General features: G+C 58.7%; 100 protein-coding genes, 1 pseudogene and 1 riboswitch (2 of these 102 only partly in view). Of the genes and pseudogenes, 48 read left to right on the top strand and 53 right to left on the bottom strand.

Features of this window, described 5'->3' with window-relative positions; all coding sequences use genetic code 11:
- The 5 genes from CYB_RS01525 to CYB_RS01505 all read left to right on the top strand — a co-directional run.
- Positions 1 to 491 carry the 3' portion of an SPFH domain-containing protein gene (locus CYB_RS01525; RefSeq protein ID WP_011431991.1) on the top strand. It extends 475 nt beyond the left edge of the window, so 491 of the gene's 966 nt are visible here — the last part of the coding sequence; its start codon lies beyond the left edge, outside the window; its stop codon occupies positions 489 to 491.
- A 12-nt stretch (positions 492 to 503) separates the two neighbouring features.
- Complete coding sequence (gene rimM / locus CYB_RS01520) at positions 504 to 1,043, top strand: ribosome maturation factor RimM (RefSeq protein ID WP_011431990.1); 540 nt, start codon at positions 504 to 506, stop codon at positions 1,041 to 1,043.
- A 201-nt stretch (positions 1,044 to 1,244) separates the two neighbouring features.
- Positions 1,245 to 3,173: a DNA topoisomerase (ATP-hydrolyzing) subunit B gene (gene gyrB, locus CYB_RS01515; protein ID WP_011431989.1), complete on the top strand. Its 1,929-nt coding sequence runs from the start codon at positions 1,245 to 1,247 to the stop codon at positions 3,171 to 3,173.
- Positions 3,174 to 3,375: 202 nt separating this feature from the next.
- Complete coding sequence (gene plsY / locus CYB_RS01510; RefSeq protein ID WP_041436109.1) at positions 3,376 to 3,987, top strand: glycerol-3-phosphate 1-O-acyltransferase PlsY; 612 nt, start codon at positions 3,376 to 3,378, stop codon at positions 3,985 to 3,987.
- 42 nt (positions 3,988 to 4,029) lie between these two features.
- The gene (locus CYB_RS01505) at positions 4,030 to 4,398 is read left to right on the top strand and encodes a gamma-glutamylcyclotransferase family protein (RefSeq protein WP_011431987.1); all 369 of its coding nucleotides are present in this window, start codon (positions 4,030 to 4,032) and stop codon (positions 4,396 to 4,398) included.
- Here the strand turns inward: CYB_RS01505 and CYB_RS14015 are convergent.
- The 4 genes from CYB_RS14015 to minC all read right to left on the bottom strand — a co-directional run bounded on the left by CYB_RS14015 (position 4,376) and on the right by minC (position 9,059).
- A complete protein-coding gene (locus tag CYB_RS14015) occupies positions 4,376 to 6,730 on the bottom strand; it encodes a cation:proton antiporter (RefSeq protein ID WP_011431986.1) in 2,355 nt (784 codons plus the stop codon). The two genes, CYB_RS01505 and CYB_RS14015, sit on opposite strands and share 23 nt — an antisense overlap.
- A 397-nt stretch (positions 6,731 to 7,127) precedes the next feature.
- On the bottom strand, positions 7,128 to 7,430 hold the full coding sequence (gene minE / locus CYB_RS01495) for a cell division topological specificity factor MinE (protein ID WP_011431985.1): 303 nt from the start codon (positions 7,428 to 7,430) through the stop codon (positions 7,128 to 7,130).
- Between the two features lie 91 nt (positions 7,431 to 7,521).
- Positions 7,522 to 8,328: a septum site-determining protein MinD gene (minD, locus tag CYB_RS01490; RefSeq protein ID WP_011431984.1), complete on the bottom strand. Its 807-nt coding sequence runs from the start codon at positions 8,326 to 8,328 to the stop codon at positions 7,522 to 7,524.
- The gene (gene minC, locus CYB_RS01485) at positions 8,325 to 9,059 is read right to left on the bottom strand and encodes a septum site-determining protein MinC (RefSeq protein ID WP_011431983.1); all 735 of its coding nucleotides are present in this window, start codon (positions 9,057 to 9,059) and stop codon (positions 8,325 to 8,327) included. The genes minD and minC overlap by 4 nt, the downstream gene beginning before the upstream one ends.
- 172 nt (positions 9,060 to 9,231) lie before the next feature.
- Here minC and CYB_RS01480 point away from each other — a divergent pair, with 172 nt between their 5' ends.
- Positions 9,232 to 10,185, top strand: a complete 954-nt coding sequence (locus tag CYB_RS01480) for a M48 family metallopeptidase (RefSeq protein WP_011431982.1) — start codon at positions 9,232 to 9,234, stop codon at positions 10,183 to 10,185.
- A 119-nt stretch (positions 10,186 to 10,304) separates the two neighbouring features.
- Here CYB_RS01480 and CYB_RS01475 read toward each other — a convergent pair whose 3' ends face one another.
- Positions 10,305 to 10,670, bottom strand: a complete 366-nt coding sequence (locus CYB_RS01475; protein WP_041436106.1) for a hypothetical protein — start codon at positions 10,668 to 10,670, stop codon at positions 10,305 to 10,307.
- A 327-nt stretch (positions 10,671 to 10,997) separates the two neighbouring features.
- Between CYB_RS01475 and CYB_RS01470 the strand changes: the two genes are divergently transcribed.
- From CYB_RS01470 to cobN, 10 genes and pseudogenes are all read left to right on the top strand, one after another.
- Positions 10,998 to 11,465, top strand: coding sequence for a hypothetical protein (locus tag CYB_RS01470; protein ID WP_011431981.1), 468 nt, complete (start codon positions 10,998 to 11,000; stop codon positions 11,463 to 11,465).
- Positions 11,466 to 11,533: 68 nt separating this feature from the next.
- Entirely contained in the window at positions 11,534 to 12,361 is an 828-nt protein-coding gene (locus CYB_RS01465; RefSeq protein WP_011431980.1) for an LmeA family phospholipid-binding protein, read from the top strand.
- A gap of 103 nt (positions 12,362 to 12,464) precedes the next feature.
- A complete protein-coding gene (ftsY, locus tag CYB_RS01460; protein ID WP_011431979.1) occupies positions 12,465 to 13,961 on the top strand; it encodes a signal recognition particle-docking protein FtsY in 1,497 nt (498 codons plus the stop codon).
- Between the two features lie 27 nt (positions 13,962 to 13,988).
- Entirely contained in the window at positions 13,989 to 15,833 is a 1,845-nt protein-coding gene (locus CYB_RS14010; protein WP_049749549.1) for a DUF2254 family protein, read from the top strand.
- 4 nt (positions 15,834 to 15,837) lie between these two features.
- Positions 15,838 to 16,021, top strand: a pseudogene (locus CYB_RS15605) (hypothetical protein); the annotation flags it as partial.
- Between the two features lie 170 nt (positions 16,022 to 16,191).
- Complete coding sequence (locus CYB_RS01450) at positions 16,192 to 17,970, top strand: ArnT family glycosyltransferase (RefSeq protein ID WP_011431977.1); 1,779 nt, start codon at positions 16,192 to 16,194, stop codon at positions 17,968 to 17,970.
- Between the two features lie 76 nt (positions 17,971 to 18,046).
- On the top strand, positions 18,047 to 19,078 hold the full coding sequence (locus CYB_RS01445; protein ID WP_238376851.1) for an ABC transporter permease: 1,032 nt from the start codon (positions 18,047 to 18,049) through the stop codon (positions 19,076 to 19,078).
- 167 nt (positions 19,079 to 19,245) lie between these two features.
- Positions 19,246 to 19,761: a gamma-glutamyl-gamma-aminobutyrate hydrolase family protein gene (locus CYB_RS01440; RefSeq protein WP_011431975.1), complete on the top strand. Its 516-nt coding sequence runs from the start codon at positions 19,246 to 19,248 to the stop codon at positions 19,759 to 19,761.
- Positions 19,762 to 19,965: 204 nt separating this feature from the next.
- Positions 19,966 to 21,252 (top strand): SBBP repeat-containing protein, encoded by a 1,287-nt coding sequence (locus CYB_RS01435; protein ID WP_011431973.1) that lies wholly within the window; start codon positions 19,966 to 19,968, stop codon positions 21,250 to 21,252.
- Between the two features lie 459 nt (positions 21,253 to 21,711).
- Positions 21,712 to 23,928 (top strand): cobaltochelatase subunit CobN, encoded by a 2,217-nt coding sequence (gene cobN / locus CYB_RS01430; RefSeq protein ID WP_011431971.1) that lies wholly within the window; start codon positions 21,712 to 21,714, stop codon positions 23,926 to 23,928.
- A 197-nt stretch (positions 23,929 to 24,125) separates the two neighbouring features.
- Here cobN and CYB_RS01420 read toward each other — a convergent pair whose 3' ends face one another.
- The 3 genes from CYB_RS01420 to CYB_RS01405 form a co-directional block, all read right to left on the bottom strand.
- Positions 24,126 to 24,449, bottom strand: a complete 324-nt coding sequence (locus CYB_RS01420) for an RNA recognition motif domain-containing protein (RefSeq protein ID WP_011431969.1) — start codon at positions 24,447 to 24,449, stop codon at positions 24,126 to 24,128.
- A 246-nt stretch (positions 24,450 to 24,695) separates the two neighbouring features.
- Positions 24,696 to 27,434, bottom strand: coding sequence for a valine--tRNA ligase (locus CYB_RS01415; RefSeq protein ID WP_011431968.1), 2,739 nt, complete (start codon positions 27,432 to 27,434; stop codon positions 24,696 to 24,698).
- Positions 27,435 to 28,257: 823 nt separating this feature from the next.
- Complete coding sequence (locus tag CYB_RS01405) at positions 28,258 to 29,070, bottom strand: phosphatidate cytidylyltransferase (RefSeq protein ID WP_011431967.1); 813 nt, start codon at positions 29,068 to 29,070, stop codon at positions 28,258 to 28,260.
- Positions 29,071 to 29,396: 326 nt separating this feature from the next.
- Between CYB_RS01405 and pdhA the strand changes: the two genes are divergently transcribed.
- Together pdhA and CYB_RS01395 are read left to right on the top strand one after the other, a co-directional pair.
- Positions 29,397 to 30,398 (top strand): pyruvate dehydrogenase (acetyl-transferring) E1 component subunit alpha, encoded by a 1,002-nt coding sequence (gene pdhA / locus CYB_RS01400; protein ID WP_011431966.1) that lies wholly within the window; start codon positions 29,397 to 29,399, stop codon positions 30,396 to 30,398.
- Positions 30,399 to 30,651: 253 nt separating this feature from the next.
- Entirely contained in the window at positions 30,652 to 32,238 is a 1,587-nt protein-coding gene (locus CYB_RS01395) for an NAD(P)H-quinone oxidoreductase subunit 4 (protein ID WP_011431965.1), read from the top strand.
- 191 nt (positions 32,239 to 32,429) lie between these two features.
- On the opposite strand, the gene CYB_RS01390 is transcribed toward CYB_RS01395, so the two are convergent.
- Positions 32,430 to 32,609, bottom strand: coding sequence for a hypothetical protein (locus tag CYB_RS01390; RefSeq protein ID WP_011431964.1), 180 nt, complete (start codon positions 32,607 to 32,609; stop codon positions 32,430 to 32,432).
- Between the two features lie 331 nt (positions 32,610 to 32,940).
- On the opposite strand from CYB_RS01390, the gene CYB_RS01385 reads away from it, so the two are divergent.
- The gene (locus tag CYB_RS01385; RefSeq protein ID WP_011431963.1) at positions 32,941 to 33,552 is read left to right on the top strand and encodes a hypothetical protein; all 612 of its coding nucleotides are present in this window, start codon (positions 32,941 to 32,943) and stop codon (positions 33,550 to 33,552) included.
- A 457-nt stretch (positions 33,553 to 34,009) separates the two neighbouring features.
- Here CYB_RS01385 and CYB_RS01375 read toward each other — a convergent pair whose 3' ends face one another.
- From CYB_RS01375 to argC, 4 genes are all read right to left on the bottom strand, one after another.
- Complete coding sequence (locus CYB_RS01375; protein ID WP_238376850.1) at positions 34,010 to 35,134, bottom strand: FtsW/RodA/SpoVE family cell cycle protein; 1,125 nt, start codon at positions 35,132 to 35,134, stop codon at positions 34,010 to 34,012.
- On the bottom strand, positions 35,079 to 36,521 hold the full coding sequence (murD, locus tag CYB_RS01370; RefSeq protein WP_011431959.1) for a UDP-N-acetylmuramoyl-L-alanine--D-glutamate ligase: 1,443 nt from the start codon (positions 36,519 to 36,521) through the stop codon (positions 35,079 to 35,081). The genes CYB_RS01375 and murD overlap by 56 nt, the downstream gene beginning before the upstream one ends.
- A 298-nt stretch (positions 36,522 to 36,819) precedes the next feature.
- Positions 36,820 to 38,262, bottom strand: a complete 1,443-nt coding sequence (locus tag CYB_RS01365; protein WP_238376849.1) for a hypothetical protein — start codon at positions 38,260 to 38,262, stop codon at positions 36,820 to 36,822.
- A gap of 38 nt (positions 38,263 to 38,300) precedes the next feature.
- Positions 38,301 to 39,407 (bottom strand): N-acetyl-gamma-glutamyl-phosphate reductase, encoded by a 1,107-nt coding sequence (argC, locus tag CYB_RS01360; protein WP_011431956.1) that lies wholly within the window; start codon positions 39,405 to 39,407, stop codon positions 38,301 to 38,303.
- Between the two features lie 232 nt (positions 39,408 to 39,639).
- On the opposite strand from argC, the gene CYB_RS01355 reads away from it, so the two are divergent.
- Positions 39,640 to 39,924, top strand: coding sequence for a hypothetical protein (locus CYB_RS01355; RefSeq protein ID WP_011431955.1), 285 nt, complete (start codon positions 39,640 to 39,642; stop codon positions 39,922 to 39,924).
- A 136-nt stretch (positions 39,925 to 40,060) separates the two neighbouring features.
- Here CYB_RS01355 and CYB_RS01350 read toward each other — a convergent pair whose 3' ends face one another.
- Both CYB_RS01350 and CYB_RS01345 read right to left on the bottom strand, forming a co-directional pair.
- Positions 40,061 to 40,789 (bottom strand): 2-phosphosulfolactate phosphatase family protein, encoded by a 729-nt coding sequence (locus CYB_RS01350; RefSeq protein WP_011431954.1) that lies wholly within the window; start codon positions 40,787 to 40,789, stop codon positions 40,061 to 40,063.
- Between the two features lie 16 nt (positions 40,790 to 40,805).
- On the bottom strand, positions 40,806 to 41,579 hold the full coding sequence (locus CYB_RS01345) for an ABC transporter permease (protein ID WP_011431953.1): 774 nt from the start codon (positions 41,577 to 41,579) through the stop codon (positions 40,806 to 40,808).
- A 62-nt stretch (positions 41,580 to 41,641) separates the two neighbouring features.
- Between CYB_RS01345 and purS the strand changes: the two genes are divergently transcribed.
- Both purS and purQ read left to right on the top strand, forming a co-directional pair.
- Positions 41,642 to 41,899: a phosphoribosylformylglycinamidine synthase subunit PurS gene (gene purS, locus CYB_RS01340; RefSeq protein WP_011431952.1), complete on the top strand. Its 258-nt coding sequence runs from the start codon at positions 41,642 to 41,644 to the stop codon at positions 41,897 to 41,899.
- Positions 41,900 to 42,014: 115 nt separating this feature from the next.
- Positions 42,015 to 42,692, top strand: coding sequence for a phosphoribosylformylglycinamidine synthase subunit PurQ (gene purQ, locus CYB_RS01335; RefSeq protein WP_011431951.1), 678 nt, complete (start codon positions 42,015 to 42,017; stop codon positions 42,690 to 42,692).
- Between the two features lie 17 nt (positions 42,693 to 42,709).
- On the opposite strand, the gene CYB_RS01330 is transcribed toward purQ, so the two are convergent.
- From CYB_RS01330 to psbB, 3 genes are all read right to left on the bottom strand, one after another.
- Entirely contained in the window at positions 42,710 to 43,120 is a 411-nt protein-coding gene (locus tag CYB_RS01330) for a response regulator (protein ID WP_011431950.1), read from the bottom strand.
- 399 nt (positions 43,121 to 43,519) lie between these two features.
- Positions 43,520 to 43,618, bottom strand: a complete 99-nt coding sequence (locus tag CYB_RS01325; protein WP_011431949.1) for a photosystem II reaction center protein T — start codon at positions 43,616 to 43,618, stop codon at positions 43,520 to 43,522.
- 106 nt (positions 43,619 to 43,724) lie between these two features.
- A complete protein-coding gene (gene psbB / locus CYB_RS01320) occupies positions 43,725 to 45,257 on the bottom strand; it encodes a photosystem II chlorophyll-binding protein CP47 (protein WP_011431948.1) in 1,533 nt (510 codons plus the stop codon).
- Between the two features lie 361 nt (positions 45,258 to 45,618).
- Here psbB and CYB_RS01315 point away from each other — a divergent pair, with 361 nt between their 5' ends.
- The gene (locus CYB_RS01315; protein ID WP_011431947.1) at positions 45,619 to 45,915 is read left to right on the top strand and encodes a 2Fe-2S iron-sulfur cluster-binding protein; all 297 of its coding nucleotides are present in this window, start codon (positions 45,619 to 45,621) and stop codon (positions 45,913 to 45,915) included.
- 85 nt (positions 45,916 to 46,000) lie between these two features.
- A complete protein-coding gene (gene psbM, locus CYB_RS14240) occupies positions 46,001 to 46,108 on the top strand; it encodes a photosystem II reaction center protein PsbM (RefSeq protein ID WP_071818137.1) in 108 nt (35 codons plus the stop codon).
- 138 nt (positions 46,109 to 46,246) lie between these two features.
- On the opposite strand, the gene CYB_RS01310 is transcribed toward psbM, so the two are convergent.
- From CYB_RS01310 to CYB_RS01280, 7 genes are all read right to left on the bottom strand, one after another.
- Positions 46,247 to 46,633: a VOC family protein gene (locus CYB_RS01310; RefSeq protein ID WP_011431946.1), complete on the bottom strand. Its 387-nt coding sequence runs from the start codon at positions 46,631 to 46,633 to the stop codon at positions 46,247 to 46,249.
- Positions 46,634 to 46,843: 210 nt separating this feature from the next.
- Positions 46,844 to 48,211 carry a phosphomethylpyrimidine synthase ThiC gene (thiC, locus tag CYB_RS01305; protein WP_011431945.1) on the bottom strand — a complete coding sequence of 456 codons (1,368 nt, stop codon included), beginning with the start codon at positions 48,209 to 48,211 and terminating at the stop codon, positions 46,844 to 46,846.
- A 5-nt stretch (positions 48,212 to 48,216) separates the two neighbouring features.
- Positions 48,217 to 48,317, bottom strand: a riboswitch (TPP riboswitch).
- A 112-nt stretch (positions 48,318 to 48,429) separates the two neighbouring features.
- Entirely contained in the window at positions 48,430 to 49,167 is a 738-nt protein-coding gene (locus tag CYB_RS01300; RefSeq protein WP_148202673.1) for a DUF1995 family protein, read from the bottom strand.
- A 40-nt stretch (positions 49,168 to 49,207) separates the two neighbouring features.
- Complete coding sequence (locus CYB_RS01295) at positions 49,208 to 49,672, bottom strand: GUN4 domain-containing protein (RefSeq protein WP_011431943.1); 465 nt, start codon at positions 49,670 to 49,672, stop codon at positions 49,208 to 49,210.
- Positions 49,673 to 49,723: 51 nt separating this feature from the next.
- Positions 49,724 to 50,251: a hypothetical protein gene (locus tag CYB_RS01290; protein WP_011431942.1), complete on the bottom strand. Its 528-nt coding sequence runs from the start codon at positions 50,249 to 50,251 to the stop codon at positions 49,724 to 49,726.
- Positions 50,252 to 50,608: 357 nt separating this feature from the next.
- A complete protein-coding gene (locus CYB_RS01285; protein WP_238376959.1) occupies positions 50,609 to 52,561 on the bottom strand; it encodes a bifunctional metallophosphatase/5'-nucleotidase in 1,953 nt (650 codons plus the stop codon).
- A gap of 212 nt (positions 52,562 to 52,773) precedes the next feature.
- The gene (locus tag CYB_RS01280; RefSeq protein ID WP_011431940.1) at positions 52,774 to 53,127 is read right to left on the bottom strand and encodes an MGMT family protein; all 354 of its coding nucleotides are present in this window, start codon (positions 53,125 to 53,127) and stop codon (positions 52,774 to 52,776) included.
- Between the two features lie 61 nt (positions 53,128 to 53,188).
- Between CYB_RS01280 and CYB_RS01275 the strand changes: the two genes are divergently transcribed.
- The 3 genes from CYB_RS01275 to ndk all read left to right on the top strand — a co-directional run bounded on the left by CYB_RS01275 (position 53,189) and on the right by ndk (position 54,960).
- A complete protein-coding gene (locus CYB_RS01275) occupies positions 53,189 to 53,701 on the top strand; it encodes a hypothetical protein (RefSeq protein ID WP_011431939.1) in 513 nt (170 codons plus the stop codon).
- A 50-nt stretch (positions 53,702 to 53,751) separates the two neighbouring features.
- Positions 53,752 to 54,423, top strand: a complete 672-nt coding sequence (locus CYB_RS01270) for a HupE/UreJ family protein (RefSeq protein WP_011431938.1) — start codon at positions 53,752 to 53,754, stop codon at positions 54,421 to 54,423.
- 87 nt (positions 54,424 to 54,510) lie between these two features.
- Positions 54,511 to 54,960: a nucleoside-diphosphate kinase gene (gene ndk / locus CYB_RS01265; protein WP_011431937.1), complete on the top strand. Its 450-nt coding sequence runs from the start codon at positions 54,511 to 54,513 to the stop codon at positions 54,958 to 54,960.
- Positions 54,961 to 55,023: 63 nt separating this feature from the next.
- On the opposite strand, the gene CYB_RS01260 is transcribed toward ndk, so the two are convergent.
- The 6 genes from CYB_RS01260 to CYB_RS01235 all read right to left on the bottom strand — a co-directional run bounded on the left by CYB_RS01260 (position 55,024) and on the right by CYB_RS01235 (position 62,720).
- Entirely contained in the window at positions 55,024 to 56,034 is a 1,011-nt protein-coding gene (locus tag CYB_RS01260; RefSeq protein ID WP_011431936.1) for a type II toxin-antitoxin system antitoxin DNA ADP-ribosyl glycohydrolase DarG, read from the bottom strand.
- Positions 56,035 to 56,182: 148 nt separating this feature from the next.
- Complete coding sequence (locus CYB_RS01255; RefSeq protein ID WP_011431935.1) at positions 56,183 to 57,556, bottom strand: ABC transporter ATP-binding protein; 1,374 nt, start codon at positions 57,554 to 57,556, stop codon at positions 56,183 to 56,185.
- Positions 57,557 to 57,578: 22 nt separating this feature from the next.
- Positions 57,579 to 59,306: an ABC transporter permease gene (locus tag CYB_RS01250; RefSeq protein WP_011431934.1), complete on the bottom strand. Its 1,728-nt coding sequence runs from the start codon at positions 59,304 to 59,306 to the stop codon at positions 57,579 to 57,581.
- Between the two features lie 67 nt (positions 59,307 to 59,373).
- Positions 59,374 to 59,652, bottom strand: a complete 279-nt coding sequence (locus CYB_RS01245) for a DUF7219 family protein (protein WP_011431933.1) — start codon at positions 59,650 to 59,652, stop codon at positions 59,374 to 59,376.
- A gap of 82 nt (positions 59,653 to 59,734) precedes the next feature.
- Positions 59,735 to 60,463 (bottom strand): hypothetical protein, encoded by a 729-nt coding sequence (locus CYB_RS01240; RefSeq protein WP_238376848.1) that lies wholly within the window; start codon positions 60,461 to 60,463, stop codon positions 59,735 to 59,737.
- Between the two features lie 808 nt (positions 60,464 to 61,271).
- Entirely contained in the window at positions 61,272 to 62,720 is a 1,449-nt protein-coding gene (locus CYB_RS01235; protein WP_011431930.1) for a carotenoid oxygenase family protein, read from the bottom strand.
- A gap of 166 nt (positions 62,721 to 62,886) precedes the next feature.
- On the opposite strand from CYB_RS01235, the gene ffh reads away from it, so the two are divergent.
- Genes ffh through CYB_RS01220 form a run of 3 tightly spaced genes read left to right on the top strand, consistent with a single transcriptional unit; the run spans position 62,887 to position 65,928 of the window.
- Positions 62,887 to 64,350 (top strand): signal recognition particle protein, encoded by a 1,464-nt coding sequence (ffh, locus tag CYB_RS01230; protein ID WP_011431929.1) that lies wholly within the window; start codon positions 62,887 to 62,889, stop codon positions 64,348 to 64,350.
- Positions 64,351 to 64,359: 9 nt separating this feature from the next.
- Positions 64,360 to 64,818 carry a tRNA (cytidine(34)-2'-O)-methyltransferase gene (locus CYB_RS01225; protein ID WP_011431928.1) on the top strand — a complete coding sequence of 153 codons (459 nt, stop codon included), beginning with the start codon at positions 64,360 to 64,362 and terminating at the stop codon, positions 64,816 to 64,818.
- A 48-nt stretch (positions 64,819 to 64,866) separates the two neighbouring features.
- Positions 64,867 to 65,928, top strand: coding sequence for a histidinol-phosphate transaminase (locus tag CYB_RS01220; protein WP_011431927.1), 1,062 nt, complete (start codon positions 64,867 to 64,869; stop codon positions 65,926 to 65,928).
- Between the two features lie 27 nt (positions 65,929 to 65,955).
- Here CYB_RS01220 and CYB_RS01215 read toward each other — a convergent pair whose 3' ends face one another.
- The 4 genes from CYB_RS01215 to CYB_RS15095 form a co-directional block, all read right to left on the bottom strand.
- Positions 65,956 to 70,056, bottom strand: a complete 4,101-nt coding sequence (locus CYB_RS01215) for a hypothetical protein (protein ID WP_011431926.1) — start codon at positions 70,054 to 70,056, stop codon at positions 65,956 to 65,958.
- Between the two features lie 181 nt (positions 70,057 to 70,237).
- Entirely contained in the window at positions 70,238 to 71,392 is a 1,155-nt protein-coding gene (locus CYB_RS01210; RefSeq protein WP_011431925.1) for an RNA-guided endonuclease InsQ/TnpB family protein, read from the bottom strand.
- A gap of 184 nt (positions 71,393 to 71,576) precedes the next feature.
- Complete coding sequence (locus CYB_RS15100) at positions 71,577 to 71,723, bottom strand: hypothetical protein (RefSeq protein WP_011431924.1); 147 nt, start codon at positions 71,721 to 71,723, stop codon at positions 71,577 to 71,579.
- A gap of 2 nt (positions 71,724 to 71,725) precedes the next feature.
- Complete coding sequence (locus tag CYB_RS15095) at positions 71,726 to 71,884, bottom strand: hypothetical protein (RefSeq protein WP_011431923.1); 159 nt, start codon at positions 71,882 to 71,884, stop codon at positions 71,726 to 71,728.
- Positions 71,885 to 72,171: 287 nt separating this feature from the next.
- On the opposite strand from CYB_RS15095, the gene CYB_RS01205 reads away from it, so the two are divergent.
- Complete coding sequence (locus CYB_RS01205) at positions 72,172 to 72,624, top strand: Hsp20/alpha crystallin family protein (protein ID WP_011431920.1); 453 nt, start codon at positions 72,172 to 72,174, stop codon at positions 72,622 to 72,624.
- A gap of 38 nt (positions 72,625 to 72,662) precedes the next feature.
- On the opposite strand, the gene CYB_RS01200 is transcribed toward CYB_RS01205, so the two are convergent.
- The 4 genes from CYB_RS01200 to CYB_RS01185 all read right to left on the bottom strand — a co-directional run bounded on the left by CYB_RS01200 (position 72,663) and on the right by CYB_RS01185 (position 78,498).
- Positions 72,663 to 73,445, bottom strand: a complete 783-nt coding sequence (locus tag CYB_RS01200) for an SAM hydrolase/SAM-dependent halogenase family protein (RefSeq protein ID WP_011431919.1) — start codon at positions 73,443 to 73,445, stop codon at positions 72,663 to 72,665.
- Between the two features lie 68 nt (positions 73,446 to 73,513).
- The gene (locus tag CYB_RS01195) at positions 73,514 to 75,646 is read right to left on the bottom strand and encodes a TIGR00300 family protein (RefSeq protein WP_011431917.1); all 2,133 of its coding nucleotides are present in this window, start codon (positions 75,644 to 75,646) and stop codon (positions 73,514 to 73,516) included.
- 84 nt (positions 75,647 to 75,730) lie between these two features.
- Complete coding sequence (locus CYB_RS01190; protein ID WP_011431916.1) at positions 75,731 to 76,483, bottom strand: response regulator transcription factor; 753 nt, start codon at positions 76,481 to 76,483, stop codon at positions 75,731 to 75,733.
- Positions 76,484 to 76,686: 203 nt separating this feature from the next.
- Positions 76,687 to 78,498 (bottom strand): ABC transporter ATP-binding protein, encoded by a 1,812-nt coding sequence (locus CYB_RS01185; protein ID WP_011431915.1) that lies wholly within the window; start codon positions 78,496 to 78,498, stop codon positions 76,687 to 76,689.
- A gap of 240 nt (positions 78,499 to 78,738) precedes the next feature.
- Here CYB_RS01185 and CYB_RS01180 point away from each other — a divergent pair, with 240 nt between their 5' ends.
- Positions 78,739 to 80,100, top strand: coding sequence for an RNA-guided endonuclease InsQ/TnpB family protein (locus CYB_RS01180; protein WP_011431914.1), 1,362 nt, complete (start codon positions 78,739 to 78,741; stop codon positions 80,098 to 80,100).
- Between the two features lie 150 nt (positions 80,101 to 80,250).
- Here CYB_RS01180 and CYB_RS01175 read toward each other — a convergent pair whose 3' ends face one another.
- Positions 80,251 to 81,330, bottom strand: coding sequence for a VOC family protein (locus CYB_RS01175; protein WP_011431913.1), 1,080 nt, complete (start codon positions 81,328 to 81,330; stop codon positions 80,251 to 80,253).
- 413 nt (positions 81,331 to 81,743) lie between these two features.
- Here CYB_RS01175 and pflB point away from each other — a divergent pair, with 413 nt between their 5' ends.
- From pflB to cysW, 10 genes are all read left to right on the top strand, one after another.
- On the top strand, positions 81,744 to 84,050 hold the full coding sequence (gene pflB / locus CYB_RS01170; protein WP_011431912.1) for a formate C-acetyltransferase: 2,307 nt from the start codon (positions 81,744 to 81,746) through the stop codon (positions 84,048 to 84,050).
- An 87-nt stretch (positions 84,051 to 84,137) separates the two neighbouring features.
- A complete protein-coding gene (locus CYB_RS01165) occupies positions 84,138 to 84,542 on the top strand; it encodes a pentapeptide repeat-containing protein (protein WP_202943705.1) in 405 nt (134 codons plus the stop codon).
- 225 nt (positions 84,543 to 84,767) lie between these two features.
- Positions 84,768 to 85,517 carry a pyruvate formate-lyase-activating protein gene (gene pflA, locus CYB_RS01160; protein WP_011431910.1) on the top strand — a complete coding sequence of 250 codons (750 nt, stop codon included), beginning with the start codon at positions 84,768 to 84,770 and terminating at the stop codon, positions 85,515 to 85,517.
- 182 nt (positions 85,518 to 85,699) lie between these two features.
- Positions 85,700 to 86,110 carry an OsmC family protein gene (locus CYB_RS01155; RefSeq protein WP_011431909.1) on the top strand — a complete coding sequence of 137 codons (411 nt, stop codon included), beginning with the start codon at positions 85,700 to 85,702 and terminating at the stop codon, positions 86,108 to 86,110.
- 92 nt (positions 86,111 to 86,202) lie between these two features.
- Positions 86,203 to 88,833 carry a bifunctional acetaldehyde-CoA/alcohol dehydrogenase gene (adhE, locus tag CYB_RS01150; protein ID WP_011431908.1) on the top strand — a complete coding sequence of 877 codons (2,631 nt, stop codon included), beginning with the start codon at positions 86,203 to 86,205 and terminating at the stop codon, positions 88,831 to 88,833.
- A 10-nt stretch (positions 88,834 to 88,843) separates the two neighbouring features.
- A complete protein-coding gene (locus CYB_RS01145) occupies positions 88,844 to 91,630 on the top strand; it encodes a bifunctional acetate--CoA ligase family protein/GNAT family N-acetyltransferase (RefSeq protein WP_011431907.1) in 2,787 nt (928 codons plus the stop codon).
- A 153-nt stretch (positions 91,631 to 91,783) separates the two neighbouring features.
- Positions 91,784 to 92,893 carry a sulfate ABC transporter substrate-binding protein gene (locus CYB_RS01140; RefSeq protein WP_238376847.1) on the top strand — a complete coding sequence of 370 codons (1,110 nt, stop codon included), beginning with the start codon at positions 91,784 to 91,786 and terminating at the stop codon, positions 92,891 to 92,893.
- Positions 92,894 to 93,067: 174 nt separating this feature from the next.
- A complete protein-coding gene (locus CYB_RS01135; RefSeq protein ID WP_011431905.1) occupies positions 93,068 to 94,111 on the top strand; it encodes a sulfate/molybdate ABC transporter ATP-binding protein in 1,044 nt (347 codons plus the stop codon).
- 6 nt (positions 94,112 to 94,117) lie between these two features.
- Complete coding sequence (gene cysT, locus CYB_RS01130; RefSeq protein WP_011431904.1) at positions 94,118 to 94,930, top strand: sulfate ABC transporter permease subunit CysT; 813 nt, start codon at positions 94,118 to 94,120, stop codon at positions 94,928 to 94,930.
- Positions 94,920 to 95,747 carry a sulfate ABC transporter permease subunit CysW gene (cysW, locus tag CYB_RS01125; protein ID WP_011431903.1) on the top strand — a complete coding sequence of 276 codons (828 nt, stop codon included), beginning with the start codon at positions 94,920 to 94,922 and terminating at the stop codon, positions 95,745 to 95,747. Before cysT ends, cysW begins: the two co-directional genes overlap by 11 nt.
- 14 nt (positions 95,748 to 95,761) lie before the next feature.
- Here cysW and msrA read toward each other — a convergent pair whose 3' ends face one another.
- Complete coding sequence (msrA, locus tag CYB_RS01120) at positions 95,762 to 96,430, bottom strand: peptide-methionine (S)-S-oxide reductase MsrA (RefSeq protein ID WP_011431902.1); 669 nt, start codon at positions 96,428 to 96,430, stop codon at positions 95,762 to 95,764.
- Between the two features lie 81 nt (positions 96,431 to 96,511).
- A complete protein-coding gene (locus tag CYB_RS01115; protein WP_011431901.1) occupies positions 96,512 to 97,444 on the bottom strand; it encodes an ABC transporter permease in 933 nt (310 codons plus the stop codon).
- Positions 97,445 to 97,736: 292 nt separating this feature from the next.
- Here CYB_RS01115 and CYB_RS01110 point away from each other — a divergent pair, with 292 nt between their 5' ends.
- Entirely contained in the window at positions 97,737 to 98,198 is a 462-nt protein-coding gene (locus tag CYB_RS01110) for a sigma-70 family RNA polymerase sigma factor (RefSeq protein WP_011431900.1), read from the top strand.
- Here CYB_RS01110 and CYB_RS01105 read toward each other — a convergent pair.
- The 4 genes from CYB_RS01105 to sfsA all read right to left on the bottom strand — a co-directional run bounded on the left by CYB_RS01105 (position 98,153) and on the right by sfsA (position 102,485).
- Positions 98,153 to 99,346, bottom strand: a complete 1,194-nt coding sequence (locus CYB_RS01105) for an RNA-guided endonuclease InsQ/TnpB family protein (RefSeq protein ID WP_011431899.1) — start codon at positions 99,344 to 99,346, stop codon at positions 98,153 to 98,155. The two genes, CYB_RS01110 and CYB_RS01105, sit on opposite strands and share 46 nt — an antisense overlap.
- A gap of 264 nt (positions 99,347 to 99,610) precedes the next feature.
- The gene (gene xth / locus CYB_RS01100; protein ID WP_011431898.1) at positions 99,611 to 100,396 is read right to left on the bottom strand and encodes an exodeoxyribonuclease III; all 786 of its coding nucleotides are present in this window, start codon (positions 100,394 to 100,396) and stop codon (positions 99,611 to 99,613) included.
- A gap of 12 nt (positions 100,397 to 100,408) precedes the next feature.
- Positions 100,409 to 101,668 (bottom strand): GTP cyclohydrolase II, encoded by a 1,260-nt coding sequence (locus CYB_RS01095; protein WP_011431897.1) that lies wholly within the window; start codon positions 101,666 to 101,668, stop codon positions 100,409 to 100,411.
- Between the two features lie 97 nt (positions 101,669 to 101,765).
- Positions 101,766 to 102,485, bottom strand: coding sequence for a DNA/RNA nuclease SfsA (gene sfsA / locus CYB_RS01090; RefSeq protein ID WP_011431896.1), 720 nt, complete (start codon positions 102,483 to 102,485; stop codon positions 101,766 to 101,768).
- Positions 102,486 to 102,788: 303 nt separating this feature from the next.
- Here sfsA and CYB_RS01085 point away from each other — a divergent pair, with 303 nt between their 5' ends.
- Positions 102,789 to 103,391, top strand: a complete 603-nt coding sequence (locus CYB_RS01085) for an NYN domain-containing protein (protein ID WP_011431895.1) — start codon at positions 102,789 to 102,791, stop codon at positions 103,389 to 103,391.
- A gap of 46 nt (positions 103,392 to 103,437) precedes the next feature.
- On the opposite strand, the gene CYB_RS01080 is transcribed toward CYB_RS01085, so the two are convergent.
- From CYB_RS01080 to CYB_RS01070, 3 genes are read right to left on the bottom strand one after another with little or no spacing between them, the layout of a single operon-like run.
- The gene (locus CYB_RS01080; RefSeq protein ID WP_011431894.1) at positions 103,438 to 104,697 is read right to left on the bottom strand and encodes a bifunctional cobalt-precorrin-7 (C(5))-methyltransferase/cobalt-precorrin-6B (C(15))-methyltransferase; all 1,260 of its coding nucleotides are present in this window, start codon (positions 104,695 to 104,697) and stop codon (positions 103,438 to 103,440) included.
- Positions 104,698 to 105,564, bottom strand: coding sequence for a hypothetical protein (locus CYB_RS01075; RefSeq protein WP_238376846.1), 867 nt, complete (start codon positions 105,562 to 105,564; stop codon positions 104,698 to 104,700).
- A gap of 33 nt (positions 105,565 to 105,597) precedes the next feature.
- Positions 105,598 to 106,251 (bottom strand): cobalt-precorrin-8X methylmutase, encoded by a 654-nt coding sequence (locus CYB_RS01070; RefSeq protein ID WP_369791760.1) that lies wholly within the window; start codon positions 106,249 to 106,251, stop codon positions 105,598 to 105,600.
- An 87-nt stretch (positions 106,252 to 106,338) separates the two neighbouring features.
- Here CYB_RS01070 and CYB_RS01065 point away from each other — a divergent pair, with 87 nt between their 5' ends.
- The gene (locus CYB_RS01065; protein WP_011431891.1) at positions 106,339 to 107,457 is read left to right on the top strand and encodes an alpha/beta fold hydrolase; all 1,119 of its coding nucleotides are present in this window, start codon (positions 106,339 to 106,341) and stop codon (positions 107,455 to 107,457) included.
- Between the two features lie 126 nt (positions 107,458 to 107,583).
- Here CYB_RS01065 and CYB_RS01060 read toward each other — a convergent pair whose 3' ends face one another.
- Positions 107,584 to 108,231 (bottom strand): flavin prenyltransferase UbiX, encoded by a 648-nt coding sequence (locus CYB_RS01060; protein WP_011431889.1) that lies wholly within the window; start codon positions 108,229 to 108,231, stop codon positions 107,584 to 107,586.
- 166 nt (positions 108,232 to 108,397) lie between these two features.
- Complete coding sequence (locus CYB_RS01055) at positions 108,398 to 108,928, bottom strand: hypothetical protein (protein ID WP_238376845.1); 531 nt, start codon at positions 108,926 to 108,928, stop codon at positions 108,398 to 108,400.
- 533 nt (positions 108,929 to 109,461) lie between these two features.
- On the opposite strand from CYB_RS01055, the gene CYB_RS01050 reads away from it, so the two are divergent.
- The 3 genes from CYB_RS01050 to CYB_RS01040 all read left to right on the top strand — a co-directional run bounded on the left by CYB_RS01050 (position 109,462) and on the right by CYB_RS01040 (position 113,413).
- Positions 109,462 to 109,704 carry a DUF751 family protein gene (locus CYB_RS01050; protein ID WP_041436092.1) on the top strand — a complete coding sequence of 81 codons (243 nt, stop codon included), beginning with the start codon at positions 109,462 to 109,464 and terminating at the stop codon, positions 109,702 to 109,704.
- 278 nt (positions 109,705 to 109,982) lie between these two features.
- A complete protein-coding gene (locus CYB_RS01045; RefSeq protein ID WP_011431885.1) occupies positions 109,983 to 111,518 on the top strand; it encodes a site-2 protease family protein in 1,536 nt (511 codons plus the stop codon).
- A gap of 44 nt (positions 111,519 to 111,562) precedes the next feature.
- Positions 111,563 to 113,413 carry an aspartate kinase gene (locus tag CYB_RS01040; protein ID WP_011431884.1) on the top strand — a complete coding sequence of 617 codons (1,851 nt, stop codon included), beginning with the start codon at positions 111,563 to 111,565 and terminating at the stop codon, positions 113,411 to 113,413.
- A 6-nt stretch (positions 113,414 to 113,419) separates the two neighbouring features.
- Here CYB_RS01040 and psbA read toward each other — a convergent pair whose 3' ends face one another.
- Together psbA and carB are read right to left on the bottom strand one after the other, a co-directional pair.
- Positions 113,420 to 114,475, bottom strand: coding sequence for a photosystem II q(b) protein (gene psbA, locus CYB_RS01035; RefSeq protein WP_011431883.1), 1,056 nt, complete (start codon positions 114,473 to 114,475; stop codon positions 113,420 to 113,422).
- 356 nt (positions 114,476 to 114,831) lie between these two features.
- On the bottom strand, positions 114,832 to 115,343 hold the final stretch of the coding sequence (gene carB / locus CYB_RS01030) for a carbamoyl-phosphate synthase large subunit (RefSeq protein ID WP_011431882.1). The gene runs 2,737 nt beyond the window's last position; 512 of the gene's 3,249 nt are visible here — the last part of the coding sequence; its start codon lies off the right edge, out of view; the stop codon is at positions 114,832 to 114,834.

The following is a 115,343-nucleotide window of genomic DNA, read 5'->3' as shown; positions in this document are numbered from 1 at the left end:
TCAGGGACATTCAACCCTCTAAGACTGTGCAAGACTCGATGGAAAAGCAGATGGCTGCCGAGCGGGAGAAGCGGGCCGCCATTCTGAAATCAGAAGGGGAGCAGCAGGCCAGCATCAACCAAGCGGCTGGGGCCGCCAAGGCGCAGCTATTGCGGGCAGAAGCGGAGAAACGGGAGCGGCTGCTGTTGGCTGAGGGCACGGCTGAAGCCATCAAGACCATCGCCGCCACTTTGCAAGAGAATCCAGAGGCAGCCAATGCGTTGCAATACCTGATGGCGCAAAACTATATCGACATGGGCTTCAAGGTAGGCAGCAGTCCCAGCGCCAAGGTAATCTTCATGGATCCCAATTCGATCCCTGGCACCCTGCAAGGGCTGCTCTCCATGGTGGACGTGGCCAAGGGTGGGGAAGGATCTCGCGCGGCGGCCTCTCAGAAGCTGCGTACCCCGGCTTCTTTCCCAACCGAAGTGGACTTTCCGCGGCTCGACTGAGTTTGACCGACCATGATGGCCCGGGATCCCGATTGGCTGCTGGTGGGACAGGTGGTGGCGGCCCACGGCTTGCGGGGCTGGCTGCGGGTTAGGTGCTGGTCGGATTTTCCAGAGCGCTTCACAGAGCCTGGACCACGCTGGTTGCAGCGGGATACGGATCCCGAGCCCCTGCTGCACCCCTTGATCGAGGGGCAGTTTTTCCCGGCTAAGGGTCTTTATTTGGTGCGACTGGAAGGGATCCCCAATCGAACGGTGGCTGAGACCTGGGTGGGGGCTAGGCTGCTGGTACCGGCTTCCCACCGCTTGCCCTTGCAGCCGGAAGAGTACCACTACCGCGATCTCATCGGCTTGGCCGTCTATCACCAAGGGGAGCTGCTGGGACAGGTTTCGGGGATTTTGGCAGCCGGCCAGGATGTGCTGGAGATAACGACCTCTGACCATCGGCAGGTGTTGATACCCTTTGTGAAAGCCCTGGTGCCTGTCGTGGACTTGGAAAAAGGCGCGCTTCACGTGCAGCCGCCGCCGGGGCTGGTGGAGAGCTTTCTGGGTTAGAGTTCGGCAAGACGGCCTGACTTCCGTACCTGCATCCCATCCTGAACTTGGCCCTCAGAAGCGTCTGTGTGGCCGTTCTAGCCTTTTGTGCTATCATGGGGACAGTTTTTTGATGATAAGCTGATTCCTGGCCTTTAAGGTCAATTTTTCTGGGTTTCTGTTGATCTTGGCCGGGAGCCTTCTTCGGAATTGGAGTTGGGAATGACGGAAAACTACGGTGCAGAGCAGATCCAAGTTTTGGAAGGCTTGGAGGCTGTGCGCAAGCGGCCTGGCATGTACATTGGCTCCACCGGGCCGAAGGGGTTGCACCATTTGGTGTACGAGGTGGTGGACAACTCTGTGGATGAGGCCCTGGCCGGCTATTGCAATGATATTCAGATCAGCCTGCATCCCGACGGCTCGGTATCCGTTTTGGACAATGGCCGTGGCATTCCGGTGGACATCCACCCCAAAACCGGTCAGTCGGCCCTGGTTACGGTGCTGACGGTGCTGCACGCGGGGGGCAAGTTTGGCGGTGGCGGCTACAAAGTCTCCGGTGGGCTGCACGGGGTGGGCGTGTCGGTGGTGAATGCCCTCTCCGAATGGGTGGAGGTGACGGTTTGGCGAGAGGGCAAGGTTTACTTTCAACGTTTCGAGCGCGGGGCGGTGGTGGGATCCCTGAAATCTGAACCCCAACCCAAGGGATCCAACCGGCGGGGTACAGAGGTGCGCTTCAAGCCGGATGGGCTGATCTTTCCCGAGCGAGAGTTTGACTATGCCGTATTGGCGGCCCGCTTTCGCGAGTTGGCCTACCTCAATGCCGGCTTGAAAATTACCTTTAGCGATCTGCGGCGGGATCCGCCTCACTGCGAAACCTATCAATATGCAGGCGGCATCAAGGAATATGTAGCCTTTATCAACCACGAAAAAACGCCCATCCACTCCGACATCATCTACATCCAAGGGGAGCGGGATGGGGTGGAGGTGGAAGTGGCCCTGCAGTGGTGCTCGGATGTGTACACCGACACTTTGATTGGCTTTGCCAACAACATTCGCACCAACGAAGGAGGCACCCACCTAGAGGGCCTGAAAACCTCTCTCACCCTCACCATCAACAGCCAAGCCCGCAAACTCAACAAGCTGAAAGATTCCGACAGCAACCTGGCTGGGGAAAATGTGCGCGAGGGGTTGACGGCCATCGTCTCGGTCAAGGTACCCAACCCCGAGTTTGAGGGGCAAACCAAAACCAAGTTGGGCAACACCGAGGTGCGGGGCATTGTGCAAACCCTCGTCTCCGAGGCGCTCACGGAGTACTTGGAGTTCAACCCCAACGTGGCCAGGGGGATCGTCGATAAGGCCATCCAGTCCTTCAATGCTGCCGAGGCAGCCCGGCGGGCCAGAGAATTGGTGCGGCGCAAATCTGCCCTGGAATCTTCCACGCTGCCGGGGAAGTTGGCCGATTGCAGTTGCCGCGACCCGGCGGAGTCTGAGGTGTATTTGGTGGAAGGCGACTCTGCAGGGGGCAGCGCCAAACAAGGTCGGGATCGGCAGTTTCAGGCGGTGTTGCCCTTGCGCGGCAAGATCCTCAACATTGAAAAGGCGGATCCCGCCAAGATCTACAAAAACGCCGAAATTCAGGCGATGATCACAGCGCTGGGTTTGGGAGTTAAAGGCGATGAATTTGATCCCAGCCAACTGCGCTACCACCGCATCATCCTCATGACCGATGCCGATGTGGACGGTAGCCACATTCGCACCCTGTTGCTGACCTTTTTCTACCGCTATCAAAAGGCGCTTCTGGAACAGGGCTATGTCTATATCGCCTGTCCGCCGCTCTACAAAATCGAGTGGGGTCGCAACAATGTTCGCTACTGCTACAGCGACGCCGAGAAAGACCAAATCCTGCGGGGGCTGCCTGCCAACGCCAAGTACACCATCCAACGGTTCAAGGGTCTGGGGGAAATGATGCCTGAACAACTTTGGGAGACCACCATGAACCCGGCAACGCGCACCCTCAAACAAATCACCATCGAAGATGCGGTGGAGGCGGATCGCATTTTCACCATCTTGATGGGAGATGCTGTTGGTCCCCGACGGGAGTTTATTGAGGCCCACAGTGCCCATTTGGATCTGGCGGCTCTCGATATTTAGCGACTCTCGATATTGGGTGGAGAGAACTCTGTCCCGCCTCTTCGGGGCCCACGGCAGGGGGAAAGTGCTCCGCACCGCTGGCGCGAACGTAACGGTGTTGCAGACGAGGCCGCGAGCAGCCAAAAGCTCCCGGACGGGGCAAGATCCCAGTTGCAGCCCAGACCCTGTGGCAAAGTGAGGGAAGAGCGTTCCAGATCCTGCTATGCCTGCATTGCTTACGGCTCTTCTTGCGGTGCTGGGGGGCTATCTCCTGGGATCCATTCCAACCGGCTATTGGGTAGGCCGTTGGTGGGGGGGGATCGATATTCGCCAACAGGGATCCGGCTCTACCGGAGCGACCAATGTGTTGCGGACGTTGGGCAAGGGGCCCGCCCTGCTGGTGTTGCTGGTGGATGCTGCCAAGGGGGCAGCAGCAGTGGCTCTGGGATCGGCCTTGGGATCCGCGTGGTGGGTGGTTTTGGCGGCATTGTTCGCGGTGATCGGCCATAGCCGTTCCTGCTGGCTGGGCTTCAGGGGGGGCAAATCGGTGGCCACCAGCCTGGGGATCTTGTTGGCTATGGCTTGGCCAGTAGCCCTGACAACTTTCGGCGTCTGGCTGCTGGGGCTCGCCCTCACCCGCATCGTTTCCTTCAGCTCCCTGCTGGCGGCAGTGGCGGCTCCGGTGGTGATGTGGGCAACAGCTCAACCTTTGCCCTATTTGTTGTTTGCGTTGGCGGGCGGGGTGTATGTGATCGGTGCTCATCGGCGCAACATCGAGCGCCTACTGGCCGGGTCGGAGCCGCGCATTGGCCAAAAATGGACGCAATCTCCCTAATTTTCAAGGCACTGTGAAGCAGCTGTATTACTCCGCAACGCTATGCAACCGACCACAGTGGTTTTTGTCTACGGATCCCTGCTGCGGGGCGGCCAATACCACAGCTTGCTGCAGGGGGCAGAATTTTTGGGGACAGACAGCCTCAACCACATTGATCTTTACAGTCTCGGCCCCTACCCGATGGCAGTTCGTGGCCGAAACCGGCTCTACGGCGAGTGCTACCGCATCCCCTTGAGTCTATTGCCCCGATTGGACGAACTGGAAGACCACCCGCGGGTGTACGAACGGCAGTGGGTGCAACTGGATAGCGGCACCTTTGCTTGGGTTTATCTGGGTCGGCCTGAGCAGGTGCAAGGGTGCTCGCTCATCCCCAGTGGCCGCTGGCTGGTTAGAGATCAAAGTGGAGCTTGACGCCCTCAACATACTGGGGCGGCAACAAAGACTCTATCCCACTGTTGTGCTCCGCACCACTGTCGCGAACGCGAGTGTGAACGGCTGCGGACGGATCCCATTCTTGGGAATCAGGCTCTTTGGCGGAGAGAACACCAGCATCCACAGGGCTGGAAACGCGCTCCAGGTAGTAGATGCGATCCCCGCGTCGCCAAATGTCTGGCTCAGGCAGGTAGAAGAGCCGACCCGGTCGAGATGAGCCGCTCCTCAGCCGCTGCGGGCGCACCAACAACAAGGGCAGGCATAGATCGGCTTTGATTCGATAGGCAAACTGATCCCGCAGCCGTTCAAGGGTGGGATCCTCCAGTCCCATCTGGGCCAGGAAGGGATTGGGCAGCGCTGGTGCTGAAAAAGCGCTCCGCACCGCTGTCGGGAACGACTCTTGAGCCGTCAAGACATCAGCTCTATTGCTCCGCACTGCCTCCGGCAGGGTTGAGGCCGCATTCGCAGAAGCGTCACGTAGCGATAAAGGGAGAGGCAGGCCCAGGTCTGCCAACGTGGGTAGGGTGATCGAGCGCAGCTCGGCCCGATTGGCCTCCAGATAGCCGGCCCAGCGCTGCAGTTGGGGGAAGGAAGGCTGCAAGGTGCGGATCCCTTCTGAGATGGGCATATCCGGCAGCAACACCGTCCAGATGGTGGCCGAAACCGAGAGTTTCACCATCAACTCGGCAATGGCCCAGTTCACCTGCGGATCCAGAGTCAGGATCAACAGAGTTTCCGCATGGTCGATATCGGCCTTCAACAAAGCAGACTCGTTCAGTACAGCTTCCTGCAGGGATCCGGGGATGGCTTCTGGCTTGCCGACTTCCTGGCTTGGGGCAGACTTGTGGGTGCCGTTGCCGTCAGAGGAATGAAGTTGTGGGGGCAAGCCATCTGCTGGACGACGCTTCGGCGTTCCTGACAGGGATGTGGAGGACTTACGGGATGGCGGGATGGAGTCCTTACCGTCTGTTGGGTGGGGAGCTTTGTAGCTGCCGTGCCCATTTTTGGAAGACCCAGAAACCAACGGGATCACCTCGACCGTCTGGTTGAGCGAGCGCATCAACTGGGCCAATTGGTTGGTGAGGGGATGATCGCCGATGATTATGGTGGAACTGCCCTGATCCAGACCCAGCCAACGGGCCACCCAAGCCGCGGTCAGCCCCTGTACCGTCACCGTCACCGAGATGGTCAAAAACACCAGCGCCTTGAGGGCATCTCCCCCGGTAATGCCCCGTTCTGTCAGCAGAATGGCAAACAAGGAGGCCACCGAAGCCGCCACAATGCCCCGAGGAGCCAGCCAAGCCACAAACAGCTTCTGCCGCCAATTCAGGTCGCTGCGCCAGGTACACAGCCACACACTCAAGGGACGGATGACCAGCATCAAACACAGCACTGTGGCCAGGGATCCCCAGCCCAGGGCAAACACCGCCTTGAGGGAGAGCGTGGCGGTAAGCAAAATAAAGATCACCGAGATGGCCAACACCACCAACTGGCCGTGAAACTGCCGCACACCCCGCTCGGCAATGGCCGCCTTCTGCCGCACCACCAGGCCCGCCATCACCACTGCCATCAGCCCCGCCTCCGATCGCAGCGACTGGGCCAAGGCAAACACCCCCAGGGCCCCCGCCATCACCACCGAGTTGCGCAGCTCCTCGGTTAAAAACTGCCGCGACCAAAGCAGGAAGGATCCCATCAGCCAGCCCCCCAGCGCTCCCACCGCCGACCCGATGGCCAGACGGCTGGACAACTGTTCCAAGGCCATGAGAAAACTGGGATGGCCAGAGAGCACCACCTGCAGCACCACCACCGCCAAAATGGCCCCGATGGGATCGATGAGCACCCCTTCTCCTTCCAGGAGGGTGCTGACTGCCGAATCGACTCGTACCCGCTTCAGGATAGGGTTGATCACCGTCGGCCCCGTCACCACCACCAGGGATCCAAACAAAAAAGCCAGCCGCCAGGGAAACTCCCCCAGATAGTGAGCTGCTGCCGCTCCCCCCACCAGGGTCAGCAGGGATCCCAACAAAACCAAATTGCGCAGGCTATCGGATACCGGATTGAGACGTTGCAGCCGCAGGTTCAGTCCCCCCTCAAACAAGATCAGAGCCACCGCCAACGACACCAGCGCTTCCAGCCCGGATCCCATGACTTGGGGATGAACCCAGCCCAAACCATCTGGTCCCAGCAACAGGCCAAACAGCAGCAGGAATACAATGCTGGGCACTTTGACAAAATTGGCCAGCACCTGAGCAGCGATCCCAGCCACCAGGGCTAGCGTAAACAGGATCGTCAGCTCAAATGAATCTTGCATATTGAGGCTTAACCGAACGCAATAGCGGGACGGAGCCCTTACCTTTCCAGCTACTGAACGCCAACCCTCTCATTGTTTCCATCGTTTTGTTTCCATCGTTAACGTCGTTATTACTCCGCAACGCTAACGCCAATACAGACTGCTGGAAAGTCTCCAATCGTCAAGGTGGCTCTGCCCATCACGTCAGCAGTTCATGAGCTCGAACATGCAGAGTTAACATTTAGTTAACCTCTGTGTGCTGGCTCCATAAAGTTGCAAAAGCTACACCCAGCTCCACTCTTTCTACAGTACACACGACTTACCTCAACCTATCACAGAGCGAGCTTGACGACCACTCTGGCATTGGGAGCCCTGTTGGAATGAAGGCCAATTAACATGCTGCCAGAAATCTCCCCTTCTAGGCTTTCTCGCCTTCTGAGCGGCTGAGACCGGTCTCTAAGGGCTTAACGCGACGGATAGGCAGATTGGCAATAAGAGCAGTCGTTCCCCCTTCCGTGGCCAAGTGAAACTGCATCCCTTCTGAATCCAGCTCCACATAGCGGGACACCACCCCCAAAATCTCCAGGCGCATTGATTCCAGCGCCGCCGGGGTGAGGTCAGCGCGGTCATGGGCCAAGATCAGCTTCAACCGTTGCTTGGCTTGCTGGCGGCTGTTGCCGGAGTGCCGAGAAAAAAGCTGATCCAAAAAATCGAGGAGCATAGGTTTTGTTGGCTTTGTTACTCAGTTGTGAAAGTTGTAAACAGGTCAAAATTGCCATTGCAACCTGGATGAATTAGAGATGGAACAGTCGTCAGAGCACCTTTTGGTTTAAAAACCGTTTGGCCCGCTCCCAAAAGGACTCGCCCAAACTGGCCATCTTGGGGAAGTCCACTGTTTCCCCTTCCAGCCGTCGGGCAATGCGCTGAATGGCCTGAGCAGCCAGAGTTGGATTGGCGGAGAGAACCAGGGGCTCCCCTTTGTTGGTGGAGACGATCACCTCGCGGTCTTCTGGAATGATACCCACCAACGGGATGGCCAGCACCTCCACCACATCTTCCACCGACATCATCTGGCCGGCTGCCACCATGTCCGGGCGCAGGCGGTTAACAATCAGCTGAGTCGATGAAATCTGTGCAGCTTCCAGCAGGCCCACCACGCGATCTGCATCCCGCACCGCTGCCACTTCTGGGGTGGTGATGATGATGGCCTCGTTGGCCCCGGCAATGGCATTGCGAAACCCTTGTTCGATCCCAGCAGGACAATCGATCAGCACATAGTCATGGCTGCTGGCCAGCTTCTCGATTAACTGGCGCATCTGATCCGGATGCACCGACGTTTTGTTGCGGGTTTGGGCTGCCGGCAACAGCGAGAGATTGGGGGTGCGCTTGTCTTTCACCAAAGCCTGCTCGAGGCGGCACTCCCCGGCAATCACCTCTAGGGCCGTGTACACCACCCGATTCTCCAGCCCCAGCAGCAAATCCAGGTTGCGCAGGCCAAAGTCTGCATCCACCACCACCACCGAGCGACCCAAGCGCGCCAAGGCAGTGCCCAGGTTGGCCGTCACGGTGGTTTTGCCGACTCCACCTTTACCAGAGGTTATGACAATGACTCGGCTCATACTCCTCTCCGCAAAAAATCCTGAAGGCTGGCGACGCAGATGACATCCTCCTGCAGGTAAACCACTTCAGGGGTGTTGGGCAGGGATCCACCTTCTGGCGGACGGGCCACTTGATCGGCAATGCGCAACTGAGTGGGCTCCAACTGCAAAGCCAAAATTACAGCTCCCTTGTCGCCGTCGGCCCCCGCGTGAACCAGGCCCCGCAAGCGTCCCCAAACCCAAACGTCTCCTCCGGCAATGATCTCGCCGCCGGGGTTGAGATCCCCCAACAGGAATACGGATCCTCTGTGACGCACGGACATGCCAGAGCGCACTGTCGAACGTAGGTACAGAGGTGTGGTGTCTGGGGGAGCAAGGGGAACTGCCTCCAAAAGGGAAGATTGCTCCACAGAATACCCCAACGTCGCTGCTGCAATCGCTGTCGAGCGGGATCGAGTTTGAACGCGCCACAGTTGCAGTCCATGCTGAGACAATAGGGCAGCAAGAAGTTGTAGGGTGGGCATGTCCAGCTCTCGCTGCTGGCTCCAGAGGGTGAGGGGAGCGACTCCGGCCCAGTAGGGTTTGCGGCTGCGCAACTGCCAAACCAGGTTTTCCCAAAGCTCCTCCCAAGGCAAGGTGCTGGGCAAGTGCAGATGGATCCCCTGGGCATCCGACCGAAAGTAAACGCTGCCCGTGGCCCAGGAGTCTGGAGATGAGGAGATTTCAGGGTTCCATGTAGGGGATCCCGTCATGACCGCCCTTAAACGTCTGCCTGAATATAGAGCCCTATCCTATTCCATTCCCCCAAGCCAGGGGAAACTCTCTCGGCGGTTGCCCTTGATAGCAAAGCGGTTTCGCTTGGGTGGCAGGACAATCTTGCTTCGGGATCGCTAACTTGAGGGTACTTGATGGAGCCAATTCCTGATGTTGAAACCTCGCCACACCCTCAGGCTGCTCGCGCCAGCAGGACAGGATCCTCTCCTCTCCAAGGGGTGGAGTTCTCGCGCGGTGAGACCGGTCGCCATTGCCCTACTCAGCATTCTTGCGGCATCTGGGATGGGATCCCCTGCCCATGCCCAAGATCTGGGCCGTTTGCTGATTCATGGCCTTCAGTGGCTGCAGGTGAGCCAGTTGAACGATGCCCAAGAGGTGAGCTTAGGCCGCCAGATCGATCGACAACTGAAAGCGCGGGGACAACTTCGCCTCAGTTCGGATCCCTACTGGGTCGAGCGGGTGAACCGCATTGGCCAACGGGTGGCCGCCCACAGCGAACGGCCCCATCTGCCCTACACCTTTCAAGTGGTGGAAGATCCCGACATCAACGCCTTTGCCACACTGGGAGGCTTTGTCTACATCACCACTGGTGCCCTCGCAGCCGCCGACAACGACGACCAGATTGCCGCCGTGCTGGCCCACGAGGTGGCTCACATCGGCGAACGCCACGGCCTGCAACAACTGCAGCAGGCTGCCACTGCCCAGTTTGGGGCTCAATTGTTGGGGCTCAACGACAGTACCCTGGCCGCTCTGGCCCTGGAATTGGGAGTACGGCGCCCGCAGAGCCGTGAGAACGAGTTTATCGCCGATGAAAAAGGTCTGGGGGCAGCCTATCGCGCCGGGTTTGACCCGCAGGGCATGCCGCAATTTTTGGCCAAGTTGCAATCCCGCGGATCTGTGCCAGAGTTCCTGCGCACCCATCCCCCCGTCTCGGAGCGCATTGCCCGCCTCAACCAGCTCATCATTCAGCACGGCATGGTCAGCCCAGCCGGTCAGACCGTTCCACTCCACGGCTCCGGCGGCTCCATTTGGCCCTCCGGATCCCCCGAACAAACCCAACGCACCGAGATTGAGATCCTGCCGCTACTCCCTGTCCTGCCCTAACTCGGCACAGAGGGATCCCTTCTGCCCAAGGCCGGCTGAAATGGCTCTCGCTCCCAATCTTTGGCCTTGATGACTTCCTGTGTTTCTTGGTCGGGGATGGCTACTGGTGGAGCTATGCTTCACAGCAAAGGCAGGCCACGCAGTCTCCGCAACTGGTTGAGGTGGGCCGGGCAATCACAGCCGAATAGGGCAATAGCTGCGTTGCTTTCTTCAAGGGTGAACTCCAGAAAGGGATGCTCTGTCACCTCGACCTCAACCCAGGACTCCGTCCCGCTAACGCGAGTGGCTGGGATGGGATCCTTCTGCTCGGGAACAAGGAGAGGATGTCTCCACGGCAAAGAACGGGAGCGGACGACACCCAAGTCAAATGGGGGCGCATCCGGGGCAGAAGCCCAAGCCGCAGGAGCAGACAAAAGCAGCAACGCCCACAGAGCCGGTGTAGCCCACCTTGCCCAGCGCCAATAGGAATAGGGGATCCCTGCCATAGACTTTGCTAACTCACTAGTGTACCGTCCGCTTTGGATTTTGCCAGGGAGTGGCTGAAGCGAAGAGGACGTCATAGCTGCGCAACGCTAACGCGACTGGCCGGCATCGTCTCAGGAACCGTTGGGTCACAGCCGGCGGATCCCATGCCAAACTTTGGTTTAGAATATTTTTAGATTCGAGATTCAGTCTCACTCATTTGAACTTGGGGAGGCCAACCTTTAGCCCTGCCAAGGATATCCCTCTTCTGCAGCGCTCCACTGGGATCTAGCTTCCTGCCCTTTCCCGTCCTGTTTTGTTCATTATCTCTACCAACTCAGGAGTTTCTTATGGCCGTTCCAAATGGTCATTCCGGCACGCTTCCAGAGCAAGAGGCTTCTTCTATGGGAAAGGACGCCCTCCCGCTAACGCAAACGGGTAACGCTCTAAACCTGGCTCCCCTGCCTGCTGATGGGGCCTCTGCGGCTGCTCAGATGCCGGTACTGCTGGGGGAGAAATCCGGCCCGCCCGTGTTTCCCAGCCCTGTCAAGTTCAGCGAAATTGAGATTGACCACCGTCCGGTTGGGGCTTCGACCCTGAAAGTGGTGGATTACTATGCCGACGGACGTCCAGTTGCTGCTGCAACTCTCAAAGTCGTGGACACTTGGGGGGAGGGACGCCCAACGGTTGCCTCTGGCGCCAAATTCATCCATGACCCCGCGCTCAATCGGCCGATAATGGCCGATGGCCTGAAAATTGCCAAAACCTTTATGGGCAACCGACCCATTGAGGCCAGCCCCCTCAAGGTGCTGCGCTAGCCCAGATCCCCAAGGGGGGCCAGGGATCCCCTTGCTAACCTAGGTTAGGGCACAGCAGGGCAGTGAGCATGGAGATCCTGGCGGTTCTCTTGGGGCTGTTGGCGGGCTTGGGAGGAGGAGCGGGCTATCTGGCGGATCAGACGGCGCGGCAGCTTCTGTTGGATCAGTTGGATCGGGCAGAGGTTTTGGAGGTGCGCATCCAAAGCCAGCCCAATTACCGGCTGCTGAATGGCCAAGCGGATCGCCTGCTGATCGCCGGTCGCGGGCTCTATCGAGCGCCCTTTCCCCGCATCGAGCTTCTGGAGCTGGAAACTGATCCGGTGGCAATTGACCCCTCTTTTTTCCAGGGGGCTCCCTTGCGCCTGGCGCGACCTCTGCAAGCGGCGGTACGGGTGTTGGTGCGGGAAGAGGACTTGAATGCTGCCCTCAACAAGCCGGAGGTGCTCCGCCAGTTTCAGGATATCCGCGCCGATCTGCCTTTTGGGGGAGCTGGAAGGGAAGCTCGCCGTTTTGATCTGCGTCAGCCCCGCGTCGAGTTTTTGGATCCCAGCCGCATTCAGCTCTCTGCCCTCTTGGTGGAGAAAGACGGCGGTACTGAGCAAAAGGACTCCGTCCCGCTAACGCGAGCGGTGGAGGTGGTGTTTAACACCGGGATCCGCGTGGAAGAAGGGCGCAGCCTAAAGCTGGAGAATCCGGAGTTTGTGATCGGTTCTGTGCGGGTTCCCGATGAGATCTCAGCAGCGTTTTTGGGCGGGCTCAATGAGGTGCTTGACCTGCAAGAGCTGGAAGAGATTGGGATCCTGATGCGGGTGCTCAGCCTAGAGATAGAGCCTGACCAGTTGCAGGTGATTGGGTTTGTGCGGGTGGAAGGGTTGGAAAGGACCTCGTCCCGCTAACGGGGATCCCCATTGAGCAGGGATGAGCTCCCCAGGGCTGCGCTCTAGCAGGAGAGCTGCTCTGTCAAACTGGATAAAGATCAGCCAGGCTGGAGATGGGATTATGGCCTTCGATTGGTTTCGCCGCCGCTATACCGACTCTACCGACTCTTCTGGTGAAGCAGAGCCTTCGCCACCGGCCCCGGAACCGGCGGAGATCTCCCCGGAAGACTATTTGGCCTTCGCCAAAGCCGCCTATGCCAACCTGAAGGCCCGTACCGCTGCCCAAGCCCCACCGGCAACCCAGGACTCTGTCCCACCTGCGCCAGCGGAAGGGATCCCTGCAGAATCCGTCCAGCCACAGCCACCGGCCTCGACTGAGGACTCCGGCCCACTTGCCCAAGCAGAACCCCGTGAACCCGTCCAGTCCTCCACTCCAACACAAGAACCAGCATCTCCAGAATCGCCCCCTGTGCAGCCGGCGGCAGCTCCCTCGTTTTTCGATCTGGCTCCCCGTGCTGCTGAGCGTCTCCAAGCCCTGCAAGCCAGCGCCGTGGATGAGCCCAAACCCGAGCCGGTGACTCCAGCCGTTGCTCCTTCTCCAGAGACTGGGCCGGAAGAGCTGGTCTTCGATGAGGGCTTCCGCTGGTCAGCCGAGATCCTGGCGGCCCAAGGGCGCAAACCGGAAGAGATTTCCGTTGAGGAAATCTCCTGGCTGCAAAAGCTGCGGCGAGGCTTGGGCAAAACTCGCCTTAACCTGATCAACCAGTTGAAAGCCCTGGTAGGCCGCGGCCCCCTGGATCAGAAGGCTGTGGAAGAAATTGAGGCCCTGTTGCTGCAGGCCGATGTGGGGATCGACGCCACCGAGCAGATCATCCAAGCCCTACAAAAGCGCATGCGAGAGGAGGTGGTGCCCCCAGAGGAGGCCGTCAAATACCTCAAGCAGCAGATGCGGCAGATGTTGACGGTGGGGAATCCCACCTTTGCCCCACAACGGGACACGCTCAACATTTGGCTGATTGTCGGGGTGAATGGGGCGGGCAAAACCACCACCATTGGCAAAATTGCCCATGTCGCCCGCAAGTCTGGATACCGCTGTCTGATTGCTGCTGCTGATACTTTCCGGGCTGCTGCTGTGGAGCAGCTCAAGGTTTGGGCAGAGCGAGCAGGGGTAGAGGTAATCGCCAATCCCTCTCCCAATGCCGATCCGGCAGCGGTGGTTTTTGACGCCATCACAGCCGCCAAGGCCAGGGGCACCGAGTTGCTGTTGGTGGACACGGCAGGCCGTCTGCAAAACAAGAAAAACCTGATGGACGAGCTAGCCAAGATCCGCCGCATCGTTGACAAAAAAGCTCCCGAAGCCAAAGTAGAAAGCCTTCTGGTGCTGGATGCCACCCAAGGGCAAAACGGGTTGCGCCAAGCCGAGGTGTTTGCCGAGGCTGCCAAGTTGAGCGGTGTGATCCTGACTAAGCTGGATAGCACCGCCAAGGGGGGGATTGCCCTGGCCATTACGCAGCAGATGAACCTGCCCATCCGCTTTATCGGCGCCGGCGAGGGGCTAGAAGATCTGCGGCCTTTTTCCAGCTACGAGTTTGTGGAAGCTCTTCTAAGCGAGTATTGAGGCACCCCCTCTCTGAGAAGGGCCATTGTGAAAGAGAGACACACAGATCCAGGCTTTGTTGGGCGTCGCCCCCGCTTTCTGCCCTGGAGTGCTGCAGTGGTGGGGGCAGGTTTGCTTTGGGCTTGGGGTGGGCACCGCTGGATCCAGAGCGGGTTGAACCTGGTTCGGGCGGGATCCACGCAGGATACAGAAGCTTTGCAGGAATTTGTAACCACCTTGGCTCAGGTGTTGTCGGGGGTGCTGGGCTTTACCCTCTCGGTGGTGGCCATTGTGGTGCAGTTGAGCGCGGATCGCTTCACGCCAAAGGTCACGGAGCTGTTTTTGCGCGAGAAAGTCAATTTCTACCTCTTCTTTTTCCTGATTCTGGCCAATGTGGTCAGTTTGTGGAGTTCGGCAGCCCTGAGCCTTTACGTTCGCGTCGGCGGTGTGGAGCAACAACGTCTGGGGCTGCTCATCGGTCTGAATTTGCTGCTGGGCACAGCCTCGTTTTTGGTGCTGATCCCCTACTTTCGCTTCGTGTTTCACTTCTTGCAACCGGCCTCGATTATCCATCGCATTGAGCAGCAGGTGCGGCAGGCCGTTTTGGGATCCCTTGCTTCCAGGAGATCAGGATCGGACTCCGGATCCAAGAGGGGCTATTTCTCCCGTTGTTCACTGCAACTGCGGCCTCGTCACGACAACGTTGTGCAGCAACAGCGATGCGCAGGAATACAGGGTGCCGTAGGCATAGCAACAGAGCAGCACTCTCCAATGGGCGAATGCTCGCCAGCTCATCAGCGCTGCCTCTCGGCTCTGGATGAAATCAAAAGCATCGCCACCAGTGCTCTCCGTCAGCAGGAGGGGAGCATTCTCCTGGAAGCCTTGGACAGCTTGAAGTCTCTGTGGGTCTTCTATGCTGCTCACAAAGCACAACTGCCCCCTGCCTGGTTTCTCTTTACCCCGGCTCTGCGGCGGGATCCGGACTTTGCTTCGGTGGATAGGGGCCTGCTGGGCCGGATCGAGGCAGAGGGATCCTGGCTGGAGCTGAAGATACTGCGGCAGTATCAAGCCTTGTTTGCCGAGGGGCTAAACGGCATGCGCCAGGCGAGCACCCTGGTGGCCATTCACAGCCGGGAGCTGGGGATCCGCGCCCTGGAAGCCCAACAACTCACGGTAGCGGGGTGGGTGATCAAGTTTTTCAACACCTATCTGCGGGCCGTCATCAACGCGCGAGACATCCGCAGCGGCTACAACCTGCTCAAGCAGTACCGCTTGTTGGCCGAGGCAGCCCTACAACACCGCCAGTCGGCTCTGGTCTTGCAGATTGTTGGCTACTTTCGCTACTACAGCTTAATTGCCTACAAAGCTGGCCTCTTTTTCCTATCTGAAACCTTTGGCTTTGATCTGGGAATGTTGGCCCAGTCGAGCTGTGCTCTGGGCTCTGAAACAACGGAAGCCATTGTGCAAGCCTTGTTACGTCTGGATCAGGATCCCGAAAGCGAGCAACAGGAAACCACCCTGCGTGGGATCCGCAAAACCCAAGTCCGCTTGGCAGCCTATTTCCTCAGTCGTGGCCGGGAGGACTGGGCCAGGCTGATCTATCAGGATATGCAGCACGAGCCCCTGGCGCGCCTGCAGAGCATCCACCAAGAGCTGCTCTCTACGGCTGCAGAGTTTTGGGAGTTTACCGACCGGGGGGAGAACTTCTACTACTTGGAGCCCGCTCTTTGGCCCTATGCCGATCGCGTAAGCGGGACGGAGTCCTTTCGCGTCAGCGGGACGGAGTCCTTGCAGTTTTTTAGCTGGTTTCAGGGCTTAACCTTGCCGGCAGATAAGCTGAAGAGCATGACTCTAGTCAATAATAAGCTCAACTATACTGAAAATAATGTATAATATGTTCAGTACGGATTACTACCAGTTGATCTTTCTGTTTACTTTCGAGTCTGCCAACATGGTAGCCAAAGCAAAGCAGAAAATTGGTAGTAAGACGACACGGAAACTGCGCTTTGGGTATTCTACTCAAAGCTTTGCGGGATACCGCCATTCTGGTTGGAAACAAACAGAATGCTATCGCTGCATAGTTGAACAGTGATGTTCAGCAGTGTTCAGCGTAAATGTATCAGCTCCTCTGGATCTCTGGAGCTTCCCTAAAAAATTCTGCCGCTCGCGTAAGCGGGACGGAGTCCTTGTCTAGTCTGGTTAGAGCCGCCCCTTGCTGACTTGTCCCATCGCGTTAGCGGGACGGAGTCCCATGCGTCCTTTCGGCAACCCCAACCGTCTGGGCAGTTCTCCTAGCCGCAGATCCCTGCCGGGATCCAGCTCCTTCGTTCAGTTTCGCCGCGACCCGCACCTAGTGCCCTTTTGGGGCCTAAGCCTACTAGTCATGGGCCTGGCAGTGCCTCTGTTTGTGCTTTCGGGGGCGGATCCCAGTTTGGCCGGCTGCGACGAGAGCTTTTATGCCCAAATGGCCCGCGAGCTGCTGCGGGGAGGGCATTGGCTGGGGCCCACTTTTTTGGGGGAGCCTTTTTTCGAGAAACCCCCTCTGCTCACCTGGAGCGTGGCCCTCAGTTTTGCCCTGTACGGGGTAAACGAGTGGGCAGCGCGGCTGCCAGGGATCCTCGCTGCTTTGCTCTCCATTCCCCTGGTGGGTTGGATTGGGTGGTTTTTTTTGCCGATGCGGGCGGCCTTTTTGGGGATGGCGGTTTTGCCCCTGTGCTACCTCTGGGTGCAGCAGGGGCGGCTGGTGGGGCAGGATGTGCCCTTGACCTTTCTGGAGCTGCTGGGGATCCTGGGGCTGGTCAACGGTATCCGCGGCCACAGGGTTTGGTTTTGGCTAACCGGAGTGGCCTTCGGGCTGGGCCTGCTGATGAAAAGTGCCATGATCCTGCTGCCGGGGGCGGCTTTGATCCCCTATCTCGTGCAGCAACGGCGCCGCTGGATGGGATCCGCCCCATTTTGGCTGGCGCTTGGGCTGGGCTTGGGGATTTTTGGCCTCTGGCTAGGTCCAGCCATGCAGGTGTATGGCCCACAGGTGCTGACCACCCTGGTGGGGAAGGTGTGGGATCTGGGGCAAGAGCCCTTCCATGCGGATGCCACCGGCTGGTACTACTTTTGGCACATTCCCGTTCATGGCTTCCCGTGGACGGTTTTGGCTTTGGTGGGTGGCTTTCTCCTGGTGCGCCAGCAGCCGGGATCCACGCTGCTAATCTGGTCTTTCCCCCTGCTGCTGCTGTTGTTGTTGCAGCTTTATCCCACCAAAACCCCCTACTACACCGTGCAGCTTTACCCTTGGCTGGCTCTCTTGGCCGGGGTAGCCTTGGATCAAGCGTTGGCTATGCGGGGTCGCGTCAGCGGTGCGGATCGCGTTAGCGGGACGGAGTCCTTGCACTTAAAGCCCCGTCTGGCTCAGGTGATCTCTTGGGGCCTGGCAGCGGTGGGGCTGCTGCTGTTGGGTTTGGGGGTGGCCGTCCGGCTGGGCGTAGACGGTCTGGAGCTTCTGCAATCCCACGCTTGGCCGCTGGTGGCGATGGGTCTTTTGTACCTCTTGCTGCCGGGGATCTGGAGTTGGTGGCGGGTGTTGCGCTGCGCCGGCGAGCTGTGGGTGGGAATCCTCTTGTTGGCCGGGATCCTCGCCATGATCACCATCGTCTTGCGGCCTGATTTCGGCAACTTCAGCCCTGCTTTTGCCCAAATGGATTGGAACCAAATGCTGCCCCCGTCCGTTCGCGCTATTCGGACGGAGTCCTCGACAGAGTCTGGGGAGACGGTGGTGGATATTGGCCGCAGCGGCTTGCCGGATGTCTGTCAGGCCCAGGCCATCGCTTTTTATACCCCTAATCCGGGGAGATGGGTGGATGATCAGGCTCTGCGACGAGGGGAGCATGGAGACTACCTTTGGGTATCTCCGGTGCAGGCAGAACAGGTGGAGATCCGGGATTTGGGGTTACAACCTCTGGCGGAGGTGGAGGGCTGGCAACTGGTGCGCCGTTTGGATCCCCTCTTGGAGCAGGGCAGCGGGGAGCCTCTTTGAGTTTAAAAATCTTAAGTTTAAGAATCCTAGGAAGTGTTAAAGCATGGCGGGAATAGCGGAATCGGGCCGGTCGTGGGTGTCTCTAGAGCGTACCTGGGTAATCCAGGGATTGGCTTGGCTGGCAGCGCTGCTATTTGTGGCGGGGGTGATCCTGCTGGCGGGGGCTTCACCTCTCCAGGTGGCGGCCAGCATGTGGCAGGGGGCCTTCGGCACTGAAGCTCAGTTTGGCCGGGTTTTGGCAACGCTGGCTCCCCTTGTCCTCTGCTGCTGTGGGCTGGTGTTTACGTTTGTTGCCGGTCTCTACAACTTGGGCATCGAAGGGCAAATGGTGGTCGGGGCAATTGCGGCCACGTTTCTGGTGCGTCTGGAAGCGGGATGGTTGCCGCCGCCACTGGCCATTACCTTGGCGCTTTTGGCCGGGATCCTGGGGGGGGCGGGCTGGGGCCTGTTGGCTGGGATCCTGAATGTGTGGGGGCGGGTCAACGAGATCTTCGCTGGGCTGGGGCTGAATTTTGTTGCCCAAGGTTGGGTGCTCTACCTGATCTTCGGCCCTTGGAAAAGGCCGGGGGTGGCTTCCATGAGCGGGACGGAAGTGTTGGATCCCCGTCTGTGGTTGCCCACCTGGGGGCGGTCAGAGGCCAGTCCGGTGGCGTTGCTGCTGGCCCTGTTGGCTTTGGCCCTGACGGTGCTGGTGGTGGGCAACACTCGCTTCGGCCTGCAGTTGCGGGCGGTGGGGAAAAACCCTGTAGCTGCTTTCCGGTTGGGGATCCCGGCTACCCGCAGGTTGCTCATGGCATTTGCCTGCTGTGGGGGCTTAGCAGGGCTGGCGGGCGCCTTGCAGGTGTTGGCTCTGTTCCATCGCCTCATCCCCAATATCTCCAGCAATTTGGGCTTTCTGGCCTTGTTGGTGGTGATGCTGGCAGGCTTTAACCCCCTGCTGATTTTGCCGATTGCCTTTTTCTTCAGCAGTCTTAACATCGGCAGCTTGCAACTGCCTCTCTCTTTGCAATTGGAGTCTTCTTTGGCCGGTGTGATTCAGGGATCCCTGGTGTTGTTCGTCTTGCTGGCCCAAGGGATCAGCCGCCGCTACTTCCTTGGGAAAGGTTAATGGCTTCGGCGATTTCTGGGATCCCTTTGCGTTAGCGTTGCGCAACAACGAGATTTAACTCCTATCGCGGGGGAAAACTTTGGATTTTTCTGCTCAGGACAGTGGTGCGGTTCCTCTGCCGTAGGCATAGCACCATCAACATCGGGAAATAAGGTTATCGTAGAAGGATGAATCGGACATCCCCTTTTTCAAATCGACCGCTCATCGGCGTTACCACCCGCAACCGCAATGACGAGGGAGACTTTGTAGCGCCAGGCCGCTATGTGGATGCCATTCGTGCTGCCGGAGGGATCCCTGTTCTTTTTCCCCCAGGCGAAAGCGAGCCCCAGGTTTTGCTGTCTTGGGTGGATGGCCTGGTGTTGACCGGTGTCGGCGACCTCTGCCCCAGCACCTTTCGCGGTAGCGGGACGGAGTCCTTTGGAGAGGATCCGCAACATCCCCAGGTGCGCTATGTGAACGCGGAGCGGGATCGATTTGAGGTGGCCTTGGCTCAGGCCGTGCTGGCCCAGGGGATCCCTGTTTTGGGCATTTGCCGGGGGATGCAATTGTTAAATGTGGTCAGTGGCGGCAAGCTGTTCGCGGTAGCGGGACGGAGTCCTTTCGCGTCAGCGGGACGGAGTCCTTGCACTTCCGTCTGTTTCAAGCCTTTGTGCAGGCAGCACTGCGTTTTTCCCCGCGCCTAGCTGGCCTGCTGCCCAACCCTGAGCCCGTACCCCAAGTCGCCTAAAGGAAGGTTCCCAGCCAGAGGACAGTCCTGCCGTTGGAGAATCATCCAACAGTTATCCCGTCAGTTATCCCGTGCTAACTTCTAGGCGGTACCCCCTTGTCAGGAAGCGCCGATCGCGGTAGCGGGACGGAGTCCTTTCCCGTCAGGGTGCCGTACGCATATGAACAGGAAGCGACCGCTGGAGAGGGTTGTCTCTCTAGGGCTGGCTTTTGCCAGCTCGGCTCTTTTGGGTGCCTGCGGCGAGGATCCTGCTCCTTGGCTCCGCCAGTTTGGAACCCCTAGCTCCGACGAGGCCCACTCCATCGCTGTAGATGAGAGGGGAAACGCCTGGGTGGTGGGAGTTACCCACGGAACTCTTCCCAAGCAGGCCGGGGCAGGTGGGGGAGATGCCTTTGTGCGCAAGTACAACGCCCAAGGTAAGGAACTCTGGACCCGCCAGTTTGGAACTTCCAGTCTTGACGAAGCGCTAGCCGTAGCGGTGGACAGGTGGGGAAACGCCTGGGTGGCAGGGGTTACCTACAGGACTTTCCCCCACCAGGTCAGTGCCGGGGGGAAGGAAGCTTTCGTGCGCAGGTACAATCCCCAGGGCAGGGAACTCTGGACTCGTCGGTTCGGCAGTGGGGAGTTGGACGGGGTCACGGCTCTTGCCGTGAATGCAGAGGGCAACGTCTGGGTGGCGGGGGATGCCGTTCGCGGTAGCGGGACGGAGTCCTTAGCCCCTTCCGGCCAATCCAGGGGTAAAAGCTTTGTGCACAAGTATGACTCCAATGGCAACCTGCTCTGGACTCGAGAGCTCGAGCTCCATCGGCGGGCCGGTGCCCTGGCTGCCGACGAGGAGGGAAATGTCTGGGTGGTGGGATCCATTCAAGAAAGCCTTCCGGGACAGTCGGTCGCGTCAGCGGGACGGAGTCCCAGAGCGGGAGGCTTTGTGCGCAAATATGATCCCGAGGGCAACCAGCTCTGGCTTCGCCAGTTTTCAGGCGGGAGGGGTGACGGGGCTTTTTCCATCGCTGTAGGTGAGATGGGGAATGTCTGGATAGCGGGATTCATCCAAGAAGCTCCCACCGGCCAGGCAGGGGAGTACAGCGTTCTTGTGCAGCAGTACGATGCCTACGGCAACCAACTCTGGAACCGCCAATTCCCAGGCAAACGGAGGGAACGAGTCCTGGCCATCGCTGTGGATGGAATCGGGAACATTTGGGTGGCAGGACATACCCAGGGAACCCCAGCGGGTCAGTTGCCTAGCGATGCCTTTGTGTGCCTTTACGACGTCAACGGCAATGAACTCTGGAGCCACCAGTTTGGAACCCCTGACTTTGAATGGATCGGTTCTCTTGCTTCGGATAGAAGGGGAAATCTTTGGGTGGCGGGGGTAACTTGGGGAGCCTTTCCTGACCAACCCCGAGCCGGCATGAAAGATGCCTTTGTACTCAAATACGCTCGTTAGGCTGAGGCTTTGCCAGGGCGGGATCCCTCTGCGGCAGCTCAACACCCCAGTAGCCAGCAGAAAGCTGCCCCATGCTAGGCTCTAGGCGGTGCTGCCCTAGTCGGCAAGGGGGGACTTGAAGGATATGAAAAAAAGGGTGGGCAGGGTAGTTTTCGCAAGTGCTTTAACTTTTTTTGCCAGTTCAATTCTTCTGAGAGCCTACGGTTCGCATTCAATCGAGTGGGCTCGCCAGTTCGGAACTCCTGCGAATGAGGTGGCTGACTCTATTGCTGTCGATCGCGCCAGCGGTGCGGAGCACTTTCGCGCCAGCGGTGCGGAGCACTTTGGACAGGGCAATGCTTGGGTAGCGGGAACCACTACGGGAGCCCTTCCTGACCAGTTGAGCGCTGGGAGCTGGGGTGCTTCTGTGCTTCAAGTACAGTCGCTAAGCCTGAGCTTCCTTCCCTTGGGAGAGCGGCCATGCACCGAATAGCTGCTTTGCCAGGGGGATGGGATCCTTCCCAATCCGGCGTCATTTTCTTGGAGCAGGATCCCGCTCCCATCGTTATCCTTTCGGCAGCCGATACGGATCTCACGGCCTTGAGCGCAGCCCTGCGCCTGTTGCCCGGCGATTTTCCGGCGGTGCGGGCGGCCAATTTGTTGCAGTTGCAACAGCCCCTAAGCCTGGATGACTATGCCGAGAGGGTGCTGCGGCGGGCGCAGGTGGTGCTCCTTCGCCTGTTGGGGGGAAGGGCCTACTGGAGCTATGGCCTGGAGGTAGCCAAGCAGGTGGCCGCCGAGGAGGGATCCACCCTGATCGTCATTCCTGGGGACGATCGCCCCGACTGGGATTTGGTGAGCCATTCCACTGTGCCCCTGGCGGTGGCGGATCGGGTGTGGCGGTACTGGCTGGAGGGGGGAGCGGAGAATGTGGCTGCCTGTCTGCTGTTGCTGGCTAGGGAGTTCCTAGGGGGCCAATATTCGGCGCCGGATCCACAAGGGTTGCCTCGTCTTGGGATCTACCAACCTCCCGTAGCCTCGCCGACGGATCCCCAAGCTCCCAAGGTGGGGATTTTGCTCTACCGAGCCCATGTTCTGGCGGGGAACATAGAGCCGGTGGATCAATTGGCAAAAGCCTTGGTGGAGCGGGGGCTGCAGCCTCTGTGCCTTTACACCTACAGCCTTCAAGATCCCGACTTGCCCCAGGCCATTCGGGATCACTTTGGCAGCCAGATTGACCTGTTGCTCAACACCACCAGTTTTTCGCTGGCGCGGTTGGACAGCCACCAGCCCGATGTAAGCCTGTGGCAGGAATTGGATGTGCCCGTTTTGCAGGTAATCCTTAGCAGCGGATCCCGCCAGAGCTGGGAGGACTCCACGCGAGGACTGGGAGCGCGGGATCTGGCCATGAATGTGGCTTTGCCGGAGGTGGATGGGCGCATCATCAGCCGCGCCGTTTCCTTCAAGGCGGTTCAACAGCGGGATCCCCACTTGCAAACGGAGGTGGTGGCCTATGCGGCTGTGCCGGATCGGGTGGAGTTTGTAGCCGATTTGGCGGCCAACTGGGTGAAACTGCGGCGCACCCCTGCCAACCAGCGCCGTCTGGCTCTGATTTTGGCCAACTACCCCAGCCGGGACGGGCGGCTGGCCAATGGGGTAGGGTTGGATACACCGGCAAGCTGCGTGGAGATTCTCAAGGTCCTGGCGGAATCCAGCTACCGGGTGGGGCCCCTGCCGCAGACAGGAGATGAGCTCATCCGCTGGCTCACCCAGGGCCAAACCTATGACCCGCTGGGATCCCTGCGCCCCGCTCGCCAATGGCTTTCTGCTGCCCTTTATCGAGAGTGGTTTGCCCGCTTGCCTGAGCCCATCCAGACCGACCTCGTCCGGCAGTGGGGGGATCCGCCCTCTCGAGATATTCCCGTGGTGGGACTGCAGTTAGGGCAGGTGTTTGTAGGCATTCAGCCCCCGCGAGGCTATGACCGGGATCCGTCCTTGAACTACCACGCCCCGGATCTGGTGCCCCCCCACGAGTACCTGGCTTTTTACCTGTGGCTGCGGCAGGTCTTCGCCGTTCAAGCGGTGGTGCATGTGGGCAAGCACGGCAACCTGGAATGGCTGCCCGGCAAGGGATCCGCCCTTTCCGCCACCTGCTACCCGGAGATGGCCCTGGGGCCGCTGCCCCACTTCTACCCCTTCATTGTCAACGATCCGGGAGAGGGATCCCAGGCCAAGCGGCGAGCCCAGGCAGTGATTATCGACCACCTCACCCCGCCCCTTACTCGTGCTGAGCTGTACGGCCCCCTGGCGGACTTGGAACGGTTGATGGATGAGTACGTGCAGGCCCAACAGTTGGATCCCAGTCGTTGTCCCCTGATTCGCGCCCAGATTCAGGAGCTGGTTCGAGCCGAGCATCTAGACCAGCAGTTCAACTTGGAAAAAGAAGAAGATTGGAATCGCCTGGATGGCTATCTCTGCGAGCTAAAAGAATCTCAGATTCGCGATGGGCTGCACATCTTTGGTCGAATCCCTGCCGGTGAGCAGCTTGTTGATCTGGTGGTAGCCCTGGCCCGCTACCCTGGCCACGGGCAACTGGGGATTACTCAGGCCATTGCCCGCGATTGGGGATGGGACTGGGATCCCTTGACCGCCGACCTGACAGATCCTTGGCCAGAGGGATCCCCGAACTCGCCGTAACCCAAGCCAAGCGTTTTATTTTCCTCTCTCAGGGAGCAAGGAAGAATCTTAAGAGTAAGTTGATCGGGATCCCTCATCAACTCCTCTGTTGGAACAATGGAAGCAGGCTAGAGAAACAGCTGGATCCTGGTGCTGCGCTTCAAAACAAGCTCAACTGAGAATCCCTTGCCCAGCACCGGGAAGCCTCAGCAGGCGTTTCAATAGCGAGATTGAAAACTCCGCCGCCGCTCGCCGCCACTGTTCGCGTTACCAGAGCGGAAACCTGAGGTGGGGCGTTCTTCCCGGGGACGAGCTTTGTTCACCTTGAGGTCGCGCCCCATCCATTCCGCCCCATCCAGCGCAGCAATGGCAGCTTGCTCCTCTGCTTCAGAGCTCATTTCCACAAACCCGAAGCCCCGAATGCGGCCTGTCTCGCGGTCAGTGGGGATTTGCACCCGCTTGACAGAACCGTACTCAGCAAAAACAGCGGTCAAATCCGCTTCTGTCACCTTAAAGGAAAGGTTGCCAACATAAATCGACATAGACGATCTCCGAAAGAGAGAGTAACAAAGGGTGAGATGTTCGGAGAGCCGTCTGCCAATACAAAACGTGAAAATCCGTCAAGACCAGAAGAAACGAGCACTACAACCGATAACAATCTCAGCTTCTATCCTAACACAGAAGCAGGGGTTCACCACTTCGATTTCGCGAAATTCTGGGGACATTGCCTTCACACCCCAACTGGCCCGGCCCAAACACTCCGCTGCCCTACCTGCGCTGACGCCACCTCAGCCCAGCTTCTCCAGCCTGGATCCCAGTAACCTCATCTGGGCTTCCAGCTCCGCCAGTTGCTCCTGACTGGCTTGCACCACTTCAGGGTTGGCCCGGTTGAGAAAATTGGGGTTCTCTAGGCGAGCGCGGATCCCTTGGGCCTCTTTTTCCAGCTTGGCCAGGTCTTTTTGCAGCTTGGCCCGCAGCGCTTCCACATCCACCAGTCCTGCCAAGGGCATCAGCACCTGCACCGTGCCCACCACTGCAGCCGCCACCTGTTTGGGCTCCGTGGCCAGGGATCCCGTAATCTCCAAAGCCTCGGCCTTGACCAGATCCCAGATATAAGCTTGGGCAGCCGTCAGGATCCGCTGCTCGGCGGGATCGGTAGTGAGCAAAAGGGCCCTGATGGTCTGATGGGGCTTGAGGCCGGCTTCTGCCCGCAGGTTGCGCAGGCTGGTAATGGTTTGGATCACCAAGCCAAACTCCCGCTCCAGTTGAGGGTCGATCCAACTGGGATCTGGGGTGGGATAGGGCTGCACGGAGATAGAGGTGGTTTGGTTGGCCTGGGTGAGCAGCTGCCAGATCTCCTCGGTGATGTGGGGCATCCAGGGGTGCAGCAGCTTGAGAATGGTTTCCAAAACGGTGGCCAGCACCTTCTGCGCTGCGCGTTTGGAAGCCAGGTCTTCTCCCCGCAGCCGGGGCTTGACCAGCTCGATGTACCAGTCGCAAAAGTCATCCCAAATGAGAGAGTAGAGCAGGCGCGCCCCCTCGCCCAGGCCATAGGCTTCCAGCTCGGCGATAACTTGGGTGGCCGTGGAGTGCAGCCGCGACAGGATCCAGCGATCGGCCAGCTCCAGCGCTTCGGGGGCAGGGGATCCCAGTTGGGCAGGGGTTTGCCCCTCCAAGTTCATCAACACAAAGCGGGAGGCGTTCCAGATCTTATTGGCAAAGTTGCGGGCGGCCTCTACGCTGGCGCTCTCGCCGGTCTTGCGGTCATAGGCCAGGCGGATGTCTTGCCCTGCCCCCACCACCTCCTTGACCAGGGCATAGCGCAGGGCGTCGGTGCCGTATTTGTCCAGCAGCTCCAGGGGATCGATGCCATTTCCCTTGGTTTTGGACATTTTCGCCCCGTGCTCATCCCGCACCAGGCCATTGATGTACACATCTTTGAAGGGGATCTGGCCGGTAAATTGGGATCCCATCATGGCCATGCGGGCCACCCAGAAGAAAATGATGTCAAAGCCCGTGGACATCAGGGAGTTGGGATAGTAGCGTTTGAAATCCTCGGTCTCTTCCGGCCAGCCCAGGGTTGAAAAGGGCCACAGAGCAGAGCTAAACCAGGTATCCAGCACATCGGGATCCTGTTCCACCCGCTCAACTTCTGGGCCAAACTTTTCCCGTGCCTTGAGCAACGCTTCCTCGCCGTTGCGGGCCACCACAAAAGCTTGGGGATCCTCGAGAAGCTGGCCATTGAGGACTGGATACCAAGCTGGGATCTGATGGCCCCACCACAACTGCCGAGAAATGCACCAGGGGCGCAGCTTTTCCAGCCAGCCCGTGTAGACTTTGGTCCAGCGCTCAGGGATAAAGCGGGGGCTATTTCGTTGGTATTCCTCTTCCAAACAGCGAGCCCCCATCCCCGAGACATCGCAAAACCACTGAATGGAAAGCAAAGGCTCGATGGGCACGCCGCCGCGGTCGCTGTGGGGAACGGTGTGGGTGTAGTCCTCCACCTTCTCCAGCAGGCCATGTTCGGCAAACCACTGCACCACCTTTTCTCGGGCCACAAAGCGATCTAGGCCGGTGAAAGGATCCCCGTTTTCGTTGAGGGTGCCGTCTTTATTGAGGATGTTGATGAAGGGCAATTGGTGCCGTTTGCCGATTTCAAAGTCGTTGGGGTCGTGGGCCGGGGTAATTTTCACACACCCGGAGCCAAAGGAGGGATCCACATACTCATCCGCAATGATGGGGATGAGGCGATTTTTAATGGGCAGGCGAATGAACTGGCCGATGAGATGGCAATAGCGCTCGTCTTGGGGGTTCACCGCCACCGCCGTATCCCCCAGCATGGTCTCGGGCCGAGTGGTGGCCACCACCAGATACTGGCTGGGATCCTCGGCCAAGGGATAACGAAAATGCCACAAATGGCCCTTGACCTCTTTGTCGTCTAGCTCAATGTCTGACACCGCCGACTGGGTGGCCGGGCACCAGTTCACCAGATATTCCCCCCGGTAAATTAGCCCCGCCTCGTACAGCCGCACAAACGCCTCGGTTACCGCCCGGCTCAGCCCCTCGTCGAGGGTAAAGCGATCCCGCGTCCAGTCTAGGGATAGGCCCAGCCGCCGCAACTGGCTCTTGATGGCTCCCTGCGACTGCTCCTTCCAAGCCCAAGCTCGCTCCAGAAAAGCCTCGCGGCCCAGATCGAAGCGGGTCTTGCCCTCTTGGCGCAGTTGGTTTTCCAGGATGGTGTGCACGGCGATGCTGGCATGGTCTGTGCCGGGCAGCCAGAGCACGTTGTAGCCGCGCATGCGCTTGTAGCGCGTCACCACATCCGGCAGGGTAAAGGCAAAAGCATGGCCCATGTGCAGGTTGCCCGTCACATTGGGCGGGGGCAGCACCATGCTAAAGGCCTCTCCCGGCGCCTTGGGATCCGCCACATAAAAGCCCTTCTCTTCCCAAAAGCGCTGCCACTTCGGCTCGGTCTCGAAGGGGTTGTACTGGCTGGGCAGGTTGACAGAGGAAATTGCAGCAGTCATAGGGAGGATAGGCCAACGGCTGAGAAGGATGAATCACTTTGATGAATCACTTTATAGAGTAGCAGTTCAACCCTTTGCCCTTCGGGGTAGAGTGGCCCATCGGTCTTGACCCTAATCACACGGCTAGAGAGGGATTTCGAGCTAGGGTACTACCATCCTCAGCTTTGGGTACGGCGTTATGTCCAGATCATTGACGGCAACGGTCCTGATGGCTCTGATGGCTCTATCCCCTGGGATCCCTGCCCTCGCGCAACAGGACTGGAAGAGATCAGAGAGAGACATCCTACTTTGTCGTGGGGAGCCTTTTGAACCAGGCTCTCTGGCAGGTTATGAAGCTTGCTTCAGTGCTCGCCTTCATCCGGATGAACAATCCTGGCCGCCTCCACTACCCCTGATAGGCCTGTATTTTACCCCGCACTCTGACTACTTTTTTTGCTTTGTAGGTGCAGGAAAGCCCGGTAGCCTGGAGGCAATTCTCGTCGGTCGAAGTGGAGAGTTCATCTTTGGCCTAGATAGCCCCTCAACCCCTTCTGAACTAGAAGTAGAAACCCCCCAGATTATCCAGCAGAAGGCCCGCATTCTCGAGGTGGAGGGGGATCCTGGGGATCCTGTTGCCAGTTTCAGGCAACTGGTGGTTTACGACGAAACCGAGTTGGATCTGAAGGGGTTTGCCATAGTGAGTGCACCTCCAGGGCACTTCGGGGATTCCATTTTGCCAGAAGTGTTTTTGGAGCGGCCCGAATGCCAGGCAATTTTGAATTGAGGGCCTTCCGCACCTTCGGCTAGTGGGCGCTCCTGGGTTTGGCAAACTTGCAAGCTGGCTCTACAGCCCAGAGTAAGCGTTGAGCCATTCCATAAAATAAAACACCAGCGGCCCGGTGAATACGTAGCTATCCCCCCGATCCAAAATGCCGCCGTGGCCCGGGATCAGATCCCCGGAATCTTTGACGCCGGCATCCCGTTTCATCAGAGATTCTGTGAGATCTCCCAGCAGGCTGGTTAACCCAATCAAAAACCCCAGAATGCCCCCACTCAACCAGCTCCACGGCCAGCCCAGGTAATAGGCTCCAACCACCGCAAGGGTCATGCTGGCGGCAATGCCGGCTACTGCCCCTTCCACCGTCTTTTTCGGGCTGAGGATGGAGAGCTTGGTGCGCCCAAAGGCCCGACCACACAGGTAGGCCCCCACATCGGCAGCGATCACGCAGCCAATGGCCAGCAGCGTAATCCATAGCCCTTCGCCCAGCCCTTGCGCAAAAGACAAGGCCCTGACCCGAATCCAGAAGCTGGGCAGCAACGCACAGTAGAACAACCCCAAAATCGAGGTGGCAATATCGGCAATGGTGGCCACCTTGGGCTTAAAGAGCAAATAAAAACAGATGATGGATCCCGCCACGATAAAGGCAGGGCTGGTCCACTCCGGCCTCACCTGCTGCAAAATCACCAGCACCTGGCTGGAAAACATGGTGGTGCGCATGGCCGGCGCATTGCCTTTGGCTTGCACCAAGCGAAAAAACTCCAACTGGGCCAAAAAAATGATCAGCCCAATGGCTGCAGTAAAATACCAGCCCCCTAGCAGGGTGACCGCCAACGCAAACAACACCGCCGCAAAACCGCTAACCCAACGGGCTCCCATGGGCGCACCCCGTCACGTTGGCTGGCCAAATACCTCTTGCCCCCGGCTCCAGCAGATCGACGTCCAAGCCGAGAGCAGAAGAAACCCCCCCTCTGGTGTTCAAGATTCGCGTTTGCGGGACGGAGTCCTGATGCGGCTGCTGCAATGGAAACGCCTCTTGCCCTAGCCTTTCAGTTTAACTCCCTTGGCCTCGAAACAACCGCTTTCGGCCCTGCAGGATGGGATTTCCAGGTAAGGTGGCAGACAGACTGGAGCATGAGATAATGGGCAAACCGCAAAGCTCACTGCTGACCGCCTAAGATACCTCTGATTCGTTGCACCGCAGCATGGTTCAAGAACTTACTTCGCGCTCCACAACTGCTCGCATTTCTGCCGAAGAGGCTCGTCTTCTTTATGAAGACATGGTGCTGGGCCGCCTGTTTGAAGACAAGTGCGCCGAAATGTACTACAAGGGCAAGATGTTCGGCTTTGTGCATCTGTACAACGGCCAAGAGGCCGTCTCTACGGGGGTGATCAAGGCGCTCAAGCCCACCGACTACGTGTGCAGCACCTACCGCGATCATGTGCATGCCCTCAGCACCGGGATCCCGCCGCGGGCGGTCATGGCAGAGTTGTTCGGCAAGGCCACCGGCTGCAGCAAGGGTCGGGGTGGTTCCATGCACCTCTTCTCGGCGGAGCACAATTTCTTGGGGGGCTATGCCTTTGTGGCCGAAGGGATCCCAGTGGCGACGGGGGCTGCTTTTTCTGCCAAATATCGGGGCACCGACCAGGTAACCGCCTGCTTCTTCGGGGATGGAGCCTGCAACAACGGCCAGTTTTACGAGTGCCTCAACATGGCTGCCCTCTGGAAGTTGCCCATCATCTATGTGGTGGAAAATAACTTCTGGGCTATTGGCATGGCCCATGAACGCGCCACTTCCGACACCGATATTTACCGCAAAGGCCCGGCTTTTGGCATGCCCGGCTACCAGGTGGATGGGATGGATGTGCTAGCAGTGCGAGAGGCCGCCCAACAGGCCATCGCCCGCGCCCGTGCCGGAGAAGGCCCCACCTTGCTGGAGTGCATCACCTATCGTTTCCGGGGCCATTCTCTGGCCGACCCTGACGAGCTGCGCAGTCCTGAGGAAAAAGAGTTCTGGCGGCAGCGGGATCCCATCAAGCAACTGGAACGCTATGCCCTGGAGCACAACCTAATGACCGAGGCAGACTTCCAAGCCATCCACGCGGAGGTCAGCGCCGTGATTGAGGACGCGGTTCTTTTTGCTCTGGAAAGCCCAGAGCCAACCCTGGACGAGCTGCACCGTTTTGTCTTTGCCGAAGACGAGTAGACCCCCCCAGGTACCGGGGGAGTTCAGGAGCCGAGATCTTGCTTGGCCGGAGGATCCCTGGCCAACTCGGGTGGCCCATCCACCTGGCGGAGCGCTATCGCGCCGGATCCCTTGAGGATCCTCGAGGATCGGCATCAGAGAAACTTTCTCGAGATCTGCGCTATTGCGCAGATTTTTTTGTAAATATCGCTTCCCATTTGTTTACACAGCTTCATATCATTGAGGTATCGAGCATGAGTATTTATTCCCGGTCATGAGCAATCCTCTTGAGTTTCCCTGGCTGTCGGTGCTGGTGCTCTTGCCTCTGCTGGCAGCCTTTGGGATCCCCTTGATCCCCCAGAGCCGTTGGGTGCGTTGGTATGCCCTCGCTGTGGGGGCTTTTGATTTGGGCCTGATGGCCTATGTCTTTGCGCGGCACTATGACCTGCAGGACTTTTCTCTGCAACTGGCGGAGCGCTACGCCTGGGTGCCCCAAATTGGATTCCACTGGTCGCTGGCGGTGGACGGCCTGTCCTTGCCGCTGGTATTGCTGTCCGGTTTGATCACAACCCTGTCGATTGTGGCGGCTTGGAATCTCTCCCACAAGCCGCGTTTGTTTTTCTTCCTGCTGCTGCTGATGTACGGCGCCCAGGTGGGCGTATTTCTGGCGCAGGACATGCTTCTATTCTTCCTGATGTGGGAGATTGAGCTGGTGCCGGTCTATCTGCTCATCTCCATTTGGGGTGGGCCGAAGCGCCAGTACGCCGCCACCAAGTTCATCCTCTACACCGCCGCCGCCTCCATTTTTATCTTGGTGGGATCCCTGGCGATGGCCTTCTACGGCGAGGGCTTCAGCCTGGAGATGGCAGAGCTGAGCGCTAAGTCTTACCCACTGGCCTTGGAGCTGTTGGCCTATGCGGCTTTGCTGATTGCCTTTGGGGTGAAGCTGCCGATTTTCCCGCTGCACACCTGGCTGCCGGATGCCCACAGCGAAGCCTCTGCTCCCATTTCCATGATCTTGGCGGGAGTTCTGCTCAAGATGGGGGGCTATGGCCTGATCCGCATGAATGTGGGCATGTTGTCGGAAGCCCACGTGTACTTCGCCCCTGTGCTGGCGGTGTTGGGTGTGGTGAACATCATTTACGGGGCGTTGGCGGCCTTTGGTCAGAACCATCTCAAGCGGCGCTTGGCCTATTCGTCCATTGCCCACATGGGCTTTGTGTTGATCGGGATCTCCGCCTTCACGGAGCTGGGCATCAATGGGGCAGTGCTGCAGATGATCTCCCACGGTCTGATTGCCGCGGTTCTGTTCTTCCTGACGGGGATCACCTACGAGCGCACCCACACCCTTGCCCTCGACAAGTTGGGAGGGTTGGCCAAGCAGATGCCGAAGGCTTTTGCCCTGTTTACAGCGGGATCCCTGGCCTCTCTGGCGCTGCCGGGGATGAGCGGATTTGTGGGTGAGCTGACGGTGTTCTTGGGCTTGACCACCAGCGATGCCTATGCGCCGACCTTCAAAGCTGGAATTGCCCTGCTGGCGGCAGTGGGTATCATTTTGACGCCCATTTACTTGCTCTCCATGCTGCGTCAGGTGTTCTACGGGGCTCAGGATCCCGGCTTGGTTTTGGAAGACTACCTGGGGGATGTGCGTCCGCGGGAAATGGCGGTGGCCCTCTGTCTGCTGTTGCCGATTCTCGGCATTGGCTTCTACCCGCGCCTGGCTACCCAAACCTACGATGTCACGACGGTGGCGGTAGCTGCCCAGTTGCGCAGTGTGTTGGCAACTGAAATCGTGCAGCGGCCTTTCTTCCCCTCGCCAGTGCAATCGGCTCAGGTGGCGGCTTTGCCTCTGGAGGATTAAAGGGGGGTCGAGACTCGGTTCTTCTTTATCTCTATTCCTTACTCTGTCCAGAAGAGCTGGTGTTCGAGGTGCAACCCGACTCAACTTTCAGCTCTTCTTTTGTTTTTTTTAAGTTTTAAGATTGGATTTAGGATCCGGGATGTTCCTGGGCTGGGATTTTCGTGCAGCCGATTGTTCTTGTGCCGTCCATCCTATCGGTGATCGGTGTGGATAGAGTTTTGTTCCATCAGGTTGAGTTGCACCACCAACCACCAGAGGGTTACATCGGAGTAGGTCGCCCGACGCTTGAGCCGAGAAATGGAGTGTACTGGGTTTTGGCTGTCGATCATCCACTCAGAAGCGATGATTTGGCCGCGTTGCTGAGCATTCATTGTTTCTCCCTCCGCTCGCCAACTGCTCAATACTTAGAATGGCTAATATTTAGGATGGCGAATTTGCACGGGAGCGTGTGAAAAAATATATTACGCAGGGATCCCCAAAATCGGCTAACTTTCTTAGCAATGAGGATCTCATAGGCTGTTGAGTTGCCGATTTGCCGTTCGGGGATCGGACAAAACGTTGCAAAAGGGGCAAAATGTTGGGCAAGGGGATGCCCCTATCTTCACAAGTCTTAAAACCTGGAAAAATTCCATTTTCTCCTGACTCCTCTGTCTCCCTCCGTCGGCCTTTGCAGCAGCAACCCTTGAGAAGTCTGAGATCCCGATGAGAGCCCCCCAGCCTGCCTCTGCTTTTGGAGAAGTGGTGGAGGCCGACACCACAACCTTTGTGGCCCAGTGCTTCGAGCCGGAACGCCTGACCTTCCCGCCCATGCCTGCTCTCGGCAGTTGGACGCGCTCCCAAGACGAAGAGACCGGCAACCTGATCTATGGCGTGGTTTGCTATGCCGCCATCGCCCCCATCGACACCGTCCATCGCGCCAGGGCTTTGGGCCTCTCCCCTCAGGAGCTGCGGGAGCAACAGCCCCAGATTTTTGCCATGTTGCGCACCGATTTTCGCGCGGCCATTGTCGGCTTTGTCAGCGGGGGACGGGTCTATCAGTACTTGCCGCCACGCCCTCCCCAGATTCACCAGCCGGTTTATCTCTGCTCCGATACGGAAGTAAGGGAGTTCTGCCGCTCTTTCGAGTTTTTGCGCACCCTGCTACGGGTCAACGGGATCCCAACCGATGAGCTGGTGGCTGCCGTGATCCGCCAGACTTACCGAATCCTGAACCGAGATCGCAACTGGCTTTTACAGGCAGGTCGGCAGTTGAGCTCTCTGTTGCGGGATGATTATGAGCATCTCAGCGCAATTTTACGAAAGATTGAAGCCTAAGCGAAGAAATATTGAGAATGGCCTTGGATCCCTCTGGAATCGAGTCGGGGGGTGATAACCTGAGGCCGTTTCCTATGGAATTGATTCCCTTTGAATCCTCTTTCTGCTGTAAAAATGTTTAACAAATTCAATCCTTCTGACAAACCCTCCAAAGGCAATTGGGCAGGTCGTACCTTTTCTGCAGCTGCGGGCGCTTCGGTGGCAGCCGGTGTTTGCATTGCCCACGGTCAGCCGGCTTATGTGTCGCTGTTGGTGGCCTGTTGCGCGACGGTGTTTACCCTCGTTTTGGATGAAATGGGCTGGATCTAGGCTCGGTTTCAACTTCAGCTTTGGTTTTGCTGCATAAGAAGCCGCTCTAAAGCAGAGACTAACCAATCCAATAGGGATCCCTGGCCCTCTGGGTTTGCTGCTTGCGTGAAAGGATCCCTTTGCTGGGTTGGCAACATGCAGCCTTACTTTACCCTGCTTCGCGGGCTGCCCGCACCAACAATCCTGCTGTGATCAGCCCTGCCAGAATAGAGCTGCCGCCATGACTGAACAAAGGCAGGGGCACACCTGTGGTGGGCAAAATCCCAGTGACCACGCCGATGTTCATCAGCGACTGCCCCACCAGAAACATCAGGCAGCCGCAGGCTACTAAGCGAATGGTCAACTCCCGACAGCGCCCCATCACCCGCCAGCCCAGCAGAGTGTAGAAGGTCAGCAACCCCAGAAAGAACAGGGATCCGGCCAAGCCAAACTCCTCTGCGTACACCGAGAAGATAAAGTCGGTGTATTGGATGGGCAGGTAGAACAGCTTTTGCTGGGAGAGGCCATATCCCTTGCCCCACAGGCCGCCAGAGCCAATGGCCAACAGACTTTGCACCAGCTGGTAGCCATCCCCTTGGGCATTGCCCCAGGGATCCAAAAAAGCCAAGATGCGCCGCCGTTGGTAATCTTTGCTGAGAATGCTCACCACAGCCGCCAGAATCCCCAGCCCCGCTGTGGCCAAAAGGGTGAAAGCTGGGATCCCGGCGGTCCAAGCCATGACCCAGAGGGTGAGGCCGCAGATGGCCGTGGTGCCCAGGTTGGGCTGGGCGAGGATCCCCAAGAGCGCAAAGGCGAAGATGCCCGCCCAGAGGACGCGGAACCAGAGGGGATGGTGAAACCAGCGGCCAAAAACCCAGGATCCCTGCAAGACCAACAGGGGCTTGAGCAATTCCGAGGGCTGGATAACAGGGATCACCTTCAAATCCAGCCAGCGGCTGGCCTCCAGGCGGGAAACCCCCAATCCCGGCACCTGGGTGGCCCACACCAAGCCAACTCCCAGCAAGCAGAGGATCCCGGCCCAGGGGAACCAGCGCCGCAGCGGGATCTGCACCAGAGCCCAGAAACAGCCCAGACCCAGCCCGGCCCAGAGCAATTGGCGCTTGAAAAAGTAGAGGCCATCGCCAGTGATCCGCTGAGCCACCGGGTAGGAAGCGGAAAACAGCATCATCAGCCCCAGCACCAGCCAGATCAAGGTGAGCCAGCGCAGCCAGCGAGCCTCAGCATTCCAGGGATCCCTGAAGGGCTTGGCAGCAGGCTCGGAAATGGTTGCCACGGTGTTCAAAGCTGGAGTACTGGTCAAAACTGGCACAGGCGGGAGACAGCAAAACGGTGATGGGCTGAGCGGGCTTCCCCAACCTCTGAGCTTGACGGGAAAGGGAACAAGCCGCTGCAAAGGCTCTTTCCACCGCTACATCTAGGGTTGGCACGAGCTCAACGTCAGTATAGTGGATCCCCTGGAGGGCCTCTGCCAGCACTGGGGCAGACTCCCCCATCAGCAACACGCGGGCCACCTTGGCCCGAATCAACCGCAACCAGGCGCCGGGATCCCCCTGCTTAGCCCTTCCTCCGGCAATCAGAATAATGGGTGGGGAGAGGGCGTTGAGTGCCACCCAGCCGGCTTCGTAGTTGGTGGCCTTGCTGTCGTTGACAAAGCGGATGGGGGTGGCTCCCACCTGGATTTGCGCCACCCGCTCCAGCCGATGGGGCATGCCGGCAAAAGATCGGATGGCTTTTTGAATGGCAACGTTGGGGAGCCCAGCTAGACGTGCTGCTGCTGCCGCCAAGAGCAGGTTTTGCAGGTTGTGTTGGCCAGGGCAGCGTTCTGCAAAGTCCTCCAGCTCCGCCACCATCTCCCCCTGGATGTAGAGGCGGTTTTCCCGCAGGTCAAGGGTTGCGGTGGGATCCTGATCGCAACAGAGTTGCGGGGCAGCAAGGGAGATCCAATAGGTCTTTTCCCAATCCTGCCGGCGGCGGCACAGGTAGGGATCCTCGCCGTTGAGCACCCGCCACTGGGCCCGATCCAAAAGGCGAGCCTTAAAGCTGGCATAGCGCTCCAGCGTCCCATGCCGTTCTAGGTGATCGGGAGTGAAGGTGGTCCACACCCCAATGCGCGGCGGCCCTCCAGGAGTGCTGCTCATGAGGCGGCTACTGGCCTCCAACTGGTAGCTGCTCAGCTCCGCCACGATCCAGTCCGGCTTGAGCTTTCCCTGGAGCGTTGCCAAAGCCACCTGCGACAGGGGCAGGCCGATGTTGCCGCAGGGGATCCCTTGCAGCCCCGCCGCCTTGAACATCTCCGCCACCAGAGCTGTGGTGGTGCTTTTGCCGTTGGTGCCGGTGATCCCCACCCAGGGTAGGTGGTCAAGATAGATCCAGGCCAGCTCCGCCTCCCCCACCACCGGGATTCCCTGTTGACGCACCGCCTGCAGCAGCGGGTGATCCCAAGCAATGCCTGGACTGACCACCACCTGCTTCACCCCTTCGGCCAGTTGAAAAGGCTGCCCCAGCCGAACCGGGATCCCTTCTTGATTGAGCTCAGCCTGCCGCTGTCTGAGAAGAGGGGAATCTTGCTCATCCCAAACCAGCACTTCATAGCCCTGGGCCCGCAACAGCCGCGCTGCCGCCAGCCCCGCAATGCCTAACCCCAAAACTTGATGTTGCACGTTGGTTTCTACTTCTTTCTTTATTTGGGGATCCCTGCTTGGATCTTACCGGTCACGTCCTTGACCCGCATGTTTTTGTTCGACACTCCCCTTGCTTACGGGGGTGGCCAGTTGGTGGCGTGGATGGAGTTTTCCTAGCCGCCTGGATGGCTAACTTGGGAATAGGTTGGAAACCAGTCCGCCGGCCACCCTCTACAACCCGTGCAGATTTGTCTTTGGCGTAGAAAAGATTCCACCTAGCCTGCCAGCCTCACTTTGTGGATGCTGTAGGAAATTTTCTTCCCTATGCATCATCTACTCAATCTTCCAAGGGATCCAACTTGGGATCCAGACTCTTGGCCGTTAGACGCAGAGCCTCCGCCTGATCCATCACCCGTGGAGCTTGCACTGCCGTTTCAAGGCCCTGGCGATAGCTCTCCCACAGGGGCATTTCTGGGTAGGTCTGCTGCAACTCGCTGATCTGATCCAGAAGGGCCTCCAGCCAGCCGGCCGTGCTCCAGGTGAGCAAAAACTGGAAGGGGTTCCAGAGGTTGAGCTGCCGCCCCAATTCATTTAGGCTCTCGTTGCGAATGGGCGGATCGAAGATGTCCGCCACGGTCATCAACTGGCGGGCCAGCAGAGGTCTGAGGAGTTTCTCGGCAGCTTCCACCACAGCAGGGATGGCAGCCTGGATCTGGTTGGGTCTGGGAATGTTCCGCGCTTGGGGCAAGGCTTGCAGCACCAACTCCAGTCGCCGCCCTGCCTCTGCCGATTCCAAAGCCGATTCCAGGGTGGTGCCCACGCTGAGAAACACTTCTCCCGTCAGTAGCCGCACTGCATCGATGACCAGGTGATACAAGGGGGGGATCACGAGCTTAATCCACTCACTCTGGAAAAACTCCCGCAGCCGCCGTGCCGCATAGTCCCCCACTTGGGTGGTCTGGATCCCCACTTGGGTCAGATTGAGATACCAGTCGGGGGGGGATCCCTTGGGATCCAGCCAACGGCGCAGCGTTTGCCATTCTTCTTCTGTGAGGGCAGTTCGTCCCTGTTTTAAGCCAGTTCGCCGCAGCTTGCCCTCGGCATTCAAGAGCTTGCGCAGCTCCGGTGTGCCCAGCAAGGACAAGGCACCTGCCGAACCCACACTGCCGATCTCGATGGCGATCAAGGCGGCCAACAAGGCGGCTGAGGCCTTTACTTGAATCTGGCCGCTTTTGTCCATCACCAAAGGCAGGCGGCTGTTGCCATAGGCACGGGCACTCATCGCCTCCAGAGCAGAGCGTTGGTCAGAGGTCAGCGTCCGAGCCCAAGAAGGGATCCCGTGGCTTTCCGCCTCTGGATAGGCCGCTTCCTGCAAGCCGTGATACAGCAAGCTGGCCACCCAAGCTCGATCTGCAGCCCGCCGCAAAGAGCCGATGACCACTTCCCATTGGCAGGGGTTGAGCAGGGGCAAGAGCGCTTGCAGCTCTCGGTGGACGGGCTCTGGGGATCCCGCCGTTCTCGACTGTTCCAGAGCGCTTTGCAGCCGATCCCGCGCCTCTCGGCACAGCCCGCCCCACTCCAGTTGCAGGCGAGCCAGGGTCTGTTGCACCGTCTCTTCGGAGCGACGGGGTAGATCCTGCCAGCCCGCTTCCAGCTGCCGCCACAGCTCCTCCCAGTTCAGGCCCTCAGCAGCGCCATTGACGGCATCTGAGGCAACCTTTGAGCTGGGCGAGGCGTTTTGGGGCTCGGAATGGAAAGGGGGATTCAGGGGTTCAGACATGGACAGAATCCGCTTCAAGGGGATTACCGGCATTATAGCTAGGGGTAAAACGCCAGCCGAGGCAAACCCAACGTTTCCGGCCATCCCATCATCAGGTTGAGACACTGCACTGCCTGCCCGGCTTGCCCTTTCATCAGGTTATCGATCACCGACAGGACGATAACGCGGTTGGTGCGGCTGTCCACCTCCACCCCGATCATGCAGGTGTTGGTGCCGGAGACCCATTTGGTTTGCGGGTAGACCCCCCGCGGCAGCACCTTCACCCAGGGAGATTGGCGATAGAAAGCGTTGTAAATGGTGAGCAAATCTTCCCCCACAAAGCCGGGATCCCGCAGGGTGGCATACAAGGTGACGTGGATCCCCCGCACCATGGGCACCAGATGGGGCGTAAATTGCACGGTGATGGGGGTGTGGGTCAGGTCGGTGCAAGCTTGCTCGATCTCGGGCGTATGGCGGTGCTGGGCCACTCCATAGGCTGCCAGAGAGCCGTCCACTTCGGCAAACAGGGATCCCACCTTGGGGGTACGACCTGCCCCCGAAACGCCGGATTTGGCATCGAAAATGAGGCTGTCCAGCTCCACCAACCCCTGCCGCAGCAGAGGAGCAACCGCCAACAATGAAGCAGTGGGATAACAGCCGGGACAGCCCACCAGTTGGGCTTGGGCAATCGCCTCGCGATAAAGTTCCGGCAACCCATAGACCGCCTGCTCATTGGCCTGGCGATAGGCAGGGCTGGGCCAGTTGGGATCCGTCTGACCCATGCGGTACCAAGATTGGTAGGTGGCCAGGTTGCGAAAGCGGTAATCCGCCGACAGATCTAAGACTTTGCACCCTTTGGCCAGCAAGGGCGGGGCCAGCTCGGCAGCCAGCCCATTGGGGAGAGACAAAAACACCACATCGCTGTTGGCGGCAATACGATCCACCTCTACCGGCTGAACGGTCAGATCCACGGCCTGGGCCAACTGGGGATAGAGATCCCCGTAGCGCTTGCCGGCACTGTCTTGCCCGGCCAGGTAGGTGATCTGCACGCCGGGATGCTCGCTCAGTAACCGCACCAACTGTACCCCTCCGTAGCCGGAAGCGCCGACAATGCCAATGCGGACAGGCTCTGTGGGGTGGGGTGGGCGGGGCGCCATGTTGGCCATGGGGGGGCTGCCTGTGCAAGAGGGTTGCGTGATGGCTTGCCTTAAGTTCTACCGCATTTTTCTGCTGCATTTGACGCTGCATGGGTGCGGATCCCATCTTGTTCATTCGCGTTGGCGTTGCGTGGCCATCCAGGGGGATTTGTTATGCTGGGTTCACCTGAGCCGCTCGGGCCTTGGCAGCGGCTTCCGTAATATCTGTCTATGTTCTGTGTAGCTTTCTAATCTGCGGTCTATGCACTATGAGCGATTGATCAACATGGTCTTGCGGGCCTATGGCCAAAGCAGCCGCCATGGCCTGGATCAAGAAACGCTGACCCTCTACTCAGAAGGCCCCTACACCCTCTACAAACTCACTTCCCATTTCGATCGCCGCTCCATTTTTGTGTTGGCCCAGAATCAGCGGGATATGTTTGTTTCTGGCGATGCGTTTAACAACAAGCTGATCCCAGGGGAATGGCAGGCGTGGCTGCACCAGAAAGCGCTGGGCATTGCCCCCGACACGGCCCAAGCGGGTTAGCTGCAGACCAGCTCTGCCGGGGAAGGATCCCCAAGCCTACGCCCGGCCTGTTGAGATCCAGCCCATGCTGACAATGGCCGCCTACTTCCAGCTCAGAGGGTGGTGGGATCCACAGGTCGCTCCACCTGTCCAAAATCTACCCGCCACTGGCCAAAACCCCTGGCTGAACCTGTCGGGGCACCACTGAGAGACGATCCAGATCGGCACAGTAGGCCAGATCCTGATCGTTTTCCGGCCCCAGACCCAACAACCGTTGCCCGTGGCTAGAGCGTCTCAACAAACCCAGCAGATCGTCCTGCCAAGTTTGGTAGAGGGCCAAGGCCGCCAAGGTCTCGTCGTTGCCCAACTGGTTCAAAGAGCAGCCCAGGCGATGCAAGATGGCTCCGGCACAGGCAGTATCTTCCAGCGAAAAGGCCCCTTCCCACCCGGATCCCACCAGCCACACCTCGGCAAAGGAGCCCCGTCTGAGAAAATCCACCACGGCTCCCAAGTTCACCAGGGCTGCTGTGATCACCACCGGGATCCCTTCCAGGCGCTGTAGGCTGCGCGTGCCGTTGGTGGTGCTCAGGAAGATGCGCTTGTCCCGCACGCGGTCGGGAGTGTAGTCGAGGGGGGAGTTGCCCAGATCAAACCCCGCCACCGCTTTGCCCCCCCGTTCCCCGGCCAAAAGCCGCTGGGAAGCCGGCCAGTTTTGGCTTGCCTCTTGGAGCTGCTGCAGGTGGGCAAACACCTGTACCGCTTCTGCTCCTGCTGCCAGCGCTGTGGCAATGGTGGTGGTGGCCCGCAGCACATCAATGGCCACCGCACACTCCGGGATCCCAGATGAAGGCACCTGTTCGGGCGTATAGAAGTGGAAAAAACGCATGGGGGAAGAGGTAACGTCAGAACTCACGCCGGGCGAACACCAACACTGCCAGAATCAGCAGCAAAAGGGTGTAAACCAAGCCGTACAGTGCATCTCCGAGAAGTTCTGCTGGGGGCGGAACTTGGCCGTAAACCGCAGCATCTCTCAAATTGAGGCGCTCCAAATCCGGCAGGATCAAATAAATCACCTCAAACAGTTTGCCAAATCCGGCATCTTTCACCAGCTTGCTCAGTTGCAGCAGGGCGCGGCTGGCATGGCCCATCAGGAACAGGGCAATGGTGTAGAGGGTGGCCAGAATCGAGGAAGTGAAAACCCCGAACAGCAGGGCCGCGGCAACAATCAGCACCAGCTCTAAGAAAGTGAAGACTGTTGCCCAGAGAATGGCCAAAAGGGGGATCGGGGCCTGCACCAGCAGCAAGCTCAGCAGAAACACAACCGTCATCAGCAGCACCAGCACCGACAGCAGCGCCGATAGGCCCAGATGCTTGCCGACAATGAACTCTGCCCGGCTCATGGGTTTGGCGATCAGCACATACACCGTGCGTCTTTCAATCTCCTTATTCACCAGCCCTGTGCCCACGAAAATGGCCACGATCAGGCCGAAGAAGTGAATGGCTGCCAACCCCAGGTCGGCAATGATTTTGTTGTGGGCCTGGTTGGCCACCTGCGGGATCAAAACAGTGGCTCCCAGCATGGCCACCGCAAATACCATCACCAGGTAGAGAATCCGATCCCGAATCGTTTCCCGGAAAACGTTGTGGGCAATGGCCACCACGCGCGACGCATCCATGACTGAACCCAAAGCTGTGATGATCCGACTGATACACTGGTAACAGATCCAGCCTTTATTCTATGCAGTTCCAGGCCCAGATTCAGATTCACCTACGCCCCTCTGTTCTCGATCCCGCCGGGGCTGCGGTTCAGTCCAGCTTGCATCAGCTGGGGCATACCCAGGTACAGCAGGTGCGCATTGGCAAGCATATCCAACTGCAGCTAGAGGCCCCCGACGCCGAGACCGCCCACCGCCAGGTGGATGAGCTGTGCCATCAACTGCTGGCCAACCCGGTGATTGAGACTTATCAAATCCAAGTGGCTGCCATCGGTGGTTAATTTGATGGGTTCACGCGATTTGGGGTTGATCTGATGGCCATTCCAAAAATACCCCCAACCCCTCTTCCATCCCTCTAATCTGACCATCTTCTTTCCTCTCACTTAAGGGATCCCAATGGCTGGCGTGAGGTTTGGCGTTGTTGTTTTTCCGGGTTCCAACTGCGACCGAGATGTAGCCTGGGTAACCCGCGGCCTCTTGGGCTGCCCAACGCGGCTGATCTGGCACCGAGAGACGGATTTGTCGGAGCTGGATGTGGTGGTGCTGCCGGGGGGCTTCAGCTATGGGGATTATTTGCGTTGTGGGGCCATCGCTCGTTTTGCTCCGGTGATGGGATCCCTGAAGGAGCACGCGGCGCGAGGGGGCTATGTGCTGGGCATTTGCAATGGCTTTCAGATCTTGACAGAGGCGGGCCTGCTGCCGGGGGCGCTGGTGCGCAATGCCAACCTGCACTTTATCTGCGACCGAGTGGGGATCCGTGTAGAACGGCAGGATCTTCCCTGGACAAGCGCGTATCCCCAGGGATCCACCTTAACCCTGCCCATCGCCCATGGGGAAGGCCGCTACACCTGTGATCCGGATACCCTCAAGCAGTTGCAGGATCGAGGGCAGATCGTCTTTCGCTATGCTCCGGTTGCGCCCAACGGCTCTGTGGACAACATCGCCGGCATTTGCGATCCCAGCGGTCGGATTCTGGGTTTAATGCCCCACCCTGAGCGGGCAGCAGATCCCGATTTGCCAGGGCAGGATGGGATCCCCTTCTGGCAGTCGATTTTGCGCAGCTTCGCCGCCTAACTCTTCTCCAGGAGAACTCACCCCTGCCTCGGCCCTTGAGACAACACCTGGCGAACTTGATTCACCATCTCCTCGTGATCCACCACTGGCTTGGCGATATAACCATCCGCCCCGCTCTGGGCCAAGAATGCCTCGCGGTCGCCCCGCATGGCGTGGGCCGTCACCAAAATAATGGGGATGGAGCGGCTTTTTGGATCCGCCTTCAACAGTTGGGCAATGCGGATCCCGTCCACCGCCTCGCCGCGAAAGGTGCTCTGGGACAGGGAAACATCCAACAAAATGACATCCACCTCGTGCCCCTGGGCCAGCTTCAAAATCTGCTCCACATCCTGGCTGTGAAAGACCTCAAAACCTCCCCGCCGTCGCAACACCTTCTCAAAAACACGGGCGTTGATCGGATCATCTTCCACCAGCAGCACTGTTGCCATCGTTAACCCAATCTTGAATCTGAACCCAAGCTAAGCTGTCTCTGGGATCCCAAAAGCCATCCTAAGGCATCCTTAGCGAGTTCAATTTGAGCAGTAGGACAAGCGTTCTCCTACAGAGTACTGAAGAGTACCGAAAAGGGTCTCAGTAGCTCTGAGAACTCCCCCCTCCTCTCCCAAAAGGAAGGATCCTCAGGTTGCCGCTACTTGACTATTTATTTTGGAATCTTATTTTGGAATCACTCCATTCCGAGTTGCCGCTACCCAACCGCAAATAGGAAAGCCGGAGAGAGCTCCGGCCCCATCCAGAACTAAGCCTAAACCACAAATCTCAAAAGAGACTGACCTTCCCTCTGCCTTGCTTGAGCCCGGCACAGCAGGAACGGCAGCCACTACCCTGGGTTACTTCTTGGTAATTCTCGGAGTTTCCCGAAAGGCGACCGCGAAAAACAGAAGGCCCAACGTCAAAAACAGGATAAAGGTGTAGGTGATGGCTTCCATACAAAACCTCCATTTCTAAGGGGGCTTGATTCCAGATTAACTCGGAGCCGCCAGCACCCCATCTCCAAAGTGAAGCAGAGTGCCGACGGCATCGCCGAAAAGGGCTCTAGGCTTCCTGAACCTTGCGAGTGGTGGGATCCCCTACTTTCTGGAAGACGCCGAACTCCACCATTTCCTCGCTCATATTGGGGTCAATACCGGCGAACACATCGCGGAAGAGAGTGCGAGCGCCGTGCCAGATGTGGCCAAAGAAGAACAGCAGGGCAAAGACGGCGTGAGCAAAGGTAAACCAACCGCGGGGGCTGGTGTGGAAGGTGCCGTCCGCCTTGGGGGTTTCTCGGTCGAACTCAAACAACTGACCCAACTGGGCCTGGCGGGCATACTTCTTAACCGTTGCCGGGTCGGTAAACACCTGGCCGTCCAGCTTGCCGCCGTAAAACTCCACCGTCACCCCCACCTGCTCAAAGCTGTAGCGCGACTCCGCCCGACGGAAAGGAATGTCTGCCCGCACCACGCCATCGGCATCCCGCAGGATAACCGGGAAGGTCTCGAAGAAGTTGGGCATCCGCTGCACCGTCAGCTCCCGCCCTTCGCGGTCACGGAACACCGGGTAGCCCAGCCACTCGATGGCAATGCCATCCCCTTTGTTCATGGGGCCAGCTCGGAACAGTCCCCCCTTGGCCGGGCTGTTGCCCACGTAGTCGTAGAAGAGCAGAGACTTGGGCAGGGAGTTGTAGGCCTCGCTGCGGGTCATCCCGGCTTCCATGGCCGCATTTACCCGGCGGTTAATCTCCTGGTTGAAATAGCCAGAATCCCATTGGTAGCGGGTGGGGCCAAACAGCTCCACAGGAGTGGTGGCGCTGCCGTACCACATGGTTCCGGCCACCACAAAACCGGCAAAAAACACCGCCGCAATCGAGCTGGAAAGCACCGTCTCGATGTTCCCCATTCGCAGAGCGCGATAGAGGCGCTGGGGTGGGCGTACCGTGATGTGAAATAGACCTGCAATGATGCCCACGATGCCTGCAGCAATGTGGTGGGCCACCACCCCTCCGGCGTTGTAGGGGTTAAAACCGGCTGGCCCCCATTCCGGCGCCACCGGCTGGACGTGCCCCGTCGTCGCATAGGGATCGCTCACCCACATCCCCGGGCCAAACACCCCCGTCAGGTGAAAGGCGCCAAACCCAAAGCAGAGGATCCCGGCCAACAGCAGGTGGATCCCAAATATTTTCGGCAGATCCAAAGCCGGCTCGCCGGTGCGGGGATCCCGGAACAGCTCCAGATCCCAGTACACCCAGTGCCAGCAGGCAGCCAAGAAGAGCAAGCCGGACAAAACGATATGGGCAGTGGCTACCCCTTCAAACGTCCAGAAGCCCGCATTGGCAACGCTCTCGCCGTAGATATTCCAACCGCCCCAGGAGTTGACCACCCCCAGGCGAACCATAAATGGCATGACAAACATGCCCTGACGCCACATCGGATTCAGGACAGGATCCGACGGATCGAAAATGGCCGTTTCATAGAGCGCCATCGACCCGGCCCAACCTGCTACCAGAGCGGTATGCATCAGGTGAACCGCGATCAGGCGACCTGGGTCATTCAGTACAACCGTATGGACCCGATACCACGGTAGTCCCATAAAGCTCGGTCCTCCACGTTCTCCAACACTTGCGCGATATCCAGTCAAAATTAAGCCGACATCTTACCTGGGATCCTGACCCGAGCAGTCTCTTCAGAGTCGGGGGGTACCGCACCCGCTTGAACCCCTGAGCGCACCCAACTAGGATATCGCTCTCAGAATTTCCATCACGGGCATCAAACAGTATAACGAAACGCTACCGACCTGAGTGGCTTCAGGCAGGATGCCGTCTCACTTTAGGCATCATCTTCCCAGATCTCTCGCCGGAGATTAAAAATATGACTTAAAATGTTACAATACTTAGCAACTGTGAGCGCTCTCCTGGCTCAGGCTGAAAGGTGTCGTGGTTTCTGGCAGGGGTATGGCAACGATTCGCTTCGTCAACGAGAACCGAGAGATCTTCGTCGCTGAAGGCGCTAACCTGCGCCTGAAGGCTCTGGAAAACCAGATCGATCTCTACAAAATGATGGCCAAGCTGCTCAACTGCGGCGGCAACGGCCAGTGTGGCACCTGTGTGGTGGAGATTGTTGAGGGATCCGAGAACCTCTCCCCTCGCACCGAGGCGGAAAACCGCAAGCTCAAGCGCAAGCCCGACAGCTACCGCCTTGCTTGCCAGACCAAGGTGTTGGGGGATGTTTCGGTCAAAACCAAGCCCTAGCCTTGGCCCGCCCGTTTTCCCTTTGGGCAAGTCGTACTCAAGAGTGGTATGCTGACTGCCAGTTGGGCTTGTGGCATTTGGAGTTATGGAGACGAACTACCTGGGCATCTTGGCCACTCTCTTAGTCGTTCTGGTGCCCGCCATCTTCCTGGTGATTTTGTACGTGCAAACCTCCAGCAGATCTGGTGACTGAGTGGGCAGCTCCTGCCGATTCAAATTGGGCAAGGGGTATTCCTAAAGCCGGTCAAAAAGGGGATCCCCTGTGTACAAGAGGATCCCTTTGCGTTGGACAAACTGAGAGTACTTGGGGGAGCGCCCTCAAGGTGCTAAGTCAAGCTGTGGCTTGGGCTGCCTTGGCTTGGTCGAAGGTTCCCGCAGGTTCATACAAAAACTCAAACAGGTTGCCGTCGGGATCCTTGCCATAGAAAGAGGCAGTGCCATCCCGGTGGCTGTGGATTTCCCCCACCAGGATCCCTTGGGATTTCAGGCGTTGGTGTTCTTGCTGGAGCTCCTCTATGCTGTCGAAGACAAAGCCAAAGTGGGGCCCTGCTGCGCGATAGCCCGGCCCCAGCAGTGCCAGCCCATCCTCTCCCGCCTTCATGTAGGCCCAGTCGGGATCCTGCCAGACGTTGACCATGCCCAGCTTTTGGTAGAACTCCACCGCCTTGGGGATGTCTTCTACCCGGATGGCGACATGCCCGAGTTGTCTAAGTGCCATGTCATCCTCTGTGCTCAAGTGAGCCAACTGCAACGGTTCTCCTCCAGATCAGCTTGACACACTCCCCACCCCGAAGGGTAGGGATCCCCGCAGCAAGACAGGGCTCTAGACCTGACTTCTTGAGAACTTGAGACAGGGATCCCAACCCAGTCCATAGGCGAGACAGACGATGGCCTTTTTCAAGCCTTCAGGGCAGGGATGGGCCAAGGCTTACCCTGTTGGCTGCGCGGCCAAGAACTGCTCCAGCTCACTCAAAGCCTCTGCATCCATTTTGGTTTGCATGGGGCAAAACTTTGGCCCACACATGGAGCAGAACTCTGCCGTTTTGTAGATATCTGCCGGCAAGGTTTCGTCGTGATATTCTCTGGCGCGTTCTGGATCCAAAGACAATTCAAACTGCCGGTTCCAGTCGAAGTTATAGCGGGCCCTCGACATCTCATCATCGCGATCCCTGGCACCGGGGCGATGACGGGCAATATCGGCAGCATGGGCGGCAATTTTATAGGCAATTAAGCCGTTGCGCACGTCCTCTGCATTGGGCAAACCCAGGTGCTCTTTGGGGGTGACATAGCAAAGCATGGCTGCCCCGTACCAACCGGCTAAGGCTGCTCCAATGGCGGAGCTGATGTGGTCATAGCCTGCCGCAATATCGGTTACCAGAGGTCCCAAAACATAGAAGGGAGCCTCATCGCACTCTTCCATTTGCTTGCGCACGTTGAATTCAATTTGATCCATCGGCACATGCCCCGGCCCTTCCACCATCACCTGCACATCGTGCTCCCAAGCCATGCGGGTCAACTGGCCCAGGGTTTTCAACTCCGCCAGTTGTGCTTCATCAGAGGCATCGTGCAAACATCCCGGTCGCAAAGAATCTCCCAGACTAAAAGAAACATCGTATTTCTTGAAAATCTCGATAATGTCGCGGAAGTGGGTATAAAGCGGGTTTTGTTTGTGGTGGGCCAACATCCAACGGGCCAGGATCCCACCCCCACGAGAAACAATTCCCGTCAGGCGGTGGCGTACCAACGGAAGATATTCGATCAGGATCCCGGCATGGATGGTCATGTAGTCCACCCCCTGCTGGGCCTGTTTTTCGATAACATGCAAGATGTCTTCTGCAGAAAGTTTTTCGACCTTGCCGTGCACACTTTCTAGGGCTTGGTAGATGGGCACCGTGCCAATGGGCACTGGAGAAGCTTGGATAATGGCTGTGCGAATTTCATCCAAATCGCCCCCGCCGGTGGACAGATCCATAACGGTATCGGCGCCGTATTTGATGGCCAATTTCAGCTTTTCCAGCTCTTCGGCCAAGCCGGAAGAAGTAGGGGAAGCGCCAATGTTGGCATTGACTTTGCACCGGGAAGCGATCCCAATGCACATCGGCTCGAGGTTGGTGTGATTGATGTTGGCAGGGATGATCATGCGACCCCGGGCCACTTCCGAGCGGATCAGTTCAGGCGGCAGGTTTTCCCGCTGGGCCACATACTCCATCTCTTCGGTAATCACGCCCTGACGGGCAAAGTGCATCTGCGTTACATTTGCTTGCCCACGGCGACGGGCAACCCATTCGCTGCGCATGTTGTCAACTCCAGTGCTCGCTTTCCTACGCTGGTATGAACCAGATCAGGTTCTGAGGATGTAATCTCAGCCTGGGGATAATCCCCAGACACTCCTAGCGTGGTGTGATCATATCACCGAAATAGAGATGAGGCGGGGAGCTTTATAGTCTTTATTAAAAGAGTTTGAGATAGTACTAACCCTCACCCCTGGCCTCTCTCCCCATGAGATCCTGACCCTCACAGGGATCCCAGCCAGCGCCGCCAGCTCCACCAGGGATCCTTTCCCTTGCTGGCCCTGAACAGTTCGGCCACTTCCTCGCCGGTGGGCTGGGCAATAAAAGTCTTCAAGACGCTGTAGAGGCCGGGCTCTTCCTGCTGCCACACGCTCCAGGGATCCGGATAGGCCCGAAACAGGGCTCCCTCCACCAGGGAGCGCAGGTAGTAGCTGGTCTCAAAGGTGCTCAGGAACCGCTGACGCAGTCGGCGACCGGCCAGACCCACACCCACGGTGGCGGCATCCTGCAATTGGGGGTTGAGCAGCACGACGGGTTTGGGATCCCGTCCTTTGGAAGCCAGCCCAGAGGGATCCCCGCCGCTGACCGCTTGGCAAACCCGCTCCACCTGATCCAAGCTGTAAACCGCGGGCATCACCAGCAGGATGCTCTGTTCTGGGGTAGGTTGAGTCCGGGAAGTCAAGCTCTGTAATTCAATCCCTTCTGGCAGGGATCCCCACTCCCGCTGGGCCAGGGCTGCTCCGCCGGCATCGCTGAATAGCACCAAAGCCGGTGGCTGCACAAGTTCCAAAAAAGGGCGAGCCAAAACCTCCGGCTTCAGGTCGGGGGCGAGGATCTCGATCAGCAGGCGGCGATACCCCGCTTGCATGGCCAAGCGAGTTGCCCCAATGGCTTGTTCGCAGGCTTGGGCCAGATCGACGGGCAAGTTGGGAAATTGGGTTAGTTGCAGTTGCTCGGCCACAGTCTAGTCCAATTATGATTCAGCCAGTAACCAGGGATGCTCAGCCAGAAGCTTCTTCCCAAGCCTTGTGGGTGAGCAATTCCTCCAGCACCCGCACCCCCCGCAGTTGGTTGGAAAGGGGCAGGTGGCCCTTGGGGGCGGAGAGATCCCAGATGAACTCGTCAGGGTAGCGAGTCCAGTGGTAGCCCTGCTTCCAGCCAATGAGCGGCCAGAGGCGCTCCCAGTTGCGGTTCACCCCCAGCCACAGTTGCCGCTGCACCGAGTAGCCAAAGCGATCCCCGGAGGCCGCCCGCCACAGGCGATCGATCGTGCGCAGATCCTCGACCGGGATCCGGCTCACCTCGGAAAAATACAGCCAGCCCCGCCGCGCCGCCCCCTCTCCTGCCGCCCGACATAGCAGTTGTAGGCTCAGCCGATCCGCCTCCAGCCAGGCTCCCGCCGATAACAGCTCCTGCAGAGGACGATAGTCGATATTCAGGGCTGAAGTCAGAGGGACGGTCACCATTGCCAAGTTGCAAAAGGTCTCCCTTGATTTTAGTCCCTGCTGTCCGTCCCCTCAGGTTTCAGGCGGGTACTTGGGCGGATCCCCGAAGATGATGCGATAGCCGATGTACGCCACCCCCAACAGCCCTGCCAGGATCCACAAGAAAGCCGAAAAGGGCATGTAGGAAAAAAAGACAAGATAAACCCGGCGACTGAGCCAAGAAAAAATAAGATAGACTGCCGCCAAAATGCCGATCCCTTGCAAGGTGCGAAAAGCCGGCACCCGCGAGAGAGGCATGCGCTGCCGCGCCACCCAGATGGAGCTAAGAAAAGTCCAGGGAGGCACCAGCAGCAAGAACATATCCGCCTGCTTCACCACCGCCTGCCAGCCGGCGGTGTTGGTGGCATAGGCCAAGTAGCCCGCCCAGAGGACAAGAGTTACCGCTCCCAAGCCGATACTTAAGCTGAGCAAAAAAGGCTCCTCCCATTGGCCTGGGATCCAGTCGCAGAGAACCCAAACCACCCAAGGGGTGGCAAAGAGCAAAAGCGCAATGGCTAAGCCATTGGCGTTGAGCTGGGTAAAAAACGTCTCCAGAGTCATGAACAACAAAAGGAGCGGACGTCACCCTTGATGGTAATGATTCCTCCTTGAGGAAGCAACTCAATCCGTATACAAATCCACCTATTGTGGGCAATGCCCGCAAGGTTTACAGCCCGCCTGGGCACCCCGGTAAACGTTGCCAAGTAACACCAGCAGGGATAGGAGTAGGAAAAAGAAAAGGGATCCTTGACACTGGCCAGGGATCCCTTCCTGTAGTCTTTCCTAAAAAGCTCAAGACATTTTCTATGGCGTTGCTGAGGGAATTAACCCAAGCCACTCTCCCCTTTTGCAAGAAGTGAGTCTGGCATCGGAATCCCTACTCCTCCGGATCCATCCGCCTCAGTCCATTAACCCAATCTACAGCCCTTGCAGCACCGTATCGGGGCGGGCCGACAGATTCTGGATGCGGGTATCCTGGGCAGGCGGGGTGTCTGCTTGGGTGAACACGCCGATCTGCCGCAAATACCGAGCCAAGGCATCTTGCTCGCTGCCGGGGGTATCGAAGGTGATGCCGGAACTGGGGGCCAAGTTCACCCGGTTGGGGTTGGACAGGCGAGGGAAGGGATAGTCATCCCCACCGTTGGCCAAGAAGTCCAGGGTCACCAGGCGGAAGGTGCGTCTGGGATCCCCTTGCACTTGGCCGTTGCGCACCACCACATCCCGACCTGTGGGCGTATCCACCCGCAAGGAGAGGACGCGGGATCCCGGTGGCCGCGAGGGATCAAAGCTAAAGGCAAAGCCGCCAATTTGGGGGAAGCGGCCCGGCGTAGCTCCCGGCTGGGTTTGCGCCACCCCGTGTTCCACTATCTGCTTCAGTTCCTCAGCGGTGACGGTCAACAGAGAGAGGCCGTTGTTAAAAGCAAGGGCCGTTTCGATGTCCAGCTGAGAGATTTGACCGGACTGCTTGCCGGCTTCAGGGTTAGCCACCGGTGGGATGCGCCGCACCGGCTCACCGCCGCCGCCGCCGGTGGTAGCCCCAATGGGAGCGCGAATGCCACCGCCATTTTTCAGGGAGATAACCGTAGAAGGATCGACCGTTCTGGCGTAGGCCAAGTTGGCATCGGCAGTGAGGTTGCCCAGGTTGGTTTCCTCGGTGCGCACCTCTGCCCGCAGGCCGTTGAGAAATTGGGTGGTGGAGCCGAAGGTGCGGCCATCTTTGGTGCGGATGATGTTGCCAATTTCGTTGGCTATCCGCACTACGTCGGGATTGGGGGTGCCCCTGACAGCTGCTACCCCTTGGTCGTCGGTGGCATAGGCACCGCTCACCGGGTCAATGCGGGCAATAACCCCGTTGGCGTCAAAGCTGACCACCAGGCGGCCCACGTAGCGATAGTTGGAGCCGGTGTTGACCACCGCCACCGGTTGACCACTGGCGGAGGAGCGCAAGATGGGGTAGTCACCCCTGCGGGTATCGGGCAAATCAGTGCGCAGGCGATCGGTGGGCTTGGCGATCACCCGGTGGGATCCGCCGGCAATGATGATGTCCACATTTCGCAATTGGCTGGCCAGGGCTACCTCGTTTTGCAACTGTTGCAGATGGGCTAGGAGGATAATTTTGTTGATGCCCTGAGCGGTGAGTTGATCGACGAAGCCCTGGATTAGAGCGGCACTCACCTGGTCAGTATCGTCCACCCTGCCTTCTACCCTCACCTCGGGGCCGGGGCTAGAGATGGCCGCCAAACGGGTGGTGGTGGCTCCCACCAGACCGATCCGCTGCCCTCCTACCGTGATCACCGCCGTCTTGGCGATCTTGCCGCGGATAGAGCTGGCCTCTTGACCATCAGCAGCAAAGTCAGAGCTAGCCAATTCGCCGGTACCGCTGAAGCTGAGGTTGGCGCTCAAGTAGGGAAAACGAGCCCCAGCGTAGCCGCGGCCCGTGTCGGGCCGAATTAGATCGCGAATCTGGCGCGTGCCTTGGTCGAACTCGTGGTTGCCGAAGGCAGCCGCCTCAAAGCCAATGGCGTTGATGATCTCGATATCGGCTTTGCCAGGGGTGAGGTTGTAACGGCCTTGCAGAGACCGATCCGTGCTGGCATTGTAGAAGGGGCTGGGGATATAGTTGTCCCCACTGGAGAGCACCACCGTATTTGGGAATTGGGGGCGCAGAGCATTCACCACCGCCGAGAAGCGCGGCGCATCTTGTACGGCAGCGATCGAGGCTTCCAAGTCGCTGGCATGTAGGATTTGCAGGGTAAAAGCGGGCGGCTGAGTCGAGAGAGCCACATTGGGATCCGAGGCGATAAACCCAGCCCCTCCGCCGGTTGGGGGAACCGAGCTGCTGCTACCGCAGGCGCTGGCCAGGCTCAGCACCAAACACCACAACCCGACCCACAGGGACCTGGCCAGAGGGTTCAGCCAATCCGGGAGCCATCTCTTGGCAGGGGCAGACCCTCGAGCACGGCAAGCTGGTTTCATGACAATTCCTTCACTCCATCCACAAGAGAGGACGCATCCGCGTTCACGTTACCAAGGCTGGGATTGGGGTTTCGCTATGACCTGTTTAAGGTTAGGTCAAGCCTAGGTTAAGCTTCCCCTGGATCCCAGCCAAATTGTTGCAAGTCCACCTGGCCCTCGGCGTCGAAGTGGATCCCTTCGGCTTGCAGCAGTGCCTTTTGCAGGTCGTCGTAGCCCAGGCGAAAGGGGGAGTAGGAAATGCGTCCCTGGGCGTTAATCACCCGTTGCCAGGGGATATCGGTATTTTGGCCTTGCAGGCGAAACAAAGCATAGCCCACCTGGCGAGCATAGCCGGGGTAACCGGCAACCCGCGCCACCTGCCCATAGGTGGCCACTCGGCCCGGCGGGATCCGCCGCACCACTTCGTAAAAGCGCTGGTAGAGGCTAGTAGATGGAGCGCTAGTGGAGCCAGACTGGGTCACAGGGATCCTCGCTCAAACTTGGCAGACAATAAGATGTGGAACGGATTGGATCCCCGGGTCCATGAGCTATTTAATCGCGGTACTGCCGGATCGCATAGCCGCTGAGGCGGCCTACAGCGCCCTGGAACAAGCCGGCTTTTCCCTGGAGCGATTGCATCTGCTGGGGCGGGGCTACAAGAGTGCCGACGAGTTTGGGCTGATTGACCCGGCCCAAGCGGCCCGCCGTCAGATGCGGCGCCTGGCCATTTGGTTGGTGCCCTTTGGCTTTTTGGCCGGGGTGGGGTTCAGCGTTTTGAGTGGTTTGGATACCTTTGCCTGGGCGGGACCTATAGGCAACCACCTGATCGGCGGCCTATTGGGCGCGATGGGCGGGGCCATGGGCAGCTTTTTCGTCGGCGGCGGAGTGGGCTTGTCTGGTGGCTCCGGCGATGCTTTGGCTTACCGCAACCGCCTCGCTGCGGGCAAGTACGTGCTCATTGTGGAAGAAGAGAACGAAACCCGCCTCCGCGAAGCCACGCGGATTTTGCGCCAGTTTGAGCCGGAAAATCTGCAAGGGTACAGAGAGCGCCCGTAGACTGGGAGATCGGGGTGGCTACTGAGGGCAACTCAGGGAGGTCTGAAAGCATGTCTTGGCTGTGGCAGCAAGTCCCATCGCCGCTTGGGCGGTGGCGGAAGGAAGGGATCCCCAGCTTTGCCGCTGCTGGGGGTGCACTGGCAGTTACGGGGTTTTTTTCGCCGGCTTTTGCCCACCACGCCCTGGGAGGGAAACTGCCTGCAACGGCCTGGGAGGGATTTCTCTCCGGGCTGGCTCACCCTGTCATTGGCTTGGATCACCTGGCCTTCGTCGTGGCCATCGGTCTTGTGGCGGCGGGGCAGCCCTGGCGCTACGGGATCCCTTTGGGCTTTGTGCTAGCGGGTCTGGTGGGCACTGGGATCCACCTGGCCGGCTGGGATCCCCTGGGACTGACGGAGCTGGCCATTGCCTCTTCCGTGGTTCTCTTCGGCTTGCTGCTGGTGCAACCGCGGCAGATCCCAAGTTGGCTCTTGCTAATAGGGGGATCCCTGGCGGGGCTATTCCATGGCTATGCCTACGCCGAAACCATTATCGGCGCCCAACCCATGCCTTGGGTGGGATATCTACTGGGGTTGAGCACCGTCCAGTATGGGGTAGCTCTCCTGGCCCTTTGGGCAGCAGAACGCTGGGGGTTGCGGATCCCTGGCTTAACCCGCTGGGCCGGCTGGGCGATTACAGTGGTGGGGGCTGCCTTCCTGACCTTGGCAGTGGTGGGCGCGTAAAAAGCGCTAATTTTGCTCCCTTGCGCTCGGGATCCCCGATCCGGTACAAGGATAGCGGTGAAGATCTGTAAAACGAGGGGAGATCCCATGGAGCGCACCTTTATTGCCATCAAGCCAGACGGCGTGCAGCGGGGGCTGGTGGGCACCATCATCCAGCGCCTGGAGAGCCGGGGCTACCAATTGGTGGGCCTGAAGCTGGTGCAAGTGAGCCAAGAGCTGGCGGAAGCCCATTACGCCGAACACAAGGAGCGCCCCTTCTTCCACAGTTTGGTGAAGTTCATTACCTCGGGGCCGGTGGTGGCTATGGTCTGGCAGGGCAAAGGGGTGATTGCTGCCGCCCGTAAGCTCATCGGCAAGACCAACCCCCTGGAGGCAGAACCGGGCACCATTCGCGGCGATTTTGGCATCGACATTGGCCGCAACCTCATTCACGGCTCCGATGGAGTTGAAACCGCGCAGCGGGAGATCGCCCTTTGGTTCGATGAGTCGGAATTGGTGAGCTGGACACCGGTTGCCCAAAGCTGGATTTATGAGTAGGTACTTGCTGCAGGCAAGGGGTAGTCGTGTTCGCAGGTTCCAGACCGGGAGTAGTGCAGAGCGCTAGGGCCGTGTTTCGAACTGGCTTCGGCTGGCCGCAAGCGGCTCTGTTGGAAGTGCCTTGAACCACCCCTTCTCTGCCAAAACTCGAGCGGCAAGCAGGATCTGTTTGCTACTGAATTGTTGTTTTCTATCTCCCCAGGCGTAGAAGCTTTCCACCAACTCTGCCGTCGTAGAAGGGTGCCCACGAGTCACGATCCAGTGGACAGTAGCCAGCAATTCTAGACCATAGGGCGACTCAAAGCCCTCCACGAGGTCGCTAACACGCTCAAAGCGTTCTCTCGTCTCTGGCTGTCCAGCGAGATATCTATGGGCTTCCTCGACAGCACCGGGCACCAGTTCCAGCTTCTTGTCTGGTCGATCACTCCCCGATCCGTACCCAGAGATGTAGTAACCCTCGATTTCCTTAAGAACATGCCGCAGGTTCTCAGCGTGGGGGCCATAAACGCCCTTTGTAAATCGCAGGCGAAGCGGCTCCCCGGCTTCCTGCAGGAAGTACATCAGCTTGTGCAGCTCGAGCAGGGAAACGAAGGGAACCAGTAGGCCGTTGGTGTAACGTTCCATGAGGCCCACCAGCACCGCCCTTCCCGGAGTTAGGGTAGGAACCTGCCCACGGCGCATGCTCTTCGGTAAAGGCTGAGGCCCGGTGGGCTCAAAGACAAGGATGTGGACGTCGGGAAGTTCTGCTAGCGCCTGCTCGATGCGGGAGCGCACATCGGGCCAATGAAGACCCCCGAGGCCGCAGCCTAGGGGTGGCAAAGCGACTGAGCGCAGACCAAGATGCCTGATCTCCTCGGCAAGGGACTTCAGCCCAGCTTCTATATCCTCGATCCGCGACTTCCCCCGCCAGTGGCGTTTTGTGGGGAAATTGATGATGTAGCGCGGATTGGTCAGGTTTCCGGTCTCGAAAACGAACATTTTGCCCGGTTGGACTTCCCCCCGCCGGCAGGCTGCGGCATAGGCCTTGAAGTTCCCAGGCCATGATTTCAAGTGCTGTCGCAGAACCAGTAACAAGAATCCCCTGCCTTTAGGCAGGGGGGTATGTCAAAATCCCTTGCAAGTTGTCTACATGGGTAATGTGGTAGATTTTGGGACTTTCTGGAATTGGCGCCATACCTCCGCTCTACGATGCAGCTTTGAAAAAGGCAGAGCCAGATGCGCTTCAGTCGGAACGAGAGTTGAGACCGACAGGCTTTTGAGCAGTGGAGCTCTCGCTTGGCTCGGGCAGATAGAGACGTTCTTCCGAGGCGTCATACTCAAATAGCTCCGCATAGCGTCCCCAGTCAATGGCGGTGGCAAACTGCCGTTCGGCTTCAGCGTGGGGGAAGTGTTCGTCCCAAAGATCCAAGAAGAAGTCCGCTCGCATGGAGCGGCTGCCTTTTTCTTCCAGAGTCTGCAAGATGCTGCGGAACACGGGAACCCGTGCCAATAGCTGTTGTCGGAAGAGATCCTTGCTGCGCAGGATGGTGGTGTTGGCAAAGTCCTGGCCAATTTCGGTCAGTTGCACCACCCCGCTGGCCACCTCGGCAAAGCCCAACAGCACCGCCGCATCCAAAATCGGCAGCAGATCGTCCACGGCCAGTTGCAGCCGCTCGGCCAAATCGGCAATCTCCGCCCGCCCTTGCGGCCACTCCACGATCAACTCCAGCAGACCGCTGATCCCGCCCACCCGCGCATGGGGCAGAGGCAGGGCATAGGGGGAAGTGGCCTTATCACCAGCCAGCGCAGGCAGAGCCACCTCTCCGGTAACAGCAATTTCGGGGTTGGTCATGATCTCGTAGATGTAGTCCACCAAGGACTTAAAGCGGGGATCCGTGCGCTCGTGGGGCCGCGGCAGGTCAATTCTCACCTCCCCCCGGATCCGCCCCGGGTTGGATCCCAGAATCACCACCCGATCCGCTAAAAACACCGCCTCTTCGATGTTGTGGGTAACGATGAGGATGCTTTGGGAAGGGAAGGCTTGGGCGTTCCACAGCTCATCAATTTCCCCCCGCAGGTTTTCGGCAGTCAGCACATCCAAGGCGCTGAAGGGCTCATCCATAAACAGCACCTTGGGCTCCAAGACAAAGGCGCGGGCAAAGCCCACCCGCTGTTTCATGCCCCCCGAAAGCTCTTTGGGGTAAGCGCTCTCAAACCCATCCAAGCCCACCAGGTCAATGGCCTTCAGGGCCCTTTGCCGGCGGATCTCGCGGGGGATCCCTTGGGCTTGCAGCCCCAGCTCCACATTTTCTTGCACGGTCAGCCAGGGTAGGAGAGCAAAGCTCTGAAACACCATCGCCACATCGGGGTTAGGCCCGCGTAGAGGCTGGCCGTTGCTCAGCACCCGCCCTTGGCTGGGGGGGATCAGGCCCGCCATGATGCGCAAAAGGGTGCTTTTGCCACTGCCGCTGCGGCCCAGCAGAGCCAAGACTTCCCCAGCCCGCACTTGCAAATCAATTTGGCTTAAAACGGTAAACTCCCCCTTGCCCTCTGGCAAAGGAAAGCGCTTGTAGACTTTCTCGACCTCGATCAAAACGGGGGAAGCTGCAGAGCTCATATTGCCTCAGAAATTGAAAAGACTAAAGGTGATACTTTTCTTCCGCCAACTGATACAGCCGTCGCCAGAACAGACGGTTAATGCCCACCACAAACAAGCTCATCATGCCAATGCCCAAGGTAATGCGGGGCCAGTCTCCCACCGCCGTTGCCTCAGCAATGTAGGTGCCCAACCCCGTAGCCGTCAGGGTGGTGGATCCCCAGGCCACAATCTCCGAGACAATGCTGGCGTTCCAAGCGCCGCCGCTGGCCGTGACTCCCCCGGTGACCCAGGCGGAAAAGATCCCTGGAATGATCAGCTTTCGCCAGCGCTGCCATCCCCGCAGGCCCACATCCACGGCCATTTCTCGCAAGTCCGTGGGGATGCTTTGGGCACCGGCAATGGAGTTGAAAAGGATGTACCACTGTGCCCCCAACGACATGAGCAAAATGCTGCCCCACTCAATGCTGATCTGGGCGCGGATAAAAAACAACGTGGCAAAAGGAAAGAGGAAATTGGCCGGGAAAGCTGCCAGGAATTGCACCACCGGCTGCAGCAGTTTCGCCAGTTTTGGATTAAAGCCAATGGCCACCCCAATGGGAGTCCAGATCACCGTGGCGAACACCAGCAACACGCTAACCCGCAGCAGGGTGAGGATCCCTAGCCCGAAGGTCAGCATCACCTCTCCAAAGCCCACAGTGGTAGCCACAAAATAAACAATCCAAATCCCAATGCCGCCAATAGCTGCCCGGGAAAGCTGGGTTAGCAGCCGCTCGCGGCGTCGCTCGGCCTCAGGACTGAGGGGATCCACCCAGTGCGGGCGAGTCAGATAGGACAACAGCCGATCCACCAACTCTGCCAAGGGGGACAGCCAACTGCCGATCAGCCGCGGGATCCGCGCCGTGGTCAGCAGATCGTACAGCCAGGATTCGGGGGCAGCAGCCCCGCTGCTCTGTTCCAGGCGAAACTTATCCGACCAAGCCACCAAAGGTCGCCAGAAAAGCTGATCCACCAGCAGGATGACCCCAGCCATGGTCAAGAGCGCCCAGCCCAGCTTGGGCAGATCCTCCGCCTGGACGGCCGCTTCCACATAGGATCCCAGGCCCGGCAGCGTGTATTCCTGGTTGAGCACGCTGATGGCTTCGCTGGCTGCCACAAAGAACCACCCTCCGCCAAAGCTCATCATGGCGTTCCAGATGAGGCCCACCATTGCCGCCGGCACTTCCAACTGGGTAAAGCGCTGCCACCCCGACAGGCGATACAAGGTAGCCGCTTCCACCAACTCTTGAGGCAGCGTGCGCAGGGATTGGTAGAAGGAAAAGGTCATGTTCCAGACTTGGCTGGTGAAGATGGCAAAGATAGAAGCCGCCTCCAGCCCCAGCAAGCTGCCAGGAAACAGAGCAATGAAACCGGTAACCGTAATGGAGAGAAATCCCAACACCGGCACCGATTGCAAGACATCCAACAGAGGGATCAAAATGCGCTCGGCCCAGCGACTTTTGGCAGCAATGTAGCCATAGATCAAGGTAAAAAGGGTGGAAAAGGCCAAGGCAATGAACATGCGCAAGGTGGAGCGGGCCGCATAGTAGGGCAGGTTGCGCGGATCCAAGTCGATCCGGGGCACCACCGCCGGGGGCTGAAACCGCTCAAAAGCCCCTACCCCCACCTGCGCCACCAAGGCCAGGAGAACCAACGTGCCCAGAATGATGGCCCCATCGGCAGCCCCCGCTGGCAGCCGACGCAGCGCCTCCGGCGAAGGAAAAGTCCTCATCTTCCCTGACCAAGCCCGGCATCCGCGCCCAGTGTACACCGTTTGCGGTTAGCCAGGATCCAGCCGGCTACTCTTCTGGCAACTCAGGGGGAGATTCCTTCCACTGGGGATCGTCCAAGATGGCTTTTTTGGTCTGCTTGAGTTGTTTCCACAGCTCTTTGATTTGCCGGTAGGCTTCTTCCGGGGTAATTTTGCCCCCGGTTTCCAAGCTACAAATCAAGGACACTTTATTGCTAAATTCCTGCAGGTTGGCATCAAAAACTAGGTTCTGCGGCTTCACTTCGCCCCAGTAGGGATAGCGAGGCGAAATGAATTCATCTTTGTTGGGAGGAGTTGGTTCTGCCACGGCCTAACCAGGGTAAAAGAATGGTTCACAACAAGAAGGTCAACATGAAAAGCTCCATTAAAGCAGGATCTACTAGCCCAGTTTATGGGCGTTTTCTCTTAACCGGCTTGGGTACTTTTGTGGGATCTCGCAGAGGATAAAACGGCTCTTGAATAGACGCTTCCCCACGTGTCGAGGGGGTGGAACTCTTCCTGGCTTTGGGTTGGGGGGGGGAACGCTTCAGGCGTGGGCGCGGCGGCGTTTTGAGTACTGGGCCGATGGGAGTGCCCGCCTCCACATAGAGCAGGGATCCACGGCGGCGCACCTGCAGATCCCAGAAATTGCCTACCCCTTTGCCCGGCAGGGATCCGATCAGGCGCAATTTAAAGGCTTGGGGCTTGGAGGCTGCAGTTCCATCCTTCTGGACTCGCTGAGCGGGGGAGTTGGCAGAAGCTTTTTTGCCCGATTGACGGATCTTGACGATGATGAACCCTTTCTCCTGGGATTGAAAAACGACCTCGCCCCGGATGGAAAACCAATCCGGCACCACTGTTGGACGGGATCCCTCGGGGAGAGTTCGCCCCATTTCTTCTGGGGCCCACACCCCCAGCAACTGCACGTGCAGATCTTCGGTTTTGTCGCGGGTGCGAGGATAAACCACCCACAGATAGTTGCGTTCCGGCCGTAGATGCTTCCGTACCAGGCTCATCACCCGGCCCAGCAATACGGCATTCAGATCCAAGCCATCCGAGGTGCGCAAAATCCCGCGGGTAAAGTGCTCTGGGGAGGGGATGTATTGCCCTTCGATGAGGCCGATGGCTCGGTATTGCATCTTCTCCCCAGGCGGGGGGATGGGTTCCAAACAGACTCGCTCTTTCTTTTCTTCCAAGCTAGCAGTGGTACTGACAACAGGCTGCAAGGACTCCGTCCCGCTGTCGCGAACAGCACCAGGAGCTGCCGCAGGATCCTGAGCTTTCGCTGATGACAGGGATCCCTTGGCCTCACCCGTTGAGCTGGGTCTGGGGGGCCGTACAGGTCGAAAGGGAGGTCTCAGATCGGAGGACATTGTGACGGTTCCGTTGCTGTCAATTCAGAATGCTCGGCGGCAGACATTTACCGTTGCAAAAACAGGCCATAACTTTGCTCTTGACCCAAGACCTGCTCAACACACCATTCACTAGCCTAACAACGCCCAACAGCGTCTTTCCATCCTGCTTCCATTGACAAACTCCCAGCAGGTGCCCTCGTCGGGAACTGGGGAGCCAGCAGTTGTCAACACTGTAGCCGACGTGTAGCCAATACTAGCAACTGTTCCAAGGGAATGGTTCTCAGGCCGCAGAATGTTTATCCCCCAGACAGAACCATTTCATCTTTATGGTCATTTCGATTCGAACTAGGACATTATACTCACACCCAAAACATTGAAGGTGCAGAGCCAGAAGGCTTTTCTCAGTAGCCCAGGCGTCTCACCCTAAGCTGAAACGAATAGAGTACCTGTAGTTTTTTCCGGCAACGCTGACTGGAGGTGTTTCTGCACAGCCGGGATCCGACTGACCGATCCCCAGGGCTCCCGCAAAGGCTGGGGCGCATGATCTTTCCCGAGCCGATGGGATCCATTCAGCCATCTTGAAGCTCATCGCTTAGGCAGGCGTTACCCACACCTGGGGAGTAAAACTGCCGTGTAGGCCATAGGGAATGTGGTGCCGCAATGGGATCCGCGCAACCGGGCCGGCTGTCAGGTCGGCTGCTTCTAGGATCACCACTTGAGAGCGCTGGCTGGCCGCATCAAAAACCACCGTCACGATCCACCCTGCCTCTTCGCCCTGGTCTTCTGGATTGGGGATGAACACCGGTTCTCCAACAAAGCCGCGGGGGGCAAAGCTGTACTGCTGTGTGCGGCCTGTGGCGGTATCCAGCTTGAGGATGGCCTGTAGGGGAGCATTGGGGCCGGGGGCATGGGTGGCCCCGATGTAGATGTAGCGGTGGGATCCCCCCATTCGAGCCGGGTGGATGGCCGGAAACTCCACCGAGCGATCCAGCAGCAGTTCCCGCTTCACGCTGCCCCCCTTGGGATCCAGATAAAACCGCCACAGCTTGCCCGCTGGAATTTGGGCAAAGTCAATCTGCAGGTAATCGGCATCCGGCTCCAGGGCAGGGTAGCTCTCATAGAGGACGGCATCCACCACAACCCGATCCCCGACTCCGTAGCCGTTGACAAAATGGAAAACAAACCCCGGCTCCGTTTCCAGTTGCAGCGGCTCGTCGCCCTGGGGAAAGAGCCAGATGCGGGTCGGCTCCCCCGGTTTCAAGGTCAGACAGGTGCCCGCCGGTTGCCAGCCCAACACAAACGGCAGGGGATTGAAAGCCAAGGGATTTTGGAAAAAGATGCGGTAGCGGGGTGTCCAGACAAAATCATGCAGAAAGGCAAAACCGGGCAGGCGGTAATCCCGCTTTTCCACCAAGCGCCCGCGCGAGTCCAGACGGTAAAACAGCAACGTGGAGTTCTGGGCAGCCCGCACCCCAAAGGCGATGAGATCTCCCGTGTGGGGATCCCGCCGGGGATGGGCAGTGAAAGGCTGGCTGGCCGAGATCCCTCCTGCAAACGTTTCGATCCCCTCGGTGGCCAAGGTGGCCGGGTTCAGCCGGTAAGGGGCACTGGCCTCCCACAGGGCCAGCAGCTTATCTCCCTGGTAGATGACGTTGGTGTTGGCGGGATTTTTAAACCGCAAGTCGAGAAAGTTGCTCCACCAGCCGCCCGGCTTTTGGGTGCCAAACACCCCTCGGTAAAGCACCCGACCGGCTTTTTCCTCTGCTTCAAACTCGCGGGTGCGCACAAACCGGTTGCGAAAATGAACCTTCCCCTCCACAAAGGTGATGGCGCAGACCATGCCATCGCCATCGAACGGGTGCCCGTAGCGCTGGGATCCCGCCTCCAGCTTGCCCGGGCCGTTGCGAAACAGGGTTCCCCGCAACCCTGCCGGGATCCGTCCTTCGATCTCCGTAATCCAATAGTCGTACTCCTGGGATAGGGAGCGATAGCCCAATTGCCAGTCGGTGGTGCTGTAGGGAAGGGAAGCGACGCTGACCATGGAAGATCTGCATGCAACGCCCTCTATTGTTGCTTAAACTTTTGTGAAGTCGCCAGTTTTTCTGGGCCGGGATGGTCTCCTGGGTGGGGATCCCCAAGATGGAGTCGCCCCGATTCGACTATGGTAGGAAATGCCCCCAAAGCGCCTGACAGGATCCACAGTACCCATGTTTGATGCCCTCTCCGAGAAGTTGGAATTGGCCTGGAGAAAGCTGCGCGGCCAGGACAAGATCACCGAAACCAACATTCAAGAAGCTCTGCGGGAGGTGCGGCGAGCCCTGCTGGATGCGGATGTCAACTTGCAGGTGGTGAAGCAGTTCATCGAGGATGTGCGGGAAGCTGCCCTGGGATCCGAGGTCATCCTGGGGGTGACGCCGGATCAGCAGTTCATCAAGATTGTCCACGACGAGCTGGTGAAGGTGATGGGAGAAGCCAACGTGCCCATTGCCCAAGCGGAGCAGCCTCCCACCATTGTCCTCATGGCCGGTTTGCAGGGATCCGGGAAAACCACCACCTGCGCCAAGTTGGCTTTGTACTTGCGCAAGCAGGGCAAGAAGTCCCTGATGGTGGCCGGAGACATCTACCGTCCGGCGGCCATCGACCAGCTCAAGACGCTGGGCCAGCAAATTCAGATCCCCGTTTTCGACCTGGGCAAAGCAGATCCCGTCGAGATTGCCCGGCAGGGGGTGGAGACGGCCCGGCAGCAGGGCTACGACTACGTGATTTTGGACACTGCCGGTCGTTTGCAGATTGACCTGGAGATGATGGCGGAGCTGGAGCGGATCAAGGCGGCGGTGCAGCCCCACGAGATCCTGCTGGTGGTGGATGCCATGATCGGCCAAGAGGCAGCCAGCCTTACCCGAGCCTTCCACGAGCGCTTGGGCATCACTGGGGCCATTCTCACCAAGCTGGATGGGGACACCCGCGGTGGGGCCGCCCTTTCCATTCGCCAAGTGTCCGGTCAGCCCATCAAGTTCATCGGTGTTGGCGAAAAGGTGGAAGCGCTGGATCCCTTCTACCCGGATCGCATGGCCTCCCGCATTCTGGGGATGGGGGATATCCTCAGCTTGGTGGAAAAAGCTCAAGAGGAAATCGACCTGGGAGATGCCGCCAGCATGGCGGAGAAGATGATGACTGCCCAGTTTGATTTCACCGATTTCCTCAAGCAGATGCGCCTAATTAAACGCATGGGATCCTTGGCAGGGCTGCTGAGACTGATGCCGGGGATGGGCAAAATCAGCGAGGAACAACTGCAAAAGGGACAAGACCAACTGGCCCGCGCCGAAGCCATGATCAACTCCATGACCCCCGAAGAGCGGCGCAACCCGGATCTGTTGGCCCGCAGCGTCAGCCGCAAACGACGGGTGGCCCGCGGATCTGGCCACAAGCTGGAGGATGTCAGCCGACTGGTCAGTGATTTTCAACGCATGCGCGACATGATGCGCAACATGGGCATGGGTGGCGGTTTTCCCGGTATGGGTTGGGGGGGTGGGCGTACCTCTCTTCCCGGCGGGGATCCCAGTTGGCGCGGACGTTCAACGGCCTCTCCCTCTCGGCAACAGCCCAGCCGCAAGCCGGGCAAAGGTGGGGGTAAAAAAGGGGGCGGCAACCGCGGATTTGGGGGCAAGTAGGATAGGACTATGCCCTTCCACGTTGTTTTGGTTGCCCCAGAGATCCCGGCCAATACGGGGAATATCGCCCGCACCTGTGCAGCCACCGATACGCCTCTCCATCTGGTGGATCCTCTGGGGTTTCGCCTTTCGGATCGCTACCTCAAGCGGGCGGGGCTGGACTACTGGCAGCATGTCCAACTGTATCGCTACCCCTCTTGGTCTGCTCTGGTGCAGGCCCACCCTGAGGCCCGGTTCTGGTGTTTTAGTGTGCGCGGCAAAGCCCTCTATACGGAAGTAACCTATCAGCCGGGAGACTGGTTGGTGTTCGGCAGCGAAAGCCGGGGGTTGGATCCTCTCTTCTTGGAAACCTATCCCAGCGTGCGCATCCCACTGCGGGGGCCGGTGCGCAGCCTGAACCTCAGCAATGCCGTAGCGATTGCCCTTTTTGAGGCGCTACGTCAGCAGGGATCCCTGACCAAAGAATAGGGGGTCGGGTTGACCCTGTTATGATAGGTGTTTCGCCCCGTCAGGAAGATGTGTGCCTTGCAGTATCTGCGCCCCGACTTGCTCTACCTCAAGCCCTACGACGCTGTGCCAGCCCCGGCTGCCGACAAGCTGGATGCCAATGAGTTCCCCCTCGATTGGCCGGCGGGCTTCAAGCAGAAGCTCTCCCTCCTTTGGGAAAAGGGGATCCCCAGCAACCGCTATCCCGATGCCCACCACCGGGGCCTGAAGCAGGCCATCGCCGCCTATGCCGGAGCGGAGCCAGAGCAGATCAGCCTGGGCAATGGGTCGGATGAGCTGATTCGCTCGCTGCTGATTGCCACTTGTTTGGGCGGGCGGGGCGGTATTTTGGTGGCAGAGCCCACCTTCTCCATGTACGCCATCCTGGCCCAGAGCCTGGGGATCCCAGTGGTGCGGGTTCCCCGCGACCCGGAGACGTTTGCTCTGGATCTAGAGCGATGTCAACAGGCTTTGAGGGAGCATCCGATTCGGGTGGTGTGCCTGGTGGATCCCAACTCGCCGACGGGGAATGGCCTGACGGCTGCAGAGTGGGAGTGGGTGGAAGGGCTGCCCGAAGAGATTCTGGTGATTTTGGATGAGGCCTATTTTGAGTTCAGCCGGCACACAGCCCTGCCCAAATTGGCGGAGCATCCCAACTGGGTAATCTTGCGCACCTTCTCCAAAGCCTTTCGCCTGGCGGCCCACCGGGTGGGCTATGCTGTGGGTCATCCACAGCTTATGCAAGTGCTGGATGGGATCCGCCTGCCCTACAACCTCACGGCCCTTTCTCAGTGGGCGGTTCAGATGGCTTTGGAGCATGCCGAGGAGCTTTTGGCCGACGTGACGCTAATTTGTCAGGAGCGGGAAGCCCTTTACCAAGCTCTGCAGGAGCTGCCGGGGGTGCGGGTGTGGCCCAGCCAAGCCAACTTCCTCTACTTCCGGGTGGCCGGCTGGGATCCCCAAGAGCTGCAGCGGGCCTGGCAGGAGCTGGGGACTGGTGTGCGCTACACGGGTGGGGGGCTGCGTCTGACGGTGGGCACCCCTGAAGAGAACCGACGGGCCTTGGAGCGCCTGCGCCAAATCCTGCAATAGGCCTCCCGGCCTGCGTTCGGAGCCAGCCTAGGTGGATGGGTCGGCGCGCGAAAAGCGCTGGATCAAGCTGTGCACCTGCTGCAAGTGTCGTTCGTCCAGATGCTCCAGCGCCTGGGCGATTTCCGCTCTGAGTCGGCTCTGGGTGTCGGTTTGGGCCCGCTGCAGCAGCCAACTTTGGACAGGGCTGGGGTGCTCCACAAAGTCAAGCGCCCAGGGATCCCGTTCGTCCAGCTCAGGTTCTGCCTGGGGCAGCTGCTCCCTCCAACGCTCTTGAGCCTGTCGAAACTCCTCCGCCAAACGATCTGTTGGGCGCCCCTCCGCTTGGAGAACCTCTTGATACCTTTGGTGGGTCACCAGCCAGCGCTGCCGAATTTGAGAGCGTTGCTGCCTGGTCAGCCTGCCGGTTCTGCTTTCGGTGAAGCGCTCGTAAAACCTGAGCGTGTCTCGGTAGTGGCCCAATCGCTCACAAGCCAAGCCTACCTCCAGGGGCTGTAGCCACCAGGCCCGCTCCATCTGTGTGCTGGTAACCACTTCCTGCAGAAAATCTCGCAGCCCAGGGGATTTGCGCCTTAAGTCTTCCCAGTTGGTCCGGATATCCCGGGCCATGGCAGCCACCAGCTCGTAGTCATGTCCCCGCTGCCACGCCTGAGGATGGGCCTGCACCGTTTTCCAGAGCTTCTCCCACTCTCGGCACTGGATCAGAACTCGCAGCATCAGCGGCCAGTCTTTCAAGCGCTCCAGACTGGTGACGACGTCGCCGATGTACTCTGCCCACTCGCCTGTGAGGGGACGTCCTGCCTCTTGCCATCGGTCCAGCACCACCGAGTCTTGGCGGTCTTTGGATAGCCACCTCACCTTGCCGGGAAGGGGTTCCAGGTGGATCTTGGCCCGGTAGTAGGGGGAATGCTCCGTTTGGCCCCCCTGATCCCAAACCTCTACCGCCCGCTCAAATTCCTGCCGATAGAAGTGACAGATACCCCAAATCTTGTAGTACTGATTCGCGAACGGCTGCCGCTGGCCGAGAAAGGCCAGACGTCCCTTCAAAGCCTCAAGGGTCTCTTGCAAAAACCGGCTGCGGGCCTCTTCCTGGGGGCAGAAAGTTCCCAAGTTGTTGAGAACTTGCTCAAGCTCTGCCAAAAATTGCTGTACACACTCTTTCCAGGTGGAATCCGTTCGTGTAAGCGGGACGAAGTCCCTATCTTTGGGGCTGACTTCAACGCTCAGCCAATCTCGCACCCGCACCACCTGTCGGAAGCGCTCCATAGACTTGACAGAGGTTCTTTGGGTCGCCACCATCAAGTCCACCAAGGGGCTGTAGTCTGGGATCCCAGGACATCCAGCAAAGTAGGCGGCGTTACGCTGCAGCTCCAACCAGGCCTTCCCTCTCCAAAAGCACTCCCAGGCTTCTCGTTTAAGATTTTTGTTGGGCAAAGCAGACTGCTCCAGGCTCAGGAACTTTTGCCCTGCGGAAACGTAATCCCTCTGGAGCTTGAGGAGCCAGGCCTGACATTCCTGTTCTAGAGGTGGTTTTTTTGCCTTCCGCGCCAGAGTTTGAACATCCTCCAGAAGTTTAGGGTTGCCCTCCTCGATGCCGCGCCTGAGAAGCTCAAGAGCTGCCTCCTGCAGATCTTCCAAGCTTGTATTGGTCCAGTACTGGATATTGATGCCTTTGACAGGGTAACCCAATACCGGTGGGTCGGTCTCCCATTCCGACCGATCCGGTTGCAGAGAAGGATGATCGAGCCAAGAGTTGGATTCTAAGCTTGGATCCCAGAACTCCCGCCAACCGGCAGAGGTGTCCACAATGGCCAGGGCCTCGATGGGGCGGGTAATGCCGACATACAATTGGTTGAGAAAATAATGGAGTTGCAGGGATATCGCCTCCCCAGCTCCTCGGGCGTAATAATTAAGCTGCCGGTTAAAGTTTTGTCGATAGGCGTTTCCAAACTTGTAGAGGATAACTTTTTTGAACTCCATTCCCTTAACAGACGTAGCAGTTTGCAGGAGCGGTGGTTTAAGATTCTGCTTCAATTCCTCGGCAAAGATCTTCTGGAGTTCGGGATCCTGACGCACGTAGTTCAGCTCCTCTCCCACAGGACAGGGTAAGATACAGACTGTTCCTGTGAGATCACTAAGCATTTTTCTAAGCTCATCTTCGATTAAGTTTCTTTCCTGACCATCCAGCACAAACCTTTGAACCGGCATGCCCTGCTCATGGGGACGCCAGGGCTGTTGGGGATAGATTTCTCGACTCTTGCTGAGAACTCGCCGCCACAGGTTGACTACATTGCTAAAACGAGTAACTTGTGGATTGCTGCGATAGTTGTTTCTCAGCTCCTGCGGGCCTGCAATCTCAAAGGGATGGCTCGGCAACAAGTAGGCGCGGATATGCTCGTAGAGATATTTTTTCAGAGCAGCCCAACGAAATCCCGTTGGGTTAATGGTTTGCAAGGGATCCCCGGCAAAGGCATAGGGCAGGTGCTCAATAGCCCAATCCAACTTGTATTTTCCCCAAGGAGATAAGCAAAAAATGATATTCAGCTCAAGTTGGGTAAAGTCCTGAACCTCATCGCAAAAAATGACTGGATGAATAGGATTAAGAGTGCCATTTTGCAGCACATCTCTGGCCAAATCTTGGTCATCCCAGTAGCCCTCATGGGTGGTTCGATCCCGGTAACCCGGCCAAATCTCTTCGTAAATCCGCTCGAAGGCTTCTTCATCCACACTGCGGTCGGCCTCAGGCAATTCTCGGTAGCTATCGGGATCCAAATAGTCACTGACCTCATAGCCTTTGATCAGCGTGCGAATGGTGTGCCAAGCCAGCTCTACATCGCGGCGACCACAATACCAGCTCTGAAATCGATAAAAATTGACATACCGATCCGGTTGGTAGCGTTCTTGCCGCTCGGCAGGAAGGCAGTTCAGCAGGTAATCCTGAAAAGTGCTAAAAAAAGTTTGACATTGCTGAATTTCCTCCGTGGAGAAGCTGCACCCCTTCTCCCGATAGCGGTGGCTGATGCGCAAAATTGAACTTACCCTGTCGCGGGCTTGCTGCACCAAGCTTGGGCTGTAGGTCAAAAAGAGAGGGCGGTACTCAAGAGGTCTCTGTTTTGAAGTTTTGAGGTAGTGGCTGCAATAGTCGGCAAAGCGGTAGTACAACATCAGAGATTTGCCACTCCCGGCCCTTCCGTTGATCAGTAGGGGCATGGATGTACTCTGCAGGATTTCTTCCTCCTCCATGGACAAAGCCAAATTTCCCTCTGTGATCTCCTGCATTTCCAACCAAATGGTCTCATCCATCACCATGTAGTCGGGGTAGGCGCGACGGGCGTACCGCTTCCACACCTCCAAAGGTTGCGGGTGCTGGAGAATGTCTGGCTGCTTGGCTTTCATCCCAAAGAGGCAGGTTTGGCATCCCAGCTCAAACCGTTCCTTTTGCTCTGGGGCGTGGTCGTAAACTCCAATGAGAAATGGAAACAATCTCCCCGGCTGCTCGCACGCTTGTACCAAGCTGACGGCCAGATACAGGGATTCCTCCTGCCAGCATTTGACCTCTGCCTCCAGATAAAACGGCGGGAGCTGCCGGTAGAGCCTGCCTTCAATTACCAAGCGGGATACTGCTTGGTAAGCCTGGCGCCGCTGCTCTGGAGAAAGGGCCCGTACTTGCCGAACCCATTCCCCGCTTTCCAACACCAGCCGCTCCTGCGGATTGGGAGCATTCAAGAACTGTGTCCATTCATACAGCTCGTCGGGCAGAGGGGGGAGATGGTTTGGCGGATCCCCTGGTTCGTGCCGCTGCGCCAGCCACGCCTGCAAACGGTCATCGGGCACCCAGCTCCGCACCCGTTCTTGATAATCCGGATCTCGCCGTCGGTCTAAGAACTCCCGGTATTCGTGACTGCCTCTCGGCCAGAGGCCAAACAAAACCAGAACGGGTACCTCGCCTACATAGCGCAGCTCCCCCACCAAGCGAATGTTGTTGCGGAGATTACGCTTCCAGTAAGGGTAACGAACGTCAAACAACTGGCTCAAAAGGGTGCGACCCCCCTCTTCCAGCCGTTCTATCAATGCTTCTAGGTTGCACTGGGTTTTGCTTCCCAGAAATTCCTCCGGGCAATATACATACATGGGATCTCGCTGGGTATACTTGGAAGCTATCCTAGTGCCGGACTACTGGCGAAAATTGCCGCTGTGCCAAAAGTCTTAATTTTTTTCATAATCCCCACGTAGCCCACAACTACCTATGTAGCCATTTGCAAACTCACAAAACATCTCGATTCAAGCTTTTGTAAACTACCCGACACCCGCGCTATGCGCAGGGTGCGAGCTTTATCCCAATCCCTAGCGGCCCCAGAGGACAGCTAAGTTTCGGAATTTCAGGCGAGTTTACAGTCGCCCCAAGGAGAGAGATTACTTGAGCAGCGTTATGGTCAGCATCCCCTTCCCACCCGCAGTGCCCACACTTGAACGACTTACCATTGCGGTAGGACTTACCCCGCTCAGGATGGATGTGCAGGCATTTGTGGCAGGTCTGACTGGTGTAGGCAGGCGGCACCAGTACCACAGGCACTCCAGCAATAGCAGCCTTGTAGGCCACCAACGTCCTGAGCTGGTAGAACGCCCAGTTGTTAGTCCTGCGCCGCTCAGCCTTACTTCGAGGCTTCTGATTCAGGCAATCTCTGATGCCTGTCAAGTCTTCAAAAGCCAGTGCCGCACCAATAGCCTGGGCATCCCTGACCAAGGTTTTACTGATGTTATGGTTCAGCCATGTCTGGTAGCGCCGTTCTCTCCCAGAGAGCCTTCTCAGCAGCCTCCTAGAGCTGCGAGTGCGTTTGGATTGAACCTTGGCGCGTACACGGCTGAACCGGTCACGGACGGCCTGGATGTGCTCTCCACTCCAAGAGCGTCCGTTGCTAGCGGTGGCGATATCCCGCCTGCCCAAGTCAACTCCGATTACCTTTGGAGTTTTGCCGGTCGGGGGAGTGTCCAGCTCAACAGCAATGTTGATGTAGTAGTCCCCCTGCTTGGTCTTGGACAGGGTTGCGCTGGTGGGCGTTTGCCCCCGCAGGAGCGCTATCTGGTAGCCACCGATCTTGAGCTTGAGCCAAACCCGTCCGCTCATCAGGGTCACGCCCACGGCTTGGTCGGACTCTCGGTACTTAAAAGTACGAGCGTCCAAAGTCAGACTGGTGGGGCGGAACCTGTGGACTTGCTTCACCGCCTTGGCATTGCTAATCACCCGACGGAGCGCCTGACAGACGTGGTTGGCTTTCAGCCCCGTTGCTGCCCTTACCGGCCGATAGACCAAGTGGTGCAGCTTGGCGGTGTTCCAGCAGTTCTTTTGTTTGGCGGTGTCGAGAATCTGGTTGCAAGCATTCGCAAAGCCCTGCAAAGTGCGGTCAATTTCTTGACGCAACTCTTGTGGGACTATCAGCTTGCAACGTACAGAGATAGTCTGGCTCATGGGCTTATTGTAGTTTATCCAGACTTTTGACCAGCAAACCTATATGGAGGAGGGCTTTCCTCCCGACACCAAGCCTGCGGCTATGGTGCGGGCCTCCAGCCCGAAAATTTGGTGAAATGCAAGGACTCCGTCCCGCTTACGCGTTCGCGTTAGCGTCGCGTAGCGACAAAGGACTCCGTCCCGCTTACGCGATCAGCAGCTCAATCTGGCCGGTTTCCATATCCACTGCCAATTCCACCCCCGCCACGGCAAAGGAGACGGAAGATTCGTCGGCGGCATGGTGCAGCTCCACCTCGATGGGATCCGAAGCCCTTTGGGCCAGCTCCGGCAAAGTCAGGGATCCCTGGGGAGCCGAAAAACGCCCCTGCGCCGGCGTACCCCCACCCAGCCCAGCTCCCGCAACAAGCTCAGCAGAGTGATCCCCGGCGGAACCACCTGCCCATAGGGTTGGCCGTTCACCTGAAATCGGATGGGAATGGGAGTGGGATCCATAACGGTCTTCTTTTTTCACTCACATCTACCCCATTCTGTTTTGAGCAAAATGTTTCGAGTGAACCATTGGATTGCCCTGTTTGTTTTCATCCCTCTTCCCCATGAGGTGAGGGGATCCTGCCTATCGCAGATCGGTTTGCCCTCCCTCGCTGGGATGGCTTTCTTGGATGATCAGAGCAGGATTTTGTGAATTCAAATCCCAAGTGCAGGCCAAGCCTTCTTTGCCGAGATCTCTTCGCTTCCCTCAACTCCATTGATGACTTAGCCTATTTACCCTAGGAGACACTATGGCAACTCTTTACTTCAGCCCGCTTTTCGAGGTACAAGCTCTGCAAGCGGAGCCCAACCGGGGACGCTCTCGCTCCTTCCTGCCCACTCCTCTGCAGGTTTGGGAGAGCGGCGAAGCCTACACCGTCCAGTTGTGGGTGCCCGGTGCCAATCGGGAACGCTTCCACATCGAGGCCACGGCTCAACAGCTCTCCATCAGCGGCGAGATCCAGGTTCACGGCCCTGAAGGTGCTGAATTGCGCTACCAAGAAGTGGAGCCCCAACCTTTTCAACGCATCCTCAAGCTGGCCCGCCGCATCCAGCCGGAGAAAGTCTCGGCCACCTATCGCGACGGCATCCTCACCCTCACTCTGCCCAAAGCCGACGCAGCGCGGGTGATCAAAGTCCAAGTGGGCGCCTCAAACCCCACTACTCCGACGGAAGCCGTGACGGTGGAAAGCCAACCTGCCTAGGATCCCCAGTCTCTCCCTCTCTTTTCAGGCGAGGGGATCTAGCCGCTCCACTGCACGCGCACCTCATCTCCCACTTTGAAACCCAAGGCACGGCTGGCATTGCCTCGGTTTTGCACGATCTCCACCCAGCCGGAGCTGCCCACCAGGGCCAGCACTTCCCCAACTTCTCCCTCAGCAAAGGTGGCCACGGAGCGGACGGGGATCCCTTTGATCCAGGCGCTCCAGCTTCGACCTTCCACCCAATGTCCGGGCAGGTTGGTGATGCCGTTGCCGAAGTGGTCGATGGCCTGGACCAGGCCGCGACAGCCGTTGGTCTCCATCTGGGGTGGCGGCCACTCCCAGCGGGTTAGTTCTGCTACGTCTAGGGGATCCCCCAGCTCCGCCAAAGGGATCCCGTTGGCCAGATGAGCGGCAACCGGGGCAAAAATATCCCGCCCATGAAAGGTGCGGCTGGGAGAGGGGGTGCGCCAATAGCGGGGCCGGTTGAGTTCCACAGCAGCCAGCGCCGGAGTTTGGGCCAAAACGCCGCTGAACAGGCCATTGTCAGGGCCAACCAAAAAGCCCGTCTCGGTTTGGATGGCTACCGCCCGGCGGCTACTCCCCACCCCTGGATCCACAACGGCCAGGTGAATGGTGCCCGACGGCAGATAGGGGTAGGCCGTCATCAGGGCAAAGCGAGCCGCCGCCACATCCTGAGGCGGGATCCCATGGCTGAGGTCGATGAGTTGAGCCTGTGGGGAAAGGGTATGAATCACCCCTTTCATAATGCCCACATAGGGATCCTGCAGGCCAAAATCCGTCAACAGGCTAATAAAAGGCATACCCTTTTGAGGCTTGAGGATCCCAGTTTAAGGATCCCAAAAGATAACAGCGCTTATGGATGGGGTGGCTAGCGGGCAGCAAGAGCAGGTTGCGGGCGCTCATACACCTGCCCCAAACGCGCCAACTGCTGCACCAACAAACTCAAGAACAGGCCCACATCGGTAACAATCCCCACCGACTCCAGGGATCCCCGATCGGCCAGCTTGGTCACCACTGCCGGGTTAATGTCCACGCAGATCAGCTTGACCCCGGCAGGCGTCATGTTCCCGGCTCCAATGGAGTGCAACATGCTGGAGAGCATCAACACCATGTCGGCCCCCTGTAGCAGCCGCGCGTAATCCTGCTGGGCCTTGATCAAATCCATCTCCGTATCCGGCAGCGGCCCATCGTCACGGATGGATCCCGCCAGGGAGAAGGGCACCTGAGCGCGAATACACTCGTAGAACACCCCGCCGGTAATCACGCCCGCTTCCACCGCAGCTCGGATACTGCCATACTTGCGGATGAGGTTGATGGTTTTGAGGTGATGCTTGTGGCCGCCCTTGACCGGGGTGCCCCGCGACAGATCCACCCCCAGCGAGGTGCCGTAGAGATTCTGCTCCAAATCGTGAACGGCAATGGCATTGCCCCCCAGCAGCGCCTGCACATAGCCCTCCCGAATCAGGGTAGCCAAGTGGGATCCACCGCCCGTGTGGATGACCACCGGCCCTGCCACCACCACCGTTTTGCCGCCCCGCTCCTTGATTTGCCGCAGCTCCCAGGCAATCTGCTCCACCAGGATCTCCACCCGCCGCTCGCTGGAGACCCCCGATCCCATAAAGGTGAACTCCTGGGAAGAGCGCTCTTTGCTGGCCTGGCGCACGGTGCGGATCCCTTCCACCCCACACACCACGGCATCCCCCACCTGCAAATCTCGAATCAGGGTGCAATAGGCTGAAAACTCCGTCTTGCCATTGCAATCGGATCCCTTGACCACGATCACCCCATCCATGCGCTGCCGCTGCACCGGGATCCACTGGCCGGCCACCCGCACCTGCGTGGGATAGATGGTGGTGACATAAAAATCGTCGGGCGCTACCCCTGCTTTCTCTACCCGCTCCAGACGGGCATCTTGCTGGGTTTCTTCCGAGAGACGGGCCCCCTGCTCGATCAAGGCGCTGAGAATAGTATCCAGGGTCTCTTCGGTGGGAGCGGAAACGGCCAGTTCCACCGTGGAAGTGCTCTGCCGTTTTTCCCCAAGCTGAAACTTGAGGATCTGGAAGCTGCCGCCATTGTCGACAATGCAATCGACGGCTCTGGTGAGCAGGTCGCTGTCCACCAAGTGTCCCTGGAGGGTCACCGTCCGGCTGAGCACCGTGGCCACCGGATCGGTTTGGGGAGCCACCGTCTCGTCGAGGCGCAGCGTCAGGCACTTGGCCGCCCCACCGGCTTTCAGGAACTCCGTCAGCTCCGTCTGCACCACCGCAAATCCCCGCTCCTGTAGGGTGGCTTCCAGCTCTGGGCTGACCCGATTCACCAAGATCGTGCCGTTCACATCCACGGCATTGCAGGCAAAGTGAATGGCATCCGCCTCCTGAACCGGGATCCGCTTTTCAGGGGGCACCCGCATCTCGATCAAACGGTTGGAATAGGCATCAAAAGCCGGTGGATAGTAAAGCAAATAGCCTTCGGAGAGGGGGCAAAAGCAGGTGTCTAGGTGGTAGAACCGCTCGTCCACCAGCCGCAAAGACAACACCTCGATCCCCAGCCACTTGGCCAAGTAGGGGTGAGACTCCAACATGGAGCGAAAGCCGTAGCCCGCCCACAGCCAGCGCCCTGCCCGATCCAACAGAGCATCTCCCGCCCCCTCAAAAGCCAGGGCCGGCGGCAGCTCATAGACGGTGTAGCCCTGTTCCTCAAACCAAGCCTTGAAATGGGGCTGTTCCCCCTGCCGCTCTGGGTGATAAAAACGGCTCAGCACCACCTTGGATCCCAGGATGAGCCCAGCATTCGCCGTAAACACCATATCCGGCCATCCCGGCACCGGCTGGATTAGCTTCACCTCCGCCCGCTGCGAGAGATGCCGATAAAGAGCCTGCCACTGCTGCAGCGCCCGTTCTCGCGAAGAGCGGTGAACATTCCCCACCATCCAGGGGTTGATCACATAGTCCACCTCGTAGTGATCGGGTGGGCACATCAAATACCGAATGGCACCAGGCATAGATCTCAGAGCGCAATCTGCAGCAGGGCATCCCCTAGATTAGCAGTTGCGTGAGCAGCATCCTCAAGAATCATGAAAGAATCATTATTTGTGGGAATCTTTCGCCAGCTCTGGCTGCGGTGGGACGGGATCGGCAATGTTGGGCAACTCCAGACAGTAGCCCGCCCCATAGACGGTTTTGATGTACTGGGGGTGGCGGGGATCCGGCTCCAGCTTGGTGCGCAGGTGGCGGATGTGAACACGGATGGTCTCGATGTCGTCGTCGGGCTCGTAGCCCCACACCTCCTGCAGGATTTCGCTGGGGGAAACGGTCTGCCCATGTCGCTGCATCAGACAGTGGAGCAGGTCAAACTCCAGGTGGGTGAGCTTGATCGTTTTGCCGAACCACAACGCCTCAAAGCGCTCCGGCACCAGCGTGAGAGGGCCATAGGTGAGGATCTCCCCATGCTTGGCCGCCTGTGGGATCCGGTCTGAGCGACGCAGCAGGGCCCGCACCCGCACCAGCAGCTCCTGCACCTCAAAAGGCTTGGTCAGGTAGTCGTCGGCACCGGCATTAAAGCCCTCGATCTTGTCCTGGGTTTGGCCGAGGGCGGTGAGCATCAAAATCGGGATCTCGCTGGTGCGCTCCTCCCGCCGCAAGCGCTGACAAACGGTCAGGCCATCTACCTGGGGCAGCATCAGGTCGAGGATGATCAGATCGGGGAGAACTTGCAGAGCCAGTGCTTGTCCGCGCACCCCATCGGTGGCCTTCACAACCTCGTAGCCCGCCAACTCCAGATTGATGCGCAGGATATCCAGAATCGAAGGGTCGTCCTCAATAATGAGTATGCGAGCCATAGCCGGTTGCAGCCCAAACTGCGGATAAAACGTTTTGTTAAATGTGCTAACAAAGAGCCGAAGCTTTACGACTGGAAGTTTACTTAATTTTAGCCTCATTGCAAATCTTACTGCGAAGTTAACCCGCAGGGTTGCCCAGCCCGGAGCCGGATGCAGGGGAAACTTTTCAACCCGTTTGGGGCAAATGGGTGCGTTTTTAAGGCCTACGGCCCGCTATCGCGAACGGATCTCCCTTTGGGGGAAGTGCTCCGCACCGCTGGCGCGAACGCGGCGATGAGGCGGCGGGTGTAGTCCTGCTGCGGCTGCTGGTAGATCTGGGAGGCGGGGCCAAGCTCTTCGATGCGGCCCCGGTTCATGACCATGATGCGGTCGCTCATGAACTTGACCACGCTCAGGTCGTGGGAGATGAACAGGTAGGCCAACCCCAGTTCCTCCTGCAGATCCTTGAGCAAGTTCAGCACCTGGGCCTGCACGGAGACATCCAGGGAAGACACTGCCTCATCGCAGACGATCAGGCGGGGCTCCGAGGCCAGGGCGCGGGCAATACAGATCCGCTGCCGCTGTCCTCCGGAAAACTGGTGGGGCAGGCGATCCAGCGCTTCCGGATCCAACCCTACCCGTTCAAACAGGCGTTGGGCCCGTGCTCGTCGCTCAGCAGCATTTCTCCCAATCCCGTGCAGGGCCATTGGCTCTATGACGCTGGCTCCCACACTCATGCGCGGATCCAGTGAGGCTGCCGGATCCTGAAAGATCAGCTGAATCTCGCGGCGGAGACGACGTAAGCGTTGGGGCGGCAAGCGGAGCAGCTCCTCGCCGTCGTAGATCACCTGGCCAGAGCTGGCACGGACCAGGCGCAACAGGGTTCGCCCCAGGGTGGTTTTGCCGCAGCCGGACTCTCCCACCAGCCCCAAGGTCTCTCCGGGGTAGAGGTCAAAGCTGATCCCATCCACAGCTCGGATCTCGCCCACCTGGCGGCCAAATGGCCCTCGACGGACGGCGTAGTGGGTTCGCAGATCCCGCACCTGCAGTAGGGGGGGCTGACTGTACAGCCGGCGCAGCCGTTCTTCCTCTAAGGACTCCGTCCCGCTTACGCGAACGGCAGCCGGGATCTCCACCTGCTGCCACTGCTCCTCTGGGGATCCCCCTTTTTCCAGAAAATCCTGGACGGTGGGCAACCGCCGCAACCGCCGCTCCAACACCGGGCGACAGGCCAACAGGCCGCGGGTGTAGGGATGCTGGGGATCCCGAAAGATCTGCTCCACCGATCCCTGTTCCACAGCTTGGCCCCGGCGCATCACCACCACCTGATCTGCCAGTTCGGCCACCAAATTGAGATCGTGGGTGATGAAGAGGATGGCCATCTGCCGGTGCTGCTGCAGCTCCCAGAGCAGGCGCAGGATTTCCGCTTGCACCGTAACATCTAGAGCGGTGGTCGGCTCATCGGCAATCAACAGTTGGGGATTGGAGGCGATGGCACAGGCAATGGCCGCCCGCTGGATTTGGCCGCCGGAGAGCTGATGAGGATAGCGCTCCAGCATCTGGGGAGAAAGCTGCACCTCCTCAAACAGGCGAATGGCTTGGGCGCGGATCTCCGCCGGGCTCAGGGAGGTGTTGGCCCTCAAGGTTTCCTGTAACTGCTGGCCACAGGTGTAGAGGGGGTTGAGGGCGGTGCTCGGCTCCTGGAAAATCATGGCGATCTGGGATCCGCGATAGCGCCGCCGTTGCCGGGGATCCAACTGCAGCCAGTCCACCGTTCCGTCAGGGCCCTTGAAGAGGATTTTGCCCTCCACCCGGGCCGAGCTGGGCAGCAGATCAATCAGCGTCAGGGCGGTCATGGTTTTGCCGGATCCCGACTCCCCCACCAGGCCTAAGGTCTGGCCGATCCCGATCTGGAAAGACAGCCCGTCCACCACCGGGGATCCCGAGGGCTCGCCAGCTGCACGGCTGGGCAAGAAAACCCGCAGCCCTTGTACGGTCAGCAAGGCAGAATCGGCAGTAGAGACAGCCTCAGTCATGGCGACGAAAGTGCTCCGCACCGCTGGCGCGAACGCATTAGGGGAATTGGCAGGATTATAGACTACCGCCCCCGCCTTGGCCTCCAAAGTGCTCCGCACCGCTGACCAAAAGGCGCGGCAAGCCCCGTCCTTCAGGGCAGGGAAGGATAGCGCCGACCGTAGCCGACGCCCTTTAAAAACGCAGTGTCGGCCATGTGAATATCGTTGTCATCACGCATAGGCCAAGAATACGATTGAGCGATGCAACGACTTCAAGCCTTCAAGTACGAATTGCTGCCCAACGGCCAGCAGGAACGGCAGATGCGCCGCTTTGCTGGCTCCTGCCGGTTCGTCTACAACAAAGCACTGGCGTTGCAGAAGGAGCGTCACGAGCAAGGCCAGAAAAAGCTAGGCTATGCGGGCTTGTGCCAGCTGCTCACCGCGTGGCGCCACAGCGCAGATACAGCGTGGCTGGCGGATGCGCCGGTGCATCCGCTGCAACAGGCACTCAAGGATTTGGAGCGAGCCTACAGCCACTTCTTCGCCCAGCGCGCCGGCTTCCCGAAGTTCAAGAAAAAAGGCCGGTCGGACAGTTTCCGTTATCCCGCGCCCAAGCAAATCCAGCTGGACCAGGCCAACAGCCGCATCTTTCTGCCCAAACTTGGCTGGCTGCGCTACCGCAACAGCCGCGACGTGGTGGGCAAGGTCAAGAGCGTCACCGTATCCAAGCACGCTGGCAAGTGGTTCGTGTCGATCCAGACCGAGCGGGAGGTTGATCGGCCTATTCCGCAGGGGGGCGCAGTGGGCATGGACATGGGCATTGCCCGCTTGGCTACCCTCTCGGACGGCACGTTCTACGCGCCCCTCAACAGCTTCAAGCGGCACGAGGCGCGCTTGCGCAAGGCCCAGCAAGCGCTCTCCCGCAAAGTCAAGTTCAGCAACAACTGGAAGAAGGCAAAAGCCCGCCTCCAGCGTATTCATTCTCAGATGGCCAACGCCCGCCGCGACTTCCTGCACAAGGTCTCGACCGCGATTAGCAAAAGCCAGGCAATCGTGTGCATCGAGGACTTGCGGGTGCGGAATATGTCCAAGTTGGCGGCAGGGACGGCAGATGCTCCTGGGAAGAACGTCCGCGCCAAGTCAGCGTTAAACAAAGCCATTCTCGACCAGGGGTGGTATGAGTTCCGCTGCATGCTGGAGTACAAGCTGGCCTGGAAAGGTGGCAGGCTCATTGTCGTGCCGCCGCAGAACCCGAGCCGCACCTGTCCATGTTGCGGCCATGTTTCATCAGACAACCGCCAGACCCAAGCCTGGTTCGAGTGCGTGGCGTGCGGCTATGAGAATAACGCCGATCGCGGCAGCGGGCCGGAGGCCTTTCGCGGCAGCGGGCCGGAGGCCTTTCGCGGCAGCGGGCCGGAGGCCTTTCTGGTCGGTGCCATCAACATCCTTGCTCGCGGGATACAGCTGTTGCGAGACGAAGGGCAGGACACGGCCGACGCTGCGGTCGGGATGCGGGTGGATCAACCACCCGTGTCAGCCCGGATGGCCTGTGGATCGAACTGCACGGGCGGTCGGAAGCAGGAACCCGCCGAGACGACTGCGCAAGGAGCCATCCATGCGTAGCGTGGTAGGAATCTCCGGCCTTCAGGCCGGGGAGGATGTCAACGCCTTCCGCATACCCGAATATCGGCTGGAAACTCAGGGGCAATCAATCGTGTTGATTAACTGGAGACATTCCCCTGGTGCTCCCACTGGATCCCTAGAACAAGGGTGTTAGCAGACCAGGGCTTGCTGCCGTTGTCGCTGTTGGCGTTCTAGAGCTTCAAACAGGGCTTGAAAGTTGGCTTCGCCAAAGCCTGTGGCTCCACCCAATCGTTGGATGACCTCGAAAAAAAACGTGGGCCGACCAAACAGAGGCTGAGTGAAGGTTTGCAACAACAGGGGGGGGTGTGGGGAATCAGAAGCAGGCAAGGTGGCATCCAAAAGGAGCTGCTGCTCCACCAAGTCGTGCCAGGAGATGGCGGGGGGCAACCCACCAGAACGGAGTATTGCTCCAGAAGCCAGCTCCCTTGCCAGGTTTGTGTAGTACTCCGGTGGCACCTGCAGAAAGTTTACGCCTCCCTGTCGCAGCCGGCGCACACTGGCGAAGACATCTGAGCTGTGCAACGCCGCATGTTGCAGGCCAGGGCCATGATGGGCATCCAAAAACTCCTGGATCTGGGAAGCGGCACAGGTGGGCTCGTTGATGGCCAACTGGATCCCGGCTTCAGGATCTCCCACCACCACACTTTCTAGGCCAGAGGTGTTGGTGCGGATGCTATAGCGATACAGAGACCGCCAACCCAGCACCTGCTCATACCAATCCGCCGCTGCCTGCAGGGATCCCTGCTCCACGTTCAATACCAGGTGATCCCAGTGGGAAAACAGGTTCTCCTCAGCAGGGGCTGAATCGGGGATCCCTGAGCCGGGGAGCAAAGAATGCCGAAGTCCATAGGGGGTGCGCAGGCGCAGAGTGGGGCCGCCTTCCTCTTCTGCCGGGATCCACTCCACTTGGGCTCCTCGCCTCTGCAGAAGCTCTGCCAAGCCCAACAGCTCTTGCTCCACCACCGCTAAGGCCACATCCACCACGCCAGGCGAATGTTGCTGCAAATAGCGATCCACCTCATCCCCGGCGTGAGCCGGCTGAGATAGGCGCAAGCGCAGGGATCCCTGACGCAGACAGAGGGTACTGCCGAGCTGTCCTTCCATTCGGAAGCCCCAAACTTGACAAAAGTGTTCCTGCCAACGGGGCAGATCCCAAAGATAGAAGTGCAGGTGATGGATCCCTTGGACGATTCGATTGGACTGGTTCATAGAGCAAGGCACTGCTAAGGCAAAGGCCGAGTATCCTGACGTTCTCACGGCAACAGACGACCTGGGCCGTCCTACCTCAGCATAGGCCCGCCATTTGCCGATGGAAAAGCGTAAAACAACGTTAAGAAGATATTAAAACAGCATTAAAAAATAGGATGAAAATAAGATTAAAAAATCACGCAACCGAAAATATCCTCAGAGCGCAAGGGACTAAAATTAAATCAGGCGAGGTGTATTTAGAACGCCTAAAAAAGAAACAGAAGAGTTGCTAAAAGCCCTTCGTAGGATCCCTATAAGCCTTGCAGAGATCTATTGGTTCTTTAGCTCTCTTTTAGAGCCTACGTGGGGCAAAGGCCGGGGTGCTGCCTCGCCCTGTCGATAGATTATCAGGCGTAATAGCCGGGAGGATTGTTATGGTTGCCAGTGTGCAGCGTTCTGTAGCATCACCTACAGAATTGAAGGCGGAACCAAGGACAGGATCCAACGCAGCCGGTCAAAAAGTTTTGAGCGATTTTGCAACGGGAGCCTGGCAGCGCTGCATCGACGTCAGAGACTTTATTCAGCGCAATTACACCCCCTACACCGGTGATGAAACCTTCTTAGCTGCAGCCACCGAGCGCACCCAGCGGCTGTGGGCCAAGGTCAAGGATTTGATGGCTCTGGAGCGAGAGCGAGGGATCCTAGATGCCGATACCGCTGTTCCCTCTACCATCACCAGCCACGCCCCTGGCTATATCGACCCAGAGCTGGAACAGATTGTGGGGCTGCAGACGGACAAACCTCTGAAGCGGGCCATCATGCCCTTTGGCGGCATCCGCGTGGTGGAGTCTTCCCTCAAAGCCTATGGCTACGAGCTGGATCCCCGCACCAAGGAAATTTTTACCCAGTACCGCAAAACCCACAACGACGGCGTTTTTGACGCCTATACCGAAGAGATGCGCCGCTGCCGCCGCTCCGGGATCATCACCGGCCTGCCCGATGCCTACGGTCGGGGTCGCATCATTGGGGACTACCGGCGGGTGGCCCTCTACGGGGTGGATCGGCTCATCGAAGACAAGCAGGCCCAAAAAGCCAGTCTAGACCTGGACACGATGGACGAAGAGACCATCCGCCTGCGGGAGGAGCTCTCCGAGCAGATTAAGGCCCTACAAGAGCTGAAAGAGATGGGATCCCGCTACGGGTTTGACCTGGGCCGTCCGGCAGCCAACGCCCGCGAAGCCATCCAATGGCTGTACCTGGCCTACCTGGCAGCCGTCAAGGAGCAAAACGGGGCGGCCATGTCCTTGGGGCGGGTGTCCACCTTCCTGGACATCTACATCGAGCGGGATCTGCAGGCCGGGATCCTCACCGAGGAAGAGGCCCAGGAGCTCATTGACCACTTTGTTATGAAGCTGCGCATGGTCAGGTTTTTGCGCACGCCCGAGTACAACGAGCTATTCAGCGGGGATCCCACCTGGGTTACCGAGTGCATCGGCGGCATGGGCCTGGATGGGCGGCCTTTGGTTACCAAAACCAGCTTCCGCATGCTGCATACCCTCTACAACCTTGGCCCAGCGCCCGAGCCCAACTTGACCGTGCTCTGGTCGGAGCGGCTGCCGGAAGCCTTCAAGCGCTACTGCGCCAAGGTCTCCATTGAAACCAGCTCCATCCAGTACGAAAACGACGACTTGATGCGCCCCTACTGGGGGGATGACTACGGCATCGCCTGCTGTGTGTCGGCCATGCGCATCGGCAAGCAAATGCAGTTCTTTGGGGCGCGGGTGAACTTGGCCAAGTGCCTGCTCTATGCCATCAACGGCGGTCGGGATGAGATCTCCGGCGAGCAGGTGGCTCCTGCTTTCGCCCCCATCACCGCCGATGTCCTGGACTACGACGAGGTGTGGCCGCGCATGGCGCAGATGATGGCCTGGCTGGCCAAAACCTACGTCAACACCATGAACATCATCCACTACATGCACGACAAGTACTGCTACGAGCGCCTGGAGATGGCCCTGCACGACCGGGACGTGCTGCGCACCATGGCCTTTGGGTTGGCCGGCCTGTCGGTAACAGCCGACTCCCTATCCGCCATCAAATACGCGCGGGTACGGGCCATCCGGGATGAGCGGGGCCTAGTGGTGGATTACGCGGTGGAGGGCGACTTCCCCAAATACGGCAACAACGACGACCGAGTTGACTCCATTGCGGTGCAACTGGTGCAGACCTTCATGGCCGAGCTGCGCAAGCACAAGACCTACCGCAATGCCATCCCCACCCAGTCCATCCTCACCATCACCTCCAACGTGGTCTACGGCAAGAAAACCGGCAATACTCCCGATGGGCGGCGAGCGGGCGAGCCCTTTGCCCCAGGGGCCAACCCCATGCACGGCCGGGACACCAAGGGGGCGGTGGCGTCGCTGGCTTCGGTGGCCAAGCTGCCCTACGACGACGCTCTGGATGGGATCTCCAACACCTTCTCGATTGTGCCGGCGGCCCTAGGTCGCACAGCGGAGGAGCGGGTTGCCAATCTAGTGGGGCTGCTGGATGGCTACATGCGGGATGGCGGTTTCCACCTCAACGTCAATGTTCTCAACCGCGAGACCCTGCTGCATGCCATGGAGCACCCGGAGCTCTACCCACAGCTCACCATCCGGGTTTCCGGCTATGCGGTGAACTTCATCAAGCTCACCCGCGAGCAGCAACTGGATGTCATTAACCGCACGTTCCATCAACACTGCTAAAAGACCAGCCTGGGGATCCCTGAAGTCCGCCCATACCGGGGTCGATGGAAGGGATCCCCCATCGATAACCGAGGAGGCCCGATGATCATGACTGTTTGTAGCGCTGCGGATCTGGTCAGCCAGTATGCCTCAGGACGGCGCGATTTTCGGGAGATCGATTTGCAGGGGGCTGAGCTGCAGGGGATCCATTTGGCTGGCGCCGATCTCAGCTATGCCGATTTCAGTGGGGCCAACTTGGCGGGGGCTAATTTGCGGGGGTGCGATCTCAGTTTTGCCGACTTCAGCGGAGCTAACCTATCGGAAGCCGATTTGCGGGGATGTCTCCTCTTTGGCAGCAATTTCCGAGGGGCGCTCTTAGAAGGAGCCTTGTTGGATCACGCAGATTTCGATGCCTATACCCATTTCCCGAAGGATTTCGATCCCAAGGCCCACCGCCTGCACGGCATCACGGTGGATACCTCCGTGCCTAGCCCACACGACCCATCGGTCTGAGCTGGGTGGGATCCCCAAGCTGCCCTTTCGGCTTTTTATCCCCCTTTCTCCCTTCCAGCCAGGATAGCAGCGGTCTAGCTAAAAGACCCTAGGGATCTAAAAAAATCTAGTCCCAACCTAATCCAAAGAGAAATGGAAACTGTGTTCTATTTAACCTGAGTTAGCAATCTGGAAGAAAACCTCAAGATTGATTGATATTTTGCAAAAGTCATCCAGGATAAAAGTATGGATACCGTTATGAACCCCCTGACACCAATTGCTGGGCGCATTCACTCGGTGGAAACCTGTGGCACCGTCGATGGGCCAGGAATCCGCTTCGTAATTTTTACACAGGGTTGTCCACTTCGCTGTTTGTATTGCCACAACCCCGACTGTCGGGATCCGCAGGCGGGACAGCTTGTTACGGTTGAGTCTTTGATTGCCGAGATCCAACGTTACAAGAATTACTTGCGAGGGGGGGGAGTTACGGCTACCGGGGGAGAGCCTTTAATGCAACCCACCTTTGTAGCTGAGATCTTCCGTCGCTGTCATGAGTTGGGCTTGCACACGGCTTTGGATACTTCTGGCTATGGGCAACTGGAAGCAGCCAAGCCTGTGTTGGAGCATACAGATTTGGTGTTGCTGGATATCAAGTCTTATCTGCCGGAGCTGTATCGAAAGGTTACCGGCGTTTCGCTAGAACCCACTCTTAATCTGGCCCGCTATTTAGACCAGATCCACAAGCCTACCTGGATTCGTTTTGTGCTGGTTCCCGGCTTGACGGATCCCGAGGAAAACATTAAGGGTCTGGCCGAGTTTGTGGCCACCTTATCCAACGTGGAGCGAGTGGAAGTTTTGCCCTTTCACAAGATGGGGGAATACAAATGGCAGCAATTGGGATTGCCTTACACCCTTGCCGATGTCGATCCACCCACACCCGAACAGGTGAATCATGCATTACAAATCTTTCGGGATCAAGGACTGGTGGCTATTTGACAATTCTGCAGTTGCGGCTTGGGTCAGCATAGCCAGGTCACGCTTAGATCCGAAGTGATTCACAGTTAATCTCTGCACCGTCTCCAGATTGGCCCTGAGCTGACTGGAATCCAAGTTGATCCTCAGGCTAACTTTACGGACTCTATGTGAACTGAAGAATACCCCAAGAGGAGGGATCCCCAATGGAAGTTTGCGTCACCTACCGCGATGGTGTTCAGTTCCAAGCGGAAAGCCGAGGGCACCGCATTCTCAGCGATCAGCCTTTGGACAACCACGGTCGAGATCAGGGAATGACGCCGCCGGAATGGTTTTTGGCTTCTCTGGGTGCCTGTGTTGGTTTTTATGCCGTCAAATATCTGGAAGCGCGACAGTTGGATCCTAGTGGACTAGAGGTGGTGGTCACGGCGGAGAAAGTTGAGCATCCGGCTCGCCTAGACAACATTCGCATCCAAGTCAAAATCGGGATCCCGCTGGACGAAAGGCATCAAAAGGGTCTGGAAAAAACAGTTGATGCCTGCATCATTCACAATACGCTTACCCATCCCCCCACCCTGACCACCGAAATCCAAGTTCCTGCTCCTGTTGGCGCCTAGATTGCCATTCGGGTTATTCGACTATTTCCAACTATCCGATTGTCAATTGTTCCTATCGTCTAAGTCTTGATGAGTTTTGGAGGGATCCACCGATGCCAGTAACCAATCTAGCCGAGCTGGAAACCTTGATCCAGCAGGTGAAGGCTGCCCAAGCTGAATATGCAACTTTCACCCAAGAACAGGTAGACCGGATTTTTCACAAAGCCGCTCTGGCTGCCAACAACGAACGGATCCCGTTGGCCAAGCTGGCGGTACAGGAAACCGGCATGGGTATTGTGGAGGACAAGGTGATCAAAAATCACTTTGCCTCGGAATACATTTACAACAAATACAAACACGAGAAAACCTGCGGGGTTATCGAGCGGGATGAGAGCTTTGGCTACGAGCGCATTGCTGAACCGGTGGGTCTTTTGGCAGGTATTGTGCCGGTAACCAACCCCACGTCAACGACCATTTTCAAGGCTCTGATCACCCTCAAAACCCGCAACGGCATTATCTTTTCCCCTCATCCCCGCGCCAAAAAATGTACTATTGCCGCAGCCAAAGTGGTTAAGGAAGCCGCCGAGGCAGCGGGTGCTCCCGTGGGGCTCATTGGCTGGATCGATGAGCCCACCATCGAGCTGTCCCAGGCTTTGATGCAGCATCCTGAGGTGAAGCTGATCTTGGCTACCGGCGGGCCTGGCATGGTTAAAGCGGCCTACTCTTCGGGCCACCCGTCTTTGGGGGTGGGAGCGGGCAATACCCCGGCAGTGATCGATGCCAGTGCCGATATTCCCATGGCTGTCAGCTCGATTTTGTTGAGCAAGACCTTCGACAACGGCATGATCTGTGCCTCAGAACAGGCAGTGGTGGTGGTGGATGCCATCTACGAGCAGGTCAAGGCCGAGTTCGGCCATCGGGGGGCCTACATTTTGGATCCGGAACAAATCGAAGCCGTGCGCCGCATCCTTCTCAAAGACGGTCGCCTCAATCCGGCCATTGTGGGCCAGTCGGTGCAGACCATCGCTGCCCTGGCCGGTATCCAGGTACCCGAAGGCACCAAACTGCTGATTGGGGAAGTGGAGAAGGTGGGGCCGGAGGAGCCCTTCTCCTACGAAAAATTGGCCCCTGTTCTGGCCCTCTACCGCGCCAACGATTTCCACAGCGCCGTAGATGTTGCTGTCCAACTGGTCAATTTCGGCGGGCGGGGACACACCTCTGTTTTGTACACAGATCCCGCCAATCGGGACGATATTGCCTACTTTGAAAATGCCCTGCAAACCGGTCGAGTCTTGATCAACACTCCCTCTTCACAAGGGGCCATTGGGGATCTCTACAACTTCAAGCTAGATCCCTCTCTGACTTTGGGCTGTGGCACTTGGGGAGGCAATTCGATCTCCGAGAATGTGGGGCCGCGCCACCTGCTCAACATTAAAACGGTAACCCAACGTCGGGAAAACATGCTCTGGTTTCGGATCCCGCCCAAGGTTTACTTCAAGCCCGGATGTCTACCCATTGCTCTGCGGGAATTGGCCGGCAAAAAACGCGCCTTTTTGGTGACCGATAAGCCGCTCTTTGAGTTGGGCATATTGCATCCCATCACCCAGGTTTTGGATGAGATTCGCGTGAGCTGGGATGTGTACCACGATGTAGAGCCGGATCCCACCCTCAGCAACGTCAATCGCGGTCTGGAGCAGTTGCGCCAGTTTCAACCGGATGTGATCATCGCGGTCGGTGGGGGATCCCCGATGGATGCGGCCAAGGTGATGTGGCTGATGTACGAGCAGCCCCAGGTGGAGTTTGAAGGCTTGGCGATGCGCTTTATGGACATCCGCAAGCGGGTTTACGAGCTGCCCCCACTGGGACAAAAAGCTCAGCTCATCTGCATCCCCACCACTTCCGGCACGGGATCCGAGGTGACGCCCTTTGCCGTAGTGACCGATGACCGGGTGGGGATCAAATACCCCCTGGCGGACTACGCCCTCACCCCCACCATGGCCATTGTGGATCCGGATCTCACCTTAAAGATGCCCAAGAAGCTAACGGCTTACGGCGGCATCGATGCCCTCACCCATGCTCTGGAAGCCTATGTGTCGGTGATGGCCAGCGACTTTACCGATGGGCTTGCCCTGCAGGCCATCAAGCTCCTGATGACCTACCTGCCGCGGGCCTACGAGAAGGGCGCCGAGGATCCCGAAGCGCGGGAAAAAGTCCACTACGCCGCCACCATTGCCGGCATGGCCTTTGCCAACGCCTTTTTGGGGGTGTGCCACTCCCTGGCCCACAAGCTGGGATCCACCTTCCATCTGCCCCACGGCCTGGCCAATGCCCTGATGATTACCCACGTCATCCGCTACAACGCCACCGACGCCCCCTTCAAGCAGGCCATTTTTCCCCAATACCGCTATCCCAACGCCAAACACCGCTACGCGGAAATTGCCGATTACCTGCAGTTGGGCGGGGCGGATGACGATGAAAAGGTCATGCGCCTGATTGAGGCCATCGAAGAACTCAAGCGGAAACTGGGGATCCCGGCCACCATTCGCGAGGCCCTGGGGGAGAAAGAGCGGGAGTTTTACGACCGTCTGGAGGCGATGGCGGAGCAAGCCTTTGACGACCAATGCACCGGCGCCAACCCCCGCTATCCCCTCATTCAAGACATGAAGGAGCTGTACGTTTTGGCCTATCGGGGCTGCCGGGTGGATTCTGCCCTCTACCACCAGCCGGAACCAGTGTTGGCCTAAGGAGTAGGGTATGTGGCAACGACTGGATCCCAGTGTGGATATCTGGAGGGCCCGATCCCATCCCCTGAATCCCATTTTTCTGCCCCGTTCGGTGGCGGTGGTGGGGGCCACGGAGCGGGAGGGCAGCGTGGGGCGGACGGTGTTGTGGAACCTCATTAGCCACCCCTTTGGCGGCACGGTTTACCCGGTCAATCCCAAGCGGCACCAGGTGTTGGGGATCCGGGCCTACGAGCGGCTGTCCGCTCTGCCGGAGCCGGTGGATCTGGCCATTATCGCCATTCCGGCAGCGGGGGTGCCCAAGGTGGTGCAGGAGTGCGTAGAAGCCGGGGTCAAGGGCGCCATTGTTCTTTCAGCAGGCTTCAAGGAAACGGGCCCTGCTGGCTGGGAGCTGGAGAAGCAAATTCAGCAGACTATCCAATCGCGTCAGCGGGACGGAGTCCTTAGGAAGCTGCGCTTGATTGGCCCCAACTGCCTGGGGATCCAAAACCCCCACACGGGCTTAAACGCCACCTTTGCTGCCCAGATGGCCCGGCCCGGCAATGTGGGCTTCATCAGCCAAAGTGGGGCCCTGTGCACCTCGATCCTGGACTGGAGCCTGCAGGAAAATGTGGGCTTCAGCGCCTTTATCTCTCTGGGATCGATGCTGGATGTGGGCTGGGGAGACTTAATCGACTACTTGGGCGAGGATCCCCATACCCACAGCATTGTCTTGTACATGGAATCCATCGGGGATGCCCGCTCTTTTCTGTCCGCGGCCCGAGAGGTGGCCCTGAGCAAGCCCATCATTGTCATCAAGGCGGGGCGCACCCAGGCGGCAGCCCAAGCAGCCGCTTCCCACACGGGCTCCCTCACCGGCAGCGACGCAGTGTTGGATGCGGCCTTCCGCCGTTGCGGCGTGCTGCGGGTGGATCACATTGAAGATCTCTTCGACCTGGCGGAGGTGCTGGCCAAACAGCCCCGTCCTCAGGGCCCTCACCTGACCATCCTCACCAATGCCGGCGGGCCAGGGGTGCTGGCCACCGATGCCCTCATTCGCGCCGGGGGATCCCTGGCCCAGCTCTCCCCCCAAACCCTGGAGCAGCTTGAGCGGATCTTGCCCCCCCACTGGAGCCACGGCAATCCCATTGACATTTTGGGGGATGCCGATCCGGAGCGCTTTGCCCAAGTTTTGGAAGTGGTGTTGCAAGATCCCGGCAGCCAGGGCTGTCTGGTCATCCTCACCCCCCAAGCCATGACGGATCCCACGGCCACTGCCGAGAAAGTGGTGGAGACCTGGCGGCGCAGTGGATCCCGGCAGCCTATCCTGGCCAGTTGGATGGGGGGAGCTGGCGTGGATGCGGGCGAGCACATCCTCAACCAAGCCGGGATCCCCACCTATCGCTACCCGGATCAAGCGGCGCGGGTGTTCGGCTATTTGTGGCGCTTTAGTGACAACCTCAAGGCCCTCTACGAAACCCCCACCCTGGCTCCCACCAGGCCAGTGGAGCAGGAAAAAGTGCAGCAAACCCTTGCCCAGGCGAGGCGGGAAGGCCGCACGCTTCTCACGGAGGTCGAATCTAAGGAAATCCTGGCCGCCTACGGGATCCCCGTGGTGCCGACGCGGGTGGCCGAGAGCCCCGAAGCAGCAGTGGAAGCTGCCGAGGCCATGGGCTACCCGGTGGTGGTGAAGCTCTACTCCCACACCCTCACCCACAAAACCGATGTGGGCGGCGTGCAGCTCAACCTGCCCGATGCTGAGGCGGTGCGCCGGGCCTTCGGGCAAATCCTCCGCAACGTCAGCGAGAAAGCGGGGCCGGAGCACTTCCAGGGGGTCACGGTGCAGCCGATGGTGGACACGGATGGCTATGAGCTGATCCTGGGGAGCAGCCAGGATCCCCAGTTTGGGCCGGTGTTGCTGTTTGGCAGTGGCGGACAACTGGTGGAGGTGTTTCAAGATCGCTCCATTGGCCTTCCCCCCCTCAACACCACCTTGGCCCGGCGTCTGATGGAAAACACCCTCATCTACAAGGCCCTCAGGGGGGTGCGGGGACGCCCAGCTGTCGATCTGGAGGCCCTAGAACAGCTCTTGGTGCGTTTTAGCCAACTGGTGGCCGAGCAGCGGGAGATTAAAGAGATCGACATCAATCCGCTGCTGGCTTCCAGCGAGGGCCTGCTGGCTTTGGATGCCCGCGTCATTTTGCGAACCGAGCAGGATCCCCAGGTGCCCTTGGCCATCCGCCCCTATCCCACCCAGTACATCTGGAGCTTCCGGGACGGCATCACCATTCGCCCCATTCGCCCTGAAGACGAGCCTTTGGTGATCGATTTTCACCGCCACGTCTCCGATTACAGCGTCTATCTGCGCTACTTCCACCCGATCAAATACAGCGCCCGCATCGCCCACGAGCGCCTTACCCGCATTTGCTTTAACGATTACGACCGCGAGATTGCCTTAGTAGCAGAAAAACAGGAGCCAGAGGCCAATCGCGTCAGCGGGACGAAGTCCTTAATCCTCGGCATCAGCCGCCTCTCCAGAAAACATGGCTTTCCCCAAGAAGCAGAGTTTGCCATGCTGGTGGCGGATCCCTACCAACGGCAAGGGATTGGCACAGAGCTGTTGACCCGCCTCATTCAGGTGGCCCGCTGCGAAGGGATCCAGCACCTCACCGGCGAGGTTCTTTGCGAAAACGAGGCCATGCGCCGCCTGTGTCAGCGGCTGGGGTTTCAGTTGCGCCCTTCTCCAGAGGATCCCGGGATCCTCAAGGCTGCTCTGGCTTTAATCTCCGATCCGCCAATCCTCGCCACCTGCTCCCCCTAGAGATCCCCAGAGAACTAAAAACGGTTTACCGACTGGCTTACCGTAGAATAAGACGGGAAGAGTCCTGGCGCTTGTCCCCTCCCCTTTTGGGAGGGGGGTTGGGGGTGAGGGCGGACTCCCTCTGAGGAGGAGGAGAAGTTTTTGGGGATTGCTATGAACACTGAAGGGACACCTGCGAACAAATGGGGGATCCCCTCAGCAATCGAGGTGGTCTGGTCTGGGAGAGTTGGGGCCGGGATCCGCAGGCTGCCGGTGAGCATGGGGCGGTGGCTGGGGATGGGATCCCTAATTTTTGGCCTTCTTCTTGGCCTCAGTGGTTGTGTCAGCGGTATGGGCTCAGGGGGATCCAGAGAGGAAGTAGCGATTCTCCTGGCCTCCTTTGCGGTGACGCGGGATGCCTACCGGCAGATCATCCCTGCTTTTGAGGCCGATTGGCTGGCGAAAACGGGGCAACGGGTGCGGGTGGAAAGCAGCTACGGCGGCTCGGCAACGCAATCGCGGGCAGTTATTGACGGGCTGGATGCCGATGTGGTGGCCTTGGCTCTGGCCCTGGATGTGGAGCGCCTCGTGGCTGCCGGTCTCATTCAGCCGGGATGGGAAGCCCGTACCCCCAACCAAGGGATCGTTACCCGTTCGGTGGCAGTAATTGTAACGCGGGAGGGCAACCCCCAGGGGATCCGCTCTTGGCAAGATCTGGCTCGGCCCGGCTTGCAGGTGGTTACCGCCAACCCCAAGACCTCAGGGGGCGCCCGCTGGAACTTTTTAGCCCTCTGGAGCGCTGTCCCTGAACCCCAGGCTCTGGCCTTCACCACCCAGGTCTACAAGAATGTCCGCATTTTGCCGCGGGACTCACGAGAGGCCACCGATGTTTTTTTCCAAAAAGGGCAAGGGGATGCCCTGCTCACCTACGAACATGAGGTGATCTTGGCCAGCCTGCGCGGCCAATCCCTGTTCTATGTGGTGCCGGATCCCAACATTTCCATCGACAACCCCGTAGCCGTGGTGGATGCCAATGTGGATCGCAAAGGCACCCGTGCCGTGGCCGAAGCCTTTGTGGACTACCTATTCACCCCAGAAGCGCAGCGGGCCTTTGCCGAGGTGGGCTTTCGCCCGGTGGAGCCGACGGTGGCCCAAGAGTTTGCCTGGCGGTACCCTCCTGTTGAGAAGCGGGTTACCGTCGCCGACCTGGGAGGCTGGGAGGTTGTCCAAAGCCGCTTTTTTGCCGATGGGGCCTTGTTTGACCGCATCCAAGCTCAGTTGTAGGGAGTCTCCCTTGTTTTGGATCCCCGTTCAAGTTATTCTGGGAGCTGTATCAACGGTTTGTTGACAGGTTTACCGTAGATTAGCCGCGGGTTTAACTTCCCTCGCCCTCTCCAGAAGACTCAGCCGGCAACCATCCAGCAACTTCTCAGGCAAACCACTAGCTAGGCAGAACCTATGGGTATCACCATCGAAGGGGTATCGAAGCGTTTTGGCGAGTTTCAGGCCCTTCACCCCACCGATCTCACCATTCCCACGGGATCCCTGGTTGCCCTCTTGGGGCCATCCGGTTCTGGCAAATCCACCCTGCTGCGCCTGATTGCCGGCCTAGAAAAGCCGGATACGGGGCGGATTTCCCTCACCGGGCGGGATGCTACCCATGCCAGCGTCCAGGAGCGCAACATTGGTTTTGTTTTTCAGCACTACGCCCTGTTCAAGCACATGACGGTGCGGCAGAACATCGCCTTTGGCTTGGAGATCCGCAAGGCTTCACGGGCCGAGATTCGGGCACGGGTGGATGAGCTGCTGGAGCTGGTGCAGCTATCGGGGTTCGGGGATCGCTACCCCTCTCAACTCTCTGGGGGGCAGCGGCAGCGGGTGGCCCTAGCCCGCGCTTTGGCGGTGGAGCCGCAGGTGTTGCTGTTGGATGAGCCCTTTGGGGCCCTGGATGCCAAAGTCCGCAAAGAGCTGCGCAAGTGGTTGCGGCGCCTGCACGATGAGGTGCATGTGACAACGGTATTTGTAACCCATGATCAAGAGGAAGCCATGGAGGTGGCGGATCAGATCGTGGTGATGAACCAGGGGCGGATCGAACAGGTGGGATCCCCGGCAGAAATCTATGACCATCCAGCTACACCCTTTGTGATGAGCTTTGTCGGCCCGGTCAACGAGCTTTCTCCCCGCTCCCAACTCTTTTGCCAGCTTCCCGAGGTGCAGGCCGGCCCGCATCAGCTTTTTTTGCGCCCCCACGATGTGCAGATTGAGGTCAACCCCGGCAGCAGTGGTGTTTCTGCCCGCGTTAAGGAGATCATCCACCTGGGTCGGGAGATTCAGGCGGAGCTGATTCTTAGCGATGGCGGATCCCTGTGGGCCCATCTCAGCCGCGAGCAATATGCCAACCAACCCCTGCAGGTGGGGCAGCAGGTCTATGTGCGCCCCAAGGTGGTGAAAGCCTTTCCCGTCAAAAAAACCGAGATGACCGCAATGCCGGTGGGAGCTTGAGAAACGTTGCTGCAAGCTTTGTCTCAACTGTCTTGGCCGTGGCGGCTGACCCTGGGCTATCTCTTCTTGATGTTGATTCTGCCGCTGGCTGCCTTGATTGCCAAGTCCAGCAGCGTGGGCTGGGCGGAGTTTTGGCGGATCGCGACGGATCCCGTGGCCCTCTCCGCCTATGAAGTTACTTTTGTAACCGCGTTGCTGGCGGCTCTGATCAACGGCGTGATGGGCACCCTGACTGCCTGGGTGCTGGTGCGCTACGCCTTCCCCGGCAAAAAGCTTCTCGAGGGGTTGATCGATCTGCCGTTTGCTTTGCCCACCGCCGTGGCCGGCCTCACCCTGGCAACGGTTTACAGCAGCAACGGCTGGATTGGATCCCTTTTGGCCCCCTTGGGGATCCGCATCTCCTTTACCCGCTTGGGGGTGGGGGTGGCGATGCTGTTTATTTCTTTTCCCTTTGTGGTGCGGACGGTGCAGCCGGTGTTGCAGGAGCTGGAGAAAGATGTGGAAGAGGCAGCCTGGAGTTTGGGGGCTTCCCGCTTTCAGACCTTCCGGCGCGTGGTGCTGCCCCAGATTCTGCCGGCAGTGCTCACCGGGGTGGCCCTGGGGTTTTCCCGCGCCGTGGGGGAATACGGCTCTGTGGTGATCATCGCTTCCAGCATTCCCTTTCGGGACTTGATCGCGGCGGTGCTGGTGATTCAGCGGCTGGAACAACACGACTATGCTGGGGCAACCGTGATCGGAACGGTGATGTTGGGGATCTCTTTCCTGTCGCTGGTGGTAATTAACCTTCTGCAAGCCTGGGGAAGTCGCCATGAAACCTGACGAGGTAGCAGGTGTCAAACCGAAGCCCTCAACATGGCTGTCGGGCCTGTTGATCGGGATCGTCGGGCTTTACATCGCGCTGCTGCTCGGGATCCCGGTGGTGAACATCTTCTATCAGGCGTTTCGAGAAGGGATCCCAGCCTTTCTCCATCGCCTGACAGAGCGGGAGTTGCTCAGTGCCCTGCGATTGACGGTGCTAACCGCCCTGGTCGTTGTGCCCCTCAATACCTTTTTCGGCCTCTGTGCTGCCTTGGCCATTGCTCATCGGCGTTTTCCGGGGCGGGCGCTGCTGCTGAGCCTGATCGATCTGCCCTTTTCCATTTCCCCGGTGGTGGCTGGCCTAATGCTGGTGCTCATCTTCGGGCGTCAGGGTTGGCTGGGATCCTGGAGGGTTATCTTTGCATTTCCGGGCATTGTGTTGGCAACGGCTTTCATCACCCTTCCTTTTGTGGCGCGGGAAGTGTTGCCGGTGTTGGAGGAGGCAGGCACCGACCAGGAAGAAGCCGCCAAAACGCTGGGGGCGACCCCCTGGCAGATCTTCTGGAGAATCACCCTGCCCAACATCCGCTGGGGCCTTCTGTACGGCGTCATCTTGACCAATGCCCGCGCCATGGGGGAGTTCGGCGCTGTGGCTGTGGTTTCCGGCAACATCATTGGCCGCACCCAGACCTTGCCCCTGTTCGTGGAAGATGCCTACCGCAGTTATGCCACCGGCTCAGCCTATGCGGCGGCGGTGGTGCTCTCCTTGCTGGCGGTGGTAACCCTAGTGGCTAGGGAGTTCCTTGAGCGGGGATCCCATTCCCGCCGAGTCTTTTGACGGTTGGGTTGGGGCTAGGCAGGCTCGGTGAGGATCTCTGGCAGACAAACCCTAGTGCCCCGCAGGCCGCAGTAGCCGCGCGGATTCTTGGCCAGATATTGCTGGTGGTAGTCTTCGGCGTAGTAAAACTCAGGCGCGTCTAAGATCTCGGTGGTGATCTGGCCGTAGCCGTGGGCGGTCAGGGCCTGCTGATAGAGATCGCGGGTTTTTTCCGCCAGCTCCCGCTGCGCCGGAGAATACACATAGATGCCGGAGCGGTATTGGGTGCCCACATCATTGCCTTGGCGCATCCCCTGGGTAGGGTCGTGATTTTCCCAAAACACCTTCAGCAGTTGGGCATAGCTGACCTGAGCTGGGTCGTAAACCACCCGCACCACCTCGTTGTGGCCAGTCAGGCCAGTACAGACCTCTTCATAGGTGGGGTTGGGGGTAAACCCGCCAGCGTAGCCCACCGCTGTGCTGAACACCCCTGGCACCTGCCAAAACTTGCGCTCTGCCCCCCAGAAGCAGCCCATGCCGAACATGGCCAGCTCCATGCCCTCGGGAAAAGGCGGCTGCAGCGGATGGCCATTGACAAAATGCCGATTCACGATCACCATCGGCTCGGCCCGGCCCGGCAAGGCTTCTTCCGGTTTGGGCAGGGACAGTTTCTTGCCAAGTTTGCCAAAGCCAAAGAGCACCATAGGGACAGCCCGATACATTCGTTAACACTTACCAGCCTAGCTCAGTTGGCTCCTCATGTGTTGGAAAAATCCTTGATCGGGTCAGCTCACCGATTCAAAAGCCCCCAGCCGCTTGGCCACTAGCAGATAGACGGTCATGATCCCCATCGGCACAACCGTGAAGGCTGCCGCCGAGGGAATGTTGCCAGAGGTGCCCTGAAAGGCGAGAACTGCCTGCCCGATGAAATAGCTGGAATTGCCCAGAGAATAAGGCACCACAAAATCTCCTAGCGTTAAGGAAAAGGTAAAGACCGACCCGGCCAGGATCCCTGGCAAGGCGAGGGGAAGAGTAACATGGCGGAACGTTTGCCAACCCTGAGCTCCCAAATCTGCAGAAGCCTCAATTAAGCTATCAGGCACTCGCTCCAAAGCCGCCTGGATCGGCAGAATCATATAGGGCAGCCAAACATAGAGAAACACCAAGAAAATACCCAAGTTGGATACAGCCAGCGATGGCCCACCGATCCCGGGCAACTGCAAAATCTTTTCCACCCAGCCCTGTAGGCCCACATGGGTGAGTAGATAGGTAAGGATCCCTTCTTTGGCCAGGATCAACTTCCAGGCATAAACCCGAATCAAATAACTAGACCAAAGCGGTAGGAGCACCAACAAGTACAAAAAGTCCTTCCAGCGAGGAGAGGCCAGTCTGACCATGGTATAAGCCAGAGGAAAAGCCAACACAATTGCAGCTAGGGTCACTGCCAAAGCCATAGTCAAGCTGCGGACAAAGATATCCACGCTGGCAGGAGTGAGCAGCTCCCGATAGGTGGCCAAAGTCAACTTTCTCAGGATCAGGCCGGTAAAGGGATCCAGATGATAAAAACTTTGCAGCAGCAGCGCCAGCAGCGGCCCCAAGTAAAAGACCAGTAACCAAATGAGAGGTGGCCCCAACAGAATGGCAAGGATGAGCGTCGGGTGATGATAGAGGAATCCAAACAGATCGGGTTTATCGGTTATCTGAGTTGTTTTGGCCATGGCCAGGCAGGCATGAAGATCAGCTTTTCATTCCCTCTTTTTGGTGTTATTGGAATTGTAGGTCGACGAGCCAATAGAATTCAACAGAATTGGGATTGAGAAAGTGCGAACAGGCAAGAGGGATTGGCTTGTCTACACCTGCCGGCGGGTATCCTTTGAGGGAAAACGGCAATCAGAAGATGCCGGTATCTTGGCGGGAAGTGGAGGGCCATCGTAGACAGGGATCCTTTGAACCTTTTGGGGGCATTGGGAGTCAGACAAAGCAAGGTTGAGAACAAGGGAGCGTCCTCTCGTGCAGGCGGCAAAGGATACATCCGATTGGGAGCTGATCCAGCGCTGCCTCAACGGCGACAGCCAGAGCTTTCGCCAACTCTACCGCAAATACCAGCAGTCGGTACGGAATATCCTCTATCCCTTGTGTGGAGCCGATCTTTTGGATGACCTGGTACAGGAAGTGTTTATTCGTGCCTGGAAAGGGTTGCCTCGGTTTCGCGGCTCGGCCCAGTTTTCCACTTGGCTGTATCGCATCTGCTGGAATGTGGCCTCAGATCAGCGACGGCGCTGCGCCCGGCAACACTCCCAAACCCAAAACCTGGCCCTCGGATCGGATATCGCTCACCCTGGCCCCGACCTGATGCACTTGCACTACCAACAGGCTCTACAGCAAAGCATGGCTCAGCTCAGCCCCGAACACAGAATGGTTGTAAACTACCCGACCCTGACTGCTTCGCAGTACAGGGCGGGCTTTCGGTAGCCCTGCAGTTGGCAAGCCAACCACGAACCTCTAGGCTGGTTCACAGCAGCCCCCAAAAGCGCAATCACATTCGCACCATTCAAATCCGCATCCCCTTCCCATCCACAGTGCCCACACTTGAACGACTTGCCACTGCGGTAGGACTTGCCCTGCTCAGGGTGGATGTGTAAACACTTGTGACAGGTCTGCGACGTGTAAGCAGGCGGCACAAGAATCAGAGAAACCCCTGCAGCCCTCGCCTTGTATTCCAGAAACTGACGTAGTTGGTAGAACGCCCAACTGTTGGCCCTGCGCCGCTCGGCTTTGCTGCGGGGTTGTTGATTGACTCTTTTCCGGATCCCTGTCAGGTCTTCCAGGGCAATAGCGCTGTTTGTGGTCTTTGCCCTAGAGACAATAGCTTTGGAGATGCGATGATTGACCCACGCCTGAAAGCGCCTCTCCTTGCCAGACAGCCGTTGCAGCAGTTGACGGCATCTGCGCCGCGAACTGCGTGTGCCCTTACTGGCTTTGCGTTGGAGTGCCGCCCTCAACCGGGAGTAGTGGTCTCGGATTCGGTTCAACTGCTGTCCATTCCAGTTATCCCCTTCTGACGTATGGGCAATATCTGTCCTTCCCAAGTCCACCCCCAGCACTCTACCCGTGCGTTGCGGTGGGGATGGCTCCGCTTCCACACAGATTTGAATGGAGTAGGAGCCGTCTTTACGCTTGACCAGAGTGGCAGATTTGGGATTGGAGCCCGCCAGCCGTTCTCTCTGGTAGCGGCCAATCGCCAGCTCAAAGCGCTCCCGACCCTCCACCGTGGTCAGCGACACCGTCCAGTCTTTCTCGCGGAACGAAAAGATACGAGCGTCGTAGGTAGCGAAGCCACCCTTGAACGCTTTGACGGGGCGGTTTTTCTGTTGGGCAACTTTACGGGCGCCGGCCAGCCGCCTGCAGACCTGCTGAGCCAAGTTACTGGATAAGCCGAACCGGGCGCGAATCTGGTAATAGCAAAGGGACTGGAGTTTGACTGCGTTGACTACTTTTTCTGGTGTGTTTTGGTTGACCCAGTTCAACGCCTGCACAAAGGCATCCATTGTCGCATCCAACTTTGCGGCTTGCGACTGGGACACCTTGAGCTTGCAGGGGACGGTCAGGACTTGAGTCATGGTTCTATCATAACTTCCGCATTCCTCCCGACACTGACCCTACGGGTACAGTGCGGGGCTCCTGCGATTTCTAGCTGAAAATTCTCGAAGAGGCCGCTCCATTTTAATTGGATGGCTAGTTGGTATGAGCTGTTATGGTCATTTAAACAGGAATGAAACATTTCCGCCTGGCTCCCCTCTTCCTCTGAGAGAAGGGGTGAAGGCAGTGGCAGGGAGCGTTTGGGGAGTGTCTCAACCTAGCTTGAAATGACTATAACAAGGCGCTTAAATATCCAGGGCAACAATGACAGGGGCATGATCGCTGGGTTTTTCGGCCCGCCGTGGCTCAACATCGATCCAGCAAGCGGTGGCTTTCTCCTGTAGCTCACGAGACAGATAATGATGATCAATGCGCCAGCCGCGATTCCTTTGAAACCCCCCCGAGCGATAGTCCCACCAGCTAAAATGGCCGGGATCTGGGGTGAACCTGCGAAACGCATCTTCAAACCCTAAAGCCAGGATCTCCTGCAGGGCTTGTCGCTCCGGTTCGGAAGCCATGATTTCTCCCGCTTTTTGGGGATCGTAAATATCCCGATCTTCCAGGGCAATGTTAAAGTCCCCGCAGAGCAAGATGGGATCCCCTTGGCTCAGGGCAACCGCGAGGTAATCCTTCAGCGTGGCCAGCCAGCGCAATTTATAGGCGTATTTTTCCGATCCCACCTCAGCACCGTTGGGCACATAAAGGTTGAGAATACGGATCCCGCGGTAGATGGCGCTCATCAGCCGCTTTTGCTCGTCCAAATCTGCCGCCGAAGGCAGCAGCGCACCAAACCCCCGTTCTACTTTTTCCGGGGGATCCCGGCTGATCAGAGCCACACCGTTGTAGGACTTTTGCCCGTAGACCTCCACATGAAAGCCCCGCTCCTGAAAGGCCGCCCGGGGAAAGTCTTCATCCACCACCTTAGTCTCCTGCAGGCAGAGCACATCCAGGGATCCCTGGCTGTCCAGCCAAGCCAAAACCTGAGGCAGCCGGGTGCGAATGGAGTTGACATTCCAGGTAGCCACTTGCATGAGGGATCCCGCTCACTCCACCAAGGCTCTTCCTCGGATTTGGGCCAGCCGCTCCGCATCCAGTACCTCACCCTCAGTGTAGTAGCCGGCAGCTTTTTTGGCCTCGATCTCCACACGGGCATCCGCCGGGATCAGCTCTTCTGGGATGGGCACCCGCTGCACGACCTCAATGCCGGAGTTGGTGATGGCTCGATACTTGAGGTCGCTCATGGAAATCAGGCGATCGATTCGGGTTATGCCCAGCCAATGGAGCACATCCGGCATCAACTCCTGAAACCGGATGTCTTGCACCCCTGCCACACACTCGGTACGGGCGAAGTAGGCATCAGCCCGATCCCCTCCTTCCTGGCGCTTGCGGGCGTTGTAGACCAAAAACTTGGTCACCTCTCCCAAGGCGCGGCCTTCTTTGCGCAGGTACACGATCACCCCGGCTCCACCGGCCTGGGCCGTCTTAACGCATTCCTCAATGCTATGCACCAGGTAGGGGCGGCAGGTGCAAATATCCGAGCCAAACACATCGGAACCATTGCATTCGTCGTGAACCCGCACCGCCAGGGGCAAAGCCGGGTCGGTGATGGCGGCCACTTGCCCGATGATGTACACCGTCTGGCCACCGATGGGCGGCAAAAACACCGATAGGTCTGGGCGAGTCACCAATTCTGGAAACATGCCTCCCGTCTGCTCGAAGAGGGTGCGGCGCAGCAGGCTTTCGCTCACCTGCAATCGTTTGGCGATCCCCGGCAGGTACCAGACCGGCTCGATTGCGGCTTTGGTGACCACCAGGCTGCCATTGTCTTTGAGGATCCGGCCATCCACCCGTAACCGCCCTTTGTTGACCGCCTCCTGCAGTTCTGGCATGTGGATGTGGGCCTGAGTAATGGCAATAGTAGGGCGAATATCGTAGCCCTGGGCATAGAGGGGAGCAAAGACTTCCCCCACAACTGCTCCCCAGGGATCCAAGGACACAATCCGGTCTGGATCTCCCCAGCTTGGGTGAGGGCCAATCGACACCACCGGGGCAGTATGGGTTAAATCGGCGCGGTGATCCGCCTGCAAAGAGCCACTGGCCACAGCCAATGCCCGATAGACAGCGTAGGCTCCCGCATGGGTGCCGATGACATTGCGATGGGCAAGATTGGTCAGGCTACCCACCACCGGCCCCCGCCGCAGCGGATCCAAGGCTCCCCAGCGGATCGGCTGGGCTTGCGTCCCATGAGGGGAGGGATGGGAAGTCAGGACAATGTGATGAGGACGGGAGGAAGGTTCGCTCATGGTCCTCAAGTGCTTGGAAAACTAAGAATCTGGAGAAAGCAGTATTATAGGCGATCCCCAGCCGTTTCCAGAGAGCTTGCCCCTTCTTTTGGGGTGCTTAGACAACGATTTTGGCCAAACCCAAGGGGCGGATCCCTGTCGGCGAAACCTCGACCCGATAGGGCAACATCTCCACTCCGGCTTGCAGGGCCTCACGAAACAGACGGGCATAGCGGGGATCCCGTTCTTCGCCGGGGGCAAACTCGGTGCAATCGGCGCGATTGATCCAGTACAGCAGCAGAGCCCGCTGCCCCTGTTGGCGGATCTGGATCAGATCTTCCAAGTGTTTTTGGCCGCGGGTGGTCACCGTATCGGGAAACAGCGCGCGGGATCCCACAGCCCAGGTGGTATTCTTCACCTCCAGATAGGCCGAGCCAGCGTCTCCTGTCAGCAGAAAGTCGATTTTGCTCTTGCCGCAGGTCACCTCCCGTTGCCGGCGGGAAAATCCTGCCAACTGGGGAAACCACCCTCGCTCCAGCCCCCAGTCCACCAGGCGATTGGGCAAGCTGGTGTTGATCCCCACCCATACCCCATCCACCTGGATCATTTCCCAGGTGTAGGCCAGTTTCCGTTTTGGCTCCGGGTGATGGGAGAGGTACACAGGTGCCCCCACCTGACAGACCCCACTCATCGGCCCCGTGTTGGGGCAATGGGCGATGATCTGTTGCCCGTTTTCCAGCTCCACATCGGCCAAAAACCGCTTGTAGCGGCTGCGCAGCACCCCTCTGTGCAAGGGGCTCGAAAAGCGGTAAGGTACCGGCCCATCCCCGCACTCCATCCCCAAAGCCTCTCCTTTCGTAGGTATTTTTCTTTAGGATTTTGGAAATCTTCTCCGGGGATCGTCTCTCCTGCGCTAGGGTAAATCATGTGTCCCAGGGCTTGGGGCACCCTCTTACAGCTCTTTCCGACTTCATGGGAATTCTGCAGATCACTCTGGGAAGCAGTAAGATCCCTATCGCACAAGAGATGCGTCTGCATTATCTGTAGTCGGTGCTGCCGGAAAGAGCTGTATTGGCGATTAAACCCATTTAACACCTCGTTTTTTCTGCCCTTTTGTCAAAACTTGGAGAAGAAAACCCGAATGCTGCGTCTTGATCCTGATCCCAGTTTTCAGCCTGGGGATTCCTTGCAGGACAACCGTGGGCGTGTGGCCATATTCATCGACGGGTCTAATCTGTTCTACGCCGCTCTGCAACTGGGCATTGAGATCGACTACACCCGTCTGCTGAAGACGCTGAGTGGTCGGTCGCCCCTTTTGCGCTCTTTTTTCTACACCGGCGTCGATCGCAACAACGAAAAGCAGCAGGGGTTTTTGCTCTGGATGCGCCGCAATGGCTACCGCGTGGTTACCAAAGAGCTAACCCAGTTGCCCGATGGATCCAAGAGAGCCAACCTGGATGTGGAAATTGCCGTGGATATGCTGTCGCTGGTGCGCTGGTATGAGACGGCTGTGCTGGTGAGCGGCGATGGAGACTTGGCCTATGCGGTCAATGCCGTTAGCTACCAAGGGGCACGAGTGGAGGTGGTCAGCTTGCGTTCCATGACCAGCGATCAACTGATCAACTTGGCGGATCGCTACATCGACCTGGAATCCATCAAAGACCAAATCAAGAAGACCAACCGTCCCTCCTCCGCCTACCTGTACCGACCGGGGTTCACCGCCGATGAGGAGGACGAGGGATAACTTTCCCTCCCCCACAGGGAGAAGGGAAAGCAGAGCAACGGGGGGCTTACTGGGCTTTCCAATTTGAAGGGATCCCTTGCAGCAGGTAAACCGGGTTCAGGGGGGCAAAGCGGGTGCCCTCGGCCAGGACGGCAGAGCGGGAGATCTGAACGTGATCTACTCGAACTTGCCAGCCCCGAGAACGCAGCCATTGCAGGGCTTCACTGCAGGTTTCTAGGGTAGCGAAGTTGGCCACCAAGATCCCTCCAGGCCGCAGGCGGGCTCCCACCACCGGCAGCAGGTCGCGGATCCCTTTGCCGCCACCGCCCAGCACCACCCGATCCGGATCTGGCAGGTCGGCCAACACTTGGGGGGCTGCCCCCGGGATCACCTGCAGGTTCTCTGGGCCAAAGCGTTGCCGGTTGCGCCGAATCAGACAGATGCCCATGGCGTTGCGCTCGACAGCATAGACCTGGAGCCGAGAAGAGAGGCGGGCTATTTCGATGGCCACCGAGCCGGTGCCGGCACCGATATCCCACACCACGCCCTCTTGGGGGAGCTGCAGGGATCCCAAGGTGAGCAGGCGGATGGGCTGCTTGGTGATCAAGCCGGGCTGGTCGGGAAAGGTGTAGAACTGGTCGTCCGGGATCCCGACCAAAGGCCAGCGATGGGGATCTGGCTCCGGCTCTACTCGTCGCAGCACCACAACGTTGGGGCTGGGGAAAACGGCGTCTTCCCCTTCTTGGAGGGGCACGACCTGTTCTTGAGGGGATCCCAGTTGACTACAGACCCAGGCTTGGTAACGCACCGGCAGCCGCAGGTCGGCAATGAACTGGGCCAAGACGGTCGGTGTATGCTCCGGATCGGTGAGCACCACGATCACAGGGGATCCCTGCTTGAGAACGGCTTCCAACCGCTCCACTCCCCGCCCGTGCAGGCTGAGGATGGTCGCCTCCTGCCAGGGGATCTGCAGGCGGTTCAGGGCCAGCTGCACCGAGCTCACCTGCGGATAGAAGGCCAACCGCTCCGCTGGGAAATACTCCGTCAACAGCCGCCCGATCCCGAAAAAAAGCGGATCCCCGCTGGCCAACAAAACTAGGGATCCCTGAGCCATCTCCTGCTGCAAAAGTGGGATCCAACTTTCCACTGGCCCGGTGAGCGGGATCTTGCGGGCCGGATGATCGGTAAAGTGCCGGAGCAGATGAGGGGCTCCTGCCAAAACCCTGGCTTGGGAAAGGGGGGGGATCCCCCAGGAAGCCACAGAGCCATCCCCCGCTACCCCTACGACCGCAAGCTGAGGTGACCGCCCAGGTGCTGCCGTAGCCATTTAACGTTCGACAGGTGGGTGGTATTGGCGCATGTGATTGAGAAAATCCAGTCGCAGCTCCGCCACTTCCCGTTGCATTTCCCGCATCTCCCGAATAAAGCTGAGTTGAGCCTCGATCAGGCGGCCATCGCGCTCCCGAAATTGCTCCATCATCATGGCTTGCGCTTCCCTCAGTTCGGCAAACCCAGCCTGCATATCTCGGCGGCACTCCTGTATGGCCACCTCCAGCTCGTCTCCCCGCTCTTCGTTCTGTCGAATCCGCTCCTGGTTCTGTTGGATCAACGCCCTGATCTCCTGGATTTCGGTCTGGAGTTGGGCTTCCATAGCCTGCCGCTCGGCCCGCATTTCGGCCATCTGGGCCTCAAAGCGCTCGGCAGATCGTTGCTGTTCAGCCCGGATCTCGGAGATTTGGGCTGCAAAGCCCTGCCGCATCTCAACCATCTGAGCCTCAAAGCGCTCGGCAGATCGTTGCTGTTCAGCCCGGATCTCGGAGATTTGGGCTGCAAAGGCCTGCCGCATCTCAACCATCTGAGCCTCAAAGCGCTCGGCAGATCGTTGCTGTTCAGCCCGGATCTCGGAGATTTGGGCTGCAAAGGCCTGCCGCATCTCAACCATCTGAGCCTCAAAGCGCTCAGCCGACCGCTGCTGCTCGGCTCGCATTTCGGCCATCTGGGCCTCAAAGCGCTCGGCAGACCGCTGCTGCTCAGCCCGGATCTCGGAGATTTGGGCTGCAAAGCCCTGCCGCATCTCAACCATCTGAGCCTCAAAGCGCTCAGCCGACCGCTGCTGCTCGGCCCGCATTTCTTGGATTTGTTCTTGTTGTTGCTGAAGGTTGCGAATCAGCCACTCCTCTTGTTCTGGGGTCATGGGAAAGGTCTGAAGATATCCCTTCAATTCTAGTCAGTTGGGGATGGGATCCCGTTGAGCTGCCAAGAGAAGGGCATTGACAATGGCAGCAGCAACTGGGGATCCGCCTTTGCGGCCCTCCACCCGAATCTGGGGAACATCCGTTTGCGCCAACGCCTGCTTGGCCTCTTCCACCGCCACAAATCCCACCGGCACTCCGATCACCAAAGCCGGCTTGACCCGCTGTGCCCGAATCTCCTCCACCAAAGCCAGCAACGCGGTGGGGGCATTGCCAACGACAAACAGGGCTTCTGGATAGCGGCGTGCCAAGTTCACCATCCCATTGGCGGCGCGGGTTTGACCGGGCCAACGGGGCTCCTCCACCCAGTCCAAAGCACAGTAGAGGGGGATCCCTTGGGCTTTCAGACCTGACTGGATCCCAGCTGCCACCATCCTGACATCGACAACGACAGGCCGCTTTTGCCGCAGGGCTGCCAGGGCTTGTTCGACGGCGTTGGGGCCGAAGAAAAAGCGATCCCGTAGCTCAAAGTCGGCAGTGGCATGAATGGCGCGGCGCACCACCTCATAAGGGATCCCTTGCCAGGGGTGGGGGCCAATCTCTTGATCGATCTGGCGGAAGCTGGCAGCAGTGATTGGGTCTACCTGGAAGGCTTCATTCATTGGGTCTGGAGTCAGGGGCACAGTCATGCTGGCATGTCCTAAAGAAGAACCGGTAGCAAAGTAGCTTTGGGCGAGCCGAGAAAACCACTAAGATTGGTCTAGCCTAAATTGGAGATGAGCCTATTGTTGTCACCCACTCCTCCCTTGCACAGACTCAACTCCCATCCTTCCCCTTCTGCTCGGGTCAGCGCCAATTCCGTCGGCAATCCCGGTTTCTCCTCTGTTGATGCGCCCTCCTCTTCCCCAACGGGTAGCGACAGGGATCCCTTGTCGGCTTTGCCTCGCTACGGCTACTCCCAAACCTGGCATTGGCGGGGCTGGCCCATCCATTTCACCTACACCCCCAGTCGTGCCCAAACCCCTGCCGGTGTCGTCAACTTGACGGCAGCTCCGGCCCTTTTAATCCATGGATTTGGAGCGTCAGTGGGTCATTGGCGCCACAACATTCTCCCTCTGGGATCCCAGCGCTCCGTCTATGCCCTCGACCTGCTGGGATTTGGCAAGAGTGCCAAGCCGGAGATTGCCTACAGCGTTGATCTGTGGGTGGAGCAGGTACACGAGTTTTGGCAAACTCACATTCAGCAGCCCAGCATCCTGGTGGGCCATTCCATCGGGGGCTTGGTGGGAGTCATTGCCGCCGCCCGCTATCCCCAAATGGTGAAAGGCTTGTGCTTGATCAGTTGTGCCGATGGGCCTCACCCCGAAGAATTACCCCCTCCCTGGGATGCTCTGGTGCGAGCCCTCTGCGAAGGGATTCTGTCGTTGCTGGGGTGCCCCCTCACTTATCCCCACCTCTTCAACTGGCTGCGACAAACCGAGGTGCTACGAGCTTGGATCAAGAATGTCTACAAGCGGGATGAGCAGGTGGATGACGAGCTGGTGCAGATCTTCCAGAGACCGGCCTTTGAGCCGGGGGCAGCCCACGTGTTTTTGGACGGTCTGAGGGCCATTCTCTGCCGCCGCTTCGACAGCCCCAAACGCCTGCTGCCCACCCTAAAAATGCCTATCTTGCTACTTTGGGGCCGAGAAGATCCGGCAGTGCCCAGTTTTTTGGCAGACCAATTTAAGCGCTGGCAACCTGCCCTCACCTTGGTGAAGCTGCCGGGAGTAGGCCACTGCGCCCACGACGAGCTGCCTCACTGGGTCAACACCCTCATCGGGGAATGGGCGGCCAGTCTGGAGACCTGCCCTGACTTGCCCACCCCCCTTCAGCGGGATCCCCGAGTCGGCTAGCTCAGCAAGTGATCTGAGCTATTCCCGGCAAGGTGCCACAAGTGAGGGCTATCGGCACAGGGCCCCCCCCAGCTTGGAACACCCCCAAGCCAAATCCCAGCCTGCCGCCGGGAAAAGGGATCCCGCTCAGAGATCAGGGGGCAGCTTGAGGATCTGATGCTGGCGCATCCCCTGCCAGCGGCGAATGAGATCGCCATCAATACCGAACTGATCCAACGCCTTCACCACCACAAAATCCACCAAATCTAGGATGGTACGCGGCTGGTGGTACCAAGCTGGAATGGCCGGAACAATGCGCGCCCCCGCTTCTGCCAGAGTGGTCAAGTTGCGCAGGTGGATCAGGCTAAAGGGGGTTTCCCGCGGCACCACCACCAAGCGTCGTCCCTCCTTGAGCTGCACATCAGCAGCCCGCTCCAGCAGATCCGAGCTCAAGCCGGCAGCCAACTTGGCAACTGTACCCATGCTGCACGGGATCACCAACATCCCCTGCGTGCGATAGGAGCCACTGGCAATGGTTGCCCCCACATCCTGCCAGCGATGACAAACTAGGGATCCACCGCTGCTCTCGGCTTGCTGTCGCCAAAAGTGGGCCTGCTTGCGGGGGTCTGTCGGCAGCAGCACCCCTTGTTCTCCCTGCCACACCTGATAGGCCGCTTTGGAGGCCACCACTTCGACGCGGTAGTCCAGGCTGAGCAGAACATGCAGAGCGCGCACAGCATAGAGCATCCCTGAAGCGCCTGATACGCCAAGGATGATGGGCAGAGAGGATGTCAAGGGCCGCTGGGGAACGTCTTCTGCTCAAGTCTAGCGAGGGGAGCCGTCCCTCGCCTGCTCAGGAGATCCCTAACCCACCGCTCCAAAAGACTTGCACAACGCGGGATAAAAATGCTCCTGGCACAGGTTGAAGGCAGCGCTCAAGCCCCAGTCTGACTCTTCTCTGTTAGGTCTGCAGATTTTGCCGCCCGTTGCGGATCACCCGTAAGGACTCCACCAACCGCAACTCCAAGTCTTGCAACACCTGATCCACGTAACGGTGGGCCTCCCGCTGCAGGCGCTCCGATTCCTGCAGTGTCTGTCGCCGCACCTCCTCACTATGTTGATAGGCTTGTTGCAATAACTGCTCCGCCTGAGCTTGGGCCTGTCGCAGAATCGCCGATTCGTTGAGGAGCTGCTCAGCCCTACGTTGGGCCGCGGCCACAATTTCTTGGGCGTAGCGATTGGCCTCTGCCAAGATCCGATCCCGCTGGCGCAGCAGTTCCTCCGCTTCCTCCAGGGCTGTCGGCAGGTTCAGGCGGATAAAGTCTAACTGCTCCAGAATCTTTTCCTCTTCAATAAGGGTGCGAGACCAAAACAGGCGAGGGCTACTGAGAATGGCTGCCTCCAATTGATCCAGGGCCTCCTGGACGCGCATCAGAGCCAGGGTCTGATCCCCAAAGGGTACGCCGGCACGATTGGAAGGATCAGAGGGCAATTCTCGCATCAGTCTATGAAGAGGGGAGGCTGCACTGAGCAAAAGAGCAGATCAGGCAGGATAACGCCTACCATATCAGGTTCTCGGTTTCCTGAATCTGCGCAGTCTCCCCTTCGCTCCAACCACTCTTCGTGAAGTAGATGTTCTTTTTGATATGAGGGGACGATGGACTTTCTCCCTCGCGGAGGCTGTGAGCCAAGCGGCAGAGAGGCTGCTTACCGGTCGGTTGGTGCCACAGCGGCTGGGGAGCCGAGGTTGCTCGGCTGCCAAAAGAGCGCCAATGGAGGAGATTTATAGTCATTTTGAATAGGAATAAAACATTTCCGTTGCCTTGCTCTCCAACCCCCCTCTCCCAGAGAGATGAGCTGGGGGGTCGCGGCAGCGGCGCGGAGCGTTTGGGGAGTGTCTCAATCTAGTTTGAGATGACTACACTTTTTGAGTTGCCGCCAGTTCCCTGAAGATGGCCAGCCTCCAGATGGTTGACAGCTACCTATGGCACACTGAGAAAAAAGGAGTTGGAGCCCCAGCCTCTTATGCCACAACCGCAGCCCCCCAGAAGACTGGAAGACCAGTTTGTGGAGAATGTCTCCCGTTATCCCACTTACTTTATTACCGTTTTGCTGGGGGGGATCTGGGCTGGCCTCCAGCCTTTTGTCGGCCTGTATCGCAAAAGTCCAACAGCGGCGGCTATGGTGACGCTGGGATCCCTTTTGTTGCTTCTATTTGTTTATTTCACCCTGCGAGGCATGACAGGGAATACCTTTTGGCCAGAATAGATACTGGGTTGAGGTTGGGGCCCATGGGCGAAGCTGTGCAGTGGACGCCGGCAGCATAAGCACGCCTCAAGGGGATCCCTCTTTTTCGCCCCACTGCTGACAAGAAGTAAAGTGCTCCGCACCGCTCGCGCGAATGAAAAGTTTGCCCCGGAATGGTGGCGGTCTATGGGCAGGCCAAGCCTCAATTGGCTCTTCAGGGATCCCGGCTGCAAGCTGTAGCGAGGGGATTGGATTTGCCGCTAGCTTGGTAGAGGTGTTCTCCTCCGTTTTTTGAACTCATGGCAGATTGGATCCTGTTGGCGCTGGTGGGTTCTGCAACCTACCTGCTGCTGCAAAAAAGTGTGGCCCGCCTCTCAAAGGTGCCGTGGCGGATCCTGTGGCTGGTGATGATGCTGCCCCCTTTGGTTTGGGTGCTGGGGCGTCAGGTGTTTCAGTACGAATTGCCTCCCTTGCTGATGTTGCTGCTGTTTCTCACCTCCTACTTTACCAGCATGACCTTGGTGAGACGAGGGGGTATTCGACCCTCAACCGGAGGCCCTCGGCCAGAGGTGGAAAACTCCTCTCCAGAAGCGGATCCCTCGCCGGCTGGGGAACCTGAGCCAGAGGAAGAGGAGGAAGACGGCGCCGCAGATCCGGTCTCGCTGGCTCTTGCCCACACCCCCATCTCCGAAGTGCCGCGGGAGAAGCTGAGCCATTGCTTCCCCTGGAACGTCTTTTATTTGCAAAATGTGGAGTACCGCCCCCAGGCGATCATCTGCCGGGGCAACTTGCGGGCGGATCCCAGTGAAGCCTATGAGCGGGTGCAGCAAAACGTGGAAACCACTTTCGGCAAACGCTTTTTGGTGGTGCTGCAGGAGGGGTTTGCCGGTAAGCCCTTTTTTGCCTTGGTGCCCAACCCGGCGGCGCGGCGCTCCCCGGCGGACAGTCGAGAGTTGCCGCTGCTGGCTTTGGGGCTGTTGCTATTCACCTTCTGGACAACCCTCAGTGCTGGGGCCCACGCGGCTGGGGTTAGCCCTGACCGGCTGCTGCATTTGCCCTCTCTGATGAAAGGATTGCCCTATGCGGTCGGGATCCTTGCCATTTTGGGATCCCATGAGTGGACTCGTTACTGGGTGGCCCGCCGCCACCACATCAAAACCTCGCTGCCCTATTTCATCCCGGTGCCTTTTGTCCTAGGGACTTTTGGGGCGTTTATCCAGTTGAAAGAGCCGGTGCCCAACCGCAAGGTGTTGTTTGATATCGCCGCCGCTGGGCCGCTGGCAGGGAGTCTTGTTGCTTTGGGCATGCTGTTGCTGGGGCTGTTGTTTTCAGCGCCTGCAGATCCTCCCGCGGTGCCGGAGGGGCAGCCGACCCCGATTAGTTTTCATCGCATTGACCCGCGCCTATCGGTGCTGCTGGCAATTCTGGCCCGCATGGTGCTGGGGGATCAGTTGCAGCCGGGGCAGGTGATCGAGCTGCACCCGCTGGCCTTTGCCGGCTGGCTGGGCTTGGTGGTGATTGCCTTTAACCTCATGCCGGTGGGCCAACTGGATGGAGGGCACATTGTCCACGCAGTGTATGGACAGCAGATGGGAGCGAATGTAGGCCGGGTAGCCCGCTGGTTGGTGCTGCTGCTGGCCTTGACGGTGCAGCCTTGGCTGTTGCTCTGGGCGCTGCTGCTGTTTGTGATTTCCAGTGCCGACGAGCCGGCCCTCAACGATGTGACGGAACTGGACGAGGCCCGAGATCTGCTGGGGCTGGGGATGCTCACGCTGCTGGTGCTGATCCTGCTGCCGGTGCCGCCGTTTTTGCAAAATGGGCTGGGCTTGGCCTAGATCCGGGGTAGGATCCAAACCGCCCCTGACCTCGTTCTTCTCTCATGGAACGCAGCTTAATCGTTCAAAAGTACGGCGGTACCTCTGTCGGCTCTGTCGAGCGTATCCAAGCCGTGGCCCAACGGGTGGCCCACACGGTGAAGGCAGGGCATCGGGTGGTGGTGGTGGTCTCGGCGATGGGGGATGAAACCGATCGCCTTGTGGGCTTGGGGGAGCAGATCTTGCAGGGATCCCCGACCACGCCGGCCCAGTTGCGGGAATGGGATATGCTCCTTTCCACCGGTGAGCAGGTGAGCATTGCCCTGGTGGCCTTGGCGCTGCAACGCTTGGGGTGTCCTGCCCTTTCCCTGACGGCAGCCCAGGTGGGCATTGTCACCACTCGGGATCACAGCCGGGCCCGCATTTTGCACATCCACACCGACCGCCTGTGGCAGCACCTGGAGCGGGAAGAGGTGGTGGTGGTGGCCGGGTTTCAGGGCATCACCAGCCTGGCGGAGCTGGAGATCACCACCCTAGGTCGGGGGGGATCCGACACCACGGCGGTGGCCTTGGCAGTGGCTTTGGGAGCAGAGCTGTGTGAGATCTACACCGATGTGCCGGGGATCTTCACCACGGATCCGCGTAAGGTGCCTGAGGCCAGGCTGTTGCCGGAGATCACCAGTGATGAAATGTTGGAGCTGGCCAGCTTGGGGGCCCAGGTGCTGCATCCCCGCTCGGTGGAAATTGCCCGCAACTACGGTGTGAAGCTGCGGGTGCGCTCCAGCTTGGAGCCATTGCAGGCGGGATGCGAGGGCACTCTCATTCTTTCTCCTCCCCCCCGTCCTCGTGCTGCCGACAGCAGTATCGAGCTGGGCCTGGCGGTGGATACGGTGGAGCTGGATCGGGATCAGGCCAAGTTGGTGTTGGTGGGGGTGCCGGATCGCCCTGGCATTGCCGCCCAACTCTTTCAGGGGATCGCGGCAGCAGGGGTGAATGTGGATTTGATTTTGCAGTCCCTCCAGTTCACAGCCTCTTGCGCCAGCGGGACGGACTCCTTGCCGCAGGGATCCGTGCCCCAGCCCACCAATGACATTGCCTTTACGGTCAGTCGGTCGCAGGTGGCCGAGGCTGCAGCCGTTGCCCGGCAGATTGGCCAAGAGCTGCAGTGTGCAGCGGTGATTGTGGATGAGGCGGTGGCCAAAGTCAGCATTGCCGGGGTGGGGATGATGGGCCGACCCGGAATTGCGGCGCAAATGTTCCAGGTGCTGGCCGAGGCCGGGATCAATTTGCAGATGATCTCCATGTCAGAGATCAAGGTGAGCTGTGTGGTGGCTGCGGAGCGGGCCGGGGATGCCGCCTTGGCTCTGGGAGAGTCGTTCCAGGTGATCCCCCACTTGCATCGGGCAAAGATGCCGGCTGCTCCTCAAGACAGCCACCCGGTACGCGGTGTTGCCTTGGATTTGAAGCAATCGCGGCTGGGCCTTCGCAAAGTGCCGGATCGTCCGGGAACTGCCGCCCATTTGTTTGGGCGCTTGGCGGCTGCTGGGATCATCGTGGACACCATCATCCAAAGCCAGCGGGGCTACCACAACGGGATCCCCAGTACCGACATTGCCTTTACCGTGCCTCAGGATCAAGCGATGGCTGCTGAGGCAGTCTGCCGGCAGGTGGCCGAAGAGCTCCAGGCGGCAGGAGTTGACGCGGATCACGACATTGCCAAGGTCAGCATTGTCGGCGCCGAGATGGAAACCTACCCTGGCGTGGCTGCTCGCCTGTTTGCAGCCCTAGCCGAAGCCGGAATCAACATCGAGATGATCGCCACCTCGGAGATCAAGGTGAGCTGTGTAGTGCGCCGGGATCGAGGGATCCCGGCCTTGCAAGCTATTCACCGCGCTTTCCGGCTGGACTGCCCCTAGCCTGCCTTAGGGTTGAGCCGCCAGCAGCAAGGGAAAATGATGGGCGTTGGGGGCGTGCATCACCTGGATCCCCAGATTGGCGCGGTTGAGGAGATCGGCGTAGGTGGGGATGAAGCGGCCCTGGCTGTCCAGGATGGACTGGTTGAAGTTCAAGCCGTTCAAGTTAAAGGCCATTATGCCGATACCTATTGCCGCCGCCCAAATCCCCACTGTGGGCAGGGCCGCCATCCAGAAGTGGACGGAACGGCTGTTTCTCAGGCCCAGGCCGGGGAACCCCAGCCGCCCCAAGAACGCGTAGTGCCCGGCCAGGAAGTTGTAGGTGACTTCCTCCTGCCCGAAGCGGTAGCCGGCATTTTGTGACTCTTCTTCCGAGGTCTCGCGGATTAGGCTGGAGATCACCAGGGAGCCGTGCAGGGAGGCCAGCAGAGCGCCGCCAAAGACGCCGGCCACCCCCAGCCAGCTAGCAGGGTGCATGAGGATATTGTGCTCCGCCTGGAAAGCCAGCATGAAGTAGAAGGTGCCGGCGATCCCCAGGGGCAAGCCCTCCGAGAAACTGCCCTGGCCGATGGGGTAAACCAAGAGCACTGCCGTAGCCGCCGCCGCCGGAGCGGAAAACGCCACCGCAATCCAGGGACGCATGCCCAAGCGATAGCTCAGCTCCCATTGCCGGCCCAGATAGCACCACACCCCAATCAAAAAATGGAGCACGATCAGTTGGTAGGGGCCGCCGTTGTAGAGCCATTCATCCAAAGAAGCGGCTTCCCAAATGGGGTAGAAGTGCAGGCCAATGGCCGCTGAGGTGGGCACCACCGCCGCCGAGATGAGATTATTCCCCCCTATCAAAGAGCCGATCACCGGCTCGCGGATCCCATCCACATCCACCGGCGGAGCAGCAATAAAAGCGATTACAAAACAAAAGGCAGCCGCCAACAGCGTCGGGATCATCAACACGCCAAACCAGCCGATGTACAGCCGGTTTTCGGTGCTGGTTATCCATTGACAAAAGCCATTCCAACTCCAGAGCTGCCGCGCAGCCAAGGAGCGGCGAATTACCGTACTCATAGGCCAACTCCTAAAGAGACAAAACCATTCTTTGCTTTGTCGGCTTCCTTGAACGGGGCAAAACTCTTCCCGCGCCGACCGCCAAAAGCGTCTCCTTCTTTCAGGCTAGACAGTTTTAGGGACGCCGACAGGGATCCCTAACTTCCGCAACGGGAATGTGAAAAAAATGGATTTGTCGATACAAATCAGCACCGATATGTTGCAATTTGGAGGTCTTTGAGAGCTTCCCAGCGAAGGTCGGTCACTGGCAGTTGATGGCAGCCAAGCTTGAGCAGACGTTTCTTAAGGATGGGTTCAAGAAAGAGAAGTCGTTCAGGATCCGCTTTTTCTCCTGCCGGCAAGACCCTATGGGCTCTTCATGGGGCTTCCAGAAGTTTGCTTGGGGCATTCCTGGGTGGAAAAAAATCCTGCAAGCACTTCACCTGCAGGGATCCCGACTGCAAAGCACGGATGGCAGCCGCAGTGGCTTTGGCTCCTGCCAGGGTTGTCACCAGAGGGATCTTGTAAGCCAGGGCAGTGCGGCGGATCTTTTGGCCATCTTGCTGCGCCTCGACACCGGAAGGAGTGTTGATAATGAGCTGAATCTGATGGTTTTTGATGGCGTCGATGACGTGGGGCCGCCCCTCGTGCAGCTTGAGGACTTTGTCCACCGGGATCCCGTGTTCGGCTAAAACTTTTTGGGTTCCTTCGGTGGCCAACAGGCGAAAGCCCAGCCCCACAAACTCGCGGGCTACCGGGATGACCGCCTGTTTATCCCGGTCGCTGACGCTGATGAACACCGTCCCCTGGAGAGGTAGATTCTGCCCCGCCGCCAGTTGGGCTTTGGCGTAAGCGCGGCCAAAGTCCGTGTCAATGCCCATCACCTCAC

The organism is Synechococcus sp. JA-2-3B'a(2-13), from assembly GCF_000013225.1.
Lineage (GTDB): Bacteria > Cyanobacteriota > Cyanobacteriia > Thermostichales > Thermostichaceae > Thermostichus.
This window is presented reverse-complemented; position numbering and strand designations above follow the sequence as displayed.

Coding starts and splice junctions, on each gene's coding strand:
- rimM (WP_011431990.1), top strand. CDS start 504: ATGATGGCCCGGGATCCCGATTGGCTGCTGGTGGGACAGGTGGTGGCG.
- gyrB (WP_011431989.1), top strand. CDS start 1,245: ATGACGGAAAACTACGGTGCAGAGCAGATCCAAGTTTTGGAAGGCTTG.
- plsY (WP_041436109.1), top strand. CDS start 3,376: ATGCCTGCATTGCTTACGGCTCTTCTTGCGGTGCTGGGGGGCTATCTC.
- CYB_RS01505 (WP_011431987.1), top strand. CDS start 4,030: ATGCAACCGACCACAGTGGTTTTTGTCTACGGATCCCTGCTGCGGGGC.
- CYB_RS14015 (WP_011431986.1), bottom strand. CDS start 6,730: ATGCAAGATTCATTTGAGCTGACGATCCTGTTTACGCTAGCCCTGGTG.
- minE (WP_011431985.1), bottom strand. CDS start 7,430: ATGCTCCTCGATTTTTTGGATCAGCTTTTTTCTCGGCACTCCGGCAAC.
- minD (WP_011431984.1), bottom strand. CDS start 8,328: ATGAGCCGAGTCATTGTCATAACCTCTGGTAAAGGTGGAGTCGGCAAA.
- minC (WP_011431983.1), bottom strand. CDS start 9,059: ATGACGGGATCCCCTACATGGAACCCTGAAATCTCCTCATCTCCAGAC.
- CYB_RS01480 (WP_011431982.1), top strand. CDS start 9,232: ATGTTGAAACCTCGCCACACCCTCAGGCTGCTCGCGCCAGCAGGACAG.
- CYB_RS01475 (WP_041436106.1), bottom strand. CDS start 10,670: ATGGCAGGGATCCCCTATTCCTATTGGCGCTGGGCAAGGTGGGCTACA.
- CYB_RS01470 (WP_011431981.1), top strand. CDS start 10,998: ATGGCCGTTCCAAATGGTCATTCCGGCACGCTTCCAGAGCAAGAGGCT.
- CYB_RS01465 (WP_011431980.1), top strand. CDS start 11,534: ATGGAGATCCTGGCGGTTCTCTTGGGGCTGTTGGCGGGCTTGGGAGGA.
- ftsY (WP_011431979.1), top strand. CDS start 12,465: ATGGCCTTCGATTGGTTTCGCCGCCGCTATACCGACTCTACCGACTCT.
- CYB_RS01450 (WP_011431977.1), top strand. CDS start 16,192: ATGCGTCCTTTCGGCAACCCCAACCGTCTGGGCAGTTCTCCTAGCCGC.
- CYB_RS01440 (WP_011431975.1), top strand. CDS start 19,246: ATGAATCGGACATCCCCTTTTTCAAATCGACCGCTCATCGGCGTTACC.
- CYB_RS01435 (WP_011431973.1), top strand. CDS start 19,966: ATGAACAGGAAGCGACCGCTGGAGAGGGTTGTCTCTCTAGGGCTGGCT.
- cobN (WP_011431971.1), top strand. CDS start 21,712: ATGCACCGAATAGCTGCTTTGCCAGGGGGATGGGATCCTTCCCAATCC.
- CYB_RS01420 (WP_011431969.1), bottom strand. CDS start 24,449: ATGTCGATTTATGTTGGCAACCTTTCCTTTAAGGTGACAGAAGCGGAT.
- CYB_RS01415 (WP_011431968.1), bottom strand. CDS start 27,434: ATGACTGCTGCAATTTCCTCTGTCAACCTGCCCAGCCAGTACAACCCC.
- CYB_RS01405 (WP_011431967.1), bottom strand. CDS start 29,070: ATGGGAGCCCGTTGGGTTAGCGGTTTTGCGGCGGTGTTGTTTGCGTTG.
- pdhA (WP_011431966.1), top strand. CDS start 29,397: ATGGTTCAAGAACTTACTTCGCGCTCCACAACTGCTCGCATTTCTGCC.
- CYB_RS01395 (WP_011431965.1), top strand. CDS start 30,652: ATGAGCAATCCTCTTGAGTTTCCCTGGCTGTCGGTGCTGGTGCTCTTG.
- CYB_RS01390 (WP_011431964.1), bottom strand. CDS start 32,609: ATGAATGCTCAGCAACGCGGCCAAATCATCGCTTCTGAGTGGATGATC.
- CYB_RS01385 (WP_011431963.1), top strand. CDS start 32,941: ATGAGAGCCCCCCAGCCTGCCTCTGCTTTTGGAGAAGTGGTGGAGGCC.
- CYB_RS01365 (WP_238376849.1), bottom strand. CDS start 38,262: ATGTCTGAACCCCTGAATCCCCCTTTCCATTCCGAGCCCCAAAACGCC.
- argC (WP_011431956.1), bottom strand. CDS start 39,407: ATGGCCAACATGGCGCCCCGCCCACCCCACCCCACAGAGCCTGTCCGC.
- CYB_RS01355 (WP_011431955.1), top strand. CDS start 39,640: ATGCACTATGAGCGATTGATCAACATGGTCTTGCGGGCCTATGGCCAA.
- CYB_RS01350 (WP_011431954.1), bottom strand. CDS start 40,789: ATGCGTTTTTTCCACTTCTATACGCCCGAACAGGTGCCTTCATCTGGG.
- CYB_RS01345 (WP_011431953.1), bottom strand. CDS start 41,579: ATGGATGCGTCGCGCGTGGTGGCCATTGCCCACAACGTTTTCCGGGAA.
- purS (WP_011431952.1), top strand. CDS start 41,642: ATGCAGTTCCAGGCCCAGATTCAGATTCACCTACGCCCCTCTGTTCTC.
- purQ (WP_011431951.1), top strand. CDS start 42,015: ATGGCTGGCGTGAGGTTTGGCGTTGTTGTTTTTCCGGGTTCCAACTGC.
- CYB_RS01330 (WP_011431950.1), bottom strand. CDS start 43,120: ATGGCAACAGTGCTGCTGGTGGAAGATGATCCGATCAACGCCCGTGTT.
- CYB_RS01325 (WP_011431949.1), bottom strand. CDS start 43,618: ATGGAAGCCATCACCTACACCTTTATCCTGTTTTTGACGTTGGGCCTT.
- psbB (WP_011431948.1), bottom strand. CDS start 45,257: ATGGGACTACCGTGGTATCGGGTCCATACGGTTGTACTGAATGACCCA.
- CYB_RS01315 (WP_011431947.1), top strand. CDS start 45,619: ATGGCAACGATTCGCTTCGTCAACGAGAACCGAGAGATCTTCGTCGCT.
- psbM (WP_071818137.1), top strand. CDS start 46,001: ATGGAGACGAACTACCTGGGCATCTTGGCCACTCTCTTAGTCGTTCTG.
- CYB_RS01310 (WP_011431946.1), bottom strand. CDS start 46,633: ATGGCACTTAGACAACTCGGGCATGTCGCCATCCGGGTAGAAGACATC.
- thiC (WP_011431945.1), bottom strand. CDS start 48,211: ATGCGCAGCGAATGGGTTGCCCGTCGCCGTGGGCAAGCAAATGTAACG.
- CYB_RS01295 (WP_011431943.1), bottom strand. CDS start 49,672: ATGGTGACCGTCCCTCTGACTTCAGCCCTGAATATCGACTATCGTCCT.
- CYB_RS01290 (WP_011431942.1), bottom strand. CDS start 50,251: ATGACTCTGGAGACGTTTTTTACCCAGCTCAACGCCAATGGCTTAGCC.
- CYB_RS01275 (WP_011431939.1), top strand. CDS start 53,189: ATGAGCTATTTAATCGCGGTACTGCCGGATCGCATAGCCGCTGAGGCG.
- CYB_RS01270 (WP_011431938.1), top strand. CDS start 53,752: ATGTCTTGGCTGTGGCAGCAAGTCCCATCGCCGCTTGGGCGGTGGCGG.
- ndk (WP_011431937.1), top strand. CDS start 54,511: ATGGAGCGCACCTTTATTGCCATCAAGCCAGACGGCGTGCAGCGGGGG.
- CYB_RS01255 (WP_011431935.1), bottom strand. CDS start 57,556: ATGAGCTCTGCAGCTTCCCCCGTTTTGATCGAGGTCGAGAAAGTCTAC.
- CYB_RS01250 (WP_011431934.1), bottom strand. CDS start 59,306: ATGAGGACTTTTCCTTCGCCGGAGGCGCTGCGTCGGCTGCCAGCGGGG.
- CYB_RS01240 (WP_238376848.1), bottom strand. CDS start 60,463: ATGCAATACCGAGCCATCGGCCTCATCGAAGGGCAATACATCCCCTCC.
- CYB_RS01235 (WP_011431930.1), bottom strand. CDS start 62,720: ATGGTCAGCGTCGCTTCCCTTCCCTACAGCACCACCGACTGGCAATTG.
- ffh (WP_011431929.1), top strand. CDS start 62,887: ATGTTTGATGCCCTCTCCGAGAAGTTGGAATTGGCCTGGAGAAAGCTG.
- CYB_RS01225 (WP_011431928.1), top strand. CDS start 64,360: ATGCCCTTCCACGTTGTTTTGGTTGCCCCAGAGATCCCGGCCAATACG.
- CYB_RS01220 (WP_011431927.1), top strand. CDS start 64,867: ATGTGTGCCTTGCAGTATCTGCGCCCCGACTTGCTCTACCTCAAGCCC.
- CYB_RS01215 (WP_011431926.1), bottom strand. CDS start 70,056: ATGTATGTATATTGCCCGGAGGAATTTCTGGGAAGCAAAACCCAGTGC.
- CYB_RS01210 (WP_011431925.1), bottom strand. CDS start 71,392: ATGAGCCAGACTATCTCTGTACGTTGCAAGCTGATAGTCCCACAAGAG.
- CYB_RS15095 (WP_011431923.1), bottom strand. CDS start 71,884: ATGGATCCCACTCCCATTCCCATCCGATTTCAGGTGAACGGCCAACCC.
- CYB_RS01205 (WP_011431920.1), top strand. CDS start 72,172: ATGGCAACTCTTTACTTCAGCCCGCTTTTCGAGGTACAAGCTCTGCAA.
- CYB_RS01200 (WP_011431919.1), bottom strand. CDS start 73,445: ATGCCTTTTATTAGCCTGTTGACGGATTTTGGCCTGCAGGATCCCTAT.
- CYB_RS01195 (WP_011431917.1), bottom strand. CDS start 75,646: ATGCCTGGTGCCATTCGGTATTTGATGTGCCCACCCGATCACTACGAG.
- CYB_RS01190 (WP_011431916.1), bottom strand. CDS start 76,483: ATGGCTCGCATACTCATTATTGAGGACGACCCTTCGATTCTGGATATC.
- CYB_RS01185 (WP_011431915.1), bottom strand. CDS start 78,498: ATGACTGAGGCTGTCTCTACTGCCGATTCTGCCTTGCTGACCGTACAA.
- CYB_RS01180 (WP_011431914.1), top strand. CDS start 78,739: ATGCAACGACTTCAAGCCTTCAAGTACGAATTGCTGCCCAACGGCCAG.
- CYB_RS01175 (WP_011431913.1), bottom strand. CDS start 81,330: ATGAACCAGTCCAATCGAATCGTCCAAGGGATCCATCACCTGCACTTC.
- pflB (WP_011431912.1), top strand. CDS start 81,744: ATGGTTGCCAGTGTGCAGCGTTCTGTAGCATCACCTACAGAATTGAAG.
- CYB_RS01165 (WP_202943705.1), top strand. CDS start 84,138: ATGACTGTTTGTAGCGCTGCGGATCTGGTCAGCCAGTATGCCTCAGGA.
- pflA (WP_011431910.1), top strand. CDS start 84,768: ATGGATACCGTTATGAACCCCCTGACACCAATTGCTGGGCGCATTCAC.
- CYB_RS01155 (WP_011431909.1), top strand. CDS start 85,700: ATGGAAGTTTGCGTCACCTACCGCGATGGTGTTCAGTTCCAAGCGGAA.
- adhE (WP_011431908.1), top strand. CDS start 86,203: ATGCCAGTAACCAATCTAGCCGAGCTGGAAACCTTGATCCAGCAGGTG.
- CYB_RS01145 (WP_011431907.1), top strand. CDS start 88,844: ATGTGGCAACGACTGGATCCCAGTGTGGATATCTGGAGGGCCCGATCC.
- CYB_RS01140 (WP_238376847.1), top strand. CDS start 91,784: ATGAACACTGAAGGGACACCTGCGAACAAATGGGGGATCCCCTCAGCA.
- CYB_RS01135 (WP_011431905.1), top strand. CDS start 93,068: ATGGGTATCACCATCGAAGGGGTATCGAAGCGTTTTGGCGAGTTTCAG.
- cysW (WP_011431903.1), top strand. CDS start 94,920: ATGAAACCTGACGAGGTAGCAGGTGTCAAACCGAAGCCCTCAACATGG.
- msrA (WP_011431902.1), bottom strand. CDS start 96,430: ATGGTGCTCTTTGGCTTTGGCAAACTTGGCAAGAAACTGTCCCTGCCC.
- CYB_RS01115 (WP_011431901.1), bottom strand. CDS start 97,444: ATGGCCAAAACAACTCAGATAACCGATAAACCCGATCTGTTTGGATTC.
- CYB_RS01105 (WP_011431899.1), bottom strand. CDS start 99,346: ATGACTCAAGTCCTGACCGTCCCCTGCAAGCTCAAGGTGTCCCAGTCG.
- xth (WP_011431898.1), bottom strand. CDS start 100,396: ATGCAAGTGGCTACCTGGAATGTCAACTCCATTCGCACCCGGCTGCCT.
- CYB_RS01095 (WP_011431897.1), bottom strand. CDS start 101,668: ATGAGCGAACCTTCCTCCCGTCCTCATCACATTGTCCTGACTTCCCAT.
- sfsA (WP_011431896.1), bottom strand. CDS start 102,485: ATGGAGTGCGGGGATGGGCCGGTACCTTACCGCTTTTCGAGCCCCTTG.
- CYB_RS01085 (WP_011431895.1), top strand. CDS start 102,789: ATGCTGCGTCTTGATCCTGATCCCAGTTTTCAGCCTGGGGATTCCTTG.
- CYB_RS01080 (WP_011431894.1), bottom strand. CDS start 104,697: ATGGCTACGGCAGCACCTGGGCGGTCACCTCAGCTTGCGGTCGTAGGG.
- CYB_RS01075 (WP_238376846.1), bottom strand. CDS start 105,564: ATGACCCCAGAACAAGAGGAGTGGCTGATTCGCAACCTTCAGCAACAA.
- CYB_RS01070 (WP_369791760.1), bottom strand. CDS start 106,251: ATGACTGTGCCCCTGACTCCAGACCCAATGAATGAAGCCTTCCAGGTA.
- CYB_RS01065 (WP_011431891.1), top strand. CDS start 106,339: ATGAGCCTATTGTTGTCACCCACTCCTCCCTTGCACAGACTCAACTCC.
- CYB_RS01050 (WP_041436092.1), top strand. CDS start 109,462: ATGCCACAACCGCAGCCCCCCAGAAGACTGGAAGACCAGTTTGTGGAG.
- CYB_RS01045 (WP_011431885.1), top strand. CDS start 109,983: ATGGCAGATTGGATCCTGTTGGCGCTGGTGGGTTCTGCAACCTACCTG.
- CYB_RS01040 (WP_011431884.1), top strand. CDS start 111,563: ATGGAACGCAGCTTAATCGTTCAAAAGTACGGCGGTACCTCTGTCGGC.
- psbA (WP_011431883.1), bottom strand. CDS start 114,475: ATGAGTACGGTAATTCGCCGCTCCTTGGCTGCGCGGCAGCTCTGGAGT.